101 protein-coding genes, 1 tRNA gene, 1 pseudogene and 2 riboswitches (1 of these 105 only partly in view) are annotated in these 115,343 nt (G+C 50.0%); of the genes and pseudogenes, 86 read left to right on the forward strand and 17 right to left on the reverse strand.

Features of this window, described 5'->3' with window-relative positions:
- A partial coding sequence (locus tag KB559_RS08405; RefSeq protein WP_211021272.1) for an S-layer homology domain-containing protein occupies nt 1-2,237 on the forward strand: 2,237 nt, incomplete at its 5' end.
- Between the two features lie 55 nt (nt 2,238-2,292).
- Here the strand turns inward: KB559_RS08405 and KB559_RS08410 are convergent.
- On the reverse strand, nt 2,293-2,946 hold the full coding sequence (locus KB559_RS08410; RefSeq protein ID WP_211021273.1) for an anthrax toxin lethal factor-related metalloendopeptidase: 654 nt from the start codon (nt 2,944-2,946) through the stop codon (nt 2,293-2,295).
- 90 nt (nt 2,947-3,036) lie between these two features.
- A riboswitch (cyclic di-GMP riboswitch) is annotated at nt 3,037-3,124 on the reverse strand.
- An 86-nt stretch (nt 3,125-3,210) separates the two neighbouring features.
- Nucleotides 3,211-3,299, reverse strand: a riboswitch (cyclic di-GMP riboswitch).
- A gap of 352 nt (nt 3,300-3,651) precedes the next feature.
- Between KB559_RS08410 and KB559_RS08415 the strand changes: the two genes are divergently transcribed.
- From KB559_RS08415 to KB559_RS08440, 6 genes are all read left to right on the forward strand, one after another.
- The gene (locus KB559_RS08415; RefSeq protein ID WP_211021274.1) at nt 3,652-4,806 is read left to right on the forward strand and encodes a response regulator; all 1,155 of its coding nucleotides are present in this window, start codon (nt 3,652-3,654) and stop codon (nt 4,804-4,806) included.
- 199 nt (nt 4,807-5,005) lie between these two features.
- Nucleotides 5,006-9,562 (forward strand): DUF7601 domain-containing protein, encoded by a 4,557-nt coding sequence (locus KB559_RS25455; RefSeq protein ID WP_211021275.1) that lies wholly within the window; start codon nt 5,006-5,008, stop codon nt 9,560-9,562.
- 84 nt (nt 9,563-9,646) lie between these two features.
- Nucleotides 9,647-10,444 carry a class B sortase gene (gene srtB, locus KB559_RS08425; protein ID WP_211021276.1) on the forward strand — a complete coding sequence of 266 codons (798 nt, stop codon included), beginning with the start codon at nt 9,647-9,649 and terminating at the stop codon, nt 10,442-10,444.
- 399 nt (nt 10,445-10,843) lie between these two features.
- Nucleotides 10,844-13,831: a hybrid sensor histidine kinase/response regulator gene (locus tag KB559_RS08430; RefSeq protein ID WP_247681664.1), complete on the forward strand. Its 2,988-nt coding sequence runs from the start codon at nt 10,844-10,846 to the stop codon at nt 13,829-13,831.
- 39 nt (nt 13,832-13,870) lie between these two features.
- Complete coding sequence (locus tag KB559_RS08435) at nt 13,871-14,500, forward strand: GGDEF domain-containing protein (protein WP_211021277.1); 630 nt, start codon at nt 13,871-13,873, stop codon at nt 14,498-14,500.
- 116 nt (nt 14,501-14,616) lie between these two features.
- Nucleotides 14,617-16,806, forward strand: a complete 2,190-nt coding sequence (locus tag KB559_RS08440; RefSeq protein ID WP_211021278.1) for an alpha-galactosidase — start codon at nt 14,617-14,619, stop codon at nt 16,804-16,806.
- Between the two features lie 83 nt (nt 16,807-16,889).
- Here the strand turns inward: KB559_RS08440 and KB559_RS08445 are convergent, their stop codons facing one another.
- The 3 genes from KB559_RS08445 to KB559_RS08455 form a co-directional block, all read right to left on the reverse strand.
- Nucleotides 16,890-17,342: a carboxymuconolactone decarboxylase family protein gene (locus KB559_RS08445; RefSeq protein ID WP_211021279.1), complete on the reverse strand. Its 453-nt coding sequence runs from the start codon at nt 17,340-17,342 to the stop codon at nt 16,890-16,892.
- 83 nt (nt 17,343-17,425) lie between these two features.
- Complete coding sequence (locus KB559_RS08450; RefSeq protein WP_211021280.1) at nt 17,426-18,310, reverse strand: sigma-70 family RNA polymerase sigma factor; 885 nt, start codon at nt 18,308-18,310, stop codon at nt 17,426-17,428.
- Nucleotides 18,311-18,427: 117 nt separating this feature from the next.
- Nucleotides 18,428-19,678 carry a methyl-accepting chemotaxis protein gene (locus KB559_RS08455; RefSeq protein ID WP_211021281.1) on the reverse strand — a complete coding sequence of 417 codons (1,251 nt, stop codon included), beginning with the start codon at nt 19,676-19,678 and terminating at the stop codon, nt 18,428-18,430.
- A 301-nt stretch (nt 19,679-19,979) separates the two neighbouring features.
- Here KB559_RS08455 and KB559_RS08460 point away from each other — a divergent pair.
- Nucleotides 19,980-21,424: pseudogene (locus KB559_RS08460) on the forward strand (DHA2 family efflux MFS transporter permease subunit).
- Nucleotides 21,425-21,896: 472 nt separating this feature from the next.
- Here KB559_RS08460 and KB559_RS08465 read toward each other — a convergent pair.
- The 4 genes from KB559_RS08465 to KB559_RS08480 form a co-directional block, all read right to left on the reverse strand.
- A complete protein-coding gene (locus KB559_RS08465; RefSeq protein ID WP_211021282.1) occupies nt 21,897-24,338 on the reverse strand; it encodes a glycoside hydrolase family 94 protein in 2,442 nt (813 codons plus the stop codon).
- 98 nt (nt 24,339-24,436) lie between these two features.
- A complete protein-coding gene (locus tag KB559_RS08470) occupies nt 24,437-25,489 on the reverse strand; it encodes a LacI family DNA-binding transcriptional regulator (RefSeq protein WP_211021283.1) in 1,053 nt (350 codons plus the stop codon).
- A gap of 150 nt (nt 25,490-25,639) precedes the next feature.
- Entirely contained in the window at nt 25,640-26,569 is a 930-nt protein-coding gene (locus KB559_RS08475) for a molecular chaperone DnaJ (protein ID WP_211021284.1), read from the reverse strand.
- Between the two features lie 158 nt (nt 26,570-26,727).
- Complete coding sequence (locus tag KB559_RS08480) at nt 26,728-27,585, reverse strand: C40 family peptidase (protein ID WP_247681665.1); 858 nt, start codon at nt 27,583-27,585, stop codon at nt 26,728-26,730.
- A 306-nt stretch (nt 27,586-27,891) separates the two neighbouring features.
- Here KB559_RS08480 and KB559_RS08485 point away from each other — a divergent pair, with 306 nt between their 5' ends.
- On the forward strand, nt 27,892-28,884 hold the full coding sequence (locus KB559_RS08485; RefSeq protein ID WP_211021286.1) for an aldose 1-epimerase: 993 nt from the start codon (nt 27,892-27,894) through the stop codon (nt 28,882-28,884).
- Between the two features lie 67 nt (nt 28,885-28,951).
- Here KB559_RS08485 and KB559_RS08490 read toward each other — a convergent pair whose 3' ends face one another.
- Nucleotides 28,952-29,317 carry a LytTR family transcriptional regulator DNA-binding domain-containing protein gene (locus KB559_RS08490; protein WP_211021287.1) on the reverse strand — a complete coding sequence of 122 codons (366 nt, stop codon included), beginning with the start codon at nt 29,315-29,317 and terminating at the stop codon, nt 28,952-28,954.
- A 175-nt stretch (nt 29,318-29,492) separates the two neighbouring features.
- On the opposite strand from KB559_RS08490, the gene KB559_RS08495 reads away from it, so the two are divergent.
- Nucleotides 29,493-30,584: a lactonase family protein gene (locus tag KB559_RS08495; protein ID WP_211021288.1), complete on the forward strand. Its 1,092-nt coding sequence runs from the start codon at nt 29,493-29,495 to the stop codon at nt 30,582-30,584.
- Nucleotides 30,585-30,592: 8 nt separating this feature from the next.
- Here KB559_RS08495 and KB559_RS08500 read toward each other — a convergent pair whose 3' ends face one another.
- Nucleotides 30,593-31,666, reverse strand: coding sequence for a bifunctional 3-deoxy-7-phosphoheptulonate synthase/chorismate mutase (locus tag KB559_RS08500; RefSeq protein ID WP_211021289.1), 1,074 nt, complete (start codon nt 31,664-31,666; stop codon nt 30,593-30,595).
- A 536-nt stretch (nt 31,667-32,202) separates the two neighbouring features.
- Between KB559_RS08500 and KB559_RS08505 the strand changes: the two genes are divergently transcribed.
- Nucleotides 32,203-33,264: an AI-2E family transporter gene (locus tag KB559_RS08505; RefSeq protein WP_211021290.1), complete on the forward strand. Its 1,062-nt coding sequence runs from the start codon at nt 32,203-32,205 to the stop codon at nt 33,262-33,264.
- Between the two features lie 96 nt (nt 33,265-33,360).
- Here KB559_RS08505 and KB559_RS08510 read toward each other — a convergent pair whose 3' ends face one another.
- Nucleotides 33,361-33,876 (reverse strand): hypothetical protein, encoded by a 516-nt coding sequence (locus KB559_RS08510; protein WP_211021291.1) that lies wholly within the window; start codon nt 33,874-33,876, stop codon nt 33,361-33,363.
- 309 nt (nt 33,877-34,185) lie between these two features.
- Here KB559_RS08510 and KB559_RS08515 point away from each other — a divergent pair, with 309 nt between their 5' ends.
- From KB559_RS08515 to KB559_RS08550, 8 genes are all read left to right on the forward strand, one after another.
- Nucleotides 34,186-35,208 (forward strand): FUSC family protein, encoded by a 1,023-nt coding sequence (locus KB559_RS08515; protein ID WP_211021292.1) that lies wholly within the window; start codon nt 34,186-34,188, stop codon nt 35,206-35,208.
- A gap of 282 nt (nt 35,209-35,490) precedes the next feature.
- Nucleotides 35,491-37,833, forward strand: a complete 2,343-nt coding sequence (gene helD, locus KB559_RS08520; RefSeq protein WP_211021293.1) for an RNA polymerase recycling motor HelD — start codon at nt 35,491-35,493, stop codon at nt 37,831-37,833.
- An 87-nt stretch (nt 37,834-37,920) separates the two neighbouring features.
- Nucleotides 37,921-39,195: a bacillibactin exporter BcbE gene (bcbE, locus tag KB559_RS08525; protein ID WP_211021294.1), complete on the forward strand. Its 1,275-nt coding sequence runs from the start codon at nt 37,921-37,923 to the stop codon at nt 39,193-39,195.
- 108 nt (nt 39,196-39,303) lie between these two features.
- Nucleotides 39,304-39,975, forward strand: a complete 672-nt coding sequence (locus tag KB559_RS08530) for a thioredoxin domain-containing protein (protein WP_211021295.1) — start codon at nt 39,304-39,306, stop codon at nt 39,973-39,975.
- 228 nt (nt 39,976-40,203) lie between these two features.
- Complete coding sequence (gene rpiA / locus KB559_RS08535; RefSeq protein ID WP_211021296.1) at nt 40,204-40,881, forward strand: ribose 5-phosphate isomerase A; 678 nt, start codon at nt 40,204-40,206, stop codon at nt 40,879-40,881.
- A gap of 11 nt (nt 40,882-40,892) precedes the next feature.
- On the forward strand, nt 40,893-41,321 hold the full coding sequence (locus KB559_RS08540; RefSeq protein WP_211021297.1) for a GNAT family N-acetyltransferase: 429 nt from the start codon (nt 40,893-40,895) through the stop codon (nt 41,319-41,321).
- 190 nt (nt 41,322-41,511) lie between these two features.
- On the forward strand, nt 41,512-41,958 hold the full coding sequence (locus KB559_RS08545) for a MarR family winged helix-turn-helix transcriptional regulator (RefSeq protein WP_211021298.1): 447 nt from the start codon (nt 41,512-41,514) through the stop codon (nt 41,956-41,958).
- Nucleotides 41,955-45,098 carry an MMPL/RND family transporter gene (locus tag KB559_RS08550; RefSeq protein WP_211021299.1) on the forward strand — a complete coding sequence of 1,048 codons (3,144 nt, stop codon included), beginning with the start codon at nt 41,955-41,957 and terminating at the stop codon, nt 45,096-45,098. The genes KB559_RS08545 and KB559_RS08550 overlap by 4 nt, the downstream gene beginning before the upstream one ends.
- Before the next feature lie 76 nt (nt 45,099-45,174).
- On the opposite strand, the gene KB559_RS08555 is transcribed toward KB559_RS08550, so the two are convergent.
- Nucleotides 45,175-45,849 (reverse strand): tetratricopeptide repeat protein, encoded by a 675-nt coding sequence (locus tag KB559_RS08555; RefSeq protein ID WP_211021300.1) that lies wholly within the window; start codon nt 45,847-45,849, stop codon nt 45,175-45,177.
- 171 nt (nt 45,850-46,020) lie between these two features.
- A complete protein-coding gene (locus tag KB559_RS08560) occupies nt 46,021-46,470 on the reverse strand; it encodes a hypothetical protein (RefSeq protein WP_211021301.1) in 450 nt (149 codons plus the stop codon).
- A gap of 170 nt (nt 46,471-46,640) precedes the next feature.
- On the opposite strand from KB559_RS08560, the gene gpmA reads away from it, so the two are divergent.
- The 6 genes from gpmA (at nt 46,641) to coaD (ending at nt 51,046) form a co-directional block, all read left to right on the forward strand.
- Nucleotides 46,641-47,390: a 2,3-diphosphoglycerate-dependent phosphoglycerate mutase gene (gpmA, locus tag KB559_RS08565; protein WP_211021302.1), complete on the forward strand. Its 750-nt coding sequence runs from the start codon at nt 46,641-46,643 to the stop codon at nt 47,388-47,390.
- Nucleotides 47,391-47,459: 69 nt separating this feature from the next.
- Nucleotides 47,460-48,173, forward strand: coding sequence for a glycoside hydrolase family 73 protein (locus KB559_RS08570; protein WP_211021303.1), 714 nt, complete (start codon nt 47,460-47,462; stop codon nt 48,171-48,173).
- A 249-nt stretch (nt 48,174-48,422) separates the two neighbouring features.
- On the forward strand, nt 48,423-48,818 hold the full coding sequence (locus KB559_RS08575; RefSeq protein WP_211021304.1) for a hypothetical protein: 396 nt from the start codon (nt 48,423-48,425) through the stop codon (nt 48,816-48,818).
- 916 nt (nt 48,819-49,734) lie between these two features.
- A complete protein-coding gene (locus KB559_RS08585) occupies nt 49,735-49,929 on the forward strand; it encodes a single-stranded DNA-binding protein (RefSeq protein ID WP_211021535.1) in 195 nt (64 codons plus the stop codon).
- 21 nt (nt 49,930-49,950) lie between these two features.
- On the forward strand, nt 49,951-50,544 hold the full coding sequence (rsmD, locus tag KB559_RS08590; RefSeq protein ID WP_211021306.1) for a 16S rRNA (guanine(966)-N(2))-methyltransferase RsmD: 594 nt from the start codon (nt 49,951-49,953) through the stop codon (nt 50,542-50,544).
- 1 nt (nt 50,545) lies between these two features.
- On the forward strand, nt 50,546-51,046 hold the full coding sequence (coaD, locus tag KB559_RS08595; protein ID WP_211021307.1) for a pantetheine-phosphate adenylyltransferase: 501 nt from the start codon (nt 50,546-50,548) through the stop codon (nt 51,044-51,046).
- Nucleotides 51,047-51,059: 13 nt separating this feature from the next.
- Here coaD and KB559_RS08600 read toward each other — a convergent pair whose 3' ends face one another.
- Nucleotides 51,060-52,292, reverse strand: coding sequence for a nucleoside recognition domain-containing protein (locus KB559_RS08600; RefSeq protein WP_481856438.1), 1,233 nt, complete (start codon nt 52,290-52,292; stop codon nt 51,060-51,062).
- 134 nt (nt 52,293-52,426) lie between these two features.
- Here KB559_RS08600 and KB559_RS08605 point away from each other — a divergent pair, with 134 nt between their 5' ends.
- Nucleotides 52,427-53,452, forward strand: a complete 1,026-nt coding sequence (locus KB559_RS08605) for a SepM family pheromone-processing serine protease (RefSeq protein ID WP_211021309.1) — start codon at nt 52,427-52,429, stop codon at nt 53,450-53,452.
- Between the two features lie 12 nt (nt 53,453-53,464).
- Here the strand turns inward: KB559_RS08605 and KB559_RS08610 are convergent, their stop codons facing one another.
- Nucleotides 53,465-54,700 (reverse strand): nucleotidyltransferase, encoded by a 1,236-nt coding sequence (locus KB559_RS08610; RefSeq protein WP_211021310.1) that lies wholly within the window; start codon nt 54,698-54,700, stop codon nt 53,465-53,467.
- A 248-nt stretch (nt 54,701-54,948) separates the two neighbouring features.
- On the opposite strand from KB559_RS08610, the gene KB559_RS08615 reads away from it, so the two are divergent.
- The 25 genes from KB559_RS08615 to KB559_RS25370 all read left to right on the forward strand — a co-directional run bounded on the left by KB559_RS08615 (nt 54,949) and on the right by KB559_RS25370 (nt 81,415).
- The gene (locus KB559_RS08615; RefSeq protein ID WP_211021311.1) at nt 54,949-55,464 is read left to right on the forward strand and encodes a YceD family protein; all 516 of its coding nucleotides are present in this window, start codon (nt 54,949-54,951) and stop codon (nt 55,462-55,464) included.
- A 56-nt stretch (nt 55,465-55,520) separates the two neighbouring features.
- Nucleotides 55,521-55,694, forward strand: a complete 174-nt coding sequence (rpmF, locus tag KB559_RS08620) for a 50S ribosomal protein L32 (protein ID WP_211021312.1) — start codon at nt 55,521-55,523, stop codon at nt 55,692-55,694.
- A gap of 423 nt (nt 55,695-56,117) precedes the next feature.
- A complete protein-coding gene (gene fapR, locus KB559_RS08625; RefSeq protein ID WP_211021313.1) occupies nt 56,118-56,702 on the forward strand; it encodes a transcription factor FapR in 585 nt (194 codons plus the stop codon).
- A gap of 2 nt (nt 56,703-56,704) precedes the next feature.
- The gene (gene plsX, locus KB559_RS08630; protein WP_211021314.1) at nt 56,705-57,706 is read left to right on the forward strand and encodes a phosphate acyltransferase PlsX; all 1,002 of its coding nucleotides are present in this window, start codon (nt 56,705-56,707) and stop codon (nt 57,704-57,706) included.
- Nucleotides 57,703-58,689 carry a beta-ketoacyl-ACP synthase III gene (locus tag KB559_RS08635; RefSeq protein WP_211021315.1) on the forward strand — a complete coding sequence of 329 codons (987 nt, stop codon included), beginning with the start codon at nt 57,703-57,705 and terminating at the stop codon, nt 58,687-58,689. Before plsX ends, KB559_RS08635 begins: the two co-directional genes overlap by 4 nt.
- 47 nt (nt 58,690-58,736) lie before the next feature.
- Complete coding sequence (gene fabD, locus KB559_RS08640) at nt 58,737-59,681, forward strand: ACP S-malonyltransferase (protein ID WP_211021316.1); 945 nt, start codon at nt 58,737-58,739, stop codon at nt 59,679-59,681.
- A gap of 83 nt (nt 59,682-59,764) precedes the next feature.
- Complete coding sequence (gene fabG / locus KB559_RS08645) at nt 59,765-60,514, forward strand: 3-oxoacyl-[acyl-carrier-protein] reductase (RefSeq protein ID WP_211021518.1); 750 nt, start codon at nt 59,765-59,767, stop codon at nt 60,512-60,514.
- Nucleotides 60,515-60,580: 66 nt separating this feature from the next.
- Nucleotides 60,581-60,814, forward strand: a complete 234-nt coding sequence (gene acpP / locus KB559_RS08650) for an acyl carrier protein (protein ID WP_018750834.1) — start codon at nt 60,581-60,583, stop codon at nt 60,812-60,814.
- A gap of 146 nt (nt 60,815-60,960) precedes the next feature.
- Entirely contained in the window at nt 60,961-62,199 is a 1,239-nt protein-coding gene (fabF, locus tag KB559_RS08655) for a beta-ketoacyl-ACP synthase II (RefSeq protein WP_211021317.1), read from the forward strand.
- A gap of 12 nt (nt 62,200-62,211) precedes the next feature.
- Nucleotides 62,212-62,919 carry a ribonuclease III gene (rnc, locus tag KB559_RS08660; RefSeq protein ID WP_211021318.1) on the forward strand — a complete coding sequence of 236 codons (708 nt, stop codon included), beginning with the start codon at nt 62,212-62,214 and terminating at the stop codon, nt 62,917-62,919.
- Nucleotides 62,920-63,171: 252 nt separating this feature from the next.
- Complete coding sequence (smc, locus tag KB559_RS08665) at nt 63,172-66,744, forward strand: chromosome segregation protein SMC (RefSeq protein WP_211021319.1); 3,573 nt, start codon at nt 63,172-63,174, stop codon at nt 66,742-66,744.
- Nucleotides 66,745-66,768: 24 nt separating this feature from the next.
- A complete protein-coding gene (ftsY, locus tag KB559_RS08670) occupies nt 66,769-67,770 on the forward strand; it encodes a signal recognition particle-docking protein FtsY (protein ID WP_211021320.1) in 1,002 nt (333 codons plus the stop codon).
- A gap of 62 nt (nt 67,771-67,832) precedes the next feature.
- A complete protein-coding gene (gene trhA, locus KB559_RS08675) occupies nt 67,833-68,480 on the forward strand; it encodes a PAQR family membrane homeostasis protein TrhA (RefSeq protein WP_211021321.1) in 648 nt (215 codons plus the stop codon).
- Between the two features lie 390 nt (nt 68,481-68,870).
- Nucleotides 68,871-69,224, forward strand: a complete 354-nt coding sequence (locus tag KB559_RS08680) for a putative DNA-binding protein (RefSeq protein WP_211021322.1) — start codon at nt 68,871-68,873, stop codon at nt 69,222-69,224.
- 45 nt (nt 69,225-69,269) lie between these two features.
- A complete protein-coding gene (gene ffh, locus KB559_RS08685; RefSeq protein WP_211021323.1) occupies nt 69,270-70,646 on the forward strand; it encodes a signal recognition particle protein in 1,377 nt (458 codons plus the stop codon).
- 63 nt (nt 70,647-70,709) lie between these two features.
- Nucleotides 70,710-70,982: a 30S ribosomal protein S16 gene (rpsP, locus tag KB559_RS08690; RefSeq protein WP_211021324.1), complete on the forward strand. Its 273-nt coding sequence runs from the start codon at nt 70,710-70,712 to the stop codon at nt 70,980-70,982.
- A gap of 22 nt (nt 70,983-71,004) precedes the next feature.
- Nucleotides 71,005-71,235 carry a KH domain-containing protein gene (locus KB559_RS08695; protein ID WP_059053652.1) on the forward strand — a complete coding sequence of 77 codons (231 nt, stop codon included), beginning with the start codon at nt 71,005-71,007 and terminating at the stop codon, nt 71,233-71,235.
- A 72-nt stretch (nt 71,236-71,307) separates the two neighbouring features.
- Nucleotides 71,308-71,943, forward strand: a complete 636-nt coding sequence (locus KB559_RS08700) for a hypothetical protein (protein ID WP_211021325.1) — start codon at nt 71,308-71,310, stop codon at nt 71,941-71,943.
- Nucleotides 71,944-71,973: 30 nt separating this feature from the next.
- Nucleotides 71,974-72,492, forward strand: coding sequence for a ribosome maturation factor RimM (gene rimM / locus KB559_RS08705; protein ID WP_211021326.1), 519 nt, complete (start codon nt 71,974-71,976; stop codon nt 72,490-72,492).
- A gap of 2 nt (nt 72,493-72,494) precedes the next feature.
- On the forward strand, nt 72,495-73,304 hold the full coding sequence (gene trmD / locus KB559_RS08710) for a tRNA (guanosine(37)-N1)-methyltransferase TrmD (protein ID WP_211021327.1): 810 nt from the start codon (nt 72,495-72,497) through the stop codon (nt 73,302-73,304).
- 195 nt (nt 73,305-73,499) lie between these two features.
- Nucleotides 73,500-74,201, forward strand: a complete 702-nt coding sequence (locus KB559_RS08715; RefSeq protein WP_211021328.1) for a class I SAM-dependent methyltransferase — start codon at nt 73,500-73,502, stop codon at nt 74,199-74,201.
- Between the two features lie 45 nt (nt 74,202-74,246).
- On the forward strand, nt 74,247-75,077 hold the full coding sequence (locus tag KB559_RS08720) for a glycosyltransferase family 2 protein (protein ID WP_341044919.1): 831 nt from the start codon (nt 74,247-74,249) through the stop codon (nt 75,075-75,077).
- 875 nt (nt 75,078-75,952) lie between these two features.
- Entirely contained in the window at nt 75,953-80,068 is a 4,116-nt protein-coding gene (locus tag KB559_RS08725; protein WP_247681666.1) for a collagen-like triple helix repeat-containing protein, read from the forward strand.
- 21 nt (nt 80,069-80,089) lie between these two features.
- The gene (locus KB559_RS08730) at nt 80,090-81,205 is read left to right on the forward strand and encodes a tetratricopeptide repeat-containing glycosyltransferase family 2 protein (RefSeq protein ID WP_211021520.1); all 1,116 of its coding nucleotides are present in this window, start codon (nt 80,090-80,092) and stop codon (nt 81,203-81,205) included.
- An 87-nt stretch (nt 81,206-81,292) separates the two neighbouring features.
- Nucleotides 81,293-81,415: a hypothetical protein gene (locus KB559_RS25370; protein WP_280520362.1), complete on the forward strand. Its 123-nt coding sequence runs from the start codon at nt 81,293-81,295 to the stop codon at nt 81,413-81,415.
- 262 nt (nt 81,416-81,677) lie between these two features.
- Here KB559_RS25370 and KB559_RS08735 read toward each other — a convergent pair.
- Nucleotides 81,678-81,754, reverse strand: a tRNA-Pro gene (locus KB559_RS08735).
- A gap of 401 nt (nt 81,755-82,155) precedes the next feature.
- Here KB559_RS08735 and rplS point away from each other — a divergent pair.
- The 7 genes from rplS to KB559_RS08770 all read left to right on the forward strand — a co-directional run bounded on the left by rplS (nt 82,156) and on the right by KB559_RS08770 (nt 88,131).
- Nucleotides 82,156-82,500: a 50S ribosomal protein L19 gene (gene rplS / locus KB559_RS08740; protein WP_211021330.1), complete on the forward strand. Its 345-nt coding sequence runs from the start codon at nt 82,156-82,158 to the stop codon at nt 82,498-82,500.
- 99 nt (nt 82,501-82,599) lie between these two features.
- Nucleotides 82,600-83,223, forward strand: coding sequence for a signal peptidase I (gene lepB, locus KB559_RS08745; RefSeq protein ID WP_211021331.1), 624 nt, complete (start codon nt 82,600-82,602; stop codon nt 83,221-83,223).
- 47 nt (nt 83,224-83,270) lie between these two features.
- Nucleotides 83,271-84,134 (forward strand): ribosome biogenesis GTPase YlqF, encoded by an 864-nt coding sequence (gene ylqF / locus KB559_RS08750; protein ID WP_211021332.1) that lies wholly within the window; start codon nt 83,271-83,273, stop codon nt 84,132-84,134.
- A 292-nt stretch (nt 84,135-84,426) separates the two neighbouring features.
- The gene (locus KB559_RS08755) at nt 84,427-85,044 is read left to right on the forward strand and encodes a ribonuclease HII (protein WP_211021333.1); all 618 of its coding nucleotides are present in this window, start codon (nt 84,427-84,429) and stop codon (nt 85,042-85,044) included.
- 243 nt (nt 85,045-85,287) lie between these two features.
- Nucleotides 85,288-87,372, forward strand: coding sequence for a flagellar hook-length control protein FliK (locus KB559_RS08760; RefSeq protein WP_211021334.1), 2,085 nt, complete (start codon nt 85,288-85,290; stop codon nt 87,370-87,372).
- On the forward strand, nt 87,369-87,674 hold the full coding sequence (locus KB559_RS08765; protein ID WP_211021335.1) for an EscU/YscU/HrcU family type III secretion system export apparatus switch protein: 306 nt from the start codon (nt 87,369-87,371) through the stop codon (nt 87,672-87,674). The genes KB559_RS08760 and KB559_RS08765 overlap by 4 nt, the downstream gene beginning before the upstream one ends.
- Nucleotides 87,667-88,131, forward strand: coding sequence for a YraN family protein (locus KB559_RS08770; RefSeq protein WP_211021336.1), 465 nt, complete (start codon nt 87,667-87,669; stop codon nt 88,129-88,131). Before KB559_RS08765 ends, KB559_RS08770 begins: the two co-directional genes overlap by 8 nt.
- A 200-nt stretch (nt 88,132-88,331) precedes the next feature.
- Here the strand turns inward: KB559_RS08770 and KB559_RS08775 are convergent, their stop codons facing one another.
- Complete coding sequence (locus KB559_RS08775; protein ID WP_211021337.1) at nt 88,332-89,933, reverse strand: YifB family Mg chelatase-like AAA ATPase; 1,602 nt, start codon at nt 89,931-89,933, stop codon at nt 88,332-88,334.
- Nucleotides 89,934-90,380: 447 nt separating this feature from the next.
- Here KB559_RS08775 and sucC point away from each other — a divergent pair, with 447 nt between their 5' ends.
- The 28 genes from sucC to fliQ form a co-directional block, all read left to right on the forward strand.
- Entirely contained in the window at nt 90,381-91,541 is a 1,161-nt protein-coding gene (gene sucC, locus KB559_RS08780; RefSeq protein WP_211021338.1) for an ADP-forming succinate--CoA ligase subunit beta, read from the forward strand.
- Between the two features lie 34 nt (nt 91,542-91,575).
- Nucleotides 91,576-92,505, forward strand: coding sequence for a succinate--CoA ligase subunit alpha (gene sucD, locus KB559_RS08785; RefSeq protein ID WP_211021339.1), 930 nt, complete (start codon nt 91,576-91,578; stop codon nt 92,503-92,505).
- 88 nt (nt 92,506-92,593) lie between these two features.
- Nucleotides 92,594-93,682 carry a DNA-processing protein DprA gene (dprA, locus tag KB559_RS08790; RefSeq protein ID WP_211021340.1) on the forward strand — a complete coding sequence of 363 codons (1,089 nt, stop codon included), beginning with the start codon at nt 92,594-92,596 and terminating at the stop codon, nt 93,680-93,682.
- A 117-nt stretch (nt 93,683-93,799) separates the two neighbouring features.
- The gene (gene topA / locus KB559_RS08795) at nt 93,800-95,902 is read left to right on the forward strand and encodes a type I DNA topoisomerase (protein WP_211021341.1); all 2,103 of its coding nucleotides are present in this window, start codon (nt 93,800-93,802) and stop codon (nt 95,900-95,902) included.
- Nucleotides 95,903-95,941: 39 nt separating this feature from the next.
- Complete coding sequence (gene trmFO, locus KB559_RS08800; RefSeq protein WP_211021342.1) at nt 95,942-97,261, forward strand: methylenetetrahydrofolate--tRNA-(uracil(54)-C(5))-methyltransferase (FADH(2)-oxidizing) TrmFO; 1,320 nt, start codon at nt 95,942-95,944, stop codon at nt 97,259-97,261.
- A 69-nt stretch (nt 97,262-97,330) separates the two neighbouring features.
- Complete coding sequence (gene hslV / locus KB559_RS08805; RefSeq protein ID WP_211021343.1) at nt 97,331-97,873, forward strand: ATP-dependent protease subunit HslV; 543 nt, start codon at nt 97,331-97,333, stop codon at nt 97,871-97,873.
- A 17-nt stretch (nt 97,874-97,890) separates the two neighbouring features.
- Nucleotides 97,891-99,297 (forward strand): ATP-dependent protease ATPase subunit HslU, encoded by a 1,407-nt coding sequence (gene hslU / locus KB559_RS08810; RefSeq protein ID WP_211021344.1) that lies wholly within the window; start codon nt 97,891-97,893, stop codon nt 99,295-99,297.
- A 398-nt stretch (nt 99,298-99,695) separates the two neighbouring features.
- Nucleotides 99,696-100,103 (forward strand): flagellar basal body rod protein FlgB, encoded by a 408-nt coding sequence (gene flgB / locus KB559_RS08815; protein ID WP_211021345.1) that lies wholly within the window; start codon nt 99,696-99,698, stop codon nt 100,101-100,103.
- 6 nt (nt 100,104-100,109) lie between these two features.
- On the forward strand, nt 100,110-100,559 hold the full coding sequence (flgC, locus tag KB559_RS08820) for a flagellar basal body rod protein FlgC (RefSeq protein ID WP_211021346.1): 450 nt from the start codon (nt 100,110-100,112) through the stop codon (nt 100,557-100,559).
- Between the two features lie 42 nt (nt 100,560-100,601).
- Nucleotides 100,602-100,898, forward strand: a complete 297-nt coding sequence (fliE, locus tag KB559_RS08825) for a flagellar hook-basal body complex protein FliE (RefSeq protein ID WP_211021521.1) — start codon at nt 100,602-100,604, stop codon at nt 100,896-100,898.
- A 32-nt stretch (nt 100,899-100,930) separates the two neighbouring features.
- On the forward strand, nt 100,931-102,517 hold the full coding sequence (gene fliF, locus KB559_RS08830; RefSeq protein WP_211021347.1) for a flagellar basal-body MS-ring/collar protein FliF: 1,587 nt from the start codon (nt 100,931-100,933) through the stop codon (nt 102,515-102,517).
- A gap of 11 nt (nt 102,518-102,528) precedes the next feature.
- Nucleotides 102,529-103,545, forward strand: a complete 1,017-nt coding sequence (gene fliG, locus KB559_RS08835; protein WP_211021348.1) for a flagellar motor switch protein FliG — start codon at nt 102,529-102,531, stop codon at nt 103,543-103,545.
- Entirely contained in the window at nt 103,538-104,392 is an 855-nt protein-coding gene (locus KB559_RS08840; protein WP_211021349.1) for a FliH/SctL family protein, read from the forward strand. The genes fliG and KB559_RS08840 overlap by 8 nt, the downstream gene beginning before the upstream one ends.
- A complete protein-coding gene (fliI, locus tag KB559_RS08845) occupies nt 104,379-105,698 on the forward strand; it encodes a flagellar protein export ATPase FliI (RefSeq protein WP_211021350.1) in 1,320 nt (439 codons plus the stop codon). The genes KB559_RS08840 and fliI overlap by 14 nt, the downstream gene beginning before the upstream one ends.
- Before the next feature lie 10 nt (nt 105,699-105,708).
- Nucleotides 105,709-106,152, forward strand: coding sequence for a flagellar export protein FliJ (gene fliJ, locus KB559_RS08850; RefSeq protein WP_211021351.1), 444 nt, complete (start codon nt 105,709-105,711; stop codon nt 106,150-106,152).
- A 42-nt stretch (nt 106,153-106,194) separates the two neighbouring features.
- A complete protein-coding gene (locus tag KB559_RS08855; RefSeq protein ID WP_211021352.1) occupies nt 106,195-107,139 on the forward strand; it encodes a MotE family protein in 945 nt (314 codons plus the stop codon).
- Between the two features lie 33 nt (nt 107,140-107,172).
- Nucleotides 107,173-108,579 carry a flagellar hook-length control protein FliK gene (locus tag KB559_RS08860; protein WP_211021353.1) on the forward strand — a complete coding sequence of 469 codons (1,407 nt, stop codon included), beginning with the start codon at nt 107,173-107,175 and terminating at the stop codon, nt 108,577-108,579.
- Between the two features lie 21 nt (nt 108,580-108,600).
- Nucleotides 108,601-109,152 (forward strand): flagellar hook assembly protein FlgD, encoded by a 552-nt coding sequence (locus KB559_RS08865; RefSeq protein ID WP_211021354.1) that lies wholly within the window; start codon nt 108,601-108,603, stop codon nt 109,150-109,152.
- Nucleotides 109,149-109,532, forward strand: a complete 384-nt coding sequence (locus tag KB559_RS08870; RefSeq protein ID WP_211021355.1) for a TIGR02530 family flagellar biosynthesis protein — start codon at nt 109,149-109,151, stop codon at nt 109,530-109,532. Before KB559_RS08865 ends, KB559_RS08870 begins: the two co-directional genes overlap by 4 nt.
- A gap of 103 nt (nt 109,533-109,635) precedes the next feature.
- Nucleotides 109,636-110,457 (forward strand): flagellar basal body rod protein FlgG, encoded by an 822-nt coding sequence (flgG, locus tag KB559_RS08875; RefSeq protein WP_211021356.1) that lies wholly within the window; start codon nt 109,636-109,638, stop codon nt 110,455-110,457.
- Between the two features lie 59 nt (nt 110,458-110,516).
- Complete coding sequence (locus KB559_RS08880) at nt 110,517-110,741, forward strand: flagellar FlbD family protein (protein ID WP_211021357.1); 225 nt, start codon at nt 110,517-110,519, stop codon at nt 110,739-110,741.
- Nucleotides 110,738-111,208, forward strand: coding sequence for a flagellar basal body-associated FliL family protein (locus KB559_RS08885; RefSeq protein ID WP_211021358.1), 471 nt, complete (start codon nt 110,738-110,740; stop codon nt 111,206-111,208). The genes KB559_RS08880 and KB559_RS08885 overlap by 4 nt, the downstream gene beginning before the upstream one ends.
- A gap of 40 nt (nt 111,209-111,248) precedes the next feature.
- Nucleotides 111,249-112,247, forward strand: coding sequence for a flagellar motor switch protein FliM (fliM, locus tag KB559_RS08890; RefSeq protein ID WP_211021359.1), 999 nt, complete (start codon nt 111,249-111,251; stop codon nt 112,245-112,247).
- The gene (fliY, locus tag KB559_RS08895; protein WP_211021360.1) at nt 112,237-113,493 is read left to right on the forward strand and encodes a flagellar motor switch phosphatase FliY; all 1,257 of its coding nucleotides are present in this window, start codon (nt 112,237-112,239) and stop codon (nt 113,491-113,493) included. Before fliM ends, fliY begins: the two co-directional genes overlap by 11 nt.
- Before the next feature lie 27 nt (nt 113,494-113,520).
- Nucleotides 113,521-113,886 (forward strand): response regulator, encoded by a 366-nt coding sequence (locus KB559_RS08900; RefSeq protein ID WP_211021361.1) that lies wholly within the window; start codon nt 113,521-113,523, stop codon nt 113,884-113,886.
- 10 nt (nt 113,887-113,896) lie between these two features.
- Nucleotides 113,897-114,442 (forward strand): flagellar biosynthetic protein FliO, encoded by a 546-nt coding sequence (locus KB559_RS08905; RefSeq protein WP_211021362.1) that lies wholly within the window; start codon nt 113,897-113,899, stop codon nt 114,440-114,442.
- Nucleotides 114,439-115,203: a flagellar type III secretion system pore protein FliP gene (gene fliP / locus KB559_RS08910; protein ID WP_211021363.1), complete on the forward strand. Its 765-nt coding sequence runs from the start codon at nt 114,439-114,441 to the stop codon at nt 115,201-115,203. Before KB559_RS08905 ends, fliP begins: the two co-directional genes overlap by 4 nt.
- Nucleotides 115,204-115,272: 69 nt before the next feature.
- Nucleotides 115,273-115,343 carry the start of a flagellar biosynthesis protein FliQ gene (fliQ, locus tag KB559_RS08915; protein WP_211021364.1) on the forward strand. 199 nt of this gene lie beyond the right edge of the window, so only the first 71 of its 270 coding nucleotides appear in the window; it begins with the start codon at nt 115,273-115,275; its stop codon lies beyond the right edge, outside the window.

Below are 115,343 nucleotides of genomic sequence, written 5' to 3' on the forward strand. Positions count from 1 at the left end.
ACACGCAAAGCGTGAGCGTGAAGTATGTAGATCGCGAAACAGGTAAGGAAATTGCCGAAGCGACAAGCGTGGACGGGGTCACCGGTGAAACGGTAACTCTCGAGGCGAAGGACGTAGCGGGCTACACCCCGGAAAAAGCGACCGACAGCTACACGTTGAAAGCGGAAGGCAACGAATATACCTTCTACTACAACGGCGAAAAGCGTACAGTGGAAGTATACTATCTGCTTGACGGAACGGATGAAGAACTTGTTAATCCGGATACAGTAGAAGGCGTAACGGGTAAAAAAGTAAACTTGGAGCCAAAAGTGATACCGGGCTACACCCCGATAACTCAAGGTTACAGTTATACTTTTGAAGTCGAAAACTTACCGCAATACTTCTACTACACAGCTGACGAGCAAAGCGTGGAAGTGCAGTACTTGGAGCAAGGCACGGACAAAGAACTTGCCGATCCAACGACATCCAATGGCGTAACTGGTCAAACGATCGAGCTGAAAGCAAAGGATATCGCGGGCTACACCCCGCTTGAACCTACTTACAGCTACACGCTGGACGTTGAAAATGCACCGCACGTGTTCTATTACAAGGCTAACGAACCGGATAACAACAGAACCTTGACCGTAAGATATGTTGATTTGATTACGGGCAATGATTTGCTAGATCCGACCGAGCATTCGGGTAAAGTGGGTGAAGAAATCACGCTCACCGCGAATGATTATACGGATTCGGTAACTGGTGCGGTTTATAAACCACACGATTACAGCGTTCCTTATACATTCAAAAACGAGCCGCTTCACGACGTATTCACTTTCACTTACACGCAAGACGTTTCAAGCCTGGAACGGACGGTTCTCGTTCATCATGTTGACAGAGAATCCAATCTGCCGCTTATGGAACCAACTCCTGCCAGTGGAAAAGTCGGTGAGACAATTATTCTGAAAGCAGGTCCGATTTCCGTAGCAGATGCGGTTTATATGCCGGAAGAATTCTCTTATAACTATACGGTAACCCTTGATTTGGAGCAGGAATTTACGATTTACTATAACCTTGGCGAGCCTTCTGGTGACGTAGTGAAACTCACTATTTCGTACCTCGACAGAGAAACGAATGGGGAAATTGCTTCACAGGAAGTCATCGAAGGAAAAGCAGGAACCCAATTTACGCTGAATGCGAAAAACGTTCCAGGTTATACTCCTGAAATTCCAAGCTTCGAATATCGTTATAGCGACGAACCAAACCAAAATTACGTGTTCTACTATACGAAAAACGCACCAACTGATCAGCAACTCACCGTCAAGTATTTGTTGAACGGAACAAACGAGCAGCTTGCAAGTCCAAGCGTATTTACAGGCAAACCAGGCGAGACGAAAACTCTGACGGCCGTATCGATCTCCGGCTACACTCCGGTGAAATCGACCGATGCCTACACATTTACAACGCAGGCAGGCCAAGAGTATATTTTCTACTACACTAGAAATTCGGCTAACCCGGGTGGATCCGGAGGTTCGAATACCTCGAGCGGATCGACCGTAACTCCGCTGCCGGCCTTGCCGCCGCTGCCAGCTGTTCCGCCAACCCTTGAAATGGAGAATCACTACGACTATATTAACGGGTATCCTGACGGCTCGGTGAAGCCGCTTAACAACATTACCCGCGAAGAAGTAGCAGCGATTTTCTACAGGTTGCTGGATGATGAAAGCCGTTCTGAATACCTGAAAACCGGCAATTCCTTCTCCGACGTAGGGGCTACGCGTTGGTCCAACAAGCATATTTCCACGATGGAAAATGCAGGAGTCATTACCGGATATCCAGACGGTACCTTTAAACCGGGACAATACATTACCAGAGCCGAGTTCGCGGCGATCGCTTCCCGTTTTGACAAGCTTGATGAGCGGGCAAACGATAGTTTCACGGATATTACAGGACACTGGGCAGAAAAGTATATTGCCTCCGCAGCCAATAAAGGCTGGATCAAAGGCTACACGGACGGAACCTTCAAACCGAATCAATACATTACTCGGGCTGAAGCCGCCGCGTTCATCAACAGCGTGCTGAACAGAAAAGTCGATAAGGACGGAATTCATGAAGATGCCAAGATGTGGCCGGATAATGTCTACGGTAAGTGGTATTACTACGACATCCTTGAAGCCACGAATCATCATGACTACTCCAGAGAAGAAGACGCTGAAGTAGAGGTTTGGGAAGAAGTACTTCCTAACCGTGTCTATCCTTAAAAACCCAAAAAGCTCCCTTTCGGTTAGAATCCTTAACCGAAAGGGAGCTTTTTATTTATTGTGCACTCGAGAACAGCTTGTCCAAGAATTCATAGGTTAAAGGCATGTCCTCTTTCAGGTGGTTCCGTGTTTTGTCGCTGTAGAAATACAGCGTTGCGGTTTCCGCAAAATACTCGGTCGAGTAAACCGATACATAGCCGTCGCCTTCATAATCGTTGTTCGCTTCTTTCTTCCAGACCTCAAGAAAATCGGAAGAGGAGCTTACATTGTTCAGAACGATCCGGTCGATCGCATGGAAGGTTTCATGAAGTTCGAGGTTTTGTCCATTGTGTCCTTTGCCTTTGTTGCTGTATCCGATTCTTGCGATAACGACATTAGAGCTGACGCCCGGAACATCGTCCCATGTAAGTCCTGTGTTTTCCCAGCCTCTAGGCGTAACACCTTTGTATTGAGCGAACTCGGGTTCATCGGTAATCTTTCCATTGACCAGTTTGACCTTAACGCCGTTGTCTTTCAAACCTTGCAACAGAGAAGAGGGAATCAAGGACAGCCGGTTCATCATTTTATTCGCATCGGTTTTGTTATATTCACCTTGAGGCAATACGACTATATCATCTATCAATTTGTTGGTAGAATTGGCGTATGCCGGAACAGCAGCTAAATTTAAAGTGAAAATGATAGCGATTGCCAAATAAAAAACACGTTTCATTTCGGTTCCTCCCAAATTGCACCAAAAATTGATGCATACTAACCGAATCAGGAAGTAACGAAATAACATGTATTTACGTTTGGCTTCCATATCGGCAACTGGCTGGCGTTACGGCTTGTCCGTGGTAGCCCCTATAGCTTTGCGTCCCCATCTTTCGATGGATTTGCCTTTATCAATATGAAAATATGAAGTTGGTTTACGATAACAAAAAACCTTCTTACCGAATAAGAAGGTTGAGATCAACAAAAGAGTTGAGCTTCTTCAATCGGTAACTGGCTGGCTTAGCGGAAAATTCCGCCTTAACCCCTATAGTTTTGCGTCCCCACTTTTCAATGGGTTTGCCTTTATCAAATCAAGAAGTATGTAATTAGGTAAAAATATGAATCTAGCTACCATTAGAATAAGTCTAATAGACTATATAGTCAAGCATTCTTTTGGAAACGTTGTGTAGCTTTGAAAAAGTTGAAATTGCTGTTGTATTTCAAGTGAACTGGGATACCATATAGCTGTTTTTTTTGTTCTTATGAGGCACCTAAGTCCTATATTGTTTATGCTTTAAGAGCTTGGCTCAGAGTTTTCGATTTTGTTTTTCTTTCGAAAGTCCCGGACGATGCGCCCGGGACTTCTTTGTTCTCGTCAGTTGTGCTATCCTTTTAATCAGATGGATAAATTTAGGTCATGATTTTTGGCTAAGGAGTCTAGTCTATGAAAGTAATCCTGGTAGATGATGAACGGCTGGCTTTGGATTATTTGGAGCGTCAATTGAGAAAGCTCGCCATGGATATAGAGATTGTCGGGAAGTATACCGATCCTTTGGAAAGCGTTACAGAGATCATTCGACTTCAGGCCGATCTTGTGTTTCTGGATATCAATCTTCCCGAGATGAGCGGCATCGAATTGGCTGAACAAATTTTGGAGCGGAAGCCGGAAATTCAGGTTGTGTTCGTCACGGCTTATGATGAATTTGCGGTCAAAGCTTTTGAACTGAATGCGCTGGACTATATTCTGAAACCGATTAGGTCGGAACGGCTCGAGAAAACATTGAATCGGATTGCGGCGAATATGGATGCAAAACCGATTGAGGATACTGCAAATGATAAAATCAGGCACACACGCATCAATTTGTTCAGGCAAGTCAGCGTCGAAACGGAAGAAGGGCGTCAAAACCTGCTTCAATGGCGAACGACAAAAGCCCAGGAGCTATTTATGTACCTGCTTCAGCATCGGGGCAAATGGGTTCGCAAATCGCTTCTGACGGAAATGTTTTGGCCGGAGTACGAACAGGATAAAGTGTATTCGCAGCTCTACACCGCTATTTATCATATTCGAAAAACGTTGAAGCCTTTCGGTGACCAGATTCAAATCGTAAATGCATCAGAGGGATACATGATGAATCTGGAGCAAATTCCGCTGGATATTGAAGAGTGGGAATTGAAGCTAACGGCTTTGCCCCCTGTATCCAAGGAATCGATTGAAGATTACATAGAGGTTATGAAGCTGTATACCGGGGATTATTTGCAGGAATATGATTATTGGTGGGCTGAAAGTGAGCGGCAGCGTCTCAGGAACCTTTGGTTAAGGGCTTCTTATTCGATCGGGGAATGGTACGTCGGACAGGAGGAATGGGAGAAGGCCATCTCTATCTACGACAATTTGTGCGAGCTGCATCCTCAGGAGGAAGAACCCTATTTTGCCTTGATGAAAATATATGCTTTGCTCCACAATCCTACTATGGTTGAAAAGCACTATCTCTCATTGAACTCGGTTTTGCAGCAGGAATTTAACGTTCTATTGCCTGACTACATTACCGATTGGTATGAGGAATGGACAAAATGCCTGGAATCGGAACTACATAATTAATAGAGATCGGGGTGCCTGATAAGGCATCCCTTTTTTGCGTCTTGGATTTGAAATTGTAGAGATTTTGTCCAGATTCAAAAGGTAATATGTACAAACAAGCGTTGCAAAAATTGTCGGAGAGGGGTTGAGGGTGGGACATTTGAATGATTATAAACTGCTACAGACAAAAAAATAAATATGAAAATAAGGAGTTGATGAAGTGAAATCCAAGCTAATGAATTGGCTGCTGGTTCTGATAGTTCTGGTAAGCACCGTAGCTCCCGCCGGCGGAACGGCTATAGCCGCTGAAGATAAGACGGGCGTGCTTACGAACCTGACGGCTGTGGTTATGCAAGATGGAAAGATCATTACGGAAAACGACAAGATCAACAGCAAGAAACCGATTGAGGTTTCAGTTTCCTTCGGTGTTCCGGTGGCAGGAGACAATCCTACCCCGCCAGAGATCATCGAATACGGGGATAAGGCCAGTATTCTGTTAAGTCAAGGTTTCACCGCGATACCGGATCCGATTCCTCCGCTTAAATTCGGACCTAAGCAGCTTGCTAGTGCGAGCCTGTCCCAGGCGGGGAGTACCGTTACTGCGGCGGTCTATTTTGACGGGGACGCCGATATTTTTGATGGGATTGGCGGTTACATGAATGTTGCAGGAGAGTTTACAGCAAAGCTGCAATATGATGACAGCGGAAGCGCCGGGACCGAAGGTGATCATACGGTAACCATTCTTGGAAAGACCTATATCGTAACTGTTCCTCCGGCTGAGATTATCTACAATGTTGAAAAGAACGGCACAGTCGATTTATCCAATCGGGTGATTGATTGGGAGGTGGAGTTAAATGCAACCCAAAACAGTAATTCACTGGATCTGAAGGATTACATATTTAATGATGATCTGACCAGAGTAGGTGAAATGGTGTCGGGTTCTTTCGAGTTGGGAGGAACTCCTGTTACACCCGATCCGATAACGGGAAATGTAGTTGAGTATACATTCCCTGAGAATTCGGTGAGCCCGCAAATCATTACTTTCCAGACGAAGATTCCGGAAAACAAGTACTATGCTAACAATAGTCAATCCGTAAACAATACTGCAAAATTGATGAAAGGCAATGTCTCCGTTAAGGACGACTCGACCACGGTGACATTTACACCGCCGAAATGGATTGAAAAGAGTGGGGTAGCCAGCAACGAGATCGTTGGCGGCGTATATGATCCAAATGACCGCACTATCACCTGGACGATTACAGCCAACCGGGCAAAGGCTACTCTAGACAATCTGACGATCAAGGATCAATTACCGGATGGCCTGACCTTTGATTCGGCGGAATGGGAGACTTCTGCAGACGGTACGACCTGGACTCATCATAGCGACATTTCCTCGGAGCCTGCAGGCGGCGAATATACGCTTCCGGGCACGGTCAATGAAATTGTTCGCCTGATTATCACGAGCAAAGTGACAGATACCAACATTACGACAGGCACGAGAACATTTTATAATTCCGCGACGCTGGACTGGGACGGCAAGCCAGCCGGAGTGAATCCGGGCACAGGCAATATTGGGGTAGGCATCGGCTACAATGCTATTACCAAGACGGGTACGCTCGATAAAACCAGTCGCGAAATTACATGGACGGTCAACGTGGACGCAAAAGGCCAAAACATCCCGGACATGAAGGTGTACGACCTGCTTGTCTACAAAAACAGTATTAACCTTAATACAGTGACCGGCCTCCCGTCAGGTATTAATAAAGGGGAACTAACTCCGCGTTATGGCTTGAAATTTGTAACAGGCAGTTACACGGGAGACGGAAATTTAAACGTTATACCGATTGAGCAAGACGGGGAGCGAGTTGCAGATCTGCTGGAAATCAGCACTCTTTCAATAACAGCGGCTAACAGTTTCTCATTTAAGACGCTTGTGGTAGACCCTGGTGTTTTTGCAGGAAACAAGACATCTACCGTAAATAATACGGCTTCGCTGTTTAGTAATACCACTAGGCTGAATACAGCTACAGGAAACGTGAGCTATGACAGCCGAATGCTGGAGAAGGAACTGCTGAAACGTGATGCGCAAGCCGATCCAGCCGCAGGCGTTAACATTCATCGCACGACCAACGCTTCGGAAGGTTTTGATTATTCCGACAAGTCGGTTATTTTCCGGCTTAGCGTCAACGCAGACGGTTTGGATTTCAATGCCGTGAAAAATGCGGACGATGAGGCACTGGGAGCAGCTACCATTACGGATACCTTACCTGCGGGTTGGGAATTTACGGAGATTGCACCTGGCCAAAACTACCTTGTCTTCGAGGGAACGGCGGGCTCAGGCTCTTCTGTGAATGCTGTCGACTCCACGCCGGATACGGTAGCAGGAATGACGGCTGATTTTACTGAGACAGGCAAGGCTGCCTTTACTTTCAGCCCGCTGAACAAGCCTTATGTTATTTTAGTGAAGGCTAAGCCGAACAACACTACGCTTGACGCCTATTTTAGCAACAATAAGACTTCGACAGTTACCAACAACTTGGAGCTGAAGGCGGAGAAATGGGCGACAGGAGTATCTAAAACCCGGAACGTATCGATTAAGAGCGAGATTCTGAAAAAATCCTACACGGTTCCCCAGCAGGGCACCTTGAAGTGGACTGTGGATTATAACCCTTATGCTTTGACAAATGTAAGTGAGAAGATTGGGGACACACTGCCAATCGGTCTTGATTTACGCACGGATTCCAAGGGCGTGCTGTTGCTGGACAACAATATTACTGCCACGGAACTAACACTGAAGGAGGATGGAACGCTTGAGGAAGCAAATCCCGTTTCTCTCCAACTGGGCGGTAATATTTCTTACGATAATACAACCCGTGTTTTGACCTTTATCATTCCGGATAGCAGCAAGGCTTACCGCTTAACTTATTTGACGGACGTAACTGGTGATCCAGGCGCCGTTACTAATCAGGTACGTTTATCTAATAGCAATGTCAACATAGAAAATCAAGCTGTGAATTATGCAATCAGCATGGCGGACAGCAACGCAACCATGCAAAGAGGCGGTTGGCTTGAAATAACGAAAACGGACGGAGCGACAGCGGCCGTACTTCCTGGTGCCGAATTCACCCTGTTCTCGGCGGATGGAAACACTGTTATTCGTAAGGCTCTCAGCGCCGGTAACGGTAAGCTGACGATGAGAGCAATCCCGGCCGGACAATATGTGCTTAAAGAAACGTCTGCTCCTTTCGGTTACAGATTGGATAATGAAGCCCATTCGGTCAGCGTAGATACTTCCGGTCCTACTGTTGTCACTTCCATTGACGGTAAGACCGGCACGGGCTCTAACCTGCTCACGGTAGTGAACTACCGTGAGAATACCGCAGGCAATCTGGCCATCAGCAAAACAGTTGCCGGAAATGACGGAGATTTGGCCAAGAAGTTCAATTTCACGGTCACATTTACCGGAGCTACAGGAACGTATAGCTACATTGGAACCGGCGGCGCAAGCAATGGTAACATCAGCAGCGGAGGTACGATTGCTCTGGCACATGGGGAAGGCGTTATCATTACCGGCCTGCCTAAAGATGCGGAATATACGGTAACGGAAGCCGATTATTCCTCCGAAGGGTATATCACTGCTAGTATTGATGCAGCCGGCATCATTGTTGCGGATGATACGGAGTCGGCTTCATTTACGAATACGAAGGATAAGCCGGGCAGTCTGGTTATCAGCAAAACAGTAGCCGGCAATGCGGGAGACCAAAGCAAAAAATTTGATTTTACGATTACTTTTAGCGCAACAGGAACTTATAATTATACGGGAGCAGGCGGTGCGGCTGACGGTACTGTCAGCAGCGGCGATACCGTCTCGCTGGCCCACGGAGAAAGCATTGCTATCGCGGGTCTGCCGAAGGATACGACTTATTCGGTAACCGAGGCGGACTATGCCGCGGATGGATATGTAACTGCAAGCACGGGAGATACCGGCACGATCGTGACAGACGATGTCCAGACAGCCGCATTCGTTAATACGAAAAATGTTTCTGTACCGCCGGGCCCTGGGCCGGGTCCCGGACCGGGTCCTGGACTTTCGGAGCCGAATACGCCTTCCGAGACAGGTGGCCTGACAGTAGGGAAGACTGTTGCCGGCAATGCAGGCGACCGCGGGAAGAAATTCAGCTTCACAATTGTCTTTAGCGGCGCGCCGGGCTTCTACAGCTATTCAGGAAACGGCGGAAGCGGGGTTATTCAAAGTGGGGGCACCGTTTCGCTGGCTCACGGGGAGAGCATTACAGTTTACGGGCTGCCTAAGGGAGCAAGCTATACGGTTAGCGAAGCTGATTATACTGCAGAAGGATATGTGTCGGTCAGCACAGGAGCATCCGGTGTGATTCAAGGCAATACGACGCAGAGCGCAGCTTTCATCAATTCCAAGAATGACAATGAGCCTGAACAGCCATCGCCTGAGGAGCCGCAACCGGGAGATAATGGTGGCGACAACGGCAACAACGGAAATAACGGAAATAACGGCAGTAACGAAGACGGAGGATCAGCCGGCGGCGATGGCTCTACCGGCAGCAATGAGGGTACCGGCAATCACGGCGGTACAGATCAGAGAGGATCTGACGGTGTTCAAGGCGGTACTCCGAAAACAGGGGATAGCTCCCTCAAGCAGATGGCTCAATTAGGATTGATATTTTCCCTAATGGCACTGGCCGCGCTGTTCTCTGCGGATTTCGTCCTGCGGAGAAGAAGCTCGAAGGGATTGAAGCAATAGATTAAGCAGACTATTAAAGAGACAGGAAAGGGCCTGTCCAAAACGAAATCATTCCGTTGCAGGCCCTTTTCATAAGGAAGAGATATGAAAAAGAACAGAAGCATGGCAAAAACACGCAGGTCCGGTATGCATTTGCTGCTGCGTCTGCTGATGGGAGTATGCCTGCTTGGCGTGTTGAGCTCGGTGTATATTCTCTTAGTATCTCAGCGGGAATATACCCGGGGGGACGCGGCCTATGCACAGGTCCGAACATTACTGGAGCAGCAGGAACTCGAGTTACGCCCGGACAGCGTTTCAGAAGCTCCTGTCGTGGAGGAGGCCAAACAGGTGGATTTCACCGCCTTGAGGCAAATCAATGCGGACGCAGTGGCCTGGATTACGGCAGAGGAAAGTGTAATCGACTACCCCGTAGTGCAAGGCAAAGATAACGATTATTATCTGAACCATCTGTTTACGGGACAAAAGAACAAGCTGGGCAGTCTGTTCGTCGATTATCGGACACCGGGCGATTTTTCCGGGAAAAGCACCATCATATACGGGCATAACATGAAAGACGGTTCCATGTTCGCATCATTAACGGATTACAGGGATCAAGCCTATTATGACCAACATTCTGTCATGCAACTGTACACGCCCGACGGTTCGTATTCCATTGAGTTCTTTGCAGGGATCCTCGCAGACGGAGATTATGAGTTTCTTCGGCTGGAGTTTGATGATGACCGTGATTTTCTTGAGTACATCGGCGAGCTGAAGGCGGAATCTACCTTTCAGAGCGAGGTGGATGTGCAGGCGGAAGATCGGATTGTGGTATTGTGCACCTGCTCTTATGAATTCAACAATGCCAGGTATGCCTTGTTCGGGAAGCTGATTCCCCTTGACTAGTTTTCGCTCGTAATTATATTGGCAAGCGGATGACCTCTGGATTCTTCAGGGGTCATCTTTTTTAATGGAAGTCGAGATTTTGTAGAGTTCGTTACATTATACTTTATCAAATAGACAAGGATATCCAGCTTGAACGAAGTTGAGATAGACGATAAGATCGCCATAAAGGCCCAAAACGGGAGATTACATATATAATATAAGGTTTATAAGCGTCTGCACCTAATTGCCAAGAGAGGATGAAATTTTCCTTTGTCCAACAATAATAAGAATGTCATCTCCAAGAAAAAAATGTTTCTATATTTAGGTGTGTTCCTGCTTATCCTTCTAAGTCTACGTTTGCTTTGGTTTCAGTTTAGAACGGTTCCGCCGCATCCCCATGCACATCAAGGGGTTATCGATTTGCGAGATTGGAAATTTAACGATAAGCAGGTTGTATATTTAAACGGAGAATGGGAGTTTATTCCCGGAGTCCTTTGGGAACCGGCGGAAGACGGCGGCTTTATTCCAAATGCGGAACAGAAGGAGAAATGGATCAAGGTACCGGGAAAATGGAACCAGGCGGTGGGCAATAAATCCGGTTATGGATACGGAACCTACCGGCTTAGAGTTCTTGTAGAGGACGCCGGGCAAATCTTCGGACTGAGGATTCAGAACATACAGAGTGCCTCAAAATTATACGTGAACGGCGAGCTGCTGAAGCAAATTGGAAACCCGGCGGCTAACCGGGCTCTTTACCAGGCCCAGAATACCCCGTATACTGTTCAATTCAAGCCTGATGGTAATGAATTCGAGATCGTGATCCAAGCTGCCAACTATAAGATGTATAGCACCGGAGGCATCACCCAATCGATCAAATTCGGTACGGCTGAAGCCGTGTCGAGAGAAGTGTTTTTCACCCAAAGTATGCAGATAATCGTATGCGTGGTTCTTCTGCTGCACGCTCTTTACGCAGGCATCCTATACTTGCTTGGTCATCGCGGCAGAGAACTCGCTTATTTTTCCATAACCCTCTTTTTTGCCATTATATCGATCCTGATTGACGATGATAAGATGCTTTTAGTATGGCTGCCGATAGATTTTGATTGGTCCTTGAAAATAAGAATCGCCGTCTATACCGCAATTCCGGCTTTTTTGACTTTATGTATCCGTGCGCTGCTAGGAAGTCGCGGTTTTAAGAAAGGGACGGCTGCATTTGTCGGGCTATGTGCGGTCAATCTGATGCTGATCATCTGTTTGCCTGTGCAGTATATCATTTTTTGCCGTTATGTACTTTTGATCATCATGTTGTCGGTAGCGGTGCTTGTTCCTTCCCTCGTTTTTGAAACCATTCGCAAGGGCGAACGAACGGCATTCTTCATTCTTCTATCAGCGGTTGCTCTTTCGACCAATATTTTGATAGGCGGCGTGTTCAAAAGCAGAGTTTGGCCCGACATGCCTTATTACCCGTTTGATTTCATTATTGCTTTCCTCAGCTTTGCTTGTTTCTGGTTCATTCGTTTCTCTCAAATGACGATCCGGTCTCGGAAGCTAGCGGATGAACTCCAGAAAGCGGACAAACTGAAGGATGACTTTCTGGCGAATACTTCGCATGAGCTCAGAAACCCTTTGCACGGGATGATCAATATGGCTCAGGGCGTATTGGAGAACGAATCTCGCACGTTATCAGAGTCAAGCCGCGGGAATTTGCAGCTGATTGTTACTGTAGGCCAGAGAATGTCACTATTGTTGAATGATCTGATAGATGTAACCTTGCTGCGCGAACGAAATGTCCGCTTGAATAAACGGAGCGTTCATCTTCAGGGCGTGATTGTCGGGGTATTCGATATGCTCCGTTATTTGACGGACGGCAAAGCGGTGGAATTGGTGCATAAGGTTCCGGATTCCTTTCCAAAGGTGATCGCTGACGAGAATCGGCTGGTCCAGATTTTATTCAATCTGATCCATAATAGTATTAAGTTTACGGAAAAAGGAATCATCTCAATCGAAGCCGAACTCCAGGACGGGCTGGCAATCATTAGAGTCAAGGATTCGGGAATCGGGATGGATGAAGAGACCCGGCGGATCATTTTCAGGCCCTATGAACAAGCGGAAACCGTAAAGTCGGGAGCCGGCGGAATCGGTCTAGGGCTAAGCATTTGCAAGCAACTGGTCGAACTGCATGGCGGAACATTGGAGGTACAATCGTCACCGGGCGAAGGATCGATATTTAAGTTCAAACTTGAAGTGGATAACGACCTGGAGAGACTGCCGGAGAGCGAAATCCGGCACGAAATCCGGGGGATTAGCGATTTGCCCCCAGTCGCTGAGGGAGTTATAAGAGCGGCGGAGAATGAGGTGGCTACAGCTGAGACTAGCGAATGGGGACAATGCTCCCCGGTTCATTTTATAAGCAAGCCGCGCATTTTGGCTGTCGATGATGATCCCATTAACTTAAAGATTCTCGGGAATATTCTTTCTGCGGAGCAATACGATCTTTCCACAGCTTCCGGCGGGAGGGAAGCGCTGAAATATTTGGAGCAAGGGGATTGGGACCTCGTCATATCGGATGTCATGATGCCGCAAATGTCCGGATATGAGTTGACCCAATTGATTCGTACTCAATATGGGATGACGGAGCTGCCGATTTTACTGCTGACAGCCAGAAGCCGTCAGGAGGATATTTATACCGGTTTTGCGGCGGGAGCCAACGATTATGTAACTAAACCCGTAGGATCGCTCGATTTAAAGGCAAGGGTCCAAGCCTTGATTCATCTCAGGCATTCGGTCGGCGAACGCTTGCGGATGGAGGCCGCATGGCTTCAAGCTCAAATCCAGCCGCATTTTCTGTTCAACACGCTAAATTCTATCGCCTCATTAAGCGAGAGTGACCCTGGCAGGATGATCGGTCTGCTGGAAGAGTTCGGAAACTATTTGCAGATGAGCTTTAATCCTAGAAATTTGCAGCGTTTGGTCTCTCTGGAGCTTGAACTGGAACTGACGCGTTCTTATATGTATATTGAGAAAGAAAGGTTTGGAGACAGGTTACAAATTCAGTGGGACATCTCGGGATCGTTGTCTGCTGAAGTCCCTCCGCTTTCGCTTCAAACCCTGGTTGAAAATGCGGTTCGGCACGGTATTTTGACGCGGGCCAGCGGCGGTACGGTTACAATCGGCATAACCGAGGATGAGAACGGCTGGCTCATTTCGGTTATAGATGACGGAGTGGGCATAGCAAAGGATAAGCTGGATCAACTTTTGGCGGGGACGGATCATGTTCATCGGGGGATCGGTTTGATCAACACGGACCGGAGATTGAAGCAAATTTACGGCCGGGGACTAAGCATAACCAGTAGAAGCGGCCAAGGCACGACGGTATCATTCAAGATCCCCAAACAGACAGGGAATTAGCGTCAGGATAAACGACAACAGTACGGGTTGGTGATACAAATGAATTTGACAAGTCCTTATGTGCACTATTTTATATATGGATTACTCTTGATTGTCTTCTTGGGAGGAGCGCTCTACATACGTGCTTTGCGGGAGGAAAGAAATGCTTTAAGGGAATTGGTGTACCGGGATCCCGTGACGGGTTTGCTGAATCGAAGCGGGTTCGATGATTTTTGGGAGCATTATCGGAAGAAAGAAAATTTGGCTTTGCTAAGTCTGGATCTGGACGGTTTTAAGGAAATCAATGATACTTATGGCCACTCGGCGGGAGATGCGCTGCTTAAAGAAGTGAGTCAAGGCTTGATGCAGGTCACGAACAAAAACCAACTGGCGTTCCGGATGGGCGGCGACGAGTTCCTGTTCATTATGAAAAACTGCGATCCTAACCAGGTTGAAATTATGGCCTCGTTAATCTTGAAAAAGATTAGCAGGCCGTATTTTATCCAGGACCGGGATATATCCGTAACGGGGAGCATCGGCATCAGCATGTGCGAAGCATCCAAGGCGGACCGGGCCCGTTTGTTGGAAGAAGCCGATAGCGCAATGTACCGTGCCAAGCGGAAGGGGAAAAACGGATACCATGTGTTTTCGCATATTTCAACTAACGGTATCATGAGTTCTGATTTATGAAGAAGATAACACAAAAGTCCATATAGAAAATCACTTTATTATCGTTACTCCTTCTGGATAACATAGTAGAATGAAGGATATCATTCCAGAATTCAGAACATTTCAGGAGGATTCCAATGCCTATCTTTTTCGACAAAGCTCAAAACCTGTTCCATTTACAATCGCAAAACTCCAGCTACATCATACAACTGGTTCGCGGGTATGCCGCCCATGTTTATTACGGACGCAAACTTAGACAGGACAGTAATCTGAAGGGAATGTTGAGTTTTAATGAGCGGGCCTCCTTCAGCCCGAATCCGATACCGGATGACAAATCGATTTCATTGGATACGCTGCCGCAAGAATACCCTCAATACGGGAGCAGCGATTTTAGAAGCCCGGCTTATCAAGTGAAGCTGGCGAATGGTACACGGGTAACCGAGCTTGCCTACCGGACGCATCGAATCCTTCAGGGTAAGCCGGATTTAAAAGGACTGCCGGCCGTGTATACGGAGCACGAGAGCGAAGCCGAAACGCTGGAGCTGGAACTCAGCGATGCGGTTTCCGGTCTGACCGTCATTTTGAGTTATACGGTATTTGCGGATTCTGCTGCGATCACCAGATCGGCAAGGATCGTGAACGAGAGCGGGGCCCCGTTAGAATTGGAGCGGGCATTGAGCGCCTCGCTGGATTTTGCCGATTCCGATTACGATGCCTTGTATTTGTCGGGAGCGTGGGCACGGGAGCGTCATGTTCAGAGAAGAAGGCTTGCACCGGGCGTTACGGGAATCGGAAGCCGTAGAGGTTCCAGCTCGCATCAGCAAAATCCGTTCTTTGCCTTGCTTCGTCCGGATGCGAACGAGCGGCAGGGAGAAGTGTACGGCGTGAGTTTGGTATACAGCGGTAACTTCATCGCTGAAGCCGAAGTGGAGCAGTTCGGAATGACCCGTCTGCAAATTGGCTTGAATCCGTTTGATTTCTCTTGGCATCTGGAGCCGGGTGAATCTTTTCAAACGCCGGAAGCGGTGCTTGTGTACTCGAACGAAGGCCTTGGAGGCATGTCCCGGGAATATCATCGTTTATACCGGACAAGACTTTGCCGGGGACAGCACCGTGACCGTGAGCGTCCGATTCTGGTCAACAACTGGGAAGCGACTTACTTCGATTTCAATGCCGACAAAATCGAGGCGATCGCTCAAGCGGGGAGCAAGCTGGGAATCGAGCTGTTTGTGCTTGATGACGGCTGGTTTGGACGGCGTGACCGTGACAACAGCTCGCTCGGGGATTGGTTTGAGGACCGGCGCAAGTTACCGGGCGGCCTGAAAGATCTGGCGAACCGGGTGAAGGCAACCGGGTTGCAATTCGGGTTATGGTTCGAGCCGGAAATGGTATCGCCTGACAGCGATCTCTACCGCAGCCAGCCGGACTGGTGTTTGCATGTGCCGGACCGCCGCCGGACGGAAGCCCGGGAGCAGCTTGTGCTCGATATGTCGAGAAGTGATGTCCGTGAGTATCTGTATGAGCGTTTAAGTGATATTTTCAGCACGGTTCCGGTCACCTATGTGAAATGGGACATGAATCGCAATATGACGGAAATCGGTTCGTCCGAAATTCCGGCTGATCGGCAGAAAGAAATTGCGCACCGTTACATTCTAGGTTTGTACGAACTGCTCGAACGCCTTACCGGAGAATTCCCGCACATTTTGTTCGAGAGCTGTTCGGGCGGTGGCGGCCGGTTTGACCCGGGGATGCTGTATTATATGCCACAGACGTGGACCAGCGATGATACCGATGCTGTCGAGCGGTTGAAGATCCAGTACGGAACCAGCCTTGTATATCCCGTGTCGACGATGGGAGCGCATGTCTCGGCCGTACCGAACCATCAAGTGGAACGTACAACCTCGCTTACGTTCCGCGGCGATGTGGCCATGTCCGGAAACTTCGGATACGAGCTTGATTTGACTAAATTTACGGCAGAGGAACAAGAAACCGCTAAACAGCAAATTGAAACTTACAAGGAGATTCGCGGATTGGTTCAGCAGGGTGAGATGTACCGGCTCCTTAGCCCGTTTGAAGGCAACGAGACCTCCTGGATGTTCGTTAGCCGCGACCGTAATGAAGCCTTGCTGTTCTATTTTAAAGTTTTGGCGGAACCGAATGCGCCGCTTCGTAATGTGAAGCTGGAAGGTTTGGATCCGGAGAAGAACTATTGTTTGGAAGCGAGTGGAGAAATTTACGGCGGTGATCGTTTGATGGCCTTAGGGCTGCCGGTATCTTCATTAAGGGGCGATTTTGCAAGTATGTGGGTCCGGTTGAAGGCCGTATAATACGCTTCATCGTTATGTCATAACAAAAAGAGCCCGGGGCCATTGCCCCGGGCTCTTTCTGTTCGAATAATAGATTGGACTTATCAGGCATTGTCCAGGCAACCTGGGAACATGCCGGTCGTGATTGCGATTCGGTTCCAACTGTTGATCAAATTGATCGCAAAAATCAGATCCACCGTTTCTTTTTCACTGTAAAACGTCAAAATCCGGTTAAACAGTTCTTCAGACACTCCGCCCTTTGAAATCAAAGTAACAGCTTCTGTTAGCTCCAGAACCGCCTTTTCTTTGTCCGTATAGCACGGCGATTCTCTCCAGACGCTTACCAGGGCAATCCTTTGCTCCGTTTCGCCCAGCTTGCGCAGCTCATTCGTATGCATATCGAGACAAAAGGAACAGCCATTGATTTGCGAAGCCCGAATTTTGATCAACTCGTATACAATCCGGTCCAGTCCGCTTTCTCGGACATGGCGCTCCAGTTGGCTCATCGCACGGTATACTTCCGGATTTGCAGTGTAATGGTTCAGTCTCATTTTCATGATTCATTCCTCCACCTTGGATATATTTTTGTCTTCAAATAGATAGACAGGTGGAGAAAGGTTTTTGTGACCGAAGCCCACAGTCATTTCTTTGCCGGTACGTGGATTAGCTTGTCCGGGTTGGTTATCAGGTAGATATTCACAATATGACCTGTGTGATCCCCTTCAATAAGAATGACTTTCACAGCGACCCCGTTCCGGTATAAAACTAGCCCTTCTTGACCATTGATCAAGGTCGGTACCAAATCGCCCTCCATAGAGCCTTTTTTCGTAATCCCGGCCCAGAAAGCGATGATCCGTTTTCTCGAGATGATCGGATGAATAGCCGAGCGGACTTTACCTCCGCCATCGCTCCACATCACGGCGTCTTCGTTGAACATCTCCAGCAGGGGAGCAAACTCACCTGTACGCGCTGCTTTTAGGAAGGCGCTAACCCAGCCGGGGACAATTTGATCGCTCGGTGGCGATTCAGGCGGTACCGGTCCCAGTTTCTTTCGAGCCCGGCTTAACAGCTTCCGGCATGCCGCTTCATTCTTCCCCAGTATCGATGCGATTTCATCATATTCTATGCCAAACGACTCCCTCAGCACAAAAACGGCCCTCTCTTGGGGAGAAAGGTGTTCCAGCATGGTCATAAACGCATACGAAATTTGTTCCTCTCTAAGTATGGGTTCATCCGCCGCATGAGATGTCTGCAGAAAAACGGGCTCCGGAAGCCAAGTGCCAAAGTAAGTTTCACGCGACAATCTAGGGGATTGTATAGCGTTTAAACTGCGGTTTACGACCGCTCGCCTAAAATAAGGCCCCGGGGCGCGAATATGTTCGAGTCCGGCGGCATTTTCGAACATTGCCAAAAATGTCTCCTGAACGATATCCTCGGCTTCGACCCAGGATCCCGTCAACCGATAAGACAAGGCGGTCAGGTTCGACTTGTTCTCATGATAATATTGTTCCAAATCAGTGGTCACTTTGACGGGCCCCCTATACACTTCACAAGTAACATCGAGTCTGTTTTTTTTTACTATATCAAATAAAAAAAGCCTTGTCCTGCGGAATCAGGACGAGGCTCTTTCGGTGACACAAACTTAAAACTTGAAGATATGTATCGTTTTTTGAAGCTGGAATACCGCATTTTTCATCGCTTCGGTTTCATCGGCCATGGCCTGGATCGACGTAATTTGCTCGTTCATGGATGCGGATACTTGTTCCGTACCGGCAGCGGACTGCTGAGTAATTGCCGATATGTTCTGGATGGATGCGGAGATGTTATGAGCGCTTTCCAGCATCGATTCGCTTTCTTTAGAGAAGGCGGAAATCTGTTCCGTAATATATTGTACGCTTTGCACGATTTCTTGGAAAATCCGTTCCGCTTCATGAATCATATCATTTTGCTGGCGAACGACTTCTTCGTTGATCTTGATGTTCTGTCCCGCAAGTTTGACGTCTTGTTCAATGCTGCGAACAAGATTAAAAACTTCTTTGGTGGAGGAAGTGGATTCCTCGGCCAATTTACGTACTTCCTGAGCAACTACGGCAAATCCGGCACCATGTTCTCCGGCCCGAGCAGCTTCGATGGAAGCGTTAAGCGACAAAAGGTTTGTCTGTTCGGCAATTTCCGAAATGGTAGCCGTAATCTTGGTGATTCCCCGGGCGTTTTTCGCAAGCGCTTCGATCGAATCGGCCACTTTTTCGGTCGCTTCAATATTTCTGCGCATGCCGTCCGCCTGCATGGATACGGAATCCCGGCCTTGTTCCACCAGCTTCAGCATTTCAATGGACCGGCTGCTCATTTCCCGGGTGGAATCCGTGTAGTTGCTCACTTTGCGTTCGATTTCGCCGATGGAATCTTTCATGCCGCTCACGTCTTCGGAGATTTCGTTGGCCCCTAGAGCAAGCTCATTGGAGGAGTGGCCTACCTGGGTCATGACGCTGATGAGCTCCTGATTCCGGTCCGCGATGCTGCGGCTTGAATCCATAACCTTGCGCGTAATTTCCGATGTCTCCTGCAAAATTTTGCGAAGCTTGTCCACCATGCTATTGAAGGCGCGATTCAAGTCTTCCATGCCCCCGGATTCCATGATTCGACTGGTGAAATCCCCTTTGGCAATTTTTGCCGAAGCATTGGTGATATCCTCGAAAGAGCCTGTCAGCGCATTTTGCAAATAACGAGTGAGCGGATAGGTAAGCGCTCCCAGAACTACGATCAGGATGATCCCCACAAGCAACTTACCGACGATTGTGAATACGATCAATGCCGGAATGGCAAAAAGCGCGGCCACAAGATAACAAGCAGCGGAGATTTTCTTGGAAAGAGGAAGTCTGTTGAACCATGACATAGGTATTATGCCCTCCTTGTAAATTAGGATATATCTACCATGATTATAACATCGACAGGGCAATGGGGATAGGACCAAAAAAAAATTAGAATCAAGAAATAGGCTGAACGGAGCTTAAAAAAAAGAAATGAATATCCATGTTCTCATTTGGTGAAATTACCTGTTACTAGGCAGATTGTTGCTTGCTTGACTCCATGATCTGATCATAGTTATATAAAACATACATTAATGCCTTGAATTTGAAATATTAGAGAATGAAATCAATTTTATAAGATTCAAATATTGAGAGAAGGAGATCAAAATGAACAATCATGGAAATGCTGGATCGGCCACATTCAAACGATGGCCTATTGTAATGGCGCTTCTTATTGGCGCGTTTGTCTCCATCTTGAATCAGAATGGCTGGTTACCGGGTTTATGCTGGTGAACGGCGTGCTGATTCCGGTCAGTGCCTATCTCATGGAACGATTCACAACACGCACCCTATTTATCTCGGCAACTACCTTATTTGCGATAGGTACGCTGGTGTGCGGAATCGGGTCCAGCTTTGTCATGGTTTTGATCGGACGTCTTATCCAGGCAGCAGGCGCGGGGGTGCTCATGCCACTGATGACTGTCGTGTTCTTAACCATCTTCCCGATTGAAAAACGCGGACAAGCGATGGGGACGATGGGGATTGCCATGATTTTTGCTCCTGCCGTCGGCCCTACCTTATCAGGCTGGATCATTGAGCATCATCCATGGAATATGCTGTTCTGGATCGTATTGCCGTTCTCGGTGCTGTCCATTATTTTAGGCTTTATATTTATGAAGAATGTAACCGAAGTATCCCGTCCCAAGCTGGATTCCTTATCGATCGTATTGTCAACGCTTGGCTTTGGCGGCGTGCTTTACGGTTTCAGCGAGGCGGGCAGCGAGGGATGGGGGGCGACGGAGGTTGTTGTCAGTCTGATTGTGGGCGTAGTCGCGCTTGTTCTGTTCCTCTGGCGCCAGTTGGCAAGCAAACATCCGATGCTGGAGTTTCGGGTATTCAAGTACAATATGTTCTCTCTGACAACGGTAATTAATGTCGTGGTAACGATGGCGATGTACGCAGCGATGATTCTGCTTCCGATTTATTTACAGACGATCCGCGGCTTTTCTCCGCTTGAGTCGGGATTGCTGCTGATGCCTGGGGCTATTTTGATGGGGATCATGTCTCCGATTACGGGGATCATCTTTGACAGAATCGGCGCACGTTGGCTGGCGGTCATCGGGTTGGCCATCACGATCGTAACTACTTGGGAATTCAGCCGGCTCACAGACAGCACGACATACACCCATCTCATCCTGATGTACACCGCCCGGATGTTCGGCATGTCCATGCTGATGATGCCGATTCAAACCGCCGGGTTGAATCAGCTTCCCGCGAGACTAAATGCTCATGGCACAGCTATGTCCAATACATTGCGAACGATAGCCGGTGCGCTGGGTACCGCCTTACTGGTATCGATCATGTCTTCCCGGACCAAGGATCGGATTACGGAGCTGGTCCTTTCGGCAGGCATTAATCCTAAGGATCCCGCGAATGCGGATCTGATGGCTCAATTTACGAATGAGGCGACTATTTACGGCATAGATTATGCATTTATCATTGCCACGGGTATTACCGCCGTCGCTTTTGTCCTGTCGTTCTTCATCCGGAAAGTGAAGATCAACCGGGAAGGGCAAGGCAAGGAAGTCGAAGTGAAGCCGGCCAAGGCTTAAGTTAGTATAGTTGAAGAGTATATAAAACAAGCTGAATGCGGGCAGGGCGGGTACCCTGTGGCTTCAGCTTGTTTTATTGTGGTTGGACTATAGCTATAGAGAGGTCACAATTGAAGGAGGCACCTTTGGCACCTTCATTGGATAAATTCCAATGAGAGGCTCCAAGGAGGGGGAATTCGTGAGGCTTGACTGGATAATTTCCAATCAGATGTCCAAATTTCCCGCAAAAGCAGCCAAATCCCCGGCTTTCATTGGATTTAATCCAACGACAGCGCTGGGTCGATAAGAAGAGGCTTAATTTCATTGGATATATTCCAATGAACTCACAGTTTCAAAAAAGATAGGGCCGGAATCATTGGGAAATCCCCAATAATTCCGGCCCTTTAAGTTGCTCTACCTATGGCAATGTAATTTACTGATCCAATCACGAGACGCTGGCAAAGCCACGCTTCGTCATTGGCTGTGCAGTGAATTAGCCAAGCGTTACGACAACTTTATGGACGCCGCCGTCGCCGAACGGTGCAATAATGTTGCCTTCTACGGCATTGCCGTCAACCGTCATGCTCTTCACGCCTTTGGATACATGATTCGGGTTGTTGATTTGGATCACGTAAGTGTCACCGCGGAATACGCGGGTGATTTCAAAGCCGTCCCAAGCTGTAGGAATACAAGGTTCTACCTTCAGACCGTTGAAGTCCGCTTGAATACCGAGGATCGCTTGCGTGATCGCTACATAGTTCCAGGCAGCGGTACCGGTCAACCAGGAGTTTTTCGCTTCCCCGTGGCGGACCGCATCCTTACCGGCGATCATTTGCGAATAAACGTATGGTTCCATGCGGTGAACTTCACTGATGTCTTCCAGGTAGGCCGGAGCGATTTTCGAATAAACTTCAAACGCTCTGTCGCCATTGCCGAGTACAGTTTCACCGATCATGATCCATGGGTTGTTGTGGCAGAAAATACCGGCATTTTCTTTGTAGCCCGGAGGATACGTAGAAATTTCACCCAGGTTCAGATAGTACTTGGAATACGGAGGCTGCTGCAGCACGATACCGTATTTCGTGTCGAGTCTTTCCTTGACGGAAGTCATCGCCTTAGCGGCAAGACCTTCTTCTACGCCGATACCGGCCATGACGCACATACCTTGCGGCTCGATGAAGATTTGACCTTCTTCGTTTTCCTTGCTGCCGATTTTTTCGCCGTAGTGGTCGTAAGCGCGCAGGAACCAGTCGCCGTCAAAACCGTGCTCGAGCGTGATCGCGCTCATTTTCTCCGCTTGGGAAACGGCTTCATCAGCTTCGTCTTCCAGGCCGCGCATCCGGCAGATTTCCGCAAAGTCAGGGCTCACATAGACGAACAGGCCTGCGATAAATACGGATTCAGCCGTACCGCCTGCAATGTTCTCGGTGGTTTGGAACGATTCGCCCGGTTCCTTGGAGAAGCAGTTCAGGTTGAGGCAGTCGTTCCAGTCCGCACGGCCGATGAGCGGCAAACCGTGAGGTCCGAGGTTGTGAATAACATGATAGTAAGAGCGCTTCAAATGCTCGAACAGGGTGGCAGTGTTGTCCGGATTGCTGTCGAACGGAACTTGTTCGTCCAGAATGCTGACATCGCCGGTTTCTTTAATATAAGCGGCTGTTCCGAGAATCAGCCACAAAGGATCGTCATTAAAGCCGCTGCCGACTTCGTTGTTGCCCTTTTTGGTGAGCGGTTGATATTGGTGATATGCGCTGCCGTCTTCAAATTGCGTAGCGGCGATGTCGAGAATCCGTTCTCTGGCGCGCTCCGGAATTTGATGTACGAAGCCGAGCAAATCCTGGTTCGAATCGCGGAAGCCCATACCGCGGCCGATGCCGGACTCGAAATAGGAAGCGGAACGGGACATGTTGAACGTAACCATACATTGATACGGGTTCCAGATGTTGACCATCCGGTTCAGCTTGTCGTCGCCGCTGTTAATTTGGTATTTGGACAGCAAGTTCTCCCAGTAGGAAGCAAGCTCTTCCATAGCGCGATCCACATCGGCGTCGGTAGCGAACTTCTCGATCATCGCTTGAGCCGGTTTCTTGTTGATGACGCTAGGAGCTTCCCATTTGTCTTCTTCGGCAACTTCAACATAACCCAGAATGAAGACAAGGCTTTGTTCTTCGCCCGGTGCAAGGGTCAGCTTCACTTCATGCGAGCCGATCGGGGACCAGCCGCTGGCCACGGAGTTGGTTGCCTTACCGGCTACGACAACTTGAGGTTCATGCAGGCCGTTATAAAGACCGACGAACGATTCGCGATCCGTATCGAAACCGTCGATGTTCCGGTTGACGGAATAGAAGGCATAGTGGTTTCTGCGTTCGCGGTATTCGGTTTTGTGGTAGATGACGGAATCCTTAACTTCCACTTCACCGGTGCTGAGGTTACGCTGGAAGTTGGTCATGTCGTCCTGGGCATTCCAGAGACAGAATTCGGCAAAGGAGAAGAGGGAAACCGTCTTCGTAGCCGAGCTTGTATTTTTAACGGTCAAGCGGTGTACTTCGCCGTTGTAGCCCAGCGGAATGAAGGCGAGCTGGTTGACGGAAATGCCGCCGCGTTCCCCGGTGATCGAAGTATAACCAAGACCATGACGGCACTCGTAGAAGTCAAGATCGCGTTTTACAGGCATCCAGCCCGGTGTCCAGAAATCGTCGTTGTCATGATCGCGCAGATAATAGTAACGGCCGCCGGTATCCAGCGGTATATTGTTGTAGCGGTAACGGGTCAAACGGCGCAAGCGGGCATCACGGTAAAAAGTATAGCCGCCGGCTGTATTGGAGATCAGTCCGAAAAATTGCTCGTTACCGAGATAGTTAATCCACGGATAAGGGGTTTGTGGCGTGTTAATCACGTATTCTTTGCGAACGTCGTCAAAATGTCCGAATTTCATGAATAAAGTCTCTCCCTTCGTTTATGAACGCGCGTTTATTTTAGTGAAAAGGATCGCCTCGCCAATAAGGTGAGGCGTTTACGCAGCTGTAGCAGCGTCTAATTCCCGGCCGGTTTGCAGGAATCCCTAATTACGAGTCGGGCGGGAAAACTTACCGTGCTGAAGGTTGGTTCTTCAGCATTGCAGAGGCCGATCACTTTCTCCACAGCCGCTTTGGCCATATCGTCGATCGGCAGTTTGACCGAAGTCAGCTTGGGAGTGATTCGGGCCGAGAGCTGTACATCATCGAAGCCGATCATGGAAAGATGGTCGGGGACGCTGATCCCATGCTCGGCAAACGCTTCCATGGCCGATATCGCCATGTCGTCATTCGAGCTGAACAGGGCGGAAGGTAATCTGCCGCTCTCGGCCAGTCTTGAGGCTTCCCGGTAGGCGGTTTCCTTCAGAAAGTCGCCTTCCAGAATGAATTCGTCAATAATCGGCAGCCCATGCTTCTTCAGCGTGTTTTCGTAGGCCATATAGCGTTCCCGACCGGAGAAGGTGTTCATTCTTCCTTTGATAATTCCGATTTCCCGGTGACCGAGTTCAATCAGATATTCGATCGCTTCGACCGTTCCCTCGTAATCCATGGAATTGATGACCGCCAGATGATTCTTATTCAGGCGTTCAGCCATAATTTCCGAGATATCGTAGTCGATAAGAACGAGCGGTGACTCCTGGCTGACCAATTCGCTAACGAGCTCAATGTCCTTTTGCGTTCCTACGAGAATGCCGCCGTCAATCCGCTTTTGCAGGAAGGCCTGCTTGATCTTTTGAAAATCGCCCGGTGAGTAAACGGTATGGATAAGTACATAGAATCCACGGGCGTTCGCCGTGTCGACGACGAGATCGACGATCGGGGCAAAGTAGCTGTTTTGGTAAATGCGGCTCGCGTTTTCCTTCTCGTTCATACTGATAGCGAACAGCCCGATCGTATCGGTCCGCTTGCCGGCCAGCGCTCTGGCAAAGCTGTTGGGTTCGTATTGGTACTGCTCAATGACTCGCAGGACCTTGGCCCGTGTCGCTTCGGGAACGTTGGAATAGTTGTTGATGACGCGGGATACGGTACTGCGGGATACCCCAGCCAACTTGGCAATATCTTCGCTGCGCATAAAGGCTCCCCTCTTTCTTATAAACGCGCGTTTATAACCCTATTGTAGTAGAAGTGTCTCCGTAAATCAATTCCTTATTTTGCACCCGCAGTTCCAAGAATTAAATAATCCCGGAGCCTTATATGGCTCCGGGATTTAAAGTACTGCCGATTACTCAGCGGCATCCGTATGATTCGGATCCAGATACTTTTCAATGAAATGAATCGCTTTATCCTGGTTCTCCGATTCGTATCGTAAGGTGATGATCATATCCTGCATAGCTAGCGGCAGCTGTTTGGCGAGAGGGCTGTCGGTAACCCGGATGCCGTAGATATGTTCCTCGGTTTCTTCTTCTTCGCGTCCTTTGATGAGGTTGTCCTCTTTTAAGAGCGGCTTAAGCACACCATTTGCTACGGAGTCGAGGTTCATCAGAGCGCCGCCTCCGCCCAGCCAGTTGAAGGAATTCTCGTCCAAAATATAAACATCCGGCTTCTCGGTTGCTACAACAGCCATAGCTTTCTGCTGGAAGGCTATATCGGTCATTCCGCCGCCTTCTCCTTGCGACGGTAAATAGGTAAGAACGACCTTCAGCCGTTTCCATTCCGGAAACTGTGCAGTCATGGCCTTCTCAAGCCCTTCGTCGCCGCCTTGACTCTGATCGGACATATAATTACCGACAAACATGATCGATAAATCGATCGGAGGCAGGGCAGCCAGCCTCTTTTGCTCTTCCCGGTGGTCGATAAAGGCGTTGATTCCGAATATCAGCGCAGCGACTGCGATAATTCCGATAATGACCTTCGTTTTATGTAACCTGAAGAAATCATCGATTTTCTCGGCGGTACCGGCAAAACTTCCCCATTTATCATAACGCTGCCGGCTCATCTCATTAATTTTGCTGCGACCTTCATGCTCCACGATCATTTTATAAGCTTTGAATTTGAGTTCATACTCGCTATCTCCGGATTCTCCATCGGCCGGGTTCTTCACTTGCCGGGAGCGGGATTTTCTAAGCAGAATCTCAAAAGCCTTCTCTACTTCCTCTCTGGAAGCGTTCTCGGGAAGTCCCAACAGTTCATAAGCTTGTTTCAAATCGTCCATCACTAATCTCCTCTAGTTATGTGTACTCTATCATTCATTATACTTTGTAATTCGAAGGAAAGAAAATAGAGGATTCGGAAGGACAGCAGGGACGCGAAATAGGGAAGCCGCCAGGAGACACTCGGGTCCCATGACGGCTGATGTTGGCACACGTTTGCTTATTGTTGAACGCGGCGCATGGATAGAATGGCGTCATGCCAGTATCCGGTGTCGATCGAGCTGATTTCCACGCCGGGGTCGCCCCAGGTATGGATCATTTTCCCGTTTCCGATATAAATGCCGACATGACCGGGAATTTTATCGTTTTTAAACCGGCCCGGGACCGTAAAGAAGATCAGATCACCGGTCTGAAGGTTGGATCTTTCTACGGGAGTCCCCAGCCTTGCCTGATCCCGGGCGAGACGAGGCAGACTGATCCCGAACCTTTTGAATACATGACGTGTAAAAGAGGAGCAGTCGAAAGCTTTGGATTGCTCATAGGTGGAAGCTCCGAAATCGTAAGGTACACCCATAAACTGCTTCGCGTAGGATATAAGCTCGTCCCGGTTTCCGGCCAGGCTGAGGATACCCATGCGCTGCAGACCCTTTTGCTGCGGGTTGCTGTCCGAGGCTCCGCCGTCATCCTTCATTTGGCCGATATGGAGATTACCTGTCCGTTTGTCATACCGTACATCGGTTTGAAGGAGATCTCCCAGCGCTTCTTCGGTCAGACAGACTTGTCCGTTTTGCGTAATCGGTGCTTGGGAGAGGGAAATTTGTTTGCCGAAAGATACGGCGTGCCTTTGACTGGGCTGGACTTGAAACATGACATCCGAATATCCCATCTGGACCATATTGTCGCTTTCCCGCAGACGCAAACCAAGTGACTCGGCAACCTGGCTTAAAGGCACCCACGAAGTATTTGCCTGATCTCCGCGGCCGTCGGAGCGGATGATGGGATTCTCAGAGGAAGGAACTGATTTCGCGGATGGTCCGTTATTATTACCCCCGCAAGCCGTTAAGGAGGCCAATATCATGCCTGACAATATAATAAGCATGGCCCTATTTGACATCTTACTGCGCATGATCTATCGCACCCCAATCATTTGGTTACAGGTCCTTGGCCTTATAAAAAGTCTATCGCCGCCGGACCGCTTATTCTGAGTATGTAAAAGTAAGAGATTTTTATGTATGGAAATTAAAATTCCCCCGAACTTCCCGCAACCTGCGTTTGTCAGAAGTCCGCAGAATATGTGACCGGGCAGGGTGACTTTTGAACCTGCATTTTGTATAATCCTTACCAGGTTGAGAGAATGGATTAGGCTGAAGGGAGATTTTGAGACATGACACAATTTAAAGCATTCGAAGGAAACTTTCAGGGAGAAGTCGCGGTTTTTCTGCAGGCGGGAAAATATGAGGCGATTATGATCCCAGGGGTCGGCGGAAATCTGCTTTCCTTCCGTGACACCGAAAGCGGTTACCGTTTTCTGCGTGAGCCGGCGGACGGGGAAATGGAGGATTTCAAAAGCAACCCGGGCATTTACGGGATTCCAGTGCTATTTCCGCCCAACCGGTATGAAGACGGGTTGTTTCCATGGAAAGGGGAAGTTTATCGTTTTCCGGTAAATGAGGACGCGACGGGCAACCACTTGCACGGTTTCTTGCATACGGCGGAGTGGAAGGTGGAAGAATTCGGGCAAACGAAGCAAGAGAGCTATGTAACCGTTGCAGCTAAGGTGGATGAGCAGCATGCCGCTTATCAATATTTGCCTTTCCGATTCACGGTGAGACTGAAATATGCACTGAGCGAAAACGGACTTTCGCAACATTTGTTTGTCCGGAACGACGGTGACAAGGAGATGCCTTGTCTGCTGGCTTTCCACACGGCGGTCAACGCTCCGTTTGCGCCAGGCAGCCTGGCGGAAGATTACAAGGTGAAGCTTACGATCGGGGAGCGCTGGGAGCTTAGCGACCGTATGCTGCCGACAGGTAAGTACCAGCCTTTGACCGAGGATGAGTTGAAGCTGAAGGGAGAAGGGTTGTATCCGTTCTATGCACCAATGGATAACCATTACACCGCAGTTGCGCAAAACGGAAGAAACCGGATGGAATTGACCGATACGAAACTTGGCGTAACTTTGGTTTATGATGTAGGAACTTCCTATAAACAGTGGATGATTTGGAACAATGGGGCAACGAAAGGATTTTTCTGTCCGGAGCCGCAAATCAATCTTGTAAATGCTCCGAAGGTGGAGTTGCCTGCGGATGAAATCGGGCTCTTCGGTTTGGCTCCCGGCGAAATTTGGGAAGAAACGGCTCGCTTTTATTTGAAATAATCCTAAGTAAAGAAAAAGCAGCCGATTCCATTCCGCGGAATCGGCTGCTTTTCTTGCGTCAGGGCGGTTAAACGACTTGATTGATTTCGGAAGCTCTTTGGCTTCCTGCGTCCGGAAGGAGACGCTTGATCTGTTCCAGGTTTCTTCTCGGAACATGAATCGTTTTGATACCGTGCGTTTCATCGCGGAACATCACTACATTGTCCCGGATTTCCGAAATTTTAAACAGATTGACATAACAGTTGGTGCTGATGCGGTAAAACGAGGAGTCCGATACGAGCTTGGATGTTTGCTCGGCAGTGAGTCTCTGTTTTATACTGTAATTTCTACCGTGAAAACAAACCAATCCGTGAGCCCCGATTTTGAAGAAATAAGTATCGTGCGGATTAAGGTCCTCATATACATCTTTCTTCTCCGGTCCGACATTCATCATTCCAAATTCCCCCTTTAGAAGATGTTGTGGAAGCGCTTGCAGTATACCATATTTTTACGGGTTTGTGTAGGGGGGACTGTTTAAATTTTTAAGAAGTTTAGAGAGGACAAGCTGGACTTTTGCGTAGAATTGCGGAAAAATAAAGGGAGAAATAAATTTAAGGAGGCAGTTTATCTTGTCACAAATCAAAGAACGCCTGCTGTTGTTCGTCGGTTCCTATGCCGAGGCGGCAGATCCCGGAGTTTATGTATATGAATTGGATGTGGAAGCGGAACAGTTCCGCCGTCTGGACGCTGTATCCGGCATGAAGAATCCCACCTTCGTATGTGTGAATGCCGAGAACCGTAAAGTTTATGCCATTTCGGAAGGCAAAACGGAGGGTGGGGAAAGAACCGGCGAGGCGATTGCGTTTAGTGTTGCATCTGAAACGGGAACGCTGTCGGAACTTAACCGGATAAGAACCATCCAGCCTTCGACCTCACATATACAAAAAGATGATGCCGGCAAATTCGTTGCCGTATCCGGATATCACGGAGGCAACGTAGGGTTGGTCAAACTGGCAGCCGACGGCCGTTTATTGGAGCTGTCCGACGAGCAACAACATGAAGGGCATGGAGCGGACCCTGTAAGACAGGATCGCCCACACCCCCATTCCGCGCGTTTCAGTCCGGACGGCCGGTTTATGCTTGTCGCCGACCTGGGCCTGGATCTGGTGCGCACTTATGCTGTCGATCAAGAAGCAGGAACGATGAAGCCGGTGTCCGATGCTCAGACGCCCCCGGGTTCCGGTCCGCGTCATCTCGCTTTTCATCCCGACGGAAAGTACGTCTATTCCATCAATGAAGTCGGAAATTCGATTACAGCTTACAAGTTTGACGCGGAGAGCGGAGAATTGACGCCTTTGGAAACACTGTCGACGTTGCCGGAAAATTATGAAGGCGAGAATACGACCGCGGAAATCGCCGTGTCTAATGACGGTCGATATCTCTACGGCTCGAACCGCGGGCATGACAGCATCGTTCAATTCAGCATCGACCCGGAGAGCGGCAAGTTGTCCTTGGTGGAGCATGTGTCTACCGAAGGCGGGCATCCCCGTCATTTCGCTTTGACACCGGCTGGCGATTACCTGGTGGCTGCCAATCGCGATTCCGACAACCTTGTTCTGTTCAAGGTGGACCGGGAAAGCGGTCGATTGCAGTTTACCGGACGTACGGAAACCGTCTCCAAGCCGGTTTGCGTGCAGCCTGTATTGATTCCTCTGGCTTAGAGTTTCAGTTATTTCGCAAACAGACCGGACTGTAGGATTCCTTCCCACAGCTGTTGAAATTGCGGAATATCGAGCTGCTGGGCTGCGTCGGATAAAGCGGTTTGCGGGTCCGGATGCACCTCGGCCATGATTCCGTCCGCACCTGCGGCAAGCGCCGCTTTCGCGCAAGGGAGCAAAATGTCTTTGCGTCCCGTGGAATGGCTAACATCTACGAGTACAGGCAGATGGGTTTCCTGTTTCAGTAGCGGAACCGCGGAAATATCGAGTGTGTTACGTGTCCACTTCTCATAAGTGCGGATACCGCGTTCAATGAGCATGACCTTCGAATTTCCGCCTACCGCGATATATTCCGCGGCGTGAACGAACTCCTCCAGCGTTGCTGCGATTCCTCTTTTCAGTAATACGGGGATGTTTGCTTCGCCCGCGGCTTTTAACAGCTCGAAGTTCTGCATATTTCTGGCGCCGATCTGAATGATGTCGATGTATTGTTCGGCCAGCTCGATATGTGCGGGGTGGACAATTTCACTGATTGTCGCCAGCCCGAATTCGTCAGCAACCTCTTTAAGCATTTTCAAACCTTCTATGCCAAGACCCTGGAAGTCGTAAGGGGAGGTTCTCGGCTTGAAAGCGCCGCCCCTCATTACTTTAATGCCAGCATCCTTTAAGGCGGAAGCGACTGTTCTCAATTGTTCATAAGATTCCACGGAACAAGGTCCCGCGATCATAACTTGGGAGCCGCCGCCAATCAGGGTTCCTTGAACATCGATGACCGTGCTTTCAGGCTGTTTTTTGCGGCTTACGAGCAGTTGGCGTTTATGGTCTTCTTCCTGAAGATTGAGCGAGGCTTTGAAGATTTCCTTGAAAATGTGTTTGACCTCCGCATCCTTGAAAGGACCTGGATTTTTCCGGGTCAACTCCTCAAGCATGGCTCTTTCCCGTACAGGATCGAATTTCGGAACCCCTTGCTTCTCTTTGATTTCACCGATCGACCGGACGATCTCGGCCCGTTCATTCAGCAGCATAAGCAATTCGTGATTGATACCGTTCAGCTTTTCCCGTAATTCTTCCAATGTGTGACTCATAATCCGCTTCACTCCTTATCATTTGGCGCTTGAAAAAACAGAAAAGGCTGCCTATCAAGGGACGGATTTCTCCGCGGTACCACCCTTGTTAGACAACCTTACAGTTTCTCAGCTTGGACACGGATAACGGTGTGCGGCCGGAGTTCCCTACTGCCGATAAACAGCGTTCAGGAATCGACTCGGGAGCGAACTTCGGCGACGCGGCTCCAGCGGGGTGCTCTCAGTCTCCGGCACCACCGTCCCTGTTTGGACGCATTCGCTTACTTTTCTCCGTCATAGTCCTTAGAATCATGCATTACGTAATTTATTCGAGATTATATGCTGAGACAATCAAATTGGCAATAACTTACACTCAAGCGCGAAAACTGTGAAGCTGTGTTGCGGTAAAGACGATCGATGTTTCTTTCCATAGAAAAAAATCAATGTATTATAAAGTGGACGCTGCCTGGTGACTTGCTTTTCAGGCTCGTGCTCGCTTAAGATGAATCCATAGGTTATTTTTCGAAGTTTACTCATAAGGGAGCAGGTTGCTTATAATGACGTTTTTTAAAGAACTGTTTCAAATTCCGGGTTTTCGGCGAGTGCTCGCACTGCTATTCGTTGTGTTAGTGCTGTACTATTCGAGAAGCATGCTTAACATGGTGCTGATTACTTTTATTCTTACGTACCTGATCAACCGTCTGCACAATTTCATTACGCGCAATGTTGACAAAGTGGTACGAATAAACCGAAGTATTACGATCCTCCTGATTTATGTCATCATGATTACACTACTGGTAGCCGCCATTTATTATTACCTTCCGGTTTTCATCGCCGAATTGACGGATCTGGTAAACCAGGTAATCTCGTTCTACGACAATCCACCAAGCAATTTGCCTGACAATCTCATATTGAATTTTCTGGTCGAGTCACTTAAGGACATAGACCTGTCCGCTTATATCGACAGCGGCTTCAATTTCCTGCTCAGCACGATTTCCGATATTGGCAAATGGAGCCTGAATCTGTTTGTAGCGATCGTTCTAAGTCTGTTCTTCCTGCTGGAAAAAGAAAAAGTCACCAACTTCACCGCGAAATTCAAAGCAAGCCGGATGTCCGGCCTGTTTGTGGAGCTGGAGTATTTCGGAAAGAAATTCGTCCATTCTTTCGGTAAGGTGATCGAGGTTCAATTTTTGATCGCGCTGGTGAATTCGATCCTTTCCACTATTTTTCTCTGGATCTTCGGGTTTCCGAATCTGATCGCGCTGGCCATCATGATCTTCCTTCTCGGGCTCATTCCGGTCATGGGCGTCATTATATCACTCATCCCGCTTTGTGCGATTGCGTTTAAAATCGGCGGATTGATCAAAATTGTCTACGTGCTGATCATGATCGCTGTGGTGCATGCGGTGGAAACATACTTCCTAAATCCAAAATTTATGTCCAACAAGACGCATTTGCCTATCTTCTATACCTTCTTGATTCTGCTCGTTTCGGAGCATTTCTTTGGAGTCTGGGGTTTAATCGTGGGCGTTCCGATCTTTATGTTCTTGCTTGATATTTTGGAGGTACCGGTTGGAGGCGGAAAAAGGGTGCCGCCGGCCGTAACTGAAGAGAACTAACTCGATCCGGGGAATTTGGAACCATAATTATAAGAAAACGGGAGGATCCCTGGAGTCAGGGGCCTCCCGTTTTTTGTGATAACAGTCGAGCCGATTTTATTTAGGTTGGACCCATTGAATTTGGTTGTTCTGGTAATCCATCGTCGGATGCCCGGAACCCTTGCTTTTCCAGGTACGAGTAATCATCTTCTTTAATTTTTCCGGAAGTGCCTCTTTCAGCTTGGATGCTTTCTCAGCTTCGAGCTTGCCTTCCGCGACAGCTTTGTCAATATTTTGTACCGCTTTTTCATTGAGCTTTTTGAGGTACTCCTCCTCGCTCCAGCCTTTGGTTGATTGAGCGACTTGAAGGAGAGATTTGCCTTGCTTGAGCTGTTCGATTACCACTTTGCTCTCGATCCCTAGCAGTTCTGCAGTATCCTTGACGATATGCCCGCCATGGAAATGGCGAAACGGAGGGTGCGGATGCTTGACATGGGGGTCTTTGGACTCCGGCTGAGTCGTTGCATGTACGGGTTGCTGAGCATTCGCGTACGCGGAGCCCGACGCAGCGGGGGCCAAAGTGAGCATTAGGGCCAGACTGCTGGCGGCGGCAAGACCTTTCAGTTGTTTCATAGACTTTTTCCACCTCTTCGTTTAGAATAATTGGGTCCTACATACCCTTATTGTTGACAAAATGAGCGGAAACCTTTCAATTCGGGTAAAAATGAGATGAGAGAGAAGTAAAGGGGCGAGTTCAAAAAGTCAGGTTTTCAGGACCGAGAAGGTTGGATGAAGATAGGGACTGAGTAGCGGAGCGTACATCAGGTACGTGAGCAACGGAAGGCCCGGCTGAATTCAAGATTCGACGTCGAATGCGCTTCATAATCTGCTTCGTCGTGGAAAGATGACTTTTTGAACAACCTCTAACAGGAGGAATTTGTTGTGACGTTTGGCGCTAGAATGCTAAAGACCGGATTGGCTGTAACACTGGCTTTGTATTTGGTCAGCTGGTTTAATTTATCTTCTCCGGTAATCGCGGCGGTCGCCTCGATATTTGCCATGCAGCCTTCCATTTACCGCTCATGGAGATACTTGATGGACCAATTGCAAACCAACACCTTAGGCGCCATTTTGGCCATGGCCGGCGGTTTGTTGTTCTCCAATGAGCCGATCGCCGTGGGATTGGTATGCATTCTTGTAATCATGATTTGTCTGAAACTAAAAATGGGCGAAACGATAGGGATTACGCTGGTTACGGTCGTAGCCGTCATGGAGGCCTCCGGTCAATGGGAGTTTGCATTGAACCGCTTTGCTTTAAGTTTGGTGGGGATCGTCTCCGCTTTTGTAATCAACATCATCGTTTTTCCGCCAAAACCGAGAGTACAATATGTGAATCAGATCAAGGAAACCTTTGAACAGCTGTCCCTGTTGCTTCGTACTGCCGTTTCCGACGAAATCAAGGAATCGGTATTCCGCGGCGAGAAACGGAAGCTTGAAGATTCGATCAACTCTTTGTCGGATAAATACAAGCTGATGGAAGAGGACCAGAAGAAGCTCAAAACGCCGAAATTCAGCGAGAGCAGGCAGCTTGTAGTGTACAAGCAGATGCTCAAGGCGCTGCGCAAAGGCTACGGGGTGCTGGATGCCGTGGAACAGCATTATTTTCAGGCGGTGCGAACTCCGGAATTGAACAAGGAATTTGACATGCAGTTGGAGAAATTAATAAAATTCCATGAGCATATCATGTTAAAATTTGATGACAAGTTGAAGCCGAACAATAAAGAGGCCGAACAATTTGAGCATGATAATGATGAGTTTTTGAGGGGAATGCTGGATCGTTATGCCACGCAGCGGCAAGGGATCCTGAGGCTGTCGATCGTATCTGCGGAAATGTATGAGTACGGGCATCAGTTAGAGCGGCTAAACCGTTTGGCGGATCATAGCCAAGTGCCCGTGGAATCCTAAAAAAGTAATCGCGGGCCTGCGAAACAAACGTGATTTCTGACATCAAAAAAAGTCCTGCCGAATGGCGGGACTTTACTATTTCAGGTGTAAGGTTTAAAAAAATCAATAATGAGGTTGAAATTATCGCATAAAATGGATACAATGAAACATGGACTGTAGAAATAATGATACGAACAAAAATATCCTAATAGAATTATATCATGGATATTTTGGAATGTCAATAGGTGATTCACTCAATAATCTAGACCGTCTAGAAGTAGTTTACCAGAAGGAGCGATCATTGTGAGCGGAACGGACAATGCTTGGCAGGAAGAACAGCAGCGCGTGGAATATGTGGCAGACCGGATTGAGGACAATATTTCCCGGCTGGAACGGGAGGTAGGATCCGTCCGTGGAGACGTCGTAACCATGCGGAAGGAGTTCTGGGATGAGGTTACCGTCAACTTCAGCGAAGCGGATGATGTGGGGGAAACATCGACAAGCTTGCGTCAGCAATCCCAGGTGTTGTCGGAAAGAGAGAAAAGCCATCAGCATGCTTCTGCTGCATTAGACAAAATGAAACGGCTGAAGCAGTCGCCGTATTTCGGGCGGATCGATTTTGCCGAGGATGGTTATCCCGCAGAGCCAATCTACCTTGGAATTGCTTCCCTTCTGGAGGAAGGGGACGAAGCTTTTCTTATTTATGACTGGAGAGCTCCGATTTCGAATCTATATTACGACGGTGTTCCGGGACCTGCTTCTTACGAAACGCCCTCCGGAAAAATCGAAGGCAAGATGCTGCTCAAACGGCAATTCGTGATTCGCGGGCGCGAGATCAAAGTGATGTTTGACACCGGCGTTACCATTGGTGACGAGCTGCTTCAGCAGGTTCTGAGCCGCAGCTCGGATGCCCAGATGAAGAGCATCGTGGCCACCATTCAGCGGGAACAGAACCGGATTATCCGAAACGACAAAAGCCGGATGCTGATCGTACAGGGAGCGGCAGGAAGCGGCAAAACGTCCGCCGCGCTGCAGCGTGTAGCCTATTTACTCTATAAGCATCGTGAAACGCTGCAAGCCGATCAAATGATTCTTTTCTCGCCGAACCCGATGTTCAATAGTTATGTATCCACGGTTTTGCCGGAGCTTGGCGAAGAGAATATGCTGCAAACAACGTTCCAGGAGTACTTGGAACATCGGCTGGGCCGGGAATTCCAACTGGAAGATCCGTTTGTGCAAATGGAATATGTGCTCTCCAGCGAAGAAAATGAGGGTTACTCGGCAAGGATCAGCGGGCTGCGCTATAAATCCTCGTCCTCTTTTTTGGATGCGATCAACAGGTATAAAGCGCTTCTTGAACGCAAGGAGATGAAATTCCGGCCTTTACGGTTTCAAGGCAAGGAAGTGATCGGTGCGGATGCGATATCGGCGGCGTTTTACGCTTTTGATCCTGCGATCACTTTGGCGAATCGATGTGAATTGCTCAAGGAATGGCTTCTTAAGGAGTTAGCGGCTTTCGGAAAATCAGAGCTCACGGAACCTTGGGTGGAGGAGCAAATTCAGCTGCTCGATACTGAGGATTACCAGAGGGCCTACCAACGCATGCGGAAAAACCAGCAAAAAAAAGGAGATCATTTTAGCGACTACGAAGAAGAAAAGACCATTTTAGCCAAAATGGTCGTAAGCGAACGGCTTAAACCGCTTCGCAGATGGGTCAAATCCCTTCGTTTCGTGGATGTGACCAAGTTGTACAGTCAGCTCTTTCAACAGCCCGAACTCATGGGGGAACTCAGTTCAGGTGAACTACCGGAAGAGTGGGAGGCGATCTGCAGTCAAACCCTCAGCAAGATCAAACAGGGCGAGCTGTATTATGAGGATGCGACCCCGTTCCTTTACTTAAAAGAAATGATTCTAGGCTTCCGCTCCAATACGGCCATCCGACATGTGATCATCGACGAGGCCCAGGATTACTCCCCATTCCAGTTGTACTTCTTGAAACGGTTATTTCCTCGTGCCCGCATGACTGCGCTGGGGGATTTAAACCAGGCGATTTATGCACACGCGTCGGTGCTTCAGCAGTCGACGGCTTTGACCGACCTCTACGGGGAAGCCGAAAGCGAGCTTATTACCCTGGTGCAGAGCTACCGGTCGACTCGCGAGATCGTCGAGTTCACGCGGGGGATGATTTACGGAGGGGAAGCTATCGTTCCGTTCAACCGGGAAGGCGAGAAACCGGAGGTCCGCTTGGTCGGAGACGAAACGGAGCTTCACGGCCGGATCCAGGACGATATTCAGGCGCTAAGGAGCGACGGTTACGATATGATCGCGGTAATTTGCAAAACCGCGGCGGAAAGCTTGAAGGCATACGAAGAGCTGTCGGCTGACCTGCCGGTCAAGCTGATCAAGAAGACAACGCTGTCTTTTGAGAAAGGAATCCACATTATCCCGGCATATTTGGCCAAGGGAGTGGAATTCGATGCCGTGCTGATCTATGACGGATCGGACCTGAAATATACGCGTGAAACGGAGCGGAAATTGTTCTACACGGCATGTACAAGGGCTATGCACTTGCTGCACGTTTACTCCGTCGGCGAACCGAGCCGGTTTATCCGCGAAACCGACAAATCGGCGTACGTCCAGATTTGACCGGACGGCCGCTGAGTATATTTTACTGATTAACAACCAAACTACTCTTCATGGAATGATTTATCGAATCTGAAGGGTGGCCGAAAGATGGATAACAAAAAAGGTGATCTGGCTGCGCTGGCATCCATTCCGCTCATCATGACCCTTGGAAATTCTATGTTGATCCCGATATTGCCGCAGATCTCCCGTGAGCTTCGTATATCATCTTTCCAGGTCAGCATGTTGATTACGGTCTATGCGGTAGTCGCCATATTGCTGATCCCGGTCGCCGGATATTTATCGGACAAATGGGGCCGAAAAAAAATCATCATTCCCAGTCTGATCATCGCAGGTGTCGGAGGAGCGGTGTCGGGCGCCGCCTCCTGGTTTGCCGACGGCACGGCCGTCTATTGGATTATCATCGCGGGGCGCTTGCTGCAGGGTGTCGGGGCTGCGGGAGCCTTTCCGATTGTTCTGCCGCTTGTCGGAGACATGTTCGATGATGAAGATGAAGTAAGCCACAGCCTAGGAATTATCGAAACCTCGAACACCTTCGGGAAAGTGCTCAGTCCTATACTGGGCGCTTTGCTGGGAGCGTGGATTTGGTATGTTCCATTTTTGGCTATCCCTGTCTTGTGCCTGATCTCTCTGCTGCTCGTGATCTTTCTGGTCAAGGAACCGGAACGAAATCAGGAAGCCAAGCCTTTGAGGGAATTTATGAAATCGGTCAAGGAAGTTTTTGCGGAAAAGGGCCGGTGGCTGTACGCCATTTTTGCGATTGGCGGAATATGCATGTTTTTGTTATTCGGCGTACTGTTTTATTTGTCCGATCAGTTGGAGAAGAAACACGGCCTGGACGGGGTACTGAAGGGATTGGTACTGGCCATTCCGTTAGCGGCTCTCTGCCTGGCTTCTTATATAACGGGTAAAAAAATCGGCAAGAATAAAAACCTGATGAAATGGTGCGGAGTCATCGGTCTTGTGCTTGCTACCGCAGCACTGTTTGGAATCAGTACATTTAACAATATTTATTTTGTGATCGGTTGCCTGATCATTTGCGGCGTCGGGATCGGCATCGTCCTGCCCAGCTCGGATGCCTTGATTACCGAAGGCATTGATAAGGAACTGCGCGGTACCATTACTTCGATATACAGCAGCATGCGGTTCATCGGGGTATCGCTTGGTCCGCCGGTCATTTCCCTTTTGGTGGGCGGAGGCCATATGATGATGTTTATCGTGATTGGTGCCGTATCCCTTATTGCCGTGGTGCTGTTGTTAATTATGGTTAAACCTGAATCGGGAGAAGGTAAAGGGAGCAAAGGAACCGGCGGGAAAGAAAAAAGGAAAGTTACAAAGACGCCGCGGCCCATTCATCAAAGTTAGCTTACCGTCAGCCAAGCCAAGTGATTTTCTTCCTAGCTAGCCATACGTACCACCCTCTATACTGGTCCAAATTATTACTTTTTTGTGCCGGGGAGGAAGATTTTGAGGATGAATGGGAAGAAAATAGGGTTTTGGTTGGTGTGCGGAATTGCTCTTGTGCTGGTCGGGGGATGTATGGAACAAGGTAATCGTGCGGCGAGCTCTCCTGATTTGGAACAGGCGCAGGTGGAGACCAATGCGGTTCCTGAAGGTTTTGACCTGGAGCATCAGCCTTATATAGGGGAACCTAACGCCCAAGTCAAAATTGTGGAGTTTTCAGATTACAAATGTCCCGCTTGCAAACGGTGGAAGGATGAAGTGCTAACTAAGCTCAAGATGGAATATCTGGATACCGGCGCAGCGGTGTTTTACTATGTGGACTTTCCGTTCCTGGCCCCCGACTCCAATTTTGCGGCACTTGCGGGGGAGTCGTTGTATCAGCAGAATCAGGAGTTTTTCTGGGTTTATTTTGATCTGATGATGGAGCATCAAGGCGCAAAAGATGAGGCCTGGGCAAATAAGGACTTTATAACGAAGCTGGTAAAGGAGAATATACCGGATGTCGATATGAAGACCTTTGAACAGGATCTTGAGGAACGAAAATATATAGAGAATGTGAAAAGAGATTTCATGATTGGGGAAAACCATCAGGTTGGTGGTACTCCGACGATTTTCATCAATGGTCAAGCGGTGGAGGATATTTCTTTCGAGGGAATCCGAACGGTAATCGATAACTTGTAACCTGCAACCAAAGAACTTCGTTTCCCTGGATGGTCCTTCGGGCCTGGGAATGCGCAGTTCTTTTTTGCTGTATTTTTTGGTATGATATTAGCTGATTATGTCAGTCAACAAACTGATTGTTACATATGGTACTTGTCGGTCGGTTCGTTCAGAACCCACTCCAGCATCATGAAAACTGTATCCATGAATATAGCATGATCGTATTTTACTTACAGGGGGCGCTATTATATGAACGCAAAACAAGCGGCGGGTTACCGTGCTGCCGAATTGGTCCAAGACGGGATGGTTGTCGGTCTCGGTACCGGGTCAACCGCCTATTATGCCATTGAGAAAATTGGTGAACGGGTAGCGCAGGGCTTGCAGATTCGAGCCATTGCAACATCGAATGCTTCGGAAGAGCTCGCTTTAAAATATGGAATTCCTCTCATTCCGGCTTCGGAAGTGGAGCGTTTGGATATCGCGATCGACGGTGCGGATGAGGTGGATCCTGAAATGGCGCTGATTAAAGGCGGCGGCGGTGCGCTGCTCCGCGAAAAGCTGGTAGCGATCAATAGCGACCGGTTTATCGTGATCGCCGACAGCGGCAAGATGGTTCCTCAATTGGGTCAATTTAAGCTGCCGATTGAACTGGTTCCTTTTTGCTATGAGTGGACGCTCGGACAGTTGAAACGAAACTACGACGTCCAGTTCGAAATGCGCACGCGTGACGGGGAATTGTATGTAACCGATAACGGGAATTATATCGTGGACGCGGCCTTCGGGAAGATCCCGTCTCCCGCACAATTGAGCCATGAATTGAAAATGATGACGGGCGTAGTTGATCACGGTTTGTTCGTTGACATCGCAGATACGGTCATTGTCGGATACGAGGACGGTCGGACCGAAATGATCGAGAAAAAACATTAGGAGGACATGCTGTGCTCGTTCGAGTGACATCTTTTCCGGTTCAGTCTGATATTGCCGAATTAATGGAATATGCGACCCGTTTCGATTCCGAGCAAGAGAAGAAGGCTTGGGAACTGTATGAGTCGGGCGCTGAACTGTACGTCTTTGAAGAAGAAGGGGAAAACATCGGACTGATCGGATTCACTACCGGTTCTTCAGGACAAATGGACATTCTTCATCTGGCGGTTCGTCCTGAGGACAGGCTTAAGGGCTATGGCCGGGGATTGATCGTGGAGGCGCTGCTGCTGAAACAGCCGAAGGTCGTTATAGCGGTAACGGATGAGGAAGAGGCTGACTTTTTCAGAAACATTGGATTTACAGTAAACGGGTTTAACCCAGGTCCGGACGAACCCGAGCAGTTCCGCTGCGTGTATGAGTCGGAAGAACCTGCTGAAGACTAAAAAGAAGTTTAGGCTTTTCACCGCTAATTGTAGCCATTTTAACCCCTTCGCCGGTGGCGAGGGGTTTTTTGTTGTGCGAGGAAAGTGGATTTGACAATCCACTTCGAACCTCATATAGTTCTATTAGCGAATTGTTTCATTATAGAACAATTGGGACAAGAGAGACTGAGGAGGGAGAGACTTCGGACTGATGCAAGGATCTAAAGAATTGATAGAGCGTTATATGGCGGCATATTTTACAGTGACGAAGCGACTGCACGGAGAAATTCGTGAAGTTCTGCAGGATGACTTGACGATGGATCAGTTCCAGATCATCGATTACATTGTGGTGCGCGGAAACGTGACTTCCACAGAACTTGCCGAATCTTTTGCCGTGGGGAAGAGCTCGATTACCGCAATCATTACGAGACTGGCGGATAAAGGCATTCTTGAGCGCACCCGGGACGAAGACGACCGGAGAGTCGTTTATCTGTCTCTGACGGACCGAGGATTAGACAACTATAAAAAAGCGCAAGCCAAAATCATGGAGACGGTGTCTACATACCTCGTTCATTTCGGCCATGATGAAGTCGAAGGATTCATCAGTGTATTTGAAAAGCTGGCCAATTTATTGGAGGAAGGGAGTGGGGAATCATGAAGTTTATTTTGAAGGCCAGATGGGTCATTGTACTGGTATGGATCGCCGCCGCGGTTCTGCTGTTCATCTCGGCCCCGTCCATGTCGGATCTGGTTCGCGAAAAAGGGGATATTGCCGTTCCGGAAGGCTATTCCTCTTCCACCGCATCAGCGATTCTGAGTGATATTTCGGATGCGAACGGAGGAGAGAAGTCAACTCAAATCGCACTTGTGTTTCATGCGGATGAAGGGTTGACCGGAGGCGATAAAGACGAGATTGAGCAAGCTCTAGGTACGCTTCGGAACCAAATGGATCAAATCGGCATCGTGTCGATCACCGATCCGTTCACTACTCCGGAAGCGGCGGACAAAATGATTTCGAAAGACGGAACAACGATTTTGACCTCGTTGTCCGTTAAACACTCGGACCGCCCGCTGACCGAGGTGGAGCGGGATATCCACAATGCGCTGGATCAGGTCAAAGCTGAGCATTACTTAACGGGACAAGAGCAGATCAACGAGGATATGGTCGTCAGTTCTGAACAAGGACTGAAAAAATCGGAATATTTTACGGTTATTTTTATTTTATTAATTCTCTTCGTCGTGTTCCGTTCGGTAATCGCCCCGTTTATACCGTTATTGACGGTAGGGATCAGTTATTTGGTATCGCAATCGATCGTCTCGTTTCTGGTTGACGGATTCGATTTTCCGATATCGACGTATACGCAAATCTTTATGGTCGCCGTCATGTTCGGGATCGGGACCGATTACTGTATACTCCTGATCAGCCGGTTCAAAGAAGAGCTCCAGCATGGGAACGACAAATGGGAAGCGATTATCCAGACGTACCGGAAAGCCGGGAAAACGGTGTTCTTTTCGGGTCTAGCGGTATTGGTCGGTTTTTCGGCCATCGGATTTTCGCAATTTGTTCTTTATCGCTCTGCGGTAGCGGTCGCCGTCGGAATCGCAGTGATGCTGATCGCGCTAGTAACGATCGTTCCGTTCTTTATGGCCGTGCTGGGAACGAAGCTGTTCTGGCCGCTCAGCGGTTCTTTGGAGCATAAAGAAAACCGCTTCTGGGGCGCTATCGGTTCCTTCTCTCTGAAGCGGCCATGGGCCGCTCTGTTGATCGTTGCGGCGGTTACCGTACCGTTTCTGATCAGCTACAGCGGGAATGTATCGTTTAACAGCATGGAAGAAATCGGGGATGAGTACGAATCGGTTAAGGCGTACAATCTGATTTCGAACAGTTTTGAGCCGGGAGAATCTTTGCCGACGCAAATCGTTATTAAACACGACAAGCCCATGGACAATGCGGACTACATGACCTTGGCGGAGAAAATCAGCCGTGAAGTTACCGGGGTAAACGGCGTCGCCAGTGTACGCAGCATGAGCCGTCCGACTGGTGACGAGGTTAAGGATTTTGCACTGAACAGTCAGGTGAAAACGGTTGGCGAAGGGCTTGGCCAGGGAAATGAGGGCTTGTCCAAAATTAAGAGCGGTCTTGCGGAGGCCAGCGCTTCATTGACCGAAAATGAGCCGAAGCTGAAGGAAGCGGCGGCAAGCACGGGCAAGCTGGCTGAAGGTACAGGCAAGTTGAAGGACGGAATCGCTGAGCTGCAAACCGGTCTGTCCGCCATAGAAAAAGGGATTAAAGAAGGTTCTACGGGGGCCGGGGGCTTGAAACAGGGCTTGGGACAGGTGAAAAAGAGCGCCCAGGATTTGGCGGCTGCTCATGATCAACTGTTGCAGTCCTATAAGCAGATCGGAAGCGGGTTAGGGCAATTTGGCGAAGGCATCGGACAAATCAGTAAACAGTTGGATGCAGCCGCTCAAAGTCTTTCCGGTCTATCCGCCCGTTTTGCAAGTTTGGAAAATAAATTCCCTGAGCTCGCCTCCGATCCGGACTACTTGACGATCGTAGGCACCGTAACGGAGATGGGCAAAGGCTTGCCGCAGATGTCGGCAGGTCTGGGGCAAATGGAAGCTGAATTCGGACGCGTAACCGCCGGTCTGAATCAAGCCAATCAAGGATATGAGGCTGCCGCAGCAGGAAGCAAACAACTGGCCGGAGGTTTTGATCAGTTAATTAGCGGGTTGACCCAATTAGAAACCGGGTTGGATCAAGCGGCTGCAGGACAGGGTCAAATCGTCAGTAAAATTCCGGAAGTGATAACCGGACTGTCGCAAATCCAAAGCGGGCAGGAGCAAATCCAGAATGGCTTCAGTCAGTTCTCGGGACAGATCTCCCAACTGACGGATGGATTGGATCAAAGTGTGGATGGCCTGGCACAAGTATCGGGCGGCTTGGATTCAGCCAAAGCATACTTAAACGAGGTTGGCGCTGCGGAAGGAGATCTTGCCGGCTGGTATGTACCGGAAGAGGCAATGGAGAACGAACAAATGACCCAAGTGTTCGATATGTATCTCTCTCCGGATCGCAAAGTCATGAAGCTGGACGTCGTATTCTCCAGCAATCCTTACGGGAACGAAGCGATCAATGAAGTAGAACCGATTCGCCTGGCGGTTGAAAAGGCGGTCAAAGGTACGGACTTGGAGAAGGCGGAAATTGCTGTCGGGGGCGTATCCAGTACTTTCAACGACCTGAAAACCATTTCCGGTGAAGATTATACGCGGACTGTAGTATTGATGTTGGCCGGGATTTTCATTATTCTCGTTCTGCTGCTGCGTTCGCTCGTGATGCCGATCTATTTGATCGCTTCGCTGGTACTGACCTTCTACGCATCCATGGGCTTTACGGAATGGGTGTTCGTCGACATTTTCAATTATTCGGGAATCAGCTGGGCTACGCCATTCTTCGGTTTTGTTATTCTGGTTGCACTCGGCGTGGATTACAGCATCTTCCTTATGGACCGGTTTAATGAAAACAAAGATTGGAACGTGAGCGACGCCATTCTGCATTCGATGCGTAATATGGGGACGGTCATTTTGTCGGCCGCCGTTATTTTGGGAGGAACGATGGCGTCCATGTATCCTTCGGGCGTGCTCTCCATGCTGCAAATCGCAACGGTCGTATTAACGGGACTGGCGTTGTATGCGGTGATCGTGCTTCCGTTCCTGATTCCGGTGATGGTCAAATTGTTCGGACAGTTCAATTGGTGGCCATTCCGCCGGAACACCGGGCAAAGCGAAAATGGATAATAAATAAGTAAAAGAACCGCGGGCTCCAGCCAAAGCAATTGGAGCTCGCGGTTCTTTGTTCGTGATCCGGGGGTCATTATAATGTCAGTGACTTAAAATAACTGCGGACGGCCCATTTCCGCTCGTGCCGTTTTTTGTATTTCGGCAAGCTGCGGTAAACGGCAAGCGATTCATTTAGGGCACTCTTAGCCTCTTCCTTTTGGCCAAGCGAGAGGTAAAGACTTCCGAGCAGGTAGTAGGCTTCGCTGGAGGAGGATTGGATTTCCCCGTACTTGGCGGCATAGCCGAGTGCTTTCTGGGGCTCTTTCTCCCGGAATGCAGCTGCCAGGTGCAAATAAGGCTGACCGTATTTTACGCGTTCGTTCAGACTTAATGCGTGCAGAATTTGGGCTTCTCCTTCTTCAAGACGGCCGAGGCCGATTAAAGCGGTGCCAAGATCGTCCCAATATTCAGCGGAAGTCTCAGAATAAGGCTTCACTTCTTCCAGCAGGTCATAGGCTTCTTTGAATTTCTTTGTGTCCAGCAACAATCTGGCAAGTTCACGTTTGGAAGATACATCGAAATTATTCAAAGAGAGCTGTTGCCGGAGCTTCGAGATGTTGCGATATCGTTTGAAAGGTTTGGAAATACTGGGGAATACTCCTACAAAGCGCCGATCCAGGAAGTAAATGATGACAAGCAGAACAAGAATGGCGATCAAAGGATTTCCGGTCAGCCACGACAAAAAAATAAAAAGCATTACCTTGCTCATAGGTTCCTCCACCCGTCATAATGATTTCCAATTATACCACAGATGGAGAACTTGGGCAGTTTATAATAGCTGATGGTCTTTTTGGGTATTAATTATAAGGATGATTTACCGAGTACAGGAAAGCCGCCCTAAAAATAAGGCGGCTGCGTATACTGTATTGGATTTTAGGGGTTATTGGTAGCCCCGAAGATGAACGCCGGGTTGATTCTGCATAAATTGTGTACCGGAGTTCATGGAGCCCGTTGAAAACCCGCCAATTTGACCGGAGTTTCCTTGGCCGAAGCTTTGTCCGCCCAGGGGACGGAGGCCGATGCCTGCGGAAGTTCTGTACTCCGGGTTGCCATAGTTATTCGATACGGAGTTTATATTTTGTTCGATTTGTCCGGCCAGTTGAACGATATGCTGATATTGCTGCATTGCTGTTTGATGGCCTTGCAGAGCCATTTGAATCGTGTGGGCGGCTCTTCTTTCTTTGTCCGCAATCTGTTCAAGCTGTGCAGCATTTTGTTGTTCCTGTTCCAAAAGTTGCTGATACATTGCGGTCGCTTGGCGGGTTTGCTGCTCCAGTTGTTTAATATGCTGTTCAATTTCCCGAAGTTGCGAAGAAGCTTGATTGTACATGAAATGAAACCCTCCTGATTAAGTTGTTTTGTAGTTGCGAAACCACAAATTAGGTTGCCCGGCCCAACCGAGGATATGCATGATCGGAGCGCGTGAGAGCATTACCATTACCGGCTCCGCCAGGTCTAATGCCGGGGAAGAAGTCACTGGAAGGGATAGGTGAGCAAAGAATGTATAAACTGGTGCTTGTCAGACATGGAGAGAGCGAGTGGAACAAATCCAACCTGTTTACGGGCTGGACGGACGTCGATTTGTCGGAAAAGGGAGTCCAAGAGGCAAAAGAAGCGGGTATTCTGCTGAAAGAAGAGAAGTTTGTCTTCGACGTTGCTTTTACTTCTTATTTGAAGCGGGCGATTAAGACGCTCTATTTCGTCCTTGATGCGATGAACCTGCTGTGGATTCCTACCCACAAAACTTGGCAGCTGAATGAGCGGCATTATGGGGCCCTCCAAGGTTTGAGTAAGTTGACGACGGCGCAGAAATACGGAGAAGAACAGGTGCTGTTATGGCGCAGGAGCTATGATGTTCTTCCTCCTGCACTGACCAAGGAAGATGAGCGGTATCCTCGCAATGATGTTAAATACAAGGATGTGCCCGATCAGTTTATTCCTTTGTCGGAAAGCCTGAAAGAAACGATTGTCCGGGTGGAGGATTACTGGGAACGGGAAATCAAGCCGCAAATTCTTGCCGGCAAAAAGGTGATTATTTCGGCGCATGGGAATAGCTTAAGGGCCTTGATCAAATACTTGGACAATTTAAGCGCTGAGGAAATTATCGACCTTAACATACCGACAGGGACTCCGCTCGTTTATACGCTGGATGATCAATTGAAGCCTCTGGAAAAATATTATCTTGGCAGCGAAAGAAGAGTCGAGCACAAAATCGAAAAAGCAGCCGATCCCGACAAAATTATGGAGTAGCGGGATTAAAGGGCGGGATGTCCAAGCGCATCCTGCTCTTTTTTCATAAATTAAAAGGGAGGTGATGAGATGAACAGCACAGAATTTATTGCTAGAATAGCTCCCGATGCAATAAGAGACTGGCTTCGGAGCGGCGTGCCGGCTTCCTTGACCATCGCCCAGGCCGCATTGGAGTCGAATTGGGGATCCAGCGGACTTACCCAGAAAGCAAACAATTTATTCGGAATAAAAGGAAACGGTCCTGCCGGCAGCATAGTTATGCCGACGACGGAGTATCGAAACGGATCATATATCAAAATTAATGCCTCGTTCCGGAAGTATCATTCCTGGGCGGAATCCGTTGAGGATCATACCCGCCTGTTGCAAAACAAGCGGTACGCCGCGGTGTTGCACCGGACAGGCAGGCAAGCGGCATATGCCGTATCGGCGGCAGGGTATGCAACGGATCCTGACTATGTAGCCAAGCTGATCTCTTTGATGGATAAGTACAATCTTTATCAATACGATACACGGGAAGGAGATGAACCGATGACTGCGGAGGAGAAGAAGCAGTTTGAAGCTTTGCAGGATATCGTACGCAAGCAGGCTGAACGGATCGAGGAGTTGGAAAAAAAGGCAAACACAAAGCTGCCGGACTGGGCCAGGGAGGCTGTTCAAGCCGCTGTTAATTACGACAAAAAGGAACCGTTGATCAACAATCCGGAGACGGGGGGCTTTGATTTTTATCGTTTAATCACGATCATGCACCGCCGCGGACTGTTCGACAAAAAGAATGCGGGCTGATGCTGGAAGCGCCGCGAAGCATAGAATACGCAATAAGACCCTGCTGGAAAAACAGCAGGGTCTTTGACGCTAAATGACGATATTTTAATGTAAAAGTTACGTTTTTGTAAATTGTTTGTATACTTTATTTTGGAAAAGGCTTATACTTAAGCTATGAGAAACATCATTGCAAGGTTGAAAGAGTATCGTGATGGTTAAATAAAACCCTCTCTTTCTGCTCAATGATTGCTTTAGAAAGGAGTGTGTTTAATGGAGTCGATGGAGCATTTGAAAGAACGCTACAAATCGCTGGAAGAGCGACTTCGCCTGTTTATTCTCGTTCATTCCGACATTGAATACGTCCATGGGTCATCAGAATGCGTCGAGGGCGGGGCTTTCGCATGGTCCGAGCTTTCCGCTGAATCGAAATATATCCAATCGGAACTTTATCACGAATATATATCATTGATCAAGCAATCCAGACAGCATCTCATAAGGGTCGGCAGCGGCTACCTGGAAACTTACGACCGCAGCTGTGCCGAGGTCAAAACCTACGTAAAACAAGAAAACTTAGTTTGGGGCCCTTCTTTGCAGGACGTATTTAACACTGTAAAGAAAGAATTGGACCTCCAGCGGGGACTGATCGCTCAGCCCATTTTAATCTAGGCGGCAAGTCATCGCAAAGCAATAACCACGTATCAGCACTGTAAGTGGACATCTCCACGAAAACTGAATAATGCTTCTTTTATCGTAAAATCGCCGATCTTACCCCGGCGGTTTTTTTGCGTTTTATCGACGTATCCTTTATTCCAAATAATAATTACCCAATGCAATTGCTTTTAAGCAGTTTTTTTAATATTTTAAATAAAATTTTATTGTTTTATTTTTTGATAGAGGCGGAAATAATTGGATTAGATGTAGGAATTCGTTTTAAAAACGCCTAAGCACAGCATTCGGGGCCAAATTGAAGGAGCTCGAGCAGTTGGGATAAATTCATCGTTACCCGGTCAAAAATGAGCGCGGTAAGATCATGTCAAGGGAGATTTATTTATTTATACGAAAGCCATCATTACGTCCATAATCGGGTTTTCCAGTAGTGTAAAATGCAACACTAATAATCAGTTCTGACACAATGCTAGTTAGAACACAGAAAGGGTGATACTATGGGACTACAAAAACATATGGAAGGACCAGCGTATGGCGAACGAGATCAACAAGAATTTGGTTAAGTGCAAAGTTTGTAGTGGAATAGTTGCTACAAGTGCTAGAAGATGTCCACATTGTGGAGCAAGGTTAAAAATGCACCCGGTTTTAGGATGTTTCCTTTGGATAGTAGGATTGATTGTTTTGTTTATTATAGTCATGGTATTCCTGGTTTTATTTATGAATTATCGAAAAATAAGATGATCCAAAGTCACTCATTCGAGAGTGGCTTTTTTATTGTTCAGTGAAGAATCATCGCATATGTTTGAGGTAGTATTGGTGGATTTAGTCATCAATGCACAAAAAAAAGGACAAAAGCCCTCGTAGAATACCACGCTACAAGAGCTTTTGTCCGGGCACCCCTCGCGGGGCGCCCATCATGGGAGAGGAGAAACCGGACGAAGAGCTTATGGGGAAACGTAAGTCTTCTCCGCGGTTGTCTACGACATTTGTGATGTCGATAATTCAAGTGTTGTCCGTTCCTTGCGTGTTTATACATCCGCGAACCAAAATCTTCTCGGATTCGATTTTTCAATCTTTACGCGATTATGGTACGATATCGACAGGTATTTAGACATAAAGGATGGTAACTTGCATGAGAGTGATATCGGGCAGCGCCCGGGGGCGAACGCTGAAAGCGGTCCCCGGCATGGGAACTAGGCCGACGACGGATAAAGTGAAGGAAGCTTTGTTCAGTATGATCGGTCCGTATTTTGACGGAGGAGCTGTGCTTGATTTGTTTGCGGGCACAGGTGGTTTAGGAATCGAAGCGCTAAGCCGCGGCATGGACAAGGCTGTGTTCGTCGACTTGGAATATAAGAGTATTGAGGTTGTCCGTTCCAATTTAAAAGCGGCCGGACTTGAAGATAAAGCCGAGGTATACAAGAATGACGCCGAAAGAGCTTTGAAAGCACTGGCTAAGCGGGAAGCGGCGTTTGATCTGGTCTTTCTCGACCCGCCGTACCGGTTGAAACACGTGGACAAGCTGATGGAAACGATGGATAGCCTGAAGTTGCTGAAGCCGGAAGCAACGATCGTGGTCGAATACGATTCTTCCTTTGAATACCCGGACAGCTTCGGTCCCTTCAAGGAAGTCCGTAAAGCGAAATACGGTGAAGCGGCCGTCTCCGTCTACAACTATGAACAACAAGAATCAAGCCCGGTCCAGGAACCGGGCAAGGAGGAGTAACATGGAACACCAGCTCAAAACGCCGCGCATTGCGGTATATCCCGGCAGCTTCGATCCGGTGACCAAAGGTCATATGGATATCATTCAGCGCGCTTCCCGCCAGTTTGACAAACTGATTGTGGCGGTGCTGAACAACCTTAGCAAAAATCCTCTGTTTACCGTAGAGGAGAGAAAAGAATTGCTTGCGACCGTGACCGGGCATTTACCTAACGTAGAAATTGACAGCTTTCGCGATTTGTTAGTGAATTACATGGATTACAAGCAGGCGCATGTCATCGTGAGAGGGATCCGGTCCGTAACGGATTTTGAATATGAGCTTCAGCTCGCCTCGACCAATCATAAGCTGAACAGCGAAGTCGAAACCATATTTATGATGACCAACCCGAAATATTCTTACCTTAGCTCCAGCGTGGTCAAAGAGATTGCCAGCTTTCACGGGGATGTCGGGGATCTTGTTCCGGCAGAAGTGGAAAAAGCGCTGAAAGCCAAGTTCGTTAAGTAGGGTTCTTGAACCTTTAACTTGACCGTTTTCTGGTGATCAGGGAGAGAATCAGAATTCCGGTAATCAGCAGAAAAAATAATGAGAATTGCATTTGTATGAGTCCGGCGATCTGTTTCCATTCCGGTATAGGAAAGCCCATTCCCTCGCCTGACCTAATGACGGCATAACCGGTTTCCGCGTTAGCGGGAAGAGTCCCCGGCAGCAACCGTGTAAGTGGGCGCCACAGCAAAAGCGTTAATACATAGGCATAAGCTCCGTGAATCAAGCGGTTGACCAGAAAAAGGGCGCTTCCTAGTCCTACTGGCTTAAGCACGGCTCTAACCTGAAGATACGCACAAATACCGCTCCAGCCCAGAAAGGCGCCGAGCAAGGCGCTGACGATTGCAGGAGGCATCGCCGTTTCAGCAACCGCATGGGTGCCAAGGTGGATCTCCAGCGCTCCCGCTACGGAATAGGCCGGTATAATGTCGGGAAGAGCGGAAAGAAGCACATGGATCACGACGGCAAAAATAATCATATAACCGCCGACGGTCATTAGTGTCTGCACCCCTGCACTGACGGCATCGCCCAGCAATTTCCCGAAGCTCCGGCCATCGGCTATGCGGGCGTCCTCCATTTGAACGGCCGCAAGCCGGAAGCGGGAGACCGTTGGTTTGGGGCTGGCTTTAGGTGCAACTGACCCCGTTTTCCGCAGAGAACGAGTCCCCGAGGATAATAAATGGAGCGTAACTCCGGCTGCAATTCCGGACAACCAATGAACGGCCAGCAAAAAAAGGCCTAATTCGGGCCGGCTCATATACCCGGTCCCGATGACCACGACGAGCAGCATCGGACTGCCAAAGTGCGCGGTGCTGGCCATTCTTTCCGCCTCAAGGGCGGTTATTTTGCCTTGTTTATACAAGCTTGCCGACGCGGAGGCGGCGGCCGGAAATCCGGCAGTCAGCCCAAGCGGCAGCACCCAGGCATAGGAACCGGGAAGACCGAGCCCTCTTCGCGTCAACGGCTCCAGCAGTACGCCAAGGCCGTGGGCGAAACCGCTCGCCAGCAATATTTCGGTTAGTACCAGAAAGGGCAGCAGGGCCGGGAAAACGACTCTCCACCAGATCGATAAACCTTGACCGGAAGCATGAAAGGCTTCGCCCGGTGCGTAGACTATACAAATCACGAGCAGGATGGCGGATAGTCCGAACAGGAGTGTCGACGGGAGACTGCCGCCGGCATGGCGCTCGCTATGCAAAGGCTTCACCTTCTTCGAAAATAATGAATAGTACAAGATATGCGAAGGGCAAGGAGTACATGCCTTAATGAAGATATCAGACTTCCAGTGCGTTTTGCGGCACTTCGGAGTATGGGCTTCTTGACATAAGGGGGGAATTAAGGATGCGTAAATCCAGATCTGCAGTCATCAAGGCGGGGCTGTATTTCATCTCGCTGGCTATATTGGTCTATGTCGTTGTGTATATGCCGACGCCCTATATGATTCATCAGCCGGGATCGGCGGATGAGATCAAGCCCATGGTCAGCGTGGCGGGCGGAGATCAAGAGGAAAAGGGTGCGTTCATGCTGACGACTGTTTCGGAGAGTTATGCGAACCTCGCAATGCTCATTACGACTCAATTCAAGCGGCATGCGGAAATTATTCGCAAGGAGCCCGACCGGAATGACGAGGAGTATGAGACTCAGCAGCGGTACTATATGAGCAGCTCGCAGTCCAATTCCATCATGGCGGCATATAAGCAGGCCAAGATCGATTATGCAGTGGTGCCCGAGTATGTATTCGTTGTCGGCTTTTCCAAAACGGTTACGCCCAAAGGTGATTTTCATCCGGGAGATATTATTAAGAAGCTAAACGGAGAGCAAATCGGGAACTTTGAAGGTTTGGCTGCGGCTTTGAAAGAGAAAACCAGCGGAGATAAGGTACCTTTGGAACTGGAACGCGGTGGCAAAAAGATCGATCAGCAGGTTGAACTTGTGAAAATCGGAGAGGAAAATGGAGAGCCTAAAGCTGGCCTTGGGGTCAGCGTGGGCGAAGTGCGGAAGGTACAGCCGAGCGATCCGGACAAGGAGGTTCATTTTGAAGATACCCGGATTGGCGGACCGTCGGCGGGCCTGATGTTTACTCTTGAAATCTATAACCAGCTTACCCCGGGAGATCTCAGTAAGGGCTACCGGGTTGCCGGAACCGGCACGATGTCGGAAGATGGTAGCGTCGGACCGATCGGAGGCGTACAATTTAAAATTGTCGCCTCGGAGCGGCAGCATGCGGATATATTTTTTGTGCCGGAGGACAATTATAAAGAGGCCAAGGCAAAAGCAGATGAGATCAAGAGCGGAATGAAGCTCGTTCCGGTCAAGCAGGTCGACGATGCGCTTAAGTACCTGGAGGAGCTTCCTGCCAAAGGCTGATTCTTAGACTTCTTAAAGGCGGATTGGTGGTTGTCGGTAATCCCGAAATAGATCGGACATCTCGCGTTTCGGCATGGCGGAAGCGTAAGCCGCGGAAGCCCGCAGGTCAAGCTCCAGCTGAGGATCGTCCAGCCCGGCGGCCCGGGTGACAACAGGAAGGGAGGAAGTGGTCTTCATCCGCTTCAGCAGCTCCTGTCCTTTGTCGCTAAACCCGAGCACACGCAAGTAACCGGGACCACCGCTCAAAGCTTCCGGAGTTAAGGCTGACCGGTGGTGCTGGAGCAGGACATGCAGCAGGGTGCGCTGCAGCTTGGTATGGGTGTATCGTTTGGTTTTGAGCTGCTTCAGCAGCTCGGTTACCGATGGGCTTTCCAGTCCCGGGAGCAGTTTTTTGATCCGGAATTGTAGCCCTTCGTTCATTTCGTGGTGATCGGCGAGTTCCTCGGGCGTGCAGAGGAGCAGCCGGTGGAACAGCTGTCGTTCGAAGCTGTTCCATGTGACGGGCCCGCGGCCAGCGGCAAATTCGCGGGCCAGGATATCCGCCGTGAACTGCGGCAGGTAGGGGGCGGCGGCTTCCAGCCCGCCCTCGGCCAGCAGCGTCCGCACGGCGGTAGCGCTCGCGATCGCGGCGTCCGTCGGCGCCGCGTCGTGGTAGCCTGCGGCCCGCCGCCGCACCGTGAGCGGCGCGATGCCGCTCTGCAGCCGCCGCAGCGCGATCAGGTAGTGCAGCCCCAAACTGTTGTTGGGCTGCATCAGAAGCGCTCGCGCTGCGGCGGCATCGCCGCCGTCGCCGGCGCAGGTGCGCGCGGCGGCTGCGGCGTAGGCGGCGGGGTAGCTCGCCCCCGTGGCGAGCTCCTCGGCCACCGCCGCCTTAAGGGCGGCGCTCTCGTCCGCCAGCTGCCGGCTGAGCGGCAGCAGCGCCTCGAGCGCCCCGGCTTCGCTGCCGAAGCAAAGATGCGTCACGACGCCCGTCGCCTCAAGCAGGGCGACAGCGCCGTACGCAAACCATTCGGCCGGCTGCACCGCGTAAGCCACCGGCAACTCAAGGACGAGATCGGCGCCCAAATGCAGCGCCATCTCGGTTCTCGCCCACTTGTTCACGATAGCGGGCTCGCCGCGTTGCAGAAAGTCGCCGCTCATGACGGCGACGACCGCATCGGCTCCGGCCAGCCGCTTGGCCTCCGCAAAATGGAAGGCATGTCCGTTGTGAAGCGGGTTATATTCAACGATTAGTCCGACGGTATTCATGGTTCCACACCTTTTACTTTTGGAGGTTGTTCAAAAAGTCATCTTTTGATCACGAAGCATTTCAGGATCTTTAACCGACTTTTTGAACACGTATTTTAATTGAATTTACTTTTCTGTTTAAATAGTAATATACCATAAGAAGACGAATTGGCCGAAATGACCGCGATATAACAGGAAATGCCGCTGGACGGTTGACAAAACTTACTTAAAATCGGTATAATAATTTTTGTTTGTTTGGAGTGATATTCATGATTTTTCATTTTCGTCAGTTGGCTTCATCCGAGAAACCGTTGGAGATCCATCAGGAGCTTGATGTGAGCCGTGTTATCAAGGGACGCAAGGATATTACCGGAGCCGGACCACTTAAGGCCGATTTGCAGGCGGTGTCTGCTATGGGCGGTATAGTGAACGTATCCGGGAAGCTAACCGGGGAGTTGGACATGTCCTGTTCCCGTTGTCTGAAGCCCTTGACTCACAAAGTCGATATCAAATTTGAAGAAAGCTTCAAGCAAAGCGATCATCCCGAGGCAGAATCGCAGGGTGAAGATGAAGATATTCAGGTGGTGGCCGAAGATCAAGTCGATCTGGTGCCATACATCGAGGAATCTTTTCTTCTGAATCTGCCGTTTGCAGCTTTATGCAAGGAAGACTGCAAGGGACTTTGTCCCAACTGCGGAACCGATCGGAACGAGCGGGATTGCGGCTGCAATACGGAACGGATTGATCCACGTCTGGCCTCGCTCAGCGATTTTTTCAAAGAGTAAATTAATGTGTTAAACAAACCGGAACCCGGGTTGACTTGAATAAGGAGGTGGGAACCATGGCAGTACCTCAACGGAGAACGTCCAAAACGCGCCGCGACAAACGCCGCACGCATTTCAAATTGGCTGTGCCGGGCATGGTAAAATGTGAACAATGCGGAGAAATGAAGCTTGCTCACCACGTATGCAAAGTATGCGGAACATACAAATCGAGAGAAATTATCAATCAATAATAGTTGATAATCCTCAAGAGACCAAATAGTATCTCATTTCGGTGAGATGCTATTTTTTTTGCCGAAACGGCCTTACGAGACTCTCAAAATAGGGAGATAGGCATTGCCCCTTTCTTTTTTTAGGGAGATGTTTTATACTTTTCCTTAGTACCAGGTTCTAAAATCAAGGTTTAAAGTGCGTGTTCAAAAAGTCAGGTTATCAGGACCAAGAAGGTTGAACGAAGCTAGGGACTGAGTAGCGGAGCGTACATGGGGTACGTGAGCAACGGAAGGCCCAGCTGAGTTCAAGATTCGACGTCGAACCAGCTTCATGATATGCTTCGTCATGGAAAGATGACTATTTGAATTACCTCTTAAAATAAACATATAAATATATAAATGTTTCATCCTGTTCTTTAAAAGGGGGGGATATCCATCGAACGCTTGCCGAAAAGGGCCAGGCAGCAACAGCTTATGAAGCTTATAGAAGAAAATCCGTTTGTTACGGACCAGGAGCTGACCCGGCAGCTTAAAGTCAGCATCCAGACGATTCGCCTGGACCGGTTGGAGCTAGGTATCCCGGAGCTGCGCGAACGAATGAAGCTGATGGCTGAACGTTCCTATGATCAGGTTCGTTCCCTGCCGTTGCACGAGGTAATCGGGGATATCGTCGATCTGCAGTTGGATAAGAGCGGGATCTCTATTTTTGAAATCCGTGAGGAGCATGTATTTTCGCGGACAGGCATCGCCCGGGGGCACCATGTATTTGCCCAGGCCAATTCCCTGGCCGTCGCGGTCATCAACGATGAGATCGCATTGACCTTTTCTGCGGATATCCGTTTTATCAGGTCGGTTCATTTAGGGGAAAAATGCATCGCCAAAGCTTATGTCCGCCCGATGTCCGGGAATAAGGGCAAAGCTAAGGTCGAAGTCTTCACCTATGTCGGTGAAGAAATGGTATTCCAGGGGAACTTCGTCATCTACCGTTCAACAGGCGATGACAATCCCATTCATGAAGGAGGAAATTAGGCATGCGAATCGCGATTGACGCGATGGGGGGAGACCATGCGCCGAAAAGTACGGTTGAGGGCGCTTTGGCGGCAGCCAAGGAATGGAGCGATATCGACATCGTTCTTGTCGGCCGCAAGAGCGACCTGGAACCGTTGTTGATAAATGCGCCGTCCAATCTTACGATCCACTCTGCCGAAGAGGTGATCGACGCGGAGGATGAGCCGGTAAAAGCGGTTCGCCGCAAGAAGGACGCCTCGATGGTCGTCGCCGGCCGCATGGTGCGCGAGGGCCAAGCGGATGCGATGATTTCGGCCGGTAATACGGGCGCCCTGATGACGACGGGCTTGCTCGTCGTAGGGAGGATGGAAGGTATTGAACGGCCTGCACTGGCGCCGATGATTCCGACGCTCGACGGGCGCGGCGTTCTCGCACTGGATTTGGGAGCGAACATGGACGCGAAGCCCGAACATTTGGCCCAGTACGCTCTGATGGGAAGTGTTTACCGGCAAAAGGTGCACGGTATTGCCAAACCCCGGATCGGACTGCTTAATGTCGGTACCGAGGCCAAGAAGGGTAACGAACTGACCAAAGCGGCTTATCCGCTGCTGGAAGAGCTGCCGATCGAGTTTGTAGGCAATGTGGAAGCCCGTGATGTGTTGACCGGAGCCTGTGATGTTCTGGTATGCGACGGTTTTGCCGGCAACATTCTGCTGAAGACGCTGGAGGGCACTGCTGGGGCCATGTTCTCGCTGCTTAAGACGGAATTCACGAAATCGCTCAAGAACAAATTGGCCGCGGCCGTGCTCATGCCATCGATGCGGAGCCTCAAGCAGACGCTTGATTACAAGGAGCATGGCGGCGCACCGTTGCTTGGACTTAGCGGTTTGGTTGTCAAAGGACACGGCTCGTCGGACGGAGAAGCGATCAAGAACGCGATTCGCCAAGCGCGAACCGCGGTTCAAAGCCGGTTGACGGAGAGCATATCAGAGGAAATCAGCGGGAAACAGGGGGCGGAATCATGAGTTTACGTTCGATAGGTATAGTCGGATTCGGGAAATATGTACCTGAAAAGGTGTTGACCAACGCGGATTTGGAAAAAATGGTGGAGACGAACGACGAATGGATCGTCTCGCGGACAGGTATCCGCGAGCGTCATATCGCGGCGCCGGAACAGGCAACCTCCGATCTGGCGTATGAGGCGGCCGTACGGGCGCTTGAATCTGCGGGTATGGCGGCGGAAGATCTGGAGTTGATTATCGTCGCGACGGTAACGCCGGACATGACGTTTCCTTCGACAGCCTGCATTCTGCAGGATAAACTCGGCGCCAAGAAGGCAGCTGCATTCGATTTATCGGCCGCTTGCTCGGGCTTCGTTTACAGTATGGCGACGGCTAACGGATTTTTACAAACCGGAATGTACAATAACGCACTCATTATCGGGGCCGATACTTTGTCCCGCATTACGGATTATACCGACCGGAACACCTGTGTCCTGTTTGGTGACGGAGCCGGAGCGGTCGTTCTTGGCGAAGTACCGCAAGGCCGGGGTTTCCTCTCATTTGACCTTGGCGCGGAAGGCGCAGGCGGCCCGCTTTTGAAATTGGAAGGCGGCGGTTCGCGGTTACCGGCCTCGCAAGAGACCGTGCAAGGCGGCAAGCATTTCATTTATATGAACGGCCGGGAAGTGTTTAAATTCGCTGTTCGCGTGATGGGCACGGCTACCGAGGAAGTGCTGCGCAAAGCAGGGAAGACCAAGGAAGATATCGACCTTTTCGTACCGCATCAGGCCAATATCCGGATTATCCAATCCGCGATGCAGCGGCTTGATTTGCCCGAGGAGAAGTGCGTAATCAATGTGGATAAATACGCGAATACGTCAGCGGCTTCTATCCCGTTAGCGCTCGTCGAAGCGGCTGAGGAAGGCCGGATCAAGGAAGGCGATACCGTTCTTCTGGTAGGCTTCGGCGGCGGATTAACCTGGGGAGCATCCGTGCTTGTCTGGTAATCAAATCTGGTTTTGATAATAGCGTGACAAGGAGTGCATAGACTAGTATGGGGAAAATAGCTTATGTTTTTCCGGGTCAGGGTTCCCAAAGCGTAGGAATGGGCAAAGATATGTATGACAGCGCGCCGGAGACTCGGCGTATGTTTGATCAGGCCGATTCCGTGCTCGGATTCCCGCTGACACGATTGATCTTCGAAGGCCCGGAAGGGGATTTGAAGCAAACGGCAAATACGCAGCCTGCGCTGCTGACTACGAGTGTCGCTTTATACGAGGCATTTGCGAGCAAAGGCTTCAAACCCGACTATATGGCGGGCCACAGCCTGGGCGAATACAGCGCCCTGACGGCTGCGGGAGCTTTGTCGTTTGAGGATGCCGTAGCGACGGTGCGCGCCCGCGGTGAGTTCATGGAGCAGGCCGTGCCCGGCGGGCAGGGAGCTATGGCGGCCGTGCTGGGCGGCGAGCGGGAAGCTCTGGCCGGATTATGCGCGGACATTACGAGCGGCGGTAACGTCGTGGAACTGGCAAACATCAATTGCCCCGGGCAAATCGTGGTCTCCGGAAGCAAAGAGGGCGTGTCCCAAGTTGTGGAGCGAGTGAAAGAGATCGGAGCTAAGCGGGCAATCCCGCTGGAAGTCAGCGGACCGTTTCATTCTTCCTTGATGACTTCGGCGGCCGAACGCTTAAGTGAGAAGCTGGCGGATGTTACGATTCGCGATGCTTCTGTCCCTGTCGTTGCGAATGTGACGGCACGGCCCGCTCAGAGTGCTGGAGAAATCCCGGAGCTTCTCATCCGGCAGGTATACAGCCCCGTATTGTGGGAGGACAGTGTTTCCTGGTTAATCGCCCAGGGTGTCGATACGTTCATTGAATTCGGGCCGGGAAGCGTGCTGACCGGTTTGATCCGGAAAATCGACAAAAGCGTCCGTACCTTTAATGTGAGCAGCTTGGAAAGTGTGGAGCAAACAGCGGAAGCTTTGCGAGATACGGTTTGAAACCCACTGACAAGCCGATCCTTTTCTGGTATTTTATAGTTTAAGGTACCTCCGTAAGCTCTTGGAAAGGAGATGAATGAATGATGGCAAAAATCCTGGAAGGGCAGAATGCCCTGGTCACCGGCGCATCGCGCGGCATCGGCAGAAGCATCGCTCTGGCGCTTGCCGAGGCAGGAGCGAATGTAGTTGTGAACTATGCCGGGAATGCAGCGGCGGCTGACTCCGTTGTTTCCGAGATCGAGGCGCTTGGCGTGAAGGCCTACGCCGTCAAAGCCCATGTAGGCAACAGCGAGGAGTTTGAAGGTATGGTCAAAGGCGTTCTCGAAGCGTGGGGGCGGCTTGATATTTTGGTAAACAACGCCGGCATTACAAGAGATAATTTGATTATGCGAATGAAAGAAGAAGAGTTTGACGCTGTGATCGAAACGAATCTGAAAGGTGTGTTTAACGGTATCAAAGCCGTGACTCGTCCGATGATGAAACAGCGCTCGGGGCGGATTATCAACATTTCCTCCGTCGTGGGTGTCTTGGGCAATGCCGGTCAAGCCAATTATGTCGCTGCCAAAGCCGGAGTAATCGGCTTGACGAAATCGTCGGCGCGCGAGCTTGCTTCGCGGGGAATTACCGTGAACTGCATTGCTCCGGGCTTTATTGAGACGGATATGACGGAGCAGCTCTCCGAGGAGCTGCGTCAGGGAATGCTGGGAAGCATCCCGCTTGCCCGGCTCGGCCAGCCTGAAGAGATCGCCAAGGTCACTGTTTTCCTGGCCTCGGACGGCGCGTCATATATGACGGGGCAGACGCTTCACGTAGACGGCGGGATGTATATGTAATTTGCAATCTCGCTTCTGGCATTTTATTCTCAATTCTCGTATAATACCATGGAGGAGGTGAACCGGATGTCCGATGTATTGGATCGCGTAAAACGCATTGTGGTGGATCGCCTTGGTGCAGATGAAGCCGAAGTGACGCTTGAAGCGTCTTTCAAAGATGATTTGGGTGCTGATTCGCTCGATGTTGTTGAACTAGTTATGGAACTCGAAGATGAATTCGACCTGGAAATTTCAGACGAAGATGCAGAGAAGATCACGACCGTAGGTGAAGTTGTAAACTACATACAATCTCATACCTAAAGTCATCTTTAAAAGTCCCGTACCTCCTTATCAAGCAGGCGGGACTTCTCCTCATCTTAAGAGGGAAATTTCTTTGACCGCCGGTTGTTTTTGGATGGTATATGGAATTTGATATTACACATGAAGTCTATACGAGGTGAGTGTGTTTGAAACATAGAGTGGTAGTAACCGGCATGGGTGCAGTAACGGCCCTCGGACATGATCTGGAGACGTTCTGGAGCAATCTTACGTCTGGTAAATCCGGCGTATCTTTGATCGAGTCCTTCGATGTCAGCGAATATCCGACGCAAATTGCCGCTTCGGTGAAAGACTTTAATCCCGAAGATTATATTGAACGCAAAGAAGCAAGAAAGATGGACCGGTTTGTCCAGTTTGCGGTGGCCGCTGCAACAAGCGCACTGAAGGACAGCGGTTTGAATATTGCCGAACAGGCTGATCCGGAACGGGTCGGCGTAATGATCGGCTCGGGCATCGGCGGCCTGGGCACGTGGGAGGATCAGCATAATATTTTGCTGCAAAAAGGTCCGAAGCGTGTAAGTCCGTTCTTTATCCCTATGATGATCGCAAACATGGCCTCCGGGCATGTATCGATCCTGTTCGGAGCCAAAGGTCCGAACAGCACGGCGGTGACTGCGTGCGCGACCGGAACTCATTCCATTGGTGATTCGTATAAGCTGATTCAGCGCGGCGATGCCGATGTGATGATTTGCGGCGGCGCGGAAGCAACGATCCGTCCTACGGGGCTCGCGGGCTTTTGTGCGATGCGGGCGATGTCCACCCGCAATGACGAGCCTGAGAAGGCAAGCCGTCCTTTTGATACAGAACGGGACGGATTCGTCATGGGCGAGGGATCGGGAATTCTTATCCTCGAATCGCTGGAGCATGCGCAAAAACGCGGAGCGAAGATCTATGCCGAGGTCATCGGTTACGGTCTCAGCGGTGACGCACATCATATGACAGAGCCGGATCCGAACGGGCCGGAGCGCTGCATGAAGATGGCGATCCGCGATGCGGGCATCGATCCTAGCGAGGTGGATTACATCAATGCGCATGGAACATCCACCCCGGTCGGTGACAAATCGGAAACGATCGCCATCAAGCGTGCTTTAGGCGAACATGCATCCAAGGTCGCGATTAGTTCAACCAAATCGATGACAGGTCACTTGCTCGGTGCTGCCGGCGGCGTAGAAGCCGTCATCTGCGGTCTGACGCTGCAAAACGGTGTCATCGCTCCGACGATCAACCTGGAGAATCCGGACCCGGAATGTGATTTGGACTATGTTCCGAACGTAGCCAGAAAAGCGGATGTACGGGTGACCATGTCTAACTCCTTCGGATTTGGCGGGCATAATGCCACGATTATTCTGAAGAAATTCGAAGCATAAGGGGACAGTCTGTTGAGTGGAGATCTTAAGCAGTTACAACAAAAACTTCAACTGGCATTCCAAAATAAGCAGCTCTTGAAACAGGCCTTCACCCATGCGTCCTATGTGAACGAGCATCGGTTTAGCCAGCATGAGGACAATGAACGGCTGGAGTTTCTTGGAGATGCGGTTCTTGAACTGACGGTATCGGAACATTTATACCGGATTTTCCCGGATCGGCCTGAAGGCGAGCTCACCAAGCTGCGTGCAGCGATCGTTTGCGAGCCTTCCCTGGTCAAATTCGCGGAGAGTCTGGAATTCGGCAAATACGTTCTTCTTGGCAAAGGAGAAGAGCTGACTGGAGGAAGAACTCGTCCGGCTCTGCTGGCGGATGTGTTTGAATCCTTTGTCGGTGCGCTCTATCTTGACCAAGGCCTGGAGGCGGTAACGACATTCCTTCATAGTCACGTATTCTCCCAAATTATGCTGGACGGCAAGTTGCAGACGACGGATTACAAGACGGAGCTACAGGAGCTGACCCAACATCATAATATGGGCGTACTTGAGTATCGGATCGTCGAGGAACGCGGACCTGCGCATGAACGGGAATTCGTGTCCGAGGTATTCATGGAAGGACGCGGCCTGGGCCGGGGAACCGGCAGATCGAAGAAAGAGGCCGAGCAGCAGGCGGCGGCCGTTGCATTGGAACGGCTTAAGCAAAGCGAGCAGAATCCTTCCTAACCGGACGGGTGGCGCTTCGTATGATGCCAGGCATAGATTAGGAAATGCAGCCTTAGTCGGTCTTTTTGGCCGGGTAAGGCTGTTTTTTGTTACATTCAGCACGAGTTCCGGTTACAAGTAAATTTATATGGCAGTCCGGGGGAATCGTTTAACTAAAATTCGGGCTAAATCCTGCTGCGGAATCTGTTTTCTTCGCCTGTCCTACGGGGCCGCGGGTATGATACAATAGTTTTTAGAGGTGATCGTGAACGTATGTTTTTGAAACGGATCGAGTTAGCAGGTTTTAAATCTTTTGCCGACAAGACGGAAATGGAATTCGTCCGGGGCATTACCGCTGTAGTAGGACCTAACGGCAGCGGAAAAAGCAACATCTCCGACGGGATTCGCTGGGTGCTCGGCGAACAGAGCGCCAAATCGCTGCGCGGCGGAAAGATGGAGGATATTATTTTCGCCGGAAGTGATGCCAGGAAGGCGGTAAATTACGGGGAAGTCTCCCTGACGCTGGACAATACCGACCATGCTCTGCCGCTCGACTTCAGCGAGGTAACCGTTACCCGCCGGGTTCACCGCAGCGGAGACAGCGAATATCTGATTAACAAGCAGTCTTGCCGGTTGAAGGATATTACCGAGCTGTTTATGGACACGGGGATCGGAAAAGAAGCCTATTCGATTATCGGACAAGGGCGGATTGAAGAAATTCTGAGCACCCGTTCCGAGGATCGCAGAGGTATTTTTGAAGAAGCCTCGGGCATAGTCAAATACAAGAGCCGGAAGCGCGATGCCCGGCGCAAGCTCGATGACACCGAACAAAATCTGCTGCGCATTCACGATCTGGTCAGTGAGCTTGAGGATCAAATCGGCCCGCTTAAGGAGCAGTCGGACAAGGCTCACAAATACAAGGAACTGCGCGAGCAGCTGAAAAATAAAGAAATTTCGTTATATGTCCATCAAATCGAGCAAATTCATGAGACCTGGAGCGAGGCTAACAGCAGGCTGACCAAGCTGCAGGAAGAGCAGACCGCCTTGTCCACGATCGTGTCGGCCCATGATGCGAAGCTGGAAAGCGACCGGCTTGCGCTTCGACAGGTGGAAGATCAGATCGAGGTTCTTCAGGGGCAGTTGCTGGAATACAGTGAAAGCTTCGAGAAGAGCGAAGGATTTGGCGAAGTGCTTAAAGAGCGTGCCAAGAACCTGACGCAGAACAGGGACCAACTCCGGCAATCGCTCGCCGTCAGTGAAGAGCGTTATGCTCAGCGGGCTGCGGAACTGGACGGGCTGGCGACTAAATTCGCGGCTGCGGAACAGCAGCTTACCGAGCTTCGCACGGAGCTTTCAGCCGAGGAAGCGAAGCTTATAGGCGTGACCGGGGGCATTAGCCAAGCACAGGAAGAGGGCCTTAAAGGCCAACTGCTCGAAATCATGAACCTGATGGCCCAAGCAAGGGGCGAGATACGTTCCGCCGATCAGCAAAAGGAAAGCGTACAGCGCCGGATGACCCGTTCCGAAGAGGAGGGAGCCAAATGGCGCGATGAGCTTGACCGGCTGAAGGGCAAGAAGAGCGAGCTTGAGCGGACGCTGGAGCAGCTCGGCAAGGAGATCGCCGACTTGCGCGGCAAGTACATTTCGGAAAGCGAACGTTACCAGTCGCTGCAAAGATTGGCGGAGGAAAGCCAGAACGGCATCCGGAAATGGGAACAAAAGCGGGAAGGACTAGTGTCCCGCCGCGATACGATGAAGGAAATGGAAGAGGATTTCGACGGCTTTGCACTGGGGGTTAAGGAAGTCCTGAAGGCTTCCCGTAAATCAGCCTTGAGCGGGGTGCACGGCGCGGTTGCCGAGCTGATCCGGGTACCGGAGAAGCTGGAAATCGCCGTGGAAACGGCGCTCGGCGCTGCGATGCAGCACATCGTGATGGAGAACGAAGCCGTGTCCCGGCAAGCGATCGCTTTCCTGAAGCAGCGCCAGCTGGGCCGAGCGACGTTCCTGCCGCTCGACGTGATCCGGCCGCGGCAAATTTCGGCCGCTGATAAGCGCCAAATGGAGGATGCCGACGGCTTTGTCGGCATCGGTGCGGAGCTTGTTGGCTTTGAGCCGAGATACGCCGATATCGTTGGCAGCCTGCTCGGCAATGTGGTTTTCGCCAGCGATCTGGAGCGGGCGAACAAGATGGCGGCGCGCTGCCAGTACCGGTTCCGCATCGTAACGCTGGAGGGCGACGTCGTCAACGCCGGCGGTTCGATGACCGGGGGCAGCCAGCACAGAAAGAACAGCAACCTGCTGGGCCGGAAGCGCCAGCTGGATCAGCTGGCAGGGGACATCAAAGAGAGCGAAGATATGCTGGATAAACTCCGCAAAGGCCTTAAAGATGTCCGCGAACAGATGGAGGCGGCGGAACTTGAATTGGATCGCCTTCGTGAAGCTGGCGACAACAAGCGTACGGAGGAGCAATCCATAGCCGGCGACTTGAAGCAGGTCGATCATGAATGGAGACATGTTTCGGAACAATTCCAGCTATATGGCCAGGAAAAGGGTCATTACCTCAAGGAATTGGAGGATCTGGACAAGAATAAGGCGGACGCTGAAGCGAAGCTGGCGGAACTGGAGAAAGAAGAGCAGACTGTCCAGCAGTCTATTCAAGCCGCCGAGTTTGCGCGTAAAGCCAATGAATCGGCCAAAGAAGAACTGCAGGATCTTCTCACTGGTCTTAAAGTTCGCGAAGGCAAACTGGATCAGGAAGGCTATTCGCTCCGCGAGCAGCTGCGGCGCGCCGAAGAAGATTGCGGCATCCTGAAACAGGAGCTTGAACAGAACCGCAGCATTTTGCAGTCGATCGAGTCTGATTTAAAACAGAATGAGCGGCAAAGCGTAACCCAGCGACAAGATCTGAACGATTTTAAATTGAAGAAGGAACGCGCCGGCGAGCAATTGGAATTGGAACGGGCCTCCCGCTCCGTGCTCGTGAAGAAGCTGGAGGAAGGCGAGAGCGAAACAAAAGAGCAGCGCCTTGGGCTGAAAACGGTCGAAGAACAACTGCGTCAAACCGAAATCCAAGCCAATCGTCTTGATGTGGAGCTGGATAATATTTTGCGCAAGCTCGGCGACGATTACGAACTCAGCTATGAGCGGGCCAAGCTGCTTTATACAGTGCCCGAGGATGTACCGCAGACTCAGGCGGACGTGAAAGAACTGAAGCGGCAGATTACTGTGCTGGGTGAAGTGAATTTGGGCGCCATCGAGGAATATCAGCGGGTCGGCGAAAGGTACCAGTTCCTGAGCGAGCAGAAGAATGATCTGGTGGAAGCGAAAACGACGCTGTACCAGGTCATCAAGGAAATGGACGACGAAATGTCCAAACGATTCAAAACGACATTTGATGCGATCCGCCGCGAATTCGTCATCGTATTCTCGAAGCTCTTCGGCGGAGGACGTGCCGATCTCATCCTGATCGATCCGGAGAATCTGCTCGAAACCGGGATTGATGTCGTAGCTCAACCGCCGGGCAAAAAGCTGCAAAACCTACAGTTGCTTTCGGGCGGAGAACGTGCCTTGACCGCCATGGCCCTGCTGTTTGCCATTCTGCAGGTTAAGCCTGTGCCGTTCTGCGTGCTCGACGAAGTGGAGGCCGCGCTGGATGAAGCGAACGTGGTGCGGTTTGCCCAATATTTGCGTGAGTTTTCCGAGCAAACCCAGTTTATCGTCGTTACGCACCGCAAAGGAACGATGGAAGAAGCGGACGTCCTCTACGGGGTAACTATGGAAGAGGGCGGCGTGTCGAAGCTCGTATCCGTGAAGCTCGAAGACGAGGAAACGATGGAAATCGCTTGATGAGAATATACTAGGAGGGAACCTATGAGTTTCTTTAAAAAACTAAAAGAGAGCATCGCCTCCAAAACCGAGTCGGTAACTAAACAGTTCAAGGACGGACTGGAGAAAAGCCGCAAAGGGTTTGTGGAAAAGGTAACCGAGCTGGTGACGCGGCGCAAAAAAATAGACGAGGAATTTTTTGAGGAGCTTGAAGAAATTCTAATCGGTGCCGATGTCGGCGTGAATACGGTAATGGACCTGATCGATGAGCTGCGTTCCGAAGTGAAAAAACGCCGGATCGAAGATGCCGCAGAGCTTCAGCCGATCCTGTCCGAAAAGCTCGTGGGGCTGCTGCGCGGAGACGAGAACAATGACTTGAAGCTGAATCCCGATGGAATCACCGTCATTCTGTTTGTAGGTGTCAATGGAGTCGGTAAGACGACGACGATCGGGAAGCTTGCGCACCATTACAAGCAACAGGGGAAAAAAGTGATTATGGCGGCAGGAGACACGTTCCGTGCCGGTGCGATCGAGCAATTGGAAGTTTGGGGAAATCGGGTCGGCGTAGATGTCATCAAGCAGCAGGCCGGTTCCGATCCGGCCGCGGTGATGTTCGACGCAGTGCAGGCAGCCAAGCAGCGCGGAGCGGACATTCTGCTATGCGATACGGCGGGCCGCTTGCAGAACAAGTCCAACCTTATGGAGGAGCTGAACAAGATCTTCCGCGTCATTCAGCGGGAGATTCCGGGCGCTCCGCATGAGGTTCTCATGGTGCTTGATGCTACTACCGGCCAAAACGCGCTAAGCCAGGCGAAGCTGTTCGGCGAGAAGAGCGGCGTCACAGGCCTTGTATTGACCAAGCTGGACGGTACGGCCAAGGGCGGGATCGTTATTGCAATCCGCCAGGAACTGAGTTTGCCGGTGAAGCTTGTCGGCCTCGGCGAAAAGATGGAAGATCTGCAGAAGTTCGATTCCGAGCAATTCGTACACGGCTTGTTCGCCGGTTTGATCAAGGAAGAGGAAGAATCCGAGGAAGAGCAAGTGTAACCGTTTTGGGCTAATGTCCATATGTTTATAGAATAATGAGATCAATAAAAGGAGGCGAAATGATGGCCAATACGCATACTTATCCACGCCGGGAGGAGATCGCGAATGCGATAACTCATGGGATCGGAGCGCTGCTCAGCTTGGCGGGACTGGTGCTGCTGATCGTCTTCTCCAGTATGAAGGGTTCGGCCTGGCATGTCGTCAGCTTTACGATTTACGGGGTGAGCATGCTGCTGTTGTATTCCTGTTCGACATTGGTACACAGCTTCAAGGAGGGCAAGGTTAAGGATTTGTTCGAATTTTTCGATCATTCCTCGATCTATATTTATATCGCGGGAACGTACACTCCGTTCTTATTGGTAGCGGTCCGCGGCCCGCTTGGCTGGAGCTTGTTCGGGATCGTCTGGGGCATTGCCTTGCTCGGTGTCGTGTTTAAAGCCTTCTTCGTCAAAAGATTCCTGTTTATGTCTACGATCTTCTATCTCATCATGGGATGGCTGATCGTGATTGCCTGGGGTCCGTTAGTGGCTGCCGTGCCTAATCCGGGCATTGTGCTGCTGGTTACCGGGGGGCTTTTATATACGCTGGGCACCGTGTTTTATGTGTGGCGGGCGTTTCCTTATCATCACGCCATCTGGCATCTGTTCGTCCTTGCAGGCAGCGTGACGCATTTCTTCGCGATCCTGCTGTACCTTCTCCCGCATCGATGAGAGAAGTGAACAACCACTGGAGCTCATGCTCCGGTGGTTGTTGCTTTTTTGTAGCATTGTTGTAACTTGATTGGATAAATCCCAACGATCACACGTCAGAACAGCCGATTTCATGGAAGGATTGGAGAAATTCCAACGAAATTACATGAATCAATGCTTGGGGGCGGATTTATGCTTAACTCGTTGGATTATTTACAATCAAAAGGCATGGAAATACAAAAACAAGCAATATAGTTGGATAATCTCCAACGAAAGCATGCCATCACAGCAACCTTTTCAAGTGATTGCAGATGTTAAGGGAATTTACTTGACAACGGGTTCTCCATTCGGGTATGATAGGAAACGTTGATGCGCTGTAAAGTGTTTTTCCTTGACGGAGGGGGTGCCCAGATGAGTCAAGAGAATAGGCTTGAGAAGACAAACCGGATCAACCTGTTGTTTGATTTTTACGAAACTTTGCTGACTGAGAAGCAGCAGACATTTCTCAAATATTATTTTCTCGATGATTTTTCCTTGGGTGAAATCGCCTCGGAATTTGAAATCAGCCGCCAGGCGGTTTATGAGCATATCAAGCGGGCGGAAGAGATGCTGGAAGTTTATGAAGACAAGCTCGGCTTAGTCCGTAAGGACGAAGAGCGCAGCGAGTTGCTTGCAAGACTGGGGAAAGTGCTAGAGGACAGCGAGATGTCCGCTTTACATAAAGAAACGGCCAAACAGCTCCTGCGGCAAGCTGAACAGCTGTAGCATTGGCGGCTGGATTTTAGACAATGGAACGGAGGTGACCGGGGAATGGCTTTTGAAGGATTGACAAATCGATTGCAAAGCGTGTTTAGCAAGCTTCGCGGCAAAGGTAAAGTTTCAGAGGATGATGTAAACGAAGCGATGCGCGAAGTGCGTCTGGCCTTGCTGGAAGCGGATGTCAACTTTAAAGTGGTCAAGGAATTTATCGCCAAGGTGAAAGAGAAAGCCGTTGGCAGCGAGGTCATGGAGAGCTTTACGCCAGGCATGGTAATCATCGACATCGTAAACAAGGAATTGACCGATCTCATGGGCGGCAGCCAAGCCAAGCTGGCCAAGAGCAACCGTCCGCCGACCGTAGTCATGATGGCGGGTCTGCAAGGTGCCGGTAAGACGACGACTTCGGCCAAATTGGCCAAGCTGCTTCTGAAGGGCAACCATCGTCCACTCCTGGTAGCCGGGGATATTTACCGGCCGGCTGCGATTAAACAGCTGCAGGTGCTGGGTGAACAGATCAAGGTACCTGTATTTACGCTTCCGGAAGGCAACAGCCCGGTTGAAATTGCACGTCAGGCTTTGCAGCATGCAAAGGATAACGGCAATGACTACCTGCTGATCGATACGGCGGGCCGGCTGCATGTCGACGAGGCTTTGATGGAGGAACTCCGTCAAATCCATGAAGTGACCAAGCCGGATGAAGTACTCCTGGTCGTGGATGCCATGACAGGTCAGGATGCGGTAAACGTAGCCGAGAGCTTCAATCAGCAACTGACACTGACCGGTGTCGTACTCACGAAGCTGGATGGCGATACCCGAGGCGGCGCGGCCTTATCGGTTAAAGCCGTAACGGGTTGTCCGATCAAATTTGCCGCCCTCGGCGAGAAGATTGATGCGCTCGAGCCGTTCCATCCGGAACGGATGGCTTCCCGGATTCTGGGCATGGGCGATATGCTGTCCCTGATCGAGAAGGCGCAGTCCAATATCGATGCCGATAAAGCAAAGGAAATGGAACGGAAAATGCGCAATGCGGAATTTACGTTCGACGATTTCCTCGAGCAGATGGACCAGGTGAAGAAGCTTGGACCGCTTGACCAGATCATGGATATGATTCCGGGCATGGGCAAAATGAAGCAGATGAAAGACATCAAGGTCGATGAGAAGCAAATGGGCCGGGTGGAAGCCATCGTTCATTCCATGACCAATCAGGAGAAGCAAAATCCGGACATGATCAATCACAGTCGCCGCAAGCGGATTGCCGCAGGCAGCGGCACTACGCTCGCAGACGTAAACCGCTTGATCAAGCAGTTCGACGAAATGCGGAGAATGATGAAGCAATTCTCAGATATGATGGGACCTAAAGGCAAAGGTTCGAAGATGATGAAGCAGCTCGGCAAAGCGGGCAAAGGCATGAGATTTCCATTCCGGTAACAGGACCTTACCTTGCCGGATGAAATATAAGCATGGATTGATTTTTTAAAGGAGGTGAATTTCGTGGCAGTTCGTATTCGTTTGAAACGCATTGGTGCTCATAAAGCTCCTTTCTATCGTATCGTGGTGTCGAATTCCCGTTCCCCGCGTGACGGCCGTTTTATCGAGGAGATTGGTTTCTACAACCCGGTTGCACAACCGGCAGTAGTCAACATCGACGAAGAGAAAGCATTGAAATGGCTGCAAGACGGCGCACAAGCATCTGATACCGTTCGCAACTTGCTCAGCAAAGCGGGCGTAATGAAGAAATTTCATGAGCTTAAGCAGCAGAAATAATTGCTGATTCGGAGGGTCTCATATGGAACAATTAGTCGGCGTTATTGCGAAGGCTCTTGTTGATCATCCGGACGATGTCCGTGTGGAGGTCGTGGAGAAGGAACATCTGATTGTGTATGAACTTTCCGTACATCCCGATGATGTAGGTAAAGTGATCGGCAAGCAGGGAAGAATCGCCAAGGCACTCCGCACGGTTGTAGCATCGGCAGCCGTTAAGATGGATAAGCGGGTTACCGTGGACATTCTGTCTTAAAGCTATACGAAAGAGGGTTAGGATGTTTGTCCTAACCCTTTTTCGTACATGCTGAAGCTGGGGAGGAACGGAATGAAAAAGAGATTTGGATTGTGGGCGTGGACCAGCTGCATTCTGCTGGTATGCTTGCTGGCCAGTCTTTATTATAATTTTAAAGGGTTGCCCTACAAAAAGGCGCAGGACCAAAGTTATTCAGCGATGTTAGTTCAGTCGTTCGGCACTGGATTGAATAATGCGCTGACGGAAACCGATATGGTCATTGAAAGTTTGAGAGATCGTGCTTCGGATGCCTCGGTTATGCAGCATCTGGGCATTTTGTCGGCAAATCTAAAAACGGTGGAGACCGCTTTTATATCCCTGGATCCTGCTTTTGAAGTACATGGCGCATCCACCTATTTAATGTACAATGTAATGACGGATTATTATAACTTCGTCCAACAGGATATAGGCCTAGAGATTAATAATCATGCGTTGGATAAGGACGAGGGGCGTAATAAGATTATCAGGTCTATGGAAATGATGAGAGAGGATCTTGCCGAGCTTCATCGCCAGTTTCCTGAGGATGAGGTCGCCATGTGGAAGCCTTCCCGAGTCGAAGCGGAATGGCAGGAGACGGTCCGTAACATCATATTACGAAAAGATCAGCTCGATTTATATGAACGGCTGAAGATTAAATACGGCTTCGATGCGAATGATAACGCTTCGTGAGGAAGCCAGATCAATGCTTTGGAGGTAATTATGTCGGAATCATTATTGTCAGTTGGAAAAATAGTAAACACGCATGGAATTCGCGGCGAACTGAAAGTGCTGCTTCAAACGGATTTTCCTGAGGTGCGCTTTGCACCGAAGGCAAAGCTGATGATGACACACCCGGAACGGGGCGAGCAAATCTCGGTAACGGTGGCTGCTGCCCGTCCGTATAAGCAGATGTACATCGTTAAATTTAACGAGTTCGACAATATCAATGAAGTAGAAAAATTTAAAGGGTTCGAGTTAAAGGTATCCAAGGACAATTCCGTTGAACTGCCGGAAAATGAATACTATTTTCATGAAATCATCGGTTGCCGCGTTGTGAATGAAGCAGGTGAAGAAATCGGGGTTATCGAGGAAATTTTGCGTCCCGGCGCCAATGATGTATGGGTGGTTAAACTCCCGTCGCGCAAAGAACTGCTGCTGCCTGTCATCGATGACGTTGTGCTGGATGTGGATGTAAAGGCTAAACTGGTCAAGATCCACCTGATGGAAGGACTGCTGTAATCATGCGGATGGATGTATTAACCCTGTTCCCGGAAATGTTTGACGGGGTATTTCACAGCAGCATTCTTGGAAAAGCCCAGGAAAAGGGGATCGTTTCTTTAAATGCGGTCAATTTTCGGGATTATTCCGGAAATAAGCATGGAACCGTCGACGATACGCCCTACGGGGGCGGAGGCGGCATGGTGCTTAAGCCGGAGCCGATATTCCGGGCTGTCGAGGACTTGCTGTCCAAGAGCAACGAAAGAACAGGTGAGCAGCTTCAAACCACTGCTGATGATTCAATCCCTGCCGTAGTCGCGACTGAATCCCAGCGACCTCCACGCATCATTCTGATGTGTCCCCAAGGGGAGCCGTTCTCTCAGCGGAAGGCGGAGGAATTGGCCGGCGAGGATCATCTGATTTTTGTTTGCGGCCACTATGAAGGCTACGATGAGAGGATTCGGGAGCATTTAGTGACGGACGAACTATCGATCGGTGACTATGTTCTGACCGGAGGAGAACTTCCGGCCATGGTCATGATCGACAGCATTACCCGTCTCTTGCCTGGTGTGCTGGGGAATGAAATGAGCGCGGTAACCGATTCGTTCAGCACAGGATTATTGGAATACCCGCATTATACCCGTCCGGCCGAATTTCGCGGCTGGAAGGTGCCGGACATCCTGCTGAGCGGCCATCATGCCAATGTTGCCGACTGGAGGCGCAAAGAAGCACTGCGCCGCACCTGGCAGCGCCGTCCCGATCTATTGGAAACATTGGATTTATCCCCGCAGGAAATAAAATGGCTTGAAGAGTTTCGGAATGAGACTAAATAATTGAATTACTCGAGCGAATAGAGTTTATTTATAAGGGACCGACAAGAAGGACCGCGGCATTGCTGCGGTTCTTTTTTGTGTTCAAAGGGAATAGGACGTCGTTTGGAATACATACGATATGATATTTCCCGATTAATTTACGAGGGCTAGGGGAAGAGTTTTGTGTTGCTCGCAAGGGAGATATGGAGGTGGCGGATGCATCGATTTTGGGAAAAGGTGATTAAGCCTTTGATTTTATCGGTACAGCCGAAAGTGATCGTAGAAATAGGTTCTTTCACAGGAATGAATACGTTCAAACTGCTGGATTATTGCAGTTATACCGGAGCCAAGTGCGTGGTGATTGATCCCGCTCCTTTGTATGACGTCCAATTAATGCAGCGTTATTACGGTGATACAGTCAGCCTGTACGAAACCCTGAGTCTGGAGGCACTTCCCCAAATCGGGGCATATGACATGGTATTAATCGACGGGGATCATAATTGGTACACCGTTTATCATGAGCTAAAGCTTGCAGAGCAGATGGCCCAAAGAGAAGGGCTTCCTTTTCCGGTCACGGTGCTTCACGATACGGGCTGGCCCTATGGAAGAAGGGATATGTACTACTCTCCGGAAACCGTCCCTGAAGCTTACCGGCAGCCATGTGAAAAGAAGGGGTTACAGCGCGGCTACACAGGGCTTTTGGAAGCTGGAGGTTTCAACAGTACGGTTCATAATGCGGTTCAGGAGCATGGTCCTAAAAACGGCATCTTAACGGCGATCGAGGATTTTTTGATGGAGACGGAGCACGCTTTGTCTTTTTACGAACTATCATCAAATAACGGGTTGGGGGTTATTGTTCCGGATAACGAACGGCTGCGAGGCTCGGTCAAATATATATTGGACTCATCGGGTCTATGAGAATTGTCCTCAGTGGCTCTATCTAATGTGAAAGGAGTAAACCTTGTGGTACTTGTTTCCATCTTAATTTTGACCAAGAATCGGCTGGATTTGACAAAGCGTTGCATAGAAAGCGTCTTGAAGCACACACCAGAACCTTTTGAATTTGTGTTTGTTGATAACGATTCCGATGACGGGACTCCAGATTATTTGAGGTCTTTAAATTTTGGAAAGGTTATCCGCAATAAAATAAACCGGGGATTTGCCGGGGGGATCAATCAGGGATTGCGCGAAGTTAGCGGGGATTACATCCTGCTGTTAAACAATGATACGGTCGTTACCCCGCATTGGCTTGGTAAGCTGTTGGCCTGTATTGAACGTGATCCGAACATCGGGGTAGCCGGACCTATGTCATACCACGTCGCTCCAATTCAGCGGGTTTCGGACGGGGGACCTGATGGTCTGGAGGAACTTGATGAGTATGCGGAACGAAGGGGAATACAATATGCGGGGAAAGGCTTTTATGGTCATAAATTAACCGGATTTTGCATGTTAATCTCATCGGATGTGGTGAAGCGGATCGGCGGATTTGATGAGCGCTTTTTTCCTGGAAATTATGAGGATGACGATTTCTGTATCCGGGCCCGTATCGGCGGGTATCGACTTTGGGCAGCGGAGGATGTGTATGTCCATCATGAAGGTCATGGGACGTTCAAGGTACTATCAGAAGATTATCGGACTTTATCGCTTCAAAATGCAGAGCGTTTCCGTGAAAAATGGAATGTAGGGCGGTCCGCCTATGAGATTGATGTGTTTGGATACAATCCGTCGGACGTTGTGGAGAGGGAGACTTTCTTCGATCCGGCAAGGTATTTTATTGCTTTGAAAGATGGTTAATGGTTGCATGAAACAAGATTTTTGCGCTGAAAGTTTCACGTTAGGAGGAGTAGAAGAATATGTTGGCATTAGTATGATTTAACGGTCTGTCGTGAAAAAGATAAAGCCCTATTTCAAATGAAATGGTTGAGGTGAAGTGAATGCCTACTGGAGGGCGAAGGCGGTCGGTCAGGATCAGGAGGAGATATAGACTAAGGGGCCGTCGAAGGTTGAGTTTTATTTTTACCCGTTGGGTATCCCGGTTTGTAGCAGAGATTCGGCCGCTTTGGCCTAATATACATTTGGAACAGACTCAAGTTGTTTTTCGCCGGATGCGGAGGCTTCACGGCTTGCTTATGCTGATGCCTTTTACATCTAAAGAGAAACGATTGATTTTTAATGATGCAAGGCAGTTATTGGCTGTTCAAACCCGCTTTTCTATTCCCGAGTTTCATATTCGATTACAAAGATTCATCACCACGATATATCCGTTTGTCGAAAGATTAAGCGGCAGGAGCAGGCAGGCCAGAAGTTTGTCTAATGAGCTCCGTATGTTTATGGAAAGGGCATATGACAACGGATCCGATACCATGGCGGGAATACAACCCTCACCGGCTGAAAATAATACAGCACATCAGGTAATCCTGCCAGTCGCAGAACCCCCAGACCCCGCTGCTCCCAAACTCACCACTTCGAAACCAAACCCGGCCGTTCTAGTGAATTTATTCGATAATTTACCTTCCTATATGATAAATACGGCAGTGAATCCCGATCCGGCTAATCAGAAACGATTAAAAGAAGTTTTAAATGCAATTGCATCTCAGTTTTCTAATTCGGAAGGAGTATCGAGTCCGGATATTGAGTTTCAAAATGAGTTTCAAAATGAGATACAAAATTTGAATCAGCTTCTGAGCGAAGACCCTATATCTTTTCAAGCAGTGAGCCAGGCCATTGAAGCTTTGGTGGAAGGAATTTCGGTTTCCATTGCCTCGTCAGGTCTTTCTTTTACTGAAGCCGCAAACGTTCAGCTTGCCTTGTCGACCGCCGATTTGGCGAGCCAGCAAAGATTAGCCGATTTACAAAATGCTCAGGAATGGAGCCCGACTCAAGCTGCGAATCTGCTATATGGTGCCCTAGACGCAGTAGACATTGTGGAAAATGTGGGTACACCGGAAGCAATAGGAGAAAGAGAAGATGTAGGAGCAGCAGGGGTATCGGGTGTAATAGGAGCAACAAGAGCTACAGGGGCCACCGGTGCTACCGGAGTGACAGGTGCAACGGGTGAAGCTGGGGCGACCGGGGCGACGGGAGCAACTGGCGCAACGGGAGTAACGGGAGCAACAGGAGCAAGGGGAGAGACAGGAGTAACAGGAGCAACAGGTGCGTCAGGAGCAACGGGTGAGACGGGGGCAATTGGGGAGACTGGTGCGACAGGAGGAACTGGAGCAACAGGAGGAACTGGAGCAACAGGGGCAACGGGAGTAACCGGAGCAACGGGGGAGACAGGCGCTACCGGAGCAACAGGAGAAACAGGATCAACGGGTGAGACAGGTGCCACTGGGGAGACAGGGGTAACTGGAGGAACTGGAGCAACGGGAGAAACTGGAGCCACGGGAGTAACAGGAGCAACTGGGGCTATAGGAGCAACAGGGGCGACAGGAGTAACAGGAGCAACAGGAGCAACAGGAGCAACAGGAGCAACAGGGGCCACTGGAGAGACTGGGGCGACCGGGGCGACCGGGGTAACAGGAGCGACGGGAGCTACTGGCGCTACAGGAGAGACGGGAGCAACAGGAGCAACAGGAGCAACAGGATCAACGGGAGAAACTGGTGCGACAGGAGAAACTGGTGCGACAGGAGAAACTGGAGCGACAGGGGAAACAGGTGCAACAGGAGCCACAGGAGAGACGGGTGCGACAGGAGCAATTGGAGCAACGGGTGGGACAGGGGCAACAGGTGGGACAGGAGCAACAGGAGCGACAGGAGTAACGGGAGAAACAGGAGCCACTGGAGAGACTGGGGCGACCGGGGCGACCGGGGTAACAGGAGCGACGGGAGCTACTGGCGCTACAGGAGAGACGGGAACGACAGGAACGACAGGAGCCACTGGGGAGACCGGGGCAATGGGTGCAACCGGAGAGACAGGAGCAACAGGGGCAACTGGAGAGACGGGAGCAACAGGAGCAACGGGAGAAACTGGTGCGACAGGAGCAACAGGAGTAACAGGAGCCACTGGTGAGACTGGAGCAACAGGTGCCACAGGAGAGACAGGAGCGACTGGGGAGATAGGAGCAACAGGTGCAACAGGTGCAACCGGAGAGACAGGAGCAACAGGATCAACGGGAGAAACTGGAGCGACAGGGGAAGCAGGTGCAACAGGAGCCACAGGAGAGACGGGTGCAACCGGAGGAACAGGAGCAACAGGGGCAACCGGAGAGACAGGAGTAACAGGAGTAACAGGAGCAACCGGAGAGACAGGAGTAACGGGAGCAACGGGAGAAACTGGAGCAACTGGTGTAACAGGAGAAACTGGAGCAACTGGTGTAACAGGAGCAACAGGAGAGACAGGGGCAACTGGAGAGACGGGAGCGACCGGGGCAATGGGAACGACTGGAGCAACTGGTGTAACAGGAGCAACAGGAGCAACAGGAGCGACAGGAGAGACAGGAGCAACAGGAGCAACAGGAGCAACAGGAGCAACGGGAGCAACGGGAGCAACGGGTGCTACAGGAGCAACGGGGGTGACGGGAGAAACAGGTGCAACTGGAGAGACTGGGGCGACCGGGGCAACAGGAACGACAGGAGAGACAGGAGCAACAGGAGCAACGGGAGCAACGGGAGAAATTGGTGCTACAGGAGCAACGGGGGCGACGGGAGAAACAGGTGCAACTGGAGAGACTGGGGCGACCGGGGCAACAGGAACGACAGGAGCAACAGGAGCAACGGGAGCAACGGGAGAAACTGGTGCTACAGGAGCAACGGGGGCGACGGGAGAAACAGGTGCAACAGGAGCCACTGGTGAGACTGGAGCAACAGGAGCAACAGGAGCAACAGGAGCAACGGGAGAGATAGGAGCAACAGGAGCAACAGGATCAACAGGAGCAACAGGGGCAACAGGGGCAACAGGGGCAACAGGAGCAACAGGATCAACGGGAGCGACAGGATCAACAGGAGCAACAGGAGCAACAGGAGCAACAGGAGCAACGGGAGAGACTGGTACAACAGGAGCGACAGGAACGACAGGAGCAACGGGATCAACTGGTGCGACGGGAGAAACAGGTGCAACAGGAGCGACAGGAGTAACCGGGGCGACAGGCGTAACCGGGGCGACAGGAGCCACTGGTGAGACAGGAGCAACAGGAGCGACAGGAGCAACTGGAGAGACTGGGGCGACCGGGGCAACAGGAGCGACAGGAGCAACAGGAGCAACTGGAGAGACTGGGGCGACCGGGGCAACAGGAGCGACAGGATCAACAGGAGCAACTGGAGCGACAGGATCAACTGGAGCAACGGGGGCAACAGGAGCAACAGGAGCGACAGGATCAACAGGAGCAACAGGAGCAACGGGAGAGACAGGAGCAACAGGAGTAACAGGAGAGACAGGAGCAACGGGAGTAACGGGTGAGACAGGAGCAATTGGGGAGACAGGTGCAACGGGAGCAACAGGAGCGACAGGATCAACAGGAGCAACGGGAGCAACAGGAGCAACTGGTGCAACAGGGGCAACAGGGGCAACAGGGGCAACAGGATCAACTGGTGCAACCGGAGCAACAGGAGCAACAGGAGCAACAGGAGCAACAGGAGCAACAGGAGCGACAGGAGCAACAGGAGAGACTGGAGCGACAGGAGTAACAGGGGCTACCGGAGCTACCGGAGAGACAGGAGCAACAGGAGCAACTGGGGCAACAGGAGAAACTGGAGCTACTGGAGTAACAGGTGCCACAGGGACCACCGGGGCTACCGGAGAGACTGGAGCTACAGGAGCCACTGGAGCAACGGGAGTAACAGGAGTCACTGGAGCTACAGGAGCCACTGGAGCAACGGGAGTAACAGGAGTCACTGGAGCTACCGGAGCTACAGGAGCTACAGGGGCAACAGGTGCAACGGGAGCAACTGGAGCAACTGGAACAACAGGAGCAACGGGAGCAACTGGAGCGACAGGAGCAACGGGAGCAACAGGAGCAACAGGAGGAACTGGAGCGACGGGAGCAACGGGAGCTACCGGCGAGACTGGGGCGACGGGAGAGACAGGGTCAACGGGTGCTACAGGAGCAACAGGAGCAACAGGAGCAACAGGAGCAACAGGAGCAACAGGAGCAACAGGAGCAACAGGAGTAACAGGAGCGACTGGAGCTACAGGAGCCACTGGAGCAACGGGAGTAACAGGAGCAACAGGAGCAACGGGAGCAACAGGAGCAACGGGAGTAACAGGAGCAACAGGAGGAACTGGAGCAACAGGAGCAACAGGTGCAACAGGAGCAACAGGGGCAACAGGTGCAACAGGAGCAACAGGTGCAACAGGAGCGACAGGAGCTACAGGAGTAACAGGTGCCACTGGTGCAACAGGAGCCACCGGAGCAACAGGGGCGACAGGGGCAACGGGAACGACAGGCACCACAGGGAGTTTTGGGCAATTTCAGGTATCGGAGAACTCTCCAAATACTTCGGGAAGTTCGGCTATTCCTATTGCTGCCGCGGCGACGACATTAAAAACGGTTACGATGACCAGTGTTCCTGCCGCAAGTCGGGTATGGTTGACCGGGGTTATCGGTTGGCAGTCCACAGCAGGGACTACTATTACCCAGTTTCAAATTCTCCGTGGTGCAACCGTGATTTTTAGTACCAATCACCATGCAGTTGGCAATAGTTTTTATGTAACGACCCCTATTGATCATGTTGATTTGAGCCCCGGCACGGGGAACGTAACTTATACTTTGAGTGCTTTAACTATTACAGGGACGGCTAATGCTGTTGGAGCAATTACTCTTACAGCGGCAATCATAAATTCTTGATTTTGCAGCGAGGTGGGGATGCTGTTTACTATCAGTCTGTGTATGATTGTCAAGAATGAAGAAGATACTTTAGATCGGTGTCTGGATTCGGTAGCGGAAATTATGGATGAGATCATCATCGTTGATACGGGGTCCACGGATCGGACAAAAGAGATAGCCCGGCGTTATACAGATTGTGTCTATGACTTCGAATGGATAGAAGATTTTGCGGCTGCTAGAAATTACGCTTTCGGTTTAGCGACTCAGAGCTATATTTTTTGGCTGGATGCGGATGATGTGCTCGAGGAGCCGGATCAGATAAAACTGATGGAAATAAAAAATGCATTAGAGCCAGACATCGACACGGTTTCTATGGAATATCATCTGGCTTTTGACGAATTTGGAAATGTAACGAGCAAATTAAGGAGAAACCGACTTGTCAAAAGGGAAAATCAATTTCGCTGGATCGGTGCGGTTCATGAATATCTTGAGGTTTATGGAAAAGCAATTCATAGCGATATTGCTGTAACTCATCGGAGCGTCCGGCATGATAGTGACAGGAATCTTAAGATCTATGAGAACAGGCTTGAAAAAGGTGAAACATTTTCCCCGAGAGATATTTTTTATTTTGCCAATGAACTTAAGGATCATAGACAGACTGAGCGGGCTATTCGCTATTACGAGGAATTTTTGGATAGTGGGCAAGGCTGGGTAGAGGATTGTTATTCCGCCTGCGGGAGAATGGCGGATTGTTATCACATGCAGGATGATCAGGAAAAAGAACTGGAGGCAGTGCTTCGCTCCTTCCGCTATGGAAAACCTAGAGCTGAGTTCTGCTGTAGACTGGGCTTTTATTTTTTACAAAATCAGAATTTGGAGACGGCTATTTACTGGTATACCCAAGCTACTTGTGACACCGACTTTAATTCCCGCTGGGGACTCAGCAACCAGGCTGTGTACACTTGGTTACCTCATTTACAGTTATGCGTTTGTTACGATCGGATCGGCAATTATGAGCTAGCTCAATTCCATAATGAAAAGGCAGCTGCATTTCGTCCGGAGGATCCGCGTATTATATACAATCGGACTTATTTAGCAAAGAGGCTGTCTGGGGAAGAGGCACAAATAAATTTAGACGAATCAACAGATTTTTTTTAAGAAGCAGGTGCATTTCCTGATGAACGGGGTAATAAATAGATAGCAAGATCAGTGATTTGTTGATTCGTGCAGGAGGTAAGAATGAATATGGAACAACAACAAGAGACATCAGAGATGCAAGTTCAGCATCAGCAAGAAGATATACAGCGGGACGAGGAACGTATGCTGACGGTTGATGATATTTTAGAGTTTTATGCTGGCCGTCACTAGCGCGCTCTCTCAAAAAGGAGGTTATCATCATGATGGGATTTTTAATTGATCCACTTGAAACGGAGCAGGAATTGTTAAGCGAGGTATTACCTTACGAGTAATAACCGGCTCCAGGCTATATGTTCAATTCTGAATTTACTTTCAATCCATGGTTTAAGCGATAAGATGATTTCTGGATGTATCAGAAGTCATCTTTTTTAATGGGCGAAAAACAAAAAAACCACTTCCTTCCCATAAAATTGGGAGAGAGCGGTAATAAGTATGGTCGGAGTAGCGGGATTCGAACCCACGGCCTCACCCACCCCAAGGGTGCGCGCTACCTGACTGCGCCATACCCCGATCCAGGTACGCGATAACGCGTAATATCGAAGTTGCACTTGCGCCGGTCATTTGCGTCGATCGCGATACCTGAATTATCCCAAATGGGTACGCACCTTGCAATATTGAGAAGCAGCTGATACCTCTTGTATTCTATAAAAACAAAAAATTACCGCGTTTTTTACTTCGATGCTTAATAATTAGGTAATCCAGGTTATATTATATGAAGGAAGAAGATTTGATCATAAGCGCAAACCGGAGTATCCCCCTGCTCTGAAGCGCATAAATACCTTGCTATGCTTTGAAAAATGTGATAAGATTTCTTTTGTTGTGAATTCGGTGGTCCGCTGCGGATGATGAAGGAAAACATGAGGTTTTTCCGGAAGAGGCATGAACACCTGAGTGGAAGGAGGGAGTCATAGATGAATATCGTTCAAGCGATTACGCAAGAACAACTTCGCAAAGATCTTCCGAGCTTTCGTCCTGGTGACACTTTAAAAGTGTTCGTAAAGGTTATCGAGGGAACTCGTGAACGTATCCAGTTGTTTGAAGGTGTTGTTATTAAGCGTCGCGGCGGAGGAATCAGCGAAACTTTTACAGTTCGTAAAATTTCGAATGGTGTAGGTGTGGAAAGAACTTTCCCGCTTCATTCCCCGAAACTCGATAAAATCGAAGTGGCTCGCCGTGGTAAAGTGCGTCGTGCGAAGCTGTACTATCTTCGTGAACTTCGCGGTAAAGCAGCGAGAATTAAAGAAGTTCGTCGTTAATTCATTAACGATCAGGGGGGCTTGGTTGAACAAGCCCCTTTACTATTTTTAAAAACAGTGATACGTTACATATTCCTTAACAAAGAGAGGTCAGGATCCATGGAGCATCAAGTTCAATCCGAGCAATCGGTCCCGTCGGACTCCCCGCAGGACCCGCCCAAGAAAGAAAAGAGCGAGGCGCTTGAGTGGTTGAAAGCTATTGTCATCGCCGTCGTACTGGTCCTCCTGATTCGCTGGCTTTTCTTTGCACCGTTTATCGTTGACGGTCCATCGATGCAGCCGAATTTCCATACCGGAGAAAGAATTATCGTGAACAAGATTATCTATGATATTCGTGGTCCGAAGCATGGGGAAGTCGTCGTATTCCATGTGCCTTCCGAAGGACGTGATTTTATCAAGCGGGTGATCGGGGTTCCCGGAGATGAGGTTAAAGTTGAAGGGGATACGGTTACAGTCAACGGTCAAGTGATTCAAGAGACATATATTCAAGACGTACTGAATGAGAAACATAACAATAATGAACTATACAATATTGAAGCCAATTTTCCGAATGAACAAGTGCCGGAAGGTACTGTGCCGGAAGGATATGTTTTCGTACTCGGGGACAATCGTTCCAATAGTACGGACAGCCGAAGAATCGGATATGTGCCTTACGGAGATATCATTGGGCGTGCCGATCTCGTCTTTTGGCCTCTGAAAGATATTGAGTTTATAAAACATTAAAAGACATCCGGTTGGGGTGCCTAATCGGGAGCTAGAGGTGAAAGAGCATGACAATTCAATGGTTTCCCGGACATATGACCAAGGCGCGGCGTCAGATTCAGGAAAAGCTGAAGCTGATTGACGTGGTAATTGAGCTGGTGGATGCACGACTTCCTTTATCCAGCAGAAATCCGATGATCGATGAAATTTTGCAAGGAAAACCCCGCTTGATCGTACTGAATAAATCGGATCTTGCCGATCCTTCGGTAACAAGACAGTGGATTGATTATTTTAAGCAAGAAGGTCATGTGGCCATCCAAGCAGATGCATCAAGTGGGCAAGGGATTAAGGAAATCCCGCAAATGGCCAAGGAACTCATGAAGGAAAAGATAGAGAGACAACTGGCGAAAGGGATTAATCCCCGAGCGGTTCGTGCATTAATTGTCGGGATTCCAAATGTCGGAAAGTCTACGCTGATCAACCGCTTGGCCGGACGCAACATAGCCGCTACAGGCGACCGTCCCGGTGTAACCAAAGGTCAACAGTGGATTAAAGTGGGAACAGAGATGGAACTGCTGGATACTCCAGGAATTCTGTGGCCGAAGTTTGAAGATCAGAATGTCGGTTACCGGCTGGCGCTTACGGGCGCGATCCGCGAGGAAATTTTGAATGTAGAAGACATCGCCTTTTTTGGCGTTAAATATTTGGTGAAATATTACTGGGAGCCGTTCAAGGAACGGTTCGATTTGAAGGATCAGCCTCAGGATTTTGAGAATCCGGATGAGATCGTAGCTGTTATGGAGGCGATTGGACGCAAGCGGGGCTGTATCGTCAGTGGCGGACGCGTAGATCTCGAGAAAGCTTCGGGAATTCTGCTCCGCGAGCTTCGGGCCGGGAAACTGGGCAGATACACTTTGGAAGCACCTTATTGATTTGAACGACATGTCTTCCAATTGATGGGAAGAACGACAAGTGATTCAAAACGAGCAGGCGTAAAATCCATATGGGTTTTACGCCTTTTTTACGCTGAAAATGGATATTTCTGCAGCTTGCTTCTCTCAAAATGGGGGCTGCTTACCGATATTAATAATATATAGTAATGTATCATCTCAGATAGCTTCCAAATCATTACCAAAACCAGATGGTTGGCGGCCCGGATGAACTTGATAAAAACGACCAAGATAAGTAAGCTTGTACTTAGGTTCGGGATTTGAAGGAGGAACTATGAGTGATTTGTTAATGTACGAAAAAGAGTACTGGCAGTCCTATCCCCATATTGCGGGCATTGATGAAGTGGGACGAGGATGCCTGTTTGGCGATGTAGTGGCTGCTGCCGTTATTTTGCCGCAAGGATTAATACTCGAGGATGTAAATGACTCCAAGAAACTGAGTGCAAAGAAGCGCGATCATTTATATGACATTATAATGGAACACGCGATTGCGGTGGGCATAGGCTTTTCCGATGCGGATACAATAGATCGAATTAACATCAAACAGGCTACGCGTCTCGCTATGAAGCAGGCGGTGGAGCAGTTGCCCGTTGTGCCGGATTATCTGCTGATTGATGCGGAAAAGGTGGATACGCAAATTCCGCAGCTTTCGGTGATCAAGGGAGACGCTACGAGTCAGTCCATCGCGGCTGCTTCGATTGTCGCTAAAGTTACGCGGGATCGGCTTTGCCAGGGAGAATGGGATGCACGTTATCCGGAGTACGGGATTGGGATACATAAAGGATATGCCACGAAGCTGCACCGCGAGCAAATCCAGGCGTTAGGGCCAACCCCCATGCATCGTAAAAGCTTTATGCGCAATTTGTTTGTAGAGGAACAAACTCTATTTTAAGTGCGAGTTTAAAAAGTCAGGTTTTCATGACCGAGTAGGTTGGATGAAGATAGGGACTGAGTAGCGGAGCGTACATGAGGTACGTGAGCAACGGAAGGCCCGGCTGAATTCAAGATTCGACGTCGAATCCGCTTCATGATCTTCTTCGTCGTGGAAAGATGACTTTTTGAACAACCTCTTTAAAAATACCCGCCTAGCAAGGCGGGTTTTCCATATGAATCAAGGGCGGATGGGAGAGAAATTATGAATATCGGACCATTGCTACGCAGTGTGTTGGGAGATGCCAAACCCGGGACGCCGAAGACGCTGGAATTGAAGCCGGGCCAGGTGGTCAGGGGCACGGTATTGAGCGTATCGGAGGACGGTCAGGAGGCAGTGATACAAGTTCAAGGCGTCAAACTGCATGCGGCTCTCGAAACGCCGCTGCAAGAGGGCCAAACGACTTTGCTGCAGGTTCAGCCTCAGAACGAGGACGGCCTAATGAAGCTTAAGCCGGTTCAGTTACCGGCATCGGGAACTTTATCTGCGGCTTCGTTAGCAAGCGCTTTGGAAGCTTTGGGAATGGACGATACTCCCGGAAACCGGGAAATGCTCCAATTGATGCAGAATAACGGAATCCCTCTGACCAAAGAGAATGTTAAGCAGCTATTGAGTTTAAATGCCCAGAAGCCGGCTTTGTTGCCTACGTCTGAATGGTTCCACGCGATAGGAATTGCAATGAACCGGGGATTGCCGCTTACGGGTGAAACCGTTAAGGGATTACATCAGGCGGTATTTGGTCCGCCGTTGCATAGTTTGGTGTCTGCTTTGGAGGAGCAATTGGGAAGCTGGCTTCAGATTCAGGAGGGGCCGGAAAATTCCGGACTTACCGCAGGAAAGGCACAGAATGGCGAGAATGCAGCTGGACAAAGCGGAACCGGGATTTCTGGAGGGGCGGCTGTCGCTTTGGGAGGCGCCGAAAGATCGGCAATGTTAAATAAAGCAGGTGCAGGAGCGCCTCTCTCCTCCTTAAGTGATATTCAGGAAGGTGTGCCATCACCGGGGGCGGGTGCAAATGCGACGGCAACTTCTCAGGCTGGTGCTGGACAAGCGGCAATTCAGCAAACGGGGTCGATGAGCGATCAATTGCTTATAAAGCTGCAAAAAGTGCTTGCCGAGCTGAAGGGGGCTGTGCTGCTGGAAGGCACGGCAAATGGGGAGCCGGCGCCGGCCGGTGCGGGAACGGCCGGGCAGCTTGCCGCCAGCGGCCGGGAGGCGCTGGCGAAGGGTGCAGCTGCCGCGGCTGAGCCGGCGGCAGCCGCATTGCCGGGCGAAGGGCCCGCAGGGCCTTCGCTACAGGCACGCCCCGCCCTCACGGCTGAGCCGTGGGTGGGGCGCGTGCTGAAGCTGCTCGGTGCGGAGCACGAGCAGCAAGTGCTGCGCGCGGGCGCCTCCGGCGAACCCGCGCAACCTGCGCCTGCCGCAGGCATGGCGCAGCAGGCCGCCGCCAGCGGCGGGGGCGCGCCGCAGGCAGCGCAGCATGCGCAGGCGCCCGGCACAGCCGCGCCCGTGCCCGCGGCGGGCGGCGCATTGCCGGGCGGCGTCGCTGCGGAAGCCGCGCCGGTGACGCAGGCGCCGCCACGCGGCGAAGCTGCGGGCGCAGCAGCGCCAGGCGGACACGGCGGCCAGCCGGCGGGGCCCGCCGTCGCAGGGGGCAAGGCCGCTGCGCAGGCAGCCTTGTCTTCAGCGGCGCTGGCGGATGCCCCAGCGCCGGAAACCGGTGCCGCGGCAAGCAATTCCGCCCGCGACACGCTAAAAAGCCTGCTGCTGCAGGTTGCCGCAGCGGATGACCTGCCAGCGCCGCTCCAAGAGGCGGCCCGGCAGATCGTTCAGCAGCTGACGGGCCAGCAGCTGCTGTTGACTACGGACCGGACCACGCCATTCGCGCAAGTCACGATGTTCCTGCCGTTTATCGGTCCGGACGGGGAGCAGACCGCGTCGGTCCATATCGAGTCCCGGCGCGGTCGCAAAGGCGAATTGGACGCCTCCAACTGCCGCCTCTGGTTTGACCTGCAAATGAAAGCGTTAGGTCAGATCATGGTCGACGTGCAAGTTGCGGATAAAAAAGTTCTGTTGAAAATTTTCAGCGAGCAAGAAGCTACGGGCGTGTTCTTGGAATCCAGACAGCCGGAAATTGAAAGCGCCTTGGAGTCTGCCGGATACCGGCTGTTATCCCTGAAAGCCGAGCCGTTGATTCCCGCGGAAGCAGGGGAGAGTATGGGCCAGGAGCTGGGGCAATCGCAGTCCTATGCGCCAAGCCCCTATAAAGGGGTGGATTACCGGGTATGAGCAAGAAAGAGAATGAAGTATCTGTCAGTTACAAAAAGGCGGTAGCCCTAAAATATGATCCTATGCAAAATGAAGCGCCGGTGGTGACTGCCAAAGGGAGCGGGCTTTTGGCGGAGAGAATTCTGGAATTGGCACATGAAAATGCAATACCGGTCCAAGAAGACGCCGCACTTGTCGAAGTCCTTTCGAAATTGGATCTGGACCGCCAGATTCCTCCGGAGCTATATACCCTGGTTGCCGAGATATTAAGCTTTATATACCGTTCCGATAAACTTGCGGAAAGAGGGATGAAGCGTGAGTGAGCGTAAAGCCCATAATCCCCATAATCCCCATAATCCCCATAAAGCAAATTTATCTGGTGCAGGTAATACAGGCGAATTTACGAAACGTCCCGCAGATCGTCGAAAAGCTCTCGGGCAGCGCGCTGAACAGCTTGCGGCCGATTACCTGACGGGATTAGGCTACATCATTCAAGAAAGGAATTGGAGATGCCGTACCGGCGAACTGGATCTCATTGCATGGCAGGGTGATATTCTTGTTATTGTGGAGGTGCGCAGCAGAAGCAGTCGTTCCAACGGCTTCGGTACGCCTGCCGAATCGGTTACTCCGCGCAAAATCAAACAAGTTCGAGATACGGCGGCTGTTTATTTGCACCATAACTCAAAGAGCAATGCCCCTATTCGCTTTGACATGATCGGTATAGTGCTAAAGCCCGATGGAGAAGCGGAGTCTTTGAATCATGTAATCGCCGCATTTTAAGATTAATTTGTGAGCGGTTCAGGGATTTGTCCATTCCAGAAGGACAAAATCTGAAAATGTCCGCCTAAAAGTGGACAAAGGGGAATAGGTCCGGCAAAACCAATAAATCTACATAAGAGGACGATTCCATAACTGAAACCTAAAGAACCCGCCCAATTCATCAAGCATTGGCGGGTTTTTCAGTCATATAAAGAGAGCCATTAAAACATCGTATCGTGACTTCGCTTGTCCAGATGTCTGTACTGGATTGCCTCAGCTACATGACCGGCCAAAATCTCGGGGCAGCCGTCCAGGTCGGCGATGGTCCGGGATAATTTTAAAATGCGGTCATGGGCCCGCATACTTAGGCCAAGTACGTCGAATGAGGATTTTAACAACATTCCGGCATCCGGATGTAGTTTGGCATACCGCCGCAGAGCGCTGCCGGACAGCTCGCTGTTGCGGGAAATTCCTTGGTTGCGGTATCTGTGGAGCTGGATTTGCTCGGCTTTCTCCACCTCGAACCGCATTTCTTCAGAAGATAGCGGGGAAGTGTCGTTTTGCCAGTTGGTTGGCCGCGGCACCTCCACATGCATATCAATCCGGTCAAGCAGCGGTCCGGAGAGTTTTTCCCGATACTGGGCGATGCGATAGGGGTTACAGGTGCACACCGGCTGTGGGGGCTCAGCTCCAGAAAAACCGCACGGACAAGGATTTAACGAAGTTGCCAGCAAAAAACGGGCCGGAAAAGTAAACGAAGCCCTGGAACGGCTAATCGTTACCCGGTGTTCCTCCAGCGGTTGGCGCAGCATTTCTAACACTTGGCGCGAAAACTCGGGGAGCTCGTCCAGAAACAATACGCCGCGGTGGGCCAGGCTAACTTCTCCAGGTTTGGGAATGCTGCCGCCCCCGACCATACCTCCGCCAGAAATAGTATGATGCGGAGCGCGAAACGGCCGTTCCGTGATCAAACCGGTTTCCGATGGATTGAATATGCTCGCGGAGCTGTAAATTTTGGTGACCTCCAGGGATTCGTCGGAGGTCAGCGGAGGAAGAATGGTTGGCAGCCTGCGGATCAGCATGGTTTTTCCGGTACCCGGAGGACCGATAAGCATGATGTTGTGCATTCCTGCCGCCGCTATGGTAAGCGCACGTTTAATGTGCCGCTGCCCCAACACATCGCTGTAATTTTCCGGTGGTTTGGATAAGCCATGAGCGTTAGTTGAGGGCTCTGAGGAAGGAGGAAGCGGGCTCCGCTGCAAATGGGCCAGCGATTCAAGTACCAGCGAATCCTCCGTGCCCCGGGATCCTCGCGATCCCATTCCTTCGGGAGACAGCTGGTTTAAATGACTAAGTCCGTATACGGTGATTCCGTCCAGCAGTAACGCTTCCGGAACATTGCCCTCCGGAACGAGAACGGAATGAAAGCCGTGACGCCTGGCCAAATCAACCATGGGCAGAACGCCGGGAACGGGTCTGAGCGCCCCTTCAAGCGATAGTTCGCCGATAATTAAGATACGCTCGTTTTCAGGCAGGGCGACCTGTCCGCTGGAGATCAACAGTCCTAGTGCAATCGCCAGATCGAAAGCAGTTCCCTCTTTCCTGAGGTCGGCCGGAGCAAGATTAATAGTGACCCGTTGGAGCGGGAAGGTATACCCGCAATTTTTGATCGCAGCCCGGACGCGGTCTACGGCTTCACGGACCGCGGAATCCGGAAGACCGACGACATGAGTCTGGGGGATACCGCTCGACAGGTCAACCTCCACTTCGATCATTACTCCGTCAATGCCATATAAACAAGCGCTGTACAGTTTGCCATACATAATAAAAGCACCTCTCTCCCGTTTGTATCGGCCGTTCAATGCGCGCGGCCGTCCAAGTGGAAAAAAGGTGCTTCCATATTTTCCGATATACTCTTGGTCCGTATATTAGAATTTTATCCTGAAAAAGTCAATAGCTCTATATTCGGATTTTCAAGATTTCAAGAATGCAAGTGCTAAGTTCACATTTTTCCAAGAAGACATCATGGTGAAAAAAGATGAATTTTATCGATAATGATCGCAATTTGATATTACTTTTTCGATAGAATTCACACAATAATCCCTTACAGGTTTGTGATTGATCTCGAAATGAGATGAAAACGATATAAAAAAGTTGTGTATAAATCATGAACTTTTTAAGGAAAGCGTTTTAAAAACATGGTACAATTATTTAGGTTTAATCATTTAGCTATACCTCTAATACCGCCTGTTGATAGGAGGATTCCAAGCATGAATATCCATGAATATCAAGGAAAAGAAGTTCTGAAGCAGTATGGTGTCGCTGTTCCCGAAGGACGGGTGGCATTTACGGTTGATGAGGCCGTAGAAGCGGCGGAGGCGCTAGGCAGCCCGGTAGTGGTTGTAAAGGCGCAGATTCACGCAGGGGGCCGGGGTAAAGCCGGCGGCGTGAAAGTTGCTAAAAATTTGGATGAAGTAAGGAACTATGCACAGGAGATTCTTGGCAAAGTACTGGTCACGCACCAGACGGGGCCGGAGGGCAAAGAGGTAAAACGCCTGCTCATTGAACAAGGCTGCGACATTAAGAAGGAATATTACGTCGGCGTCGTGGTCGACCGGGGCACGGGAAGCGTCGTTATGATGGCTTCGGAAGAAGGCGGAACGGAAATTGAAGAAGTAGCGGCGAATACGCCTGAAAAAATATTCAAAGAAATCGTTGACCCGGCACTAGGGCTCCAGCCTTACCAGGCTCGGAGACTGGCTTTTGCCATCAACATTCCTAAAGAGCTGGTGAACAAGGCTGCAGGATTCATGCTTGCCTTGTATGAAGCGTTTGTCGATAAGGATTGCTCCATCGCCGAGATCAATCCGCTCGTAGTTACCGGAGACGGCGACGTGATGGCGCTGGACGCCAAGCTTAATTTCGATTCCAATGCGTTGTTCCGCCATAAGGATATTTTGGCTCTGCGCGATCTGGAGGAAGAAGACGAGAAGGAAATCGAAGCATCCAAGTTCGATCTTAGCTATATCGCCCTTGACGGCAATATTGGCTGCATGGTCAATGGTGCGGGCTTGGCTATGGCTACGATGGACATTATTAAATATTACGGCGGCGACCCGGCCAACTTCCTGGATGTGGGCGGCGGTGCAACGGCCGAGAAGGTTACGGAAGCCTTCAAGATTATTTTGTCGGATTCGAAGGTGAGAGGAATATTCATTAACATCTTCGGCGGCATCATGAAATGCGATGTTATCGCTTCCGGGGTCGTTGAAGCGGCCAAGCAGGTCGGCCTGGACCGTCCATTGGTGGTTCGTCTGGAAGGAACCAATGTCGAGCTCGGCAAGAAGATTCTCGCCGAATCGGGACTGGCTATCGTTTCTGCGGATTCCATGGCCGATGGGGCCCAAAAAATCGTTGCACTCGTATCGTAACTAAACACCTTATCCATGATGGGAGGCTCGAAGTATGAGTATTTTGGTCGATAAAAATACAAAAGTCATTACCCAGGGAATTACAGGGAAAACCGCCTTGTTCCACGCCAAAGGGGCGCTGGATTACGGGACGCAAATGGTAGGAGGAACTTCTCCGGGCAAGGGCGGGACCTCGGTAGATATTGCGCTCGAAAACGGGGAAACCGTTAGTCTTCCCGTCTTTAATACGGTAAGAGAAGCCAAAGCGGCTACGGGCGCTACCGCCAGTGTCATTTATGTGCCGCCGGCGTTTGCCGCGGATTCCATACTTGAAGCGGTTGAAGCTGAACTGGAACTGGTTATTTGCATCACGGAAGGTATTCCGGTGCTGGATATGGTGAAGGTGAAGCGTTATATGGAAGGAAAAAATACAATTCTGATCGGGCCAAACTGTCCGGGCGTCATTACGCCTGGCGAGTGCAAGATCGGTATTATGCCTGGGTACATTCATCTTCCCGGCCATGTCGGCGTTGTTTCGCGCAGCGGAACGCTCACCTATGAGGCGGTTCATCAACTGACGACTCGCGGTATCGGACAGTCCTCCGCGGTCGGTATCGGCGGCGATCCGGTGAAGGGATCGGAATTCATTGATATTTTGCGGATGTTTAATGAAGACGAACAAACGCATGCAGTCATCATGATCGGTGAAATCGGCGGAACAGCGGAAGAAGAAGCTGCCGAATGGATCCGTGATAACATGAAAAAACCTGTCGTAGGATTTATCGGCGGTGTAACGGCTCCTCCGGGCAAACGGATGGGTCATGCCGGCGCGATTATTTCCGGCGGTAAAGGTACCGCGAAAGAAAAGATCTCGAAGCTGGAGGAGTGCGGCATCCGTGTAGCTCCGACTCCGTCCGAAATGGGCTCTACGCTCGTCAGCGTGCTTGAAGAACGGGGCATCCTGAATAGCTGCACGACACACTAAGGTAAATCTGTTATAATAAGGTAAAGGTAAGCAACCTTCTGATCCCTATGGGCGGAAGGTTGCTTTTTTTTGTGAATGGGGGATGAAAATGGATAAACACAGCATTTTGATCGGGCTGCATGAAAGCCCGGGACTGGGGTGGAAACGGATTTCCGACATTGTAACCAACAGAACGGATTGGGAACATGCATTACAATTTTCTCCGGGCGATTGGATGGAATGCGGACTGGAGGCGGAACTGGCTCTAAAGATGGCCGGGCATTTTAAGGCATCCTGGATTCAAGAGAGGATGGAACTGATGGAACGGAAGGGGGTTGTTCCGGTCACCGTTTTTGACGAAGCGTATCCTATATTAATGAAGGAAACGGGCAGACCTCCTTGGGTACTGTATACGGTCGGCAACCAAAGACTGCTGGCAGACCTCTCCATTGCAATGATCGGGACGCGCATGCCGACAGCTTATGGTCGTAAAGTCGGCATCATCCTAACCGAAGCATTATGCTCTCGCGGAGTCACGATCGTCAGCGGATTGGCACGAGGCATAGACGGCGTTTGCCATGAGGCTGCGCTCCAAGCCGGGGGAGCTACGATTGCGGTTCTGGGGACGGCCGTCGATGAAATCTATCCCCGTGAGCATGCCTCGCTCTACAGGCGAATTGTGGAGCAGGGATTAATTGTATCCGAATATCCGATAGGCACTAAGGGGCACCCCGGCATGTTCCCCCAGCGGAATCGCATCATTGCCGGAATGACCCGGGGAACGGTAGTAGTGGAAGCGGATATGCGCAGCGGCTCGCTGATTACGGCGGATCAGGCGCTCGAGGAAGGCCGCGACGTCTTTGCCGTGCCAGGCCCCGTGACTTCGCCAAAAAGCCGAGGAACGCTGGGACTGCTCAAGCAAGGGGCCAAAATCGTGACGGAGCCGAGTGATATTCTGGAAGAATACGAGCACCTGCTTTCAGTCGCTTCGCCCTCAGTCACACAGGAGCCGCCGAGAAACGAGTTGACAATAGACGAGCGGCGCATATACCATATGTTGGAGCAGGGGAACTCCACTTTTGAAGAGCTGATGAACGAGTCCGGGTGGGATTTTGGACTTTTACATTCAGTTCTGTTATCTTTAATCATGAAAAAAGCGGTAGTTCAATTACCCGGTTCTGTTTATAAGATTATATAGTCCATTCCTAACCGAGAGTGGCTTGAAACGAAGACTATATACTATTTTATCTAAAGGATAGCCCTGATTTTAAATGATGCATAAGAGTAACGGACTGTTTGAGAGGAGGATGAACCTGTGGCGGATTCACTCGTCATCGTGGAGTCGCCTGCCAAGGCGAAGACGATTGGCAAATATTTAGGGAGCAAATACATCGTGAAAGCTTCAATGGGTCATGTGCGTGATTTGCCCAAAAGCCAAATCGGGGTTGAAGTCGAGAACGACTTCAGTCCAAAGTATATAACTATAAGAGGAAAAGGTTCCGTCTTAAAGGAATTGAAGGATGCCAGTAAGAAAGTCAAAAAAATCTATCTGGCGGCTGACCCCGATCGCGAAGGTGAAGCGATAGCCTGGCATTTGGCCCATGTCCTGGACGTGGACCAGACGGAGACCTGCCGAGTCGTGTTCAATGAAATAACGAAGCAGGCCGTTAAGGATGCTTTTAAGACCCCGCGCAAGATCAACATGGATTTGGTCAATGCCCAGCAGGCACGACGGATTTTGGACCGCCTGGTCGGTTACAAAGTTAGTCCGCTTCTCTGGAAGAAAATCAAGAAAGGCATGTCGTTCGGGCGTGTTCAATCCGTTGCGTTAAAGATCGTGTTGGACCGTGAGAACGAAATTTCCGAATTTGTGCCGGAAGAATACTGGAGCATCACGACAAAACTTAAAACGGACGATACTTCGTTCGAAGCAAAATTTCACAAATTTAATGGCGAAAAGCTGGAGCTAAAGAATGAACAGCAGGTTCAAGATGTTTTGAAATCGATTGGAGAGTCTGCGTTCAATGTCACCGAAGTGAAGGAGAAGGAACGTTTAAGACATCCTGCCGCTCCTTTTACGACCAGTTCGCTGCAGCAGGAAGCCGCGCGCAAGCTGAATTTCCGCGCTGCCAAAACGATGTCGGTCGCCCAACAGCTTTATGAAGGCGTCGATCTGGGCAAAGAAGGCACGGTCGGTTTGATTACCTATATGCGTACAGATTCGACGCGGATTGCCTCTTCAGCCCAGGAAGAAGCCAAAGAATATATAACGGGTAAGTTCGGCGATGATTATGCTCCTGAATCCCCGCGTCAATATTCCAAAAAGGCAGCCAGCGCCCAGGATGCGCATGAAGCGATCCGTCCTACCTCTGCGTTGCGCGACCCAGAGTCGGTCAAAGCGTTTACGAGTAGGGATCAGTTCAGGTTGTATAAATTGATTTGGGAGCGTTTTATGGCCAGCCAAATGGCATCTGCGGTCTTGGACACGATGTCGGTTGATATTGCCGCAGGAGATGCCATTTTCCGAGCTGTCGGTTCGAAAGTCCGTTTTCCCGGGTTCATGAAGGTTTATGTAGAAGGCAATGACGACGGCACGACGGATGATAATAAATTTCTGCCTCCTCTTCATAAAGGAGAACAGCTCATATTAGAAGAAATCGAGCCGAAACAACACTTTACCCAACCGCCGCCGCGCTATACCGAGGCGCGTCTGGTCAAAACGCTGGAGGAACTCGGCATCGGGCGTCCGAGTACGTACGCACCGACCTTGGAGACGATACAAAAGCGCGGGTATGTTGCAATTGAAGAAAAGAAGTTTGTGCCAACTGAATTAGGCGAACTCTTAATCGAGCAAACGGAGCAGTTTTTCCCCGAAATACTCAACGTGGAGTTTACCGCCAATATGGAAGAAGACCTTGACCATGTCGAAGAGGGCTCCGAAGATTGGGTACGGGTGCTCGGCGAGTTTTATGAATCGTTCGAAAAACGGTTGCGTGTGGCCGAGGAAGAAATGAAAGAAGTCGAGATCGAAGATGAGGTTTCGGATGAAATCTGCGAGAAATGCGGTAAGCCGCTCGTGTATAAGCTTGGCCGATTCGGTAAGTTTCTGGCCTGCTCGGGATTTCCCGACTGCCGCAACACAAAGCCGATCATCAAGGATATCGGAGTAACTTGTCCGAAATGCAAGGAAGGTCACGTCGTCGAACGCCGCAGCAAGAAAGGCAGAGTGTTCTACGGCTGCGACAAATATCCGGAATGCGATTTTGTTTCCTGGGATAAGCCTTCACCGAAACCATGCCCGAAATGCGGCTCGCTGGTGGTGGAGAAGCGGAACAAGCAAGGGGGCAAGCTTCAATGTACCTCCTGTGATTTCGTGGAGCAAATTGAAGAGCAGGACGATGACGCGGCGGAAGAATAAGCATAAGAAAAAGAACAGCATGATCTGGGGGGATTTAGCGTGGCAGATACAAATAGGGTGACCGTCATCGGCGCAGGGCTTGCCGGCAGCGAAGCTGCCTGGCAGCTCGCGAGCCGGGGCGTGCCCGTGACTTTATATGAAATGCGCCCGGTGGTGAAGACGCCGGCGCATCACACTGACAAATTTGCGGAGCTCGTATGCAGCAATTCGCTGCGTGCGAACGGCCTCACTAACGCGGTAGGCGTATTAAAAGAAGAAATGCGGATGCTGAACTCGCTCGTTCTGGGATCGGCAGACCGTAATGCCGTGCCAGCGGGGGGAGCTCTAGCCGTCGACCGGGACGGCTTTTCCGGCGAGATTACCAGAACGCTCCATGAGCATCCGCTCGTGGAGGTTGTGAATGAAGAGATTACTGAAATCCCGCAGGAAGGCATCGTGATTATCGCGACGGGTCCGCTAACTTCACCGGCACTATCCGAGCAGATCCGCAGCCTGACCGGGGAAGACTACTTTTATTTCTATGATGCGGCCGCTCCGATCGTGGAGAAGGACTCGATCGATATGGATAAGGTGTATCTGGCTTCGCGTTACGATAAAGGAGAAGCCGCTTATCTCAATTGCCCGATGACGGAGCAGGAGTTCGACGCTTTTTACGAAGCGTTGATTACAGCCGAGGTTGCACAACTGAAGGAATTTGAAAAAGAAGTCTATTTCGAAGGCTGCATGCCGATCGAAATCATGATGCGCCGGGGCAAGCAAACGGCGCTATTCGGCCCGATGAAGCCGGTTGGCCTTGTAAATCCCCACACGGGTACATTGCCGCACGCCGTAGTACAACTGCGTCAGGACAATGCGGCGGGAACGCTTTACAATCTGGTGGGCTTCCAGACCCATTTGAAGTGGGGGGAACAGAAACGGGTATTTTCCATGATTCCCGGTCTGGAGAATGCTGAATTTGTCCGTTATGGGGTTATGCACCGCAATACCTTTATCAACTCGCCGAAGCTGATGGAGCCGACGTATCAATTGAAACAGCGTCCGACCCTCTTTTTCGCCGGTCAAATGACGGGCGTGGAAGGTTATGTGGAGTCTGCTGCTTCCGGCTTGATCGCCGGGATCAACGCCGCCAATGCGTTTAGAGAACAAGAAGGCATCGTTTTCCCGGAAGATACGACACTCGGCAGCATGGCGCGCTATATCACGACCGCCGATTTCCAACATTTTCAGCCGATGAACGCCAACTTCGGTTTGTTCCCGAAACTGGATAAGCGGTACCGCAAAAAGGCTGAGAAAAACGAGGCGCTTGCTCATCGCGCGCTGGACAGTTTGCGTTCTTTTATAGACGGTAAGGGGCTATAGAGCCAAGTTGAAACATAGCCTAGTATAGGCAGATCTTGAGTAAAAACGTAATGAAAGGAAGCGGTATCCATGGTTCCTAGTTTTCATGCCACCACGATTTGCGCCGTCCGTCAGAACGGTAAGGGAGCGATCGCCGGAGATGGACAGGTTACATTTGGCGAGAGCGTCGTCATGAAGCAGACAGCGAAAAAGGTCCGCCGGCTGTATAGAGGTCAAGTACTTGCTGGCTTTGCCGGCTCGGTGGCGGATGCGATCACGTTGTTTGAAAAATTCGAAGGCAAGCTGGAAGAGCATCACGGAAATCTTCAGAGAGCCGCTGTAGAGCTTGCTAAAGAGTGGAGACAGGACCGCGTGCTCCGTAAGCTGGAGGCGCTCCTGATCGTAATGGATAAGACCGGCATGCTGCTGATCTCAGGCGGCGGAGAAATCATCGAGCCCGATGATGATGTGCTGGCCATAGGCTCAGGGGGGAACTTCGCCTTGTCGGCTGCCCGGGCGCTCAAACGCCATGCATCGCAGCTGGAAGCGAAGGATATAGCCCGTGAAGCGCTCCAGGTCGCTTCGGAGATTTGCGTATATACTAACGGCAACATTATTGTCGAAGAACTGTGATCGGGGGGACGTAACCTATGTCAAACGGGAATTTAACGCCGAGACAAATTGTCGCCGAACTGGATAAATATATCGTGGGACAGAAGCAGGCGAAGAAGTCCGTTGCAGTGGCACTCCGCAATCGCTACCGCCGCAGCCTGCTCAGCGAAGATGTCCAGGACGAAATCGTACCGAAGAACATTCTGATGATCGGACCCACCGGTGTGGGTAAAACAGAAATTGCCCGTCGTCTGGCCAAGCTTGTAGGCGCCCCTTTTATTAAGGTGGAGGCAACGAAGTTTACGGAAGTCGGGTATGTGGGGAGAGACGTGGAGTCCATGGTGCGGGACCTCGTCGAAATTGCTATTCGGACCGTCAAGCTGGAGCGGACGGAGAAAGTGAAGGATAAGGCGGAGGAACTGGCGAATGAACGGCTGGTGCAAATTCTCGTGCCATCGGAAAGCAAATCCAAGAACACCCGCAATCCGTTCGAAATGCTGTTCGGAAACCAGAATTCGAACGATAATAAAACAACGCAAGATACCCCTGAAGAAGACAGCAATTTGACGGAACGCCGCCGTCAGGTCCGATTCAAGCTATTGGCCGGGCAACTGGAGAATGATATCGTCGAGGTCGAGGTTGAAGATAACTCTCCGACAATGATGGATATGTTTGCCGGGCAAGGAAACGATCAAATGGGGATGAATATGCAGGAGATGTTCGGAAGCCTGCTTCCACGTCGAACGAAGAAAAGAAAGCTGTCCATCAAGGAAGCACGGAAAGTGTTGACCCAGGAAGAAGCCTCCAAGCTGATCGACCAGGACGATCTTACCCAGGAAGCGGTGGAACGTGCCGAACAGTCCGGCATTATTTTCATTGATGAAATCGACAAAGTAGCAAGCAAAGGCCAAGGCTCCGGACCGGATGTATCCCGTGAAGGGGTGCAGCGTGACATATTGCCGATTGTGGAAGGGTCTACGGTAATGACGAAATACGGGCCGGTCAAAACGGACTATATTCTCTTTATTGCCGCCGGCGCTTTTCATGTCGCCAAACCATCGGATCTTATCCCCGAGCTTCAGGGGCGTTTCCCGATCCGGGTGGAATTGGGCAGTTTGTCGTTGGAGGATTTCGTATCGATTTTGACGGAGCCCAAAAACGCCCTGACCAAGCAATATATCGAGCTGCTGCGGACGGAAGAGATTGAGATCGAATTCTCTCCCGAATCCATTCGGGAAATCGCAGCCATCGCGGCCAACGTTAATGCGAATACGGAGAACATCGGAGCGAGAAGGCTTCATACGATTTTGGAAAAACTACTTGAGGATTTGTCATTCGAAGCTCCGGAGCTAACGTTGGATAAAATGACGATTACCCCCGAATATGTGCGTGAGAAGCTTGGGGACATTGCCAAGGACAGAGATTTAAGCCAGTATATTCTGTAATCGGGACCTGTTATTCTGTTCACTTTGATTTTTTTAAGGCCGTAAGACCCAAGTAATTTGGGTTTTACGGCCTTTTGTCATTATTACTACTAAATCGATTGAAATTATAAAATTTGAAATTGTGTCGAGATAACTCGAAAAAATTGAAAAATTTTCAAAAAGTGCAAAAAATATCGCTAATTTCGTCAAAGATAGTGCTTTTTTCTTATTGTAATAAAATCCAATCTCCATGAAACTTAGGATATATGACATTCTATACTTTTATTCTACATTAGGACGTTTGAAAGACATGAAATATGAGATTATTGTCGAAAAAAGAGGAATTGTATAGGGAGTCGTTGAATACGTATTTCTAGTGATTTTGGATTTTTGGATTTGTTTTTTAGGGGGGCAGCTAAATGCAATTATTGAATGGTATCGGATTCCAGCGGCTGGAATCAGCAATACAGGCAGCCAATCTTAGGCAGGGGGTTCTTGCCAATAATATCGCTAATGTGGACACCCCTTATTTCAAACGATCTAGCGTATCTTTTGAAAGCCTTTTGCAAGACCAGATAAACGATTCGACTCCGACTTTGGAAGGACGGCGCACAAACGCAAGACATTTCGACATAGGTCTATCGTCCCGCTTGAAGGAACCGGCAGTGCTGACGGATCGGTCAACCGCTATGAACAACAATGAGAACAATGTAGATATTGAAAGCGAAATGACGCAATTGGCGGAAAACCAGCTTCGCTACAATGCCTACATAGAACAGGTCAACTACCAAATTAAAATGAAGCGCACTGCATTGGAAGGGAGATAATCGATTTTGAAAATCAGCAATAGTTTCAGTATCAGCGCTTCGGCATTGACGGCTCAACGCCTACGGATGGATGTCATCTCCTCCAATATCGCCAACGCAGAAACCACTAGAGCTCAAGTAGTGGACGGCAAGGCGGTTCCGTACCGCCGCAAAATGGTGGTCATGTCCCCGATGAAGACAGAATTTGGACAGGCTCTGAATTCCGCGATGGGAACCACCACCTCCAGTCAAGGGGTTAAAATCACGCAGATCAAGGAAGATGCGGCCCCGTTCAAACCGGTATACAACCCAACGCATCCCGATGCGGACAGCGAAGGATATGTATATATGCCTAATGTGGACACGTTGAAAGAGATGGTGGATGTTATTTCCGCCTCCCGCTCGTATGAAGCTAACGTCACAGCATTGAATGCCACGAAGGCTATGATGACGAAAGCACTTCAAATCGGGAAATAGAAATTCATAAGGAGTTAGGAGTGTTGATCTTTGATTCAGGCAATGAACTTTAATACTTTAAAGTCAGTAGACAGCGTCGTCGCACCGAGTAAACCGGTTGCTCCCACCCCTGCGGAGTCCATGAAGGAATTCAGCTCATACTTGAGCAATGCTTTGGACGGAGTAGCTGCACAAGAGAAGAACGTGGCAGCCATGAATAATAAATTTCTGCTTGGTGAAGTAAGCGCGGATCAAGTAATGATCGCTTCGGAGCAAGCCATGTTAAGTTTGCAGTTGACTACGCAAGTAAGAAATAAAGTGATAGAAGCTTATCAAGAGATAATGCGTACGCAAATTTAATAAAATTAGCATGCTTCGGATGAGGTGACGTTGTGAATGAAAGAATTGCCCAGTATCGGGATAAATTGACCGGGTACTGGAACCATTTCAGCAAGAAACAAAAAACATTACTTATTTCTACGATAGCAATCATTCTGTTAGCGGTGATTCTTCTAACGATCCAATTTTCCAAAACGGAATATGAAGTCGCCTTTACGGGTCTGGACTCTACGGATGCGGCAGGGATCATTAATCACCTGGAATCGAGCGGAATTCCTTATAAGCTTGGTGTGGATGGAACGAGCATTTCCGTTCCCAGCAAAGAAGCATCCCGCGTCAAAGTGGACGTCGGTTCGCAAGGAATCGTCCAGAACGGTTCTATCGGTTGGGAAGCTTTTAATGAAAGCTCGTCTCTGATCGGGATGACTGACAATGAATTCGGAGTGAAATACAAAAGCGCGTTGAACGGTGAGATCGAACAGCTCTTGAAGAGGATGCAGGGGGTTCAAGACGCAAAGGTATTGATTAACTTACCGACAGAGAATGTGTTTGCCAGCCCTGATGAACAAGAAAAAGCATCCGCTTCTGTCGTTGTAACATTCAAGCCGGGATATCGTCCGAATCAGGAAGCGGTTGATGGATATTTTAATCTCGTCAAAACTTCGGTGCCGAATCTGCCGGTTGAGAACATTTCGTTGTCTTCCAGCGATGACACGGTACTGCTGCCTACAGGGCAGGGCGGTCAGATCGGCTCGCTGACTACGGCCGTGCAAGAAAATATGGCTCTTCAGAAAAAGTTCGAGAGCGACGTAAAACAAAGCGTCAGACAGTTCCTGGCTAAATTGATGGGACAAGACAAAGTGGAGGTCTTGGTTACTTCCAAACTCAACTTTGACCAGATTAGCCAAAAGGAAAATTTGGTAACCCCCGTTGATACCGAGAATATGAAGGGTATCGAGATCAGTGCCCAAAAAATTCAGAAAAGCTATACCGGTGAAGGAAGTCCTGATAGCGGCGTAGCGGGTACCGGGGAAACGGATGTATCCAACTATCCTGGAACGGATACGCAAAGCGGAGGTTCGTCTTCGGAGGAATCATCATCCACCATCAATTACGAGGTCAACCGAATTACCAAGGATATTGTGGCCAGTCCTTACGTTATAAAAGATTTAACCATTAACGTAGCAGTTGAACCACCAGATGGACAACAAACTTTAGACCCGGCGACTCAAACGGCGATCGAGAACATTTTGACCAACATTGTCGGATCGTATCTTGCAGATTCCGGTACTACTTATACAGACGCTGATTTAGAGAAGAAAGTTTCTGTTTTCTCTCAAGCTTTTCATAATCCGGATACTAAAGCTTCCGGTTTGAGCCTTTCCAGCCCGCTGGTATGGGGCGTCGGAGCCGCGGCATTGCTGGCAATTGCGGGTATCGTATTCTTGTTAATCCGCCGGAAAGGCAAAAAAGAAGAGGTGGAAGAAGAAATCCCGATGCCGCTTACGCCGGAGTTTCCTTCCATTAACTTGGAAACTGTCACAAACGAGAACCAAGTGCGCAAACAGCTGGAGACGCTGGCCAAGAAGAAGCCGGACGAATTCGTCAACTTGCTTCGCACCTGGCTGGCTGACGAATAGAGGTGAACGCATTGTCAAAATTAAATTCCCAGGGATTAAGCGGAAGGCAAAAAGCGGCAATATTGCTGATTACGCTTGGTCCGGAAGTTTCTGCTCAAATATTCAAACATTTGCGCGAAGAGGAAATCGAGCAGCTTACGCTTGAGATCGCCAATGTGCGCAAGGTAGACAGCACCGAGAAGGACATGATCATGGCGGAATTTCACCAGATCTGTCTTGCTCAGGAATATATCACGCAAGGCGGCATTACGTACGCGAAGGAAATTTTGGAGAAAGCGTTGGGCCAATCCAAGGCGATCGACATTATCAACCGTTTGACTGCAACCTTGCAGGTTCGCCCATTCGATTTTGCACGCAAAGCGGATCCGAACCAAATCTTGAACTTCATTCAGAACGAAAATGCTCAGACGATCGCTCTCGTCTTATCTTACCTCCAGTTCGAGCAGGCAGCGGTCATTCTTTCCTCGCTGCCTCAGGAGAAGCAGGCGGAAGTGGCGAGAAGAATCGCCGTGATGGACAGCACCTCGCCGGAAGTCGTATCCCAAGTGGAACGTGTACTGGAACAGAAGTTGTCCGCAACGGTAACTCAGGATTATACAAGCGCCGGCGGTATCGAGGCCATCGTACAAATCCTGAACGGTGTCGACCGGGGGACGGAGCGTACGATTCTGGACTCCTTGGAAATTCAGGATCCGGAGCTTGCGGAAGAGATCAAGAAACGGATGTTTGTCTTCGAGGATATCGTCAACATCGACAACCGTTCCATTCAACGGATCATCCGCGACATCGAAAATGCGGATTTGCAGCTTGCGCTTAAGGTTGCGAGTGAAGAAGTCCGCGAAGCGGTATTCCGCAACATGTCTAAGCGGATGTCCGATACATTCAAGGAAGAAATGGAATTTATGGGTCCTGTTCGGCTGCGTGATGTTGAAGAAGCTCAGACCCGTATCGTAGCTACCATCCGCAGACTGGAAGATGCCGGAGAGATTATAATCGCCCGCGGCGGAGGAGATGACATTATTGTCTAATTTGATCAAAGTATCCCAATACGTGCCGGTAGACATCCTTAAACAGCTAAACTTAGCCAAAACGTATGAGACTTATGAGGAACAGCGATCAGATGAGGCGGCTTCGGGAGAGGTTCAGGAGGATATCCGGTCCACTCATGACGAGGCTGCCGAAGAAGCAAGACAACAGATGCTGACCGATGCCAAAGAATTTGCCGAAAGTCAGGTCAGAGCCGCTTCGGAACAGGCCGAGCAAATGTTGGCCGAGGCCAGAGAGCAAATCGAAGCGTGGTGGAATGAGCGCAGGGAACAGGATGAGCATCTGGTGGAAGCCGTGAAATCCGAAGCGTTCAATGAAGGCTATGAAGAAGGTAAGCTGCAGGCAGAGGAAACGCTGCAGGCAAAAATAGAGGAAATGATGGCGGAAGCGAGCTCTGTTCTCGAACAAGCTTATTTAGAGAAAGAACGGATCATTCAGGAAGCGGAACCGTTCCTGGTGGAACTGAGCTGCGCGATTGCCGAGAAAATTATCGACAAGCAATTAGATCTCGAACCGGATTATACGGTGGATTTGATCAAGCAGAGCTTGTCCCGCAAGCGGGAGCAGGGGATTTTGACATTATGCGTGGCGCCTTCCCAGTTTGCCTTCGTGCAAGCCGCAAGGGAAGAACTGAGTCTGGTCATCGACTCTCAAGCCGAATTGCAAATCTTGCCGGATCCGACCGTACAGGATCGAGGCTGCGTAATACGATCTTCCTTCGGAAGCGTGGATGCCAGAATCGATACGCAACTGACGGAGATCAAAAAAGAGCTGTTGCGCATTTCGCGCCAGGCCGAGGAACGGGGATTGCCGAATGACGAACATTAATTCAGGGCGTTATATCGACCATCTTCGGCAATTGGACCCCGTCCGGATTAACGGGAAAGTGACCCAGGTCATTGGGTTAATGGTGGAATCCGAGGGGCCGGATGCGAGCATCGGCGACGTCTGCTACATTTATCCGAGCAAATCATCACAGCCACTGCAAGCGGAAGTCGTTGGCTTTCGCGACAATAAAGTGCTGCTGATGCCGCTCGGGGAACTGACCTCGATCGGTCCGGGCTGCGATGTCGTGGGAACCGGCAAACCGCTTACCGTACAGGTCGGCTCTGAATTGCTCGGCAAGGTGCTGGACGGATTGGGTCAGCCGCTCGACGGATCGGTATTGCCGTCGAGGATGGGGCATTACTCGACATTTAACAAACCGATGAACCCGCTAAACCGTCCTCGCGTAGCGGAACCGATCAGCATCGGCGTCAGAGCGATCGACGGACTGCTGACCATCGGGAAAGGACAGCGGGTCGGTATTTTTGCCGGTTCGGGCGTCGGGAAGAGTACCCTTATGGGGATGATCGCCCGTAATACGGCGGCGGATGTCAATGTCATCGCTCTGGTCGGGGAACGGGGGCGCGAGGTGTTGGATTTCATTGAGCGCGATCTCGGTCCCGAAGGATTGGAACGTTCCGTTGTTATCGTGGCCACCTCCGATCAGCCGGCGTTGATCCGCATGAAGGGAGCGCTCATCGCTACCTCCATTGCGGAGTATTTCCGGGACAGAGGGCTTAATGTCATGCTCATGATGGACTCGGTCACCCGTTACGCCATGGCGCTACGTGAAGTCGGTCTCGCAGTCGGCGAGCCTCCGGCGATGCGGGGATACACCCCTTCCGTTTTTGCGGCGCTTCCGAAATTGATGGAACGTGCGGGAACCGGGCCAACCGGTTCGATAACCGCTTTTTACACCGTATTGGTTGATGGGGACGATATGAATGAACCGATCGCCGACGCGGTGCGGGGAATATTGGACGGCCATATTGTGCTGAACAGGAACATTGCGAATAAAGGCCATTTCCCGGCCATCGACATTCTCGCCAGCATCAGCCGGGTGATGAAGGACATCGTGTCGGATGAACAAAACGATGCCGCGGAGAACCTGAAGCGTCTGCTGGCAGTGTATAAGGATTCCGAGGATCTCATCAATATTGGAGCTTATCAGCAGGGTTCAAATGCGGAAATAGATGAAGCGATCGGCTATATCCAAAGTATATGGGGTTTTTCCAGACAGAAAGTGAACGAGAAGGTTACGCTGCCCGAAGCGCAGGCACAATTAATTTCCGAATTTGCGAGGAGATGACGGTTAAAGGATGAGATTCCGTTACGTTTATCAGAAAGTCGTGGACTTGAAGACCAATGAGAAGACCCAGGCAGAATGGATGCTCTCGGCTGCGGTCGGTATTCTTCAGTCGGAACAATGCTCATTGGAGCAGCTGCTGGAGGAAAGATCCCGGACGCATTCCGTAATTCAGAACGAGATGGAGAATAAGGCATCCATGATCAAGCTGCAGGAGCTTCAACGTTATATGGATTATCTCGAAGACTGCATTAACCGCAAAATCGGAGATGTGAAGCGAGCGGAAGTCAACGTGGATCATAAAAAAACGGTGCTCAGCGGCAAAATGCTGGACGAAAAAGTTTGGATGAAGGCAAAAGAAAAGGCAAAAGAAAAATTTCAACAGGAAATGCTTCTTCGGGAACAAAACGAACTGGATGAGATGGCAACGGTCCGGTTCGCCATGAGAGCCCGTTAAAGGAGTTAGGGCCAAGAATGGGTTTGCGAAGGAGGGATGAAGATGGCACGGACGGAATTGGATGAGGAGCTGGAGGAATCCGGCGGAGGCTTTTCGAAGTTTCTGTTCTTTATGACTCCAATTTTGTTTACTGTCGTTTTGCTGGCTGTGCTTCTTACGCTTTTTAGTCCGAGTTTCAAGAACACGATGTTAGAAATCGGGGACAAAATCCCGTTTATTAACAAAATCATTCCGGACCCGGAATCGAGTAAATCGGATAAAGAAAAGGAAGCGGACAAAAAGGCCGAACAGAAGAAACAGGAAGAGAGCACAAAAGCTACTTTGAACCAGTTAAAGGAGCAAGTGGCGAAGCAGGAAGCCGAATTGGAAGAGGCAGGCCGGCAGGTTGCGGAGAAAGACAGTAAGGTGAAGGAACTGGAGACTCAGCTCCAATCCGCTCAAACGAAAGCGGAAGAAGAAAAAGCGGCTGAGGAACAAGCTGCTTATCAAAAAGAGGTTAAGAAGCTTGCGCAAATTTATTCCGAGATGAGTCCGAGTAAAGCGGCCGCGATCTTTGACAAGCTGACGACCGATGAAACGCTCCAGATGTTTAGCGTGATGAGCAATGAGAGTAAGGTAGCGATTTTGGAGAAGATGGATCCGCAAAAGGCGGCCGACATCTCGATCATGCTGAAGGACGTGAAGCCGGCTGAAGAGCTGGCGATTGCCGCGCTGCAATCGAGGCTCAAGAAAGAAGCAGCCGACGCAACACCGGCTCAATCGTCGGGGAATGCGCTCGATGAAACGCAGCTGAGCCAAACCTTTGGATCGATGTCCGCGGACGCCGCATCCAAGCTGATTATTCAAACGTACAAAATCAGTCCCGAGAAGGCTTTGAAAATTTTAAAGGCCGTAAACGACACGACACGCTCTAAAATATTGGACGCCATGACCAAAGAAGACGAAAAGCTCTCGGTCAAAATCGTGAACCAATTGGTAAGCAAATAGCAGATCATTCCGTGAAAGGAGGTGAATAAGAAAATGAGCCAAACTTTATCTAATGTATCGGCAGGATCAGCGGTAGGCGGATTGTGGTATGGATCAGGCGGTAAAAATGTTTCCGGTCAAGGGGCAACCGTTTCTTTTGATCAAGCTTTGCTCTCGATGATGGGCGGCGGTACCCAGCCGCAGGAAACACAGCTTACCTCGCAGCTGGCGATGTTGGCAGGGCTGACGGATACGGGAGAAGGATTAATGCCGGAGGGCGAAGAAGGCGGCTTGGATGCGCTGCTTCAAGGGCTGTTGGAGCAACTGGACCAGTTGGATCAAGCGCTGGCGGAAAATCCGGACCTGTTGGCCGTACTGCAAGGCTGGATTCAGAATGTTCAACAATTCCTTCAGAATAATGACCCGGGACAGTCCGCGGATAACGGAGACGTCGAAGCATTGCTTCCGACATTGGCACAGCATCCGCAAACGGTGCGTTTTGCGGTTCAAGATGCATTGCTGCAGCTTGCGACAGCTTCAAGCGCTAAGGCTATGACGGCAACACCAGTGGATTCGCTTCAGGCCAAAGCTTTGATGGAATCCTTGCAAAGTCTGATGGCTGACGCAGGTTTGAATAGCGACACCAAGCCGGCAAGCGGTAAACAGGCAGGAGGGATTTTTAATCTGCCAGGAGCCGAACTGAAGGAACATTCCGCGATGCAAAGCCAGAATGGACAAGCCGTAAGTTCCAAAGCTAATGATGCTCAAACCAATAGTCTCGCGCAGAAAGCGGATCTTGACGTAACCGTCAAAGCCGGAGCCGTAACCAGTCAAGCTGTGATTGCAGCAAGTGAGGAATCGACGCTTGGTGATCATGCGACATCGGACGGAGATCAGCCGCTAGCTTCCGGAAATATTACGACCGCAGGTCAACTTGCGCTTCGCGATAGCGCGGCAGCAGCCGTAAAACCTGCAGCTCCTCAAGTGCCGGTCGAGAAATTCGGACAGGAAATGAGCCGCTTTCTGGTCAGCAAGCTGGAAATCGTAAAGGCTGGGGGATTGTCTGAAGCAAGAATATCTCTCTATCCGGAGCATTTGGGACAGGTAGACGTGAAGATCACGATGCAAAACGGACATATGGTAGCTCAATTCGTAACCGAGCACGCTTTTGCTAAAGAATCGCTTGAAGCACAGCTGGCGCAACTGAGAACGGCTTTGCAATCCCAGGGTCTTCAGGTCGGTAAGCTCGAAGTAACTCAGAACGCCTCTTTATCCTCTCATATGTATCAGGATGGACGCCAACAAGGTAGCGGCACCAATCAACAGCAAAACGGGAAGCGCCGGGAAATGATGCTTGAAGAAGAACTGGTCGGAATCCAGGATTTGAACGAAGAATGGAATGAATGGATTTCCGAAATCAGAGAAAGAGAAGCCGGCAGTTCGTTTGTAGCAAAAGCCTAAGTGAAAGGAGGATGATAAGCGATGGCAGACATCGTTTCAACCGGAGTTATGTGGCCGAATTACGCTGCGGAGAATGTTTCGAAGGCCAGCAAGAAGGATACTCAACTTGGCAAAGACGACTTTTTGAAGCTAATGATGGCCCAAATGCAATATCAGGACCCGTTGTCGCCGATGGATAATTCTCAAATGATTGCCCAGATGGCACAATTCACTTCCGTCGAACAATTGACCAACATTTCTAATCAGCTCACTGCCATGAGTCAGTCGCTTGGCAACAGTTCGGGACTCATCGGTAAATTGGTTAGTTGGGTAGGCGAAACCAAGACGGGAAATTACGATGTGAATACAGGAAAGACCGAAGTGATTCAAACTATTGAAAGCGGTCTGGTTGATTCCATTATCGTACGTAGCGGAACTCATTACGTGAAGGTTGGCGGAAAAGAGGTCGAGCTTTCCCAAATCCAGCAGGTGGAGAACGCACCGGTACCGGAGGAGCCTTCAAAAGAAGAAGGAAGCCACTCCAATTCAGGCGCTGGTAATGACGCGGCTGGAGAAGGAGCGGGTGCGCAATGAACGATCCCATCCGGATAGGCAGTTTATATCCCGGCCGAATTCAGCCTAACGCCTTAAGCCGAAACAGAACGGTCAAATCTGCGGAAGCGCAAGGACCTGCGTTTAAGGATTTGCTTCAAAACCGGCTTTTGCATTTTAGCAATCATGCAGTTAAACGGCTTGAACAAAGAGGCATTGAGCTGAAGCCCGAACAATTGAGCCAGATAGAATCGGCCATCGACAGCGCCGCCGCCAAAGGGGCAAAGGATTCACTGATTCTGATGAAAGATATGGCCTTGATTGTCAATGTCAATAACCGAACGGTTGTAACGGCGATGGACGGCAACAGCATGAAAGACAATGTTTTCACCCAAATAGACAGCGCTGTAATAATTTCTTAGTTCATATGGCTGGCCCGGATTCGGAAAGCCATCATTGACCGCTGATCGACTGATGCGGTCAAAAGTATCGATAAAACTTTTAATCCTGGGAGGAATTTTCGAAATGTTAAGATCAATGTATTCGGGTGTTTCCGGTATGCGCGGCTTTCAAACGAAACTCGATGTCATCGGCAACAATATTGCCAACGTAAACACGGTGGGTTTCAAATCGGGACGCGTGATGTTCAAGGATATCATGAGCCAAACGGTTTCGGGCGTAACTGCTCCGGCAGAAGGCGAAAGCGGCGGGATCAACGCGAAACAGATCGGCCTAGGGGTATCCATCGGTTCGATCGATACCGTGCACACCGGCGGCAGTGCGATGACGACGAACAATCCGCTTGATCTGCGGATTGACGGAGACGGATTTTTCCTGGTGAAGCTTTCGGAAGATCAAGAAATTCCATTTTTGACACGTGCCGGAGATTTTCATCTGGATGCAGCACGTCAACTCGTTACTTCCGATGGTTTGCTGGTATGTAACTCTGATGGAGATATTTTGGAACCAATTGATGAAACTGTTACTGCCTTCTCAATAGCAGCTAACGGAGTGATCATGCAGAAAATGGATACAGGCGAAACACTGGAAGGGGGTACAATTGGAGTAGCGAAAGTAGCTAATCCAGAAGGTCTCGAGAAAATTGGCGGAAATCTTTATCGAATTACATTAAATGCTGAGGCTGATGGCGAACCGGAGTATACGAATCCAAATAATACTGAATTGGGAACCGGTGCTATCGTTGCGGGTCAGCTGGAGATGTCCAACGTCGATCTGACGGGGGAATTTACCGAAATGATCGTTGCCCAGCGCGGATTCCAGGCGAACTCCCGCATTATTACCACATCGGATGAAGTGCTGCAGGAAGTTGTCAACCTGAAGCGTTAAGATGGAGGATAGCGGGGGAGGAACACCTTTCTTCCCCCGTTCTACTTGGGAGGGTAATCATGATTTCAGTAACACGACTGAACGGTTCTCAGATGTGGCTTAACGCGATGATGATCGAAACCGTGGAAGAAACACCCGATACGTACGTAACCCTGATCACAGGCAAACGTATTATTGTGTTGGAGAAGGCGGTTGAAGTGCTTGCGATGATTAAAGAGTACTACACCGAGATCGGTATCCACGCAGCAACTATTAAAGTGCAACAAACGGAGGAATTGTCATGAAAAAGATGGCGCCATGGCTGATTACGATTCTGCTTTCGATTACATTGATCGTATTGGCCGCCTTCCTGCTGATTAATCAAATGTCAGGTCCAGCAGGCGGCGAAGCAAAAGCTGCTGTAAATCAAGAGGCTGTACCGAGACATTTGACAGCGGATGAAATTGTAAAAGTAACTTCGACGATCGATGACATCAAAACCAATTTGTCTGATCCGAACTATGTCGTGGTGATGAATTTTGCCTTCCAACTCGATAATGGGGCTTCTAAAGAGGCTTTTGATAAAATCAAGGACTTCAAAGTTAAGCCAATTATTATTAAGACGCTCGCGGACACCAAACCGGAAGATTTGACAGGGGCAAAAGGCAAGGACAATTTAAGTTCCAAGCTGACGAATCTGATCAACAAGACACTGCCGGAAGGGAAACTGATTCAAATCGATATCACTTACTTTGTTATGACAACTATCTAGAGCATATCGATGTAGACTTTCTTTCAAGGGGGTGAATTGTTTGGTAGATGTATTATCGCAAAATGAAATTGATGCCTTACTTGCGGCGCTGTCCTCTGGAGAAATGGATGCCGAGGAACTGAAAAAGGAAGAAACGCAAAAGAAGATCCGGGCTTACGACTTTAAAAGAGCGGTTCGATTCTCCAAAGATCATATCCGCAGCTTGACCCGGATTCATGAAAATTTCGCCAGATTTCTTACAACCTATTTTTCGGCCCAACTGCGGACTTTCGTTCAGATCAACGTTGTTCAGGTTGAACAGCTTCCTTACGATGAGTTCATCCGCTCCATTCCGAAGATGACGATTCTAAACATTTTCGAAGCGGAGCCGCTTGAAGGCAGAATGGTGCTGGAGGTTCACCCCAACGTAGCTTTTGCCATGCTGGACAGGCTGCTGGGAGGAATCGGGACCTCACCGTCCAAAATCGGTTCTTTGACAGAGATCGAGACGATTATTATGGAGCGCATCTTCAGTAGGGCTTTCGAAAGTCTTCAGGAAGCCTGGAAAACCGTGATTGATATCAATCCGCGGATGGAGGCACTTGAAACTAATCCTCAATTTATGCAAATCGTTTCCCCGAACGAAACGATTGCGCTTATCTCGCTGAGTACGAAGATCGGGGACACTTCGGGGATGATCAACCTTTGTATCCCTCATGTCGTAATTGAACCGATCATGCCCAAGCTGTCGGTTCACCATTGGTTTGTATCCCAGAAAAAATCCCGGGTTCCCGAAGAGGTTGACGCCCTTCGGCATCGGGTGCATAAAGCCAAGCTGCCGATTGTTGCGGAGCTCGGCGAATCCCAAATCACGGTCCAGGAATTTCTGGAGTTATCCGTGGGCGATGTCATTTCCCTGAACAAACCGGTTCAGGAGGGACTATCCATCCGCGTAGGCGACCGGCTGAAATATATCGGAAGCCCGGGAACGCTGAAGGATCGCGTCGCCGTTCAAATTGATGAAATTGTTAGCGAAGGAGTTGAGGAACTTGACGAGTAAAGATTATTTGTCCCAGGAAGAAATAGATGCCCTGCTGAAACAAACGAGCATGGACTCGGCTCCTGAACCAACCGTCTCCGATTATTTGTCGCTGCTGGAACAAGATGCACTCGGCGAAATCGGAAACATCACTTTCGGAAGTGCAGCAACGGCCCTGTCGACACTGCTTAGCAAAAAGGTTGATATTACAACGCCGAAAGTATCCATTATTACGCGTTCGCAGTTTGAATCTGAGTTTCCCAAGCCTCATGTCGCCATTCACGTTCAATACGTTGACGGCTTCGAAGGAGTCAACTCGCTTGTCATTAAGACAAGAGATGCACAGGTTATAGCCGATCTCATGCTGGGCGGCGAAGGCAACCCTGCGGATGAAGAGCTGAACGAAATTCATATCAGTGCCGTGCAGGAAGCGATGAACCAGATGATGGGTTCTTCCGCAACATCGATGTCAACGATCTTTAACCGGTTCGTGAACATCTCCCCGCCGGGCATCGATATTTTGAACATGACTAACGGAAGCGGAGTAACCAGCCTGCCGCCCGATGAAATTCTGATCAAAATTTCGTTCCGCCTGACGATCGGGGATTTGATCGATTCAACGATCATGCAGCTGTTGACGGTTAAATTCGCCAAAGAAATGGTCGATAGCCTCATCAACGGTTCATCTTCGGAACCTGCCGTTCAGGAAGTAGCTGCTGCAGCGGCACCACCGGCTTACGCTGAGCCTCCTGCACCTGCCTACGAACCGCCTGCACCTGTTTATCAGCAGCCGCCTATGGTCGAGCAACATGCTCCACAGGCTATGCAGCCGCCGATGCAAGCACCGATGGGAGCGCCGATGCAAGCGCCTCCGGGATACTATTATCCGCCTCAGGAACGGCCTTACAGCGAGCCTCAGCATTATGGCGGAATGACCGGACGAGGGGTAAACGTACAGCCTGTCCAGTTTGCGAATTTGGGAAATCCCTCATTCGGGCAAGCTGACGCAAATAATTTAAACTTATTGATGGACATTCCCCTTAAAGTCACCGTAGAATTAGGGAGGACCCAAAAGCAGATTAAGGATATCCTGGAGCTGTCCCAAGGTTCGATTATCGAACTGGACAAGCTTGCCGGTGAACCGGTGGACATATTGGTGAACAACAAGCTGATAGCAAAAGGCGAGGTTGTTGTCATCGATGAGAACTTTGGCGTACGCGTCACGGATATTGTCAGTCAGTGGGACCGCATTCAAAAATTACAATAGTAGAAGTTTAGGGAGGATTTTAAATCAATGGCAAACCGAATTCTAATCGTAGACGATGCAGCTTTTATGAGAATGATGATCCGCGATATTTTAACGAAAAATGGGTTCGAGGTTGTCGGTGAAGCTCAGGATGGCGGGCAAGCGATCGAGAAATTTAAGGAATTGCATCCGGATCTCATCACTATGGATATCACGATGCCTGAAATGGACGGAATCGCAGCATTGAAGGAAATCAAGAAGTTGGATCCAAATGCCAAGGTTATTATGTGCTCGGCTATGGGACAGCAGGCTATGGTTATCGATGCGATCCAAGCCGGCGCGAAGGACTTCATCGTTAAGCCGTTCCAGTCCGATCGTGTAATTGAAGCTATCAACAAAACGCTTGGATTGTAGGCGATAAGCCATGTACCTATCACAATCCGGCACCCCCGAAGAATATGGGGGCGGAGATGTCAATCTTTGGGGTAACTTGATAACGGTCATCGCCGTTTTAGCAATAATCATCGTTCTGATTATTCTGTTAATTCGTTTTCTCGGGAAGAAGAATTCGTTTTTATCCCAAAGCCGCTCGATCCGTACGATGGGAGCCGTCGGCCTCGGGCCGAACAAGTCGCTCCAGGTGATCGAGATCGGTAGCAGCATTTACCTTGTCGGTGTGGGCGAGAATATCACCTTGGTCGACAAGATTTCCGATCCGGAAGAAGTGATTGTATTGCAGCAGGCTTTTGAAGAGGAGGGGACGGAGTTCGCCGGGTTCGCTTCGGCTATATCTGGTCTCGTCTCCCGATTCCGCAAAGAGCCTCCGCAAGAAGTCGAGGAACTGGAAGGGAAGTCCTTTCATGAGGTGTTTCACTCTCAGGTAAAGAGAATGCCAAGCCGCAAGACCCAAATGGAGGAACTTTTAAAGGATCAGGAAGAACAATCTACAGATCGGTTGAGGGATTCATGAAGAACAAAGTCCTAGTCGTGACATTATTTTTCGCTTTATGGAGTCTGTTTGCGGTTTCCATAGCTTCTGCCGAACCGGTCGATCCGATTCCAAATATAGGGATCCAAATCGGAGGGGACACGGGCTCGGGTGCGGGGACAAGCTCACTGTCCCTTATTCTGATGATTACGGTCTTGAGTGTAGCACCAGCCATTCTCGTTCTGATGACAAGCTTTACGCGAATCGTGATCGTGCTCGGATTTGTCCGCAGCTCGCTCGGAACTGCGACATCGCCTCCCAATCAAGTGCTTGTCGGGTTGGCTCTTTTTTTGACGATATTCGTGATGAGTCCGACGTTGTCGACGATTAATGAGGTGGCACTGCAGCCTTATATCAAAGGGGAAATTACTCAAACGGAAGCGCTGAGCAAAGCATCAGAACCGATGAAGAAATTTATGTATTCGCACACGCGGCCCAAAGACCTGCAATTATTCATGAGTTATACCAAAACGGAGAAGCCGCAGAGCTATAAAGACATACCGATTACAGTTATGGTTCCGGCTTTCGCAATCAGTGAACTGAAGACCGCATTTCAGATGGGCTTCATGATATTTATTCCGTTTTTGATTATCGATATCGTCGTGGCCAGCGTTCTGATGGCCATGGGGATGATGATGCTGCCGCCGGTCATGATTTCCTTGCCGTTCAAGATATTGTTGTTCGTCCTGGTGGACGGTTGGTATCTGATCGTCAAGTCACTGCTGGTCAGTTTCAGTCCATAGTTATGTAAAAGGATGGCTTCGGTCTAGCGCAGGTCATTCATATTTTTAGTAAAGAGGGGGAAGACGGTTATGAGTTCGGATTTTATTATCGGTTTGGCCGGACAAGCCGTTTATACCGTATTGAAGGTTAGTGCCCCGAT

This window comes from Paenibacillus sp. Marseille-P2973 (assembly GCF_018101095.1).
GTDB lineage: Bacteria > Bacillota > Bacilli > Paenibacillales > Paenibacillaceae > Fontibacillus > Fontibacillus vini.

What these genes read in the sequence shown, in the direction of transcription:
- KB559_RS08410 (WP_211021273.1), bottom strand. Translation starts at nt 2,946, where the DNA reads ATGAAACGTGTTTTTTATTTGGCAATCGCTATCATTTTCACTTTAAAT.
- KB559_RS08415 (WP_211021274.1), top strand. Translation starts at nt 3,652, where the DNA reads ATGAAAGTAATCCTGGTAGATGATGAACGGCTGGCTTTGGATTATTTG.
- srtB (WP_211021276.1), top strand. Translation starts at nt 9,647, where the DNA reads ATGAAAAAGAACAGAAGCATGGCAAAAACACGCAGGTCCGGTATGCAT.
- KB559_RS08435 (WP_211021277.1), top strand. Translation starts at nt 13,871, where the DNA reads ATGAATTTGACAAGTCCTTATGTGCACTATTTTATATATGGATTACTC.
- KB559_RS08440 (WP_211021278.1), top strand. Translation starts at nt 14,617, where the DNA reads ATGCCTATCTTTTTCGACAAAGCTCAAAACCTGTTCCATTTACAATCG.
- KB559_RS08445 (WP_211021279.1), bottom strand. Translation starts at nt 17,342, where the DNA reads ATGAAAATGAGACTGAACCATTACACTGCAAATCCGGAAGTATACCGT.
- KB559_RS08455 (WP_211021281.1), bottom strand. Translation starts at nt 19,678, where the DNA reads ATGTCATGGTTCAACAGACTTCCTCTTTCCAAGAAAATCTCCGCTGCT.
- KB559_RS08465 (WP_211021282.1), bottom strand. Translation starts at nt 24,338, where the DNA reads ATGAAATTCGGACATTTTGACGACGTTCGCAAAGAATACGTGATTAAC.
- KB559_RS08470 (WP_211021283.1), bottom strand. Translation starts at nt 25,489, where the DNA reads ATGCGCAGCGAAGATATTGCCAAGTTGGCTGGGGTATCCCGCAGTACC.
- KB559_RS08475 (WP_211021284.1), bottom strand. Translation starts at nt 26,569, where the DNA reads ATGGACGATTTGAAACAAGCTTATGAACTGTTGGGACTTCCCGAGAAC.
- KB559_RS08480 (WP_247681665.1), bottom strand. Translation starts at nt 27,585, where the DNA reads ATGATATTGGCCTCCTTAACGGCTTGCGGGGGTAATAATAACGGACCA.
- KB559_RS08485 (WP_211021286.1), top strand. Translation starts at nt 27,892, where the DNA reads ATGACACAATTTAAAGCATTCGAAGGAAACTTTCAGGGAGAAGTCGCG.
- KB559_RS08490 (WP_211021287.1), bottom strand. Translation starts at nt 29,317, where the DNA reads ATGATGAATGTCGGACCGGAGAAGAAAGATGTATATGAGGACCTTAAT.
- KB559_RS08500 (WP_211021289.1), bottom strand. Translation starts at nt 31,666, where the DNA reads ATGAGTCACACATTGGAAGAATTACGGGAAAAGCTGAACGGTATCAAT.
- KB559_RS08505 (WP_211021290.1), top strand. Translation starts at nt 32,203, where the DNA reads ATGACGTTTTTTAAAGAACTGTTTCAAATTCCGGGTTTTCGGCGAGTG.
- KB559_RS08510 (WP_211021291.1), bottom strand. Translation starts at nt 33,876, where the DNA reads ATGAAACAACTGAAAGGTCTTGCCGCCGCCAGCAGTCTGGCCCTAATG.
- bcbE (WP_211021294.1), top strand. Translation starts at nt 37,921, where the DNA reads ATGGATAACAAAAAAGGTGATCTGGCTGCGCTGGCATCCATTCCGCTC.
- KB559_RS08530 (WP_211021295.1), top strand. Translation starts at nt 39,304, where the DNA reads ATGAATGGGAAGAAAATAGGGTTTTGGTTGGTGTGCGGAATTGCTCTT.
- rpiA (WP_211021296.1), top strand. Translation starts at nt 40,204, where the DNA reads ATGAACGCAAAACAAGCGGCGGGTTACCGTGCTGCCGAATTGGTCCAA.
- KB559_RS08545 (WP_211021298.1), top strand. Translation starts at nt 41,512, where the DNA reads ATGCAAGGATCTAAAGAATTGATAGAGCGTTATATGGCGGCATATTTT.
- KB559_RS08550 (WP_211021299.1), top strand. Translation starts at nt 41,955, where the DNA reads ATGAAGTTTATTTTGAAGGCCAGATGGGTCATTGTACTGGTATGGATC.
- KB559_RS08555 (WP_211021300.1), bottom strand. Translation starts at nt 45,849, where the DNA reads ATGAGCAAGGTAATGCTTTTTATTTTTTTGTCGTGGCTGACCGGAAAT.
- KB559_RS08560 (WP_211021301.1), bottom strand. Translation starts at nt 46,470, where the DNA reads ATGTACAATCAAGCTTCTTCGCAACTTCGGGAAATTGAACAGCATATT.
- gpmA (WP_211021302.1), top strand. Translation starts at nt 46,641, where the DNA reads ATGTATAAACTGGTGCTTGTCAGACATGGAGAGAGCGAGTGGAACAAA.
- KB559_RS08570 (WP_211021303.1), top strand. Translation starts at nt 47,460, where the DNA reads ATGAACAGCACAGAATTTATTGCTAGAATAGCTCCCGATGCAATAAGA.
- KB559_RS08575 (WP_211021304.1), top strand. Translation starts at nt 48,423, where the DNA reads ATGGAGTCGATGGAGCATTTGAAAGAACGCTACAAATCGCTGGAAGAG.
- KB559_RS08585 (WP_211021535.1), top strand. Translation starts at nt 49,735, where the DNA reads ATGGGAGAGGAGAAACCGGACGAAGAGCTTATGGGGAAACGTAAGTCT.
- rsmD (WP_211021306.1), top strand. Translation starts at nt 49,951, where the DNA reads ATGAGAGTGATATCGGGCAGCGCCCGGGGGCGAACGCTGAAAGCGGTC.
- coaD (WP_211021307.1), top strand. Translation starts at nt 50,546, where the DNA reads ATGGAACACCAGCTCAAAACGCCGCGCATTGCGGTATATCCCGGCAGC.
- KB559_RS08605 (WP_211021309.1), top strand. Translation starts at nt 52,427, where the DNA reads ATGCGTAAATCCAGATCTGCAGTCATCAAGGCGGGGCTGTATTTCATC.
- KB559_RS08610 (WP_211021310.1), bottom strand. Translation starts at nt 54,700, where the DNA reads ATGAATACCGTCGGACTAATCGTTGAATATAACCCGCTTCACAACGGA.
- KB559_RS08615 (WP_211021311.1), top strand. Translation starts at nt 54,949, where the DNA reads ATGATTTTTCATTTTCGTCAGTTGGCTTCATCCGAGAAACCGTTGGAG.
- rpmF (WP_211021312.1), top strand. Translation starts at nt 55,521, where the DNA reads ATGGCAGTACCTCAACGGAGAACGTCCAAAACGCGCCGCGACAAACGC.
- plsX (WP_211021314.1), top strand. Translation starts at nt 56,705, where the DNA reads ATGCGAATCGCGATTGACGCGATGGGGGGAGACCATGCGCCGAAAAGT.
- KB559_RS08635 (WP_211021315.1), top strand. Translation starts at nt 57,703, where the DNA reads ATGAGTTTACGTTCGATAGGTATAGTCGGATTCGGGAAATATGTACCT.
- fabD (WP_211021316.1), top strand. Translation starts at nt 58,737, where the DNA reads ATGGGGAAAATAGCTTATGTTTTTCCGGGTCAGGGTTCCCAAAGCGTA.
- fabG (WP_211021518.1), top strand. Translation starts at nt 59,765, where the DNA reads ATGGCAAAAATCCTGGAAGGGCAGAATGCCCTGGTCACCGGCGCATCG.
- acpP (WP_018750834.1), top strand. Translation starts at nt 60,581, where the DNA reads ATGTCCGATGTATTGGATCGCGTAAAACGCATTGTGGTGGATCGCCTT.
- smc (WP_211021319.1), top strand. Translation starts at nt 63,172, where the DNA reads ATGTTTTTGAAACGGATCGAGTTAGCAGGTTTTAAATCTTTTGCCGAC.
- ftsY (WP_211021320.1), top strand. Translation starts at nt 66,769, where the DNA reads ATGAGTTTCTTTAAAAAACTAAAAGAGAGCATCGCCTCCAAAACCGAG.
- trhA (WP_211021321.1), top strand. Translation starts at nt 67,833, where the DNA reads ATGGCCAATACGCATACTTATCCACGCCGGGAGGAGATCGCGAATGCG.
- KB559_RS08680 (WP_211021322.1), top strand. Translation starts at nt 68,871, where the DNA reads ATGAGTCAAGAGAATAGGCTTGAGAAGACAAACCGGATCAACCTGTTG.
- ffh (WP_211021323.1), top strand. Translation starts at nt 69,270, where the DNA reads ATGGCTTTTGAAGGATTGACAAATCGATTGCAAAGCGTGTTTAGCAAG.
- KB559_RS08695 (WP_059053652.1), top strand. Translation starts at nt 71,005, where the DNA reads ATGGAACAATTAGTCGGCGTTATTGCGAAGGCTCTTGTTGATCATCCG.
- KB559_RS08700 (WP_211021325.1), top strand. Translation starts at nt 71,308, where the DNA reads ATGAAAAAGAGATTTGGATTGTGGGCGTGGACCAGCTGCATTCTGCTG.
- rimM (WP_211021326.1), top strand. Translation starts at nt 71,974, where the DNA reads ATGTCGGAATCATTATTGTCAGTTGGAAAAATAGTAAACACGCATGGA.
- trmD (WP_211021327.1), top strand. Translation starts at nt 72,495, where the DNA reads ATGCGGATGGATGTATTAACCCTGTTCCCGGAAATGTTTGACGGGGTA.
- KB559_RS08715 (WP_211021328.1), top strand. Translation starts at nt 73,500, where the DNA reads ATGCATCGATTTTGGGAAAAGGTGATTAAGCCTTTGATTTTATCGGTA.
- KB559_RS25370 (WP_280520362.1), top strand. Translation starts at nt 81,293, where the DNA reads ATGGAACAACAACAAGAGACATCAGAGATGCAAGTTCAGCATCAGCAA.
- rplS (WP_211021330.1), top strand. Translation starts at nt 82,156, where the DNA reads ATGAATATCGTTCAAGCGATTACGCAAGAACAACTTCGCAAAGATCTT.
- lepB (WP_211021331.1), top strand. Translation starts at nt 82,600, where the DNA reads ATGGAGCATCAAGTTCAATCCGAGCAATCGGTCCCGTCGGACTCCCCG.
- ylqF (WP_211021332.1), top strand. Translation starts at nt 83,271, where the DNA reads ATGACAATTCAATGGTTTCCCGGACATATGACCAAGGCGCGGCGTCAG.
- KB559_RS08755 (WP_211021333.1), top strand. Translation starts at nt 84,427, where the DNA reads ATGAGTGATTTGTTAATGTACGAAAAAGAGTACTGGCAGTCCTATCCC.
- KB559_RS08760 (WP_211021334.1), top strand. Translation starts at nt 85,288, where the DNA reads ATGAATATCGGACCATTGCTACGCAGTGTGTTGGGAGATGCCAAACCC.
- KB559_RS08765 (WP_211021335.1), top strand. Translation starts at nt 87,369, where the DNA reads ATGAGCAAGAAAGAGAATGAAGTATCTGTCAGTTACAAAAAGGCGGTA.
- KB559_RS08775 (WP_211021337.1), bottom strand. Translation starts at nt 89,933, where the DNA reads ATGTATGGCAAACTGTACAGCGCTTGTTTATATGGCATTGACGGAGTA.
- sucC (WP_211021338.1), top strand. Translation starts at nt 90,381, where the DNA reads ATGAATATCCATGAATATCAAGGAAAAGAAGTTCTGAAGCAGTATGGT.
- sucD (WP_211021339.1), top strand. Translation starts at nt 91,576, where the DNA reads ATGAGTATTTTGGTCGATAAAAATACAAAAGTCATTACCCAGGGAATT.
- dprA (WP_211021340.1), top strand. Translation starts at nt 92,594, where the DNA reads ATGGATAAACACAGCATTTTGATCGGGCTGCATGAAAGCCCGGGACTG.
- hslV (WP_211021343.1), top strand. Translation starts at nt 97,331, where the DNA reads ATGGTTCCTAGTTTTCATGCCACCACGATTTGCGCCGTCCGTCAGAAC.
- hslU (WP_211021344.1), top strand. Translation starts at nt 97,891, where the DNA reads ATGTCAAACGGGAATTTAACGCCGAGACAAATTGTCGCCGAACTGGAT.
- flgB (WP_211021345.1), top strand. Translation starts at nt 99,696, where the DNA reads ATGCAATTATTGAATGGTATCGGATTCCAGCGGCTGGAATCAGCAATA.
- fliE (WP_211021521.1), top strand. Translation starts at nt 100,602, where the DNA reads ATGAACTTTAATACTTTAAAGTCAGTAGACAGCGTCGTCGCACCGAGT.
- fliI (WP_211021350.1), top strand. Translation starts at nt 104,379, where the DNA reads ATGACGAACATTAATTCAGGGCGTTATATCGACCATCTTCGGCAATTG.
- fliJ (WP_211021351.1), top strand. Translation starts at nt 105,709, where the DNA reads ATGAGATTCCGTTACGTTTATCAGAAAGTCGTGGACTTGAAGACCAAT.
- KB559_RS08855 (WP_211021352.1), top strand. Translation starts at nt 106,195, where the DNA reads ATGGCACGGACGGAATTGGATGAGGAGCTGGAGGAATCCGGCGGAGGC.
- KB559_RS08860 (WP_211021353.1), top strand. Translation starts at nt 107,173, where the DNA reads ATGAGCCAAACTTTATCTAATGTATCGGCAGGATCAGCGGTAGGCGGA.
- KB559_RS08865 (WP_211021354.1), top strand. Translation starts at nt 108,601, where the DNA reads ATGGCAGACATCGTTTCAACCGGAGTTATGTGGCCGAATTACGCTGCG.
- KB559_RS08870 (WP_211021355.1), top strand. Translation starts at nt 109,149, where the DNA reads ATGAACGATCCCATCCGGATAGGCAGTTTATATCCCGGCCGAATTCAG.
- flgG (WP_211021356.1), top strand. Translation starts at nt 109,636, where the DNA reads ATGTTAAGATCAATGTATTCGGGTGTTTCCGGTATGCGCGGCTTTCAA.
- KB559_RS08880 (WP_211021357.1), top strand. Translation starts at nt 110,517, where the DNA reads ATGATTTCAGTAACACGACTGAACGGTTCTCAGATGTGGCTTAACGCG.
- KB559_RS08885 (WP_211021358.1), top strand. Translation starts at nt 110,738, where the DNA reads ATGAAAAAGATGGCGCCATGGCTGATTACGATTCTGCTTTCGATTACA.
- KB559_RS08900 (WP_211021361.1), top strand. Translation starts at nt 113,521, where the DNA reads ATGGCAAACCGAATTCTAATCGTAGACGATGCAGCTTTTATGAGAATG.
- KB559_RS08905 (WP_211021362.1), top strand. Translation starts at nt 113,897, where the DNA reads ATGTACCTATCACAATCCGGCACCCCCGAAGAATATGGGGGCGGAGAT.
- fliP (WP_211021363.1), top strand. Translation starts at nt 114,439, where the DNA reads ATGAAGAACAAAGTCCTAGTCGTGACATTATTTTTCGCTTTATGGAGT.